Origin of the sequence: Microvirga sp. GCM10011540, assembly GCF_042650665.1 — a bacterium.
Classification (GTDB): Bacteria; Pseudomonadota; Alphaproteobacteria; order Rhizobiales; family Beijerinckiaceae; genus Microvirga; species Microvirga lenta.
The window spans coordinates 1-114846 of sequence record NZ_JBHSBQ010000142.1; the positions used below are offsets into that span (position 1 = coordinate 1).

A 114846-nucleotide genomic window follows, 5' to 3' on the forward strand; every position below is an offset into this window, starting at 1 on the left:
AGTACGAGACCCTGTCGGGGGACGAGATCCGCAACCTTCTCGACGGGCAGCCGCCGATCCGCGACACCGGCGAGAGCGTCACCGCCACCCGCGGCTCCGCCGTCCCCACCGCAGGACGCGGAAGGCCGGAGGCCGTCGATGGCCGGCTGCGGCCGCAGCCGGAAGGCTGATGCGATAGTCACGAACCAAGGGGCGTGCACCGCAAGGCGCACGCCCCTTCGATTTTACATTCCGAGATCAGCGTCGGCGTACTCCGCTCAGCCGCAAGGGCAGCCTCCACGCTGCGGCCTTAAGCTTGGCCCGAGCAGGCTGGCTCATCGATCGAGATCGCCTGTTCCACAGCTTGCGGCTCGTCTGCATTCCGGTCTGCGGCGTGGACCTCGTGCCATCGTGGACCAGGGCCCCGCATATAATGTAGCTCCGGCCGATAGGGGTCTCTGACCTCCCGAATGATCTCCCGCAACCCATCGCCCAGATATCCGAAGAGAGTCGTGAACATCGGTGCCGTCTCCCGTTGTCGGCCAGTCGGAAAAGGCCCTCTGGAACATCATCGATATCCGTGAGGGTGCCGACCCAAGCCGTGACATTCCCGTTCCCAAGTCGCGGGTGCCGAGTAGAAGATGCTTGCTCCGAAAGCTGCTTGAGGTGCGCCTGAGCACATGGACAGGGTGCAAGAGCCAAGTGTTAGGGATTACCTCGACCGGGTATCGCTTGCGGCTTACATTGGGCCGGCAATGTGCTCGGGAGGCGTGACCGTAATATTGGACGACGTGGACAGAAGAAGGAACCGATACCCAACTTGGCCGTTAGGATTACGACCTTCACGATGTTCCCTCTGGATGAACTTGGGGCCTGACAGACAACTCTGTCAGGCTTTTTCTTTCGACTTCCGAGTCCCTCGGCCTTCTACCTCGACGATGTCGGCGACCCTTATCGCCTCCGGAGGCGTTCGATCGCATCCCGATGCGCTGCGGCGTCGACTCCGTACAGGCCGGCGAGTCGCTCGATCTCGGCCTGCCTCTCCTCGGAAGAGAGGCGGGGAGACAGACTTGAAACAGCAGCGACGAATGAGGCGCCCGCCAGCACAGGATCGCGTCGCATCGCCGTCTGCTCCTGCTCTTTCTTCAGATCCGCCTGGCGCTGCTTGTAGGTCTCCAGAGGTCCGAGTGCGCGAATAGCCCGATTCCGCAGGGCCGGAGCAGAGAGACCATGCTCTTCGGCAATGTCGGAGAGACTCTGGTCCAGATCCTCATCGGAGAGGAGCGCCTCAGCAAGTTCTTCAATGGCTGGAACAAACGGGTCCATCTCTAACCTCATCTGATCTCGTTCATCATCTAACAGACGCGCACCCGTTCGGTTCACGGCCGACTGATCAGGCCGAGACCCGGGACTGCTAACGAGACTTCGTCCGGTTGCTCTCCTCACCAAGGGCTTGGTGGAGTGCGAACAGATTTTCAAAAGCCCTATATGCCAAACGGTAAAGATCCGGACAGGCGGCAACAGCCGGATGACCCGCCAAATGATCGTCGACGGCTTTCATTAGTACCGAGGCGGAATGACTGGCTTCGGGGAGAGCGTGCGGCATTCCGTTGAGGAGGGTCCTCATGCGCTCGCGGCGAGTTGCCTCGATAATTTCATCAGGATCTGGCTGGAGCATTGATTTTCTTTCCTGACGGGCACTTCCGCCGACTCGTGCTGGTTTCATCCCATCTCTATCGGCAAACCGTTAACCATACATTCCTGCAGGAATCATCAGCGCCGAAACGGTTCGTTCTGGGTCAGTAATCGAGAAACGACCGGTTCCGGTTATCCGTGTAGATCTCATAGGGCTCACCCTCGTGCCCGCCTCCGAGGTAAAGCACACTTGCGACGCTGCCGACTTGGGTCTGCGGCAGGACATGGCGGCTGACAAAGGGAAAGACGCTGCGAATGGTTGCATCGATGCTGCGGCTGAAGCGATCCTCGAAGGTGGGTGAGGTTATGACGTTCATGATCACCCGGCCTCCTGGGGCAAGCGCTTGTTCGACCGCCATGAATGCTTCGCGCGTGATAAGGTCCGGCGGCAGGTTCAAGCGGTTCGTGAAGGCATCGAGTACAATAACGTCGTAAGTCTGATTGTTGCGCCGCAGAAATGCGCGGGCGGATTCGGGCACAAAGGTTTTGTTGGGAGTGAGAGGCCGGCGCAGAAAATGCTCTTCGCTTACCTCTCGAAGTGCGGGGTCGATATCGACATAGGTGTAGGTGTTGACGCGATCCTCAAGGCCGATGGTGAACCCTCCAGCGCCGATCACGAGAATGCGGTGAGGCCGAGCCGGGTCCAGCTTCTCGAGTACCTCCTTCTCAATGAATTTCACGTAAGCGAAGCGGTGTTCAGGATGGGCCGCCACCTTGGAGGACGGACTGTTGTTGATCACCATAAGGCGGCTGTTCTCTGCAGGATTGGTGACCACCCGCACCTCGCTGTAGAGATTGTTGCTGACGATCCCATAGGCCTGCATCACCGCCGGGCTGTTGATTGCCACGATGTAGAGGCCGAGTGCGCCGGCAGCCGGAACAAGCTTGTTCCGGCTCTCCGTCCGCCAGCCGATGAGAACGGCGAGCAGCACCAGAAGCCCAAGGGTAAATGCCACTGTGATGTGGACCCCCAGGAAGGTCATGAACACGAGGGTCGACACCACAGAACCTAGAAACGACCCAAAGGTAGACAGGAACAGCATCAGTCCCGTGGAGCGCGGCAGGCTGCCCCCGGTCGAGCAATAGGCAACCAGCGGAATGGTCTGGCCCATGAGGTAGATCGGGTAGACCAGGAACAGGGACGTATGGGCTGCTGCCTGGGCAAGGCGATGTGTCAGCCCAATTCCATCAAGGATCTGGAAGAAGGTTACCAGAAAGGGGTGCGACAGGCCGAAGCTGAGGATAAGCGAAGCAACGAGCAGGTTGCGGGTGAGCCGCCGGCGGATGCCTGCCTCGTCCCCGGAAGCGAATTCGGCCCGTCCTCCGGCCTCGTAGCCGAAGGCGAGGGGCAGGAGGACCGCCGCGATGACGATGGCGACCGTGTCTGTCGCATTGCCCACGTATGGCGTGAGTTGGCGGATGGCGAGGAGTTCCACCGCGAGGACGGCATAGCCCTCAATGGCAACTGCACCGAGCAAGAGCGGGGAGGAAAACATGAGTGGTCATGAGCCTTTGGACATTGGGCTTTCGAAACCGGAACGATGCGCGAACGGCCGACAGCCTAGAACCCGCCCACCAAGCTCGCAAGCTGGCGGAATGAAAGGCGAGGCCGGAGGTGCCTATCGGCAAGCTTACGCGGCGCACCCGATCTTAATGCGGCAGGGGAGTGAGGCGGCGTAGAGCGGACGTGAGGGCATCGGTGATTTGCTCCAGCACCTGTCGATCGACGTTCTGCTCCGTATCGCAGGCCTTGTGATAGCAAGGGTCGAAAGGCTGTCCCGCAGTGCCGCCGAACCGCTGAGCATGAGCGGCATCCTTCGTGCCACCCGCTCCCGTGAACAGGCTGACCGTCGGGATGCCCTTGGTGGCAAAAGATGCGTTATCCGAGCTGAAGCCTCGAGGAGAGCCGATCCGCTCCTCCACGGGGAGGTTGTTCTCTCTGAAATAGTCGGTGAGAAACCCCACAGTGCTTGCCACGAAGGCGTTATTGGTCTCCTGCGTGAGCTGAATGAAGCGCCCGAAATTAGGGGAGCCAACCATGTCCAGGTTGATGTAGAGCACGATGCGGCGGCGCTCTTCCTCGGAAAGGGTATCCAAATGGTGCCGCGAGCCGAGGAGACCGCGCTCCTCTGCGCCCCAGAAAGCGAACCGGATCGGCACGTCCGTTGCAGGCTCGCCCGCAAGCCGCAATGCTGCTTCCAAGACGGCTGCCGAGCCACTGGCGTTGTCGTTCATGCCGGGACCCTCCGATACACTGTCGAGGTGAGCCCCTACGACAACGAGGGAGCCGTCCGTCTTACCTCGCTCTGCCGTCACATTATGCGTGGAACGGGTTCCCGCCTCTGCATCGATCCGCAAGCGGATCTCGATGCCGTTTGCCTCCCGGCCGGCCACAGCGAGCTTGCTCCCGACCTCTGTCGTTACACCGAGTACTGGGACTGCGGCTGGGGTCCTCAATGTTCCAGTAAAGGCCCCGGTTTGCCCCTCGGTTCCTTGGTTCATGATGATCACGCCAGCCGCGCCGGCTGCTTGCGCATGTTCCACCTTGGACTGGAATGGGCAGGTTCCGCGCCGGATGAGCGCGATATTTCCCCGTGCAAATCCTGCAAAGTCCTCCTGTCGACAGCCGCTGGTGGACGGCCGCGCGGGTCCTTCATCCAAGTCCAGGGCAACCTCCTGGAGACGAGCCGTCACGTCACCCGAGCCGGAGTTTCGCAAGGTCCGCAGTGCCTCCGGTGGGGGCGTGTAAGACCCTGGACTGGCGAGATCGGCTGCGAGAACTGGCGGAGACCGCTCTTCGAAGAATGGGAATGTGAATTCCTCGAGCTGGACCGTATAACCTGCACTGCGAAGCTGATCTGCAACGTATCGGGCCGAAAGGTCGTAGCCGGAAGTTCCCGCAGCCCTGTTGTCCCCGTTCGCGGCCGCGATTCCCTGCAAGGCCTGGATGTGGCGAAATGGGCCGTCCTCGAGTCCGGAAGCAGGGCGAACATCTGCTCGAACCGCGACTGGGCCACAATGCAGGAGAATGGCTGCGGTCAGTATTCGGCATGTACTGAGAATGAGGGGCAATACGTCCTTCCCGGCGCAGGCAACGCACGTTTGATCCTAGGCTCAAGGAAAATGGTGAGCCTTCCCAAGGGCTAAGTACATCGTCGGCGATGTCACATGGGTGTGAAGAGCCTCGGTGCTAAAGGCACCGAACGAGTGGGGTCGAGCCGTGGCTGCGAGGACGCGAGAAACTGAAATTCTATCCATCCTGCTCGTCGACCGTTGCTATTCGGCCATGCCATTCCCAAATTCCTGTCGATGCATGACATTGCCCTTCTGCCTGAGGCGCTCAATCCCCCGATCCTGAAACGGGCGGATGGAAAGCTGCGGCAGGTGGGCCTGGAAATCGAGTTCCTAGGAGCGAGCGTCAGCGGCGCAGCACGGGCCATTACCCGTAACTTCGGCGGATCCGTCGAGGTAGAGGATCCCCACGCTTTCAGAATCTGCGGCTCTCGGTTGGGCGACATGTCGATCGAGATGGATCTCCGGCATATTCATCCTGAGCGTCATCCCAACCTACGTCCGAGATTGAACCGCTATGCCGCTGCATGGCTCGGCACTGTCATCTCTCCATTCGTTCCGCGCGAACTCATCACATCGCCCATGCCCGTCACTCAGCTTCCAGAGATGGACGAAGTCGTCCAAACTCTGAGGGAAGCCGGCGCCCGCGGTCGGGGAGCCGTGCTCCTGGATTCCCTTGGATTGCACCTCAATATCGATCCGCCACGTCTCGATGTGGCCACGATAACGGCCTTTCTGAAGGCACTGCTCCTCGTCGATAGGCGCCTTCGACGGGAAACAGCGCGCGGAAGTGTTCGGCTTACTCTTGCCCTCCCGCCCGAGTACCCCAAGGCCTATGTGCAGCGCGTGTTGTCTCCGGATTACTGGCCCGATCTCACGCGTTTCACGGCGGACTACCTGGAAGCAAACCCGACCCGCGACCGGGCTCTCGATCTCCTACCGCTTCTCACCTACCTTGATGAGGAGCACGTTCGCTCGGTCCTCCCCCATGAGAAGATCAACCCGCGACCGGCCTTTCACTACCGCCTGCCGCAGGCTCACCTGAGTGACCCGAACTGGAGCATTCTTCCTGATTGGGAGCGCTGGCTCATCGTGGAACGTCTCGCGGCCACTCCCGACCACCTTTGGGAAGCCGGCAAGGCCGAGGCAAGCTGACCGCCAGCTCGCGGAGTCTGAGACAGCCAAACCTGCGCCCTAGGAGCCTGCCCAGACCTGTCCCGGACGCATGGCGATGAAGCGGCGAGGAGAGATGCTCAAGTTCTGCAGCGCAGCGGCAAGGTCCCGCGGCGGTTGGTCGACCGCCTCGTTCGTCATCTTGAAGGTTCCCCAGTGGAAGCCAAGCGCATACTTGGCCTTGAGAATGCGGAAGGCCCGAACGGCATCTTCCGGGTTCATGTGCTGTGGTGCCATAAACCAGCGCGGCTCATAGGCGCCAATCGGCAGAAGGGCTATGTCCAGGCTCCGATGCCGTTCGCCAATTTCCTGGAAGTGCCGACCGCCGCCGAAGCCTGTATCGCCCGCGAAGTAAATGGAGCGGCCCGCGTTGCGCAGGACAAAGGAAGCCCAGAGAGCATGGTTCCGGTCGTTGGTGGCCCGTGCCGACCAATGATGGGCAGGCTCAGCGAATACCTGAAGGCCGGGCGCGAGCTCGATATCTTCACCCCAATCGAGAGCCGTGACCTCAACTCTCGGATTATGTGTTCGGATGATGGTGTCATTTCCGAGCGGAGCCACAATTCTCGGCCGGTCGCGCTCCCAGAGACGTACAAGGGTGTGAACGTCCAAGTGATCGTAGTGGTTGTGCGAGATGAGCACCGCATCGATGGGAGGCAAATTGTCGAAGGAGACGCCGGGTGGATTGTATCGTCGTGGACCGGCGAACGGCACCGGGCTAGCCCGCTCCGACCAAATGGGATCCGTCAGGATGTTGCGGTTGCCTGTCTGGATCAGGAAAGTAGCGTGTCCCACGAAGCTGATACGAAGATCGTGCTTTCCTACGCGGGGCGGTGGAACGTCCTGGAACGGGCTCGGGTAAACCTCCGGCCAAGGCTCGGAACGCTCGGATAACCGCCAGCGTAGAAAGTCGCCAAAGCCCCTGGGGCGATCCCCGCCAGGGTTGAAGAAACGGCGCCCATCAAAGTGGTCGCTCAATGGGCCCTTGTAGTAGAAGCTGCCCGGATTGGCGCGAGCGGTCGACGTGGCGCCAAGATGCGGAAGCGCTGCAGCCAGCGTGAGAAAGTGTCTACGGGATAGCACGCGTTGTCCTCCTACCGGGATTCTGGTGCGGCAGCTTGGCTTAGGAAGCCGGTTCACGTGAATATTCCAAAAGGCTCCTGCGCACCAAATGCCGATGAAACCGAACATCGCATCATGTCTTTGCCGGCAGTGCCGAGATCGTCCACAATGGGCCGGCTGATCACGAATCGCGACGGGCCTGCGCCCGCCGGGCGTCTTTGCAGGTCGCAATACGCGGTCCGCAACCAGGGGAGCCAGCGTGAAGGAAATCGTGCTGACGGATGGTGAGGCTGTTCCGGTGCTCGGGCAGGGGACTTGGCAGATGGCCGAGGATGCCAGCCGGAGGAGGGAGGAAATCGAGGCGCTGCGCCTCGGTATCGACCTCGGGATGTCGCTCGTCGACACGGCGGAGATGTATGGCGAAGGGGCTGCAGAACAGCTCGTGGGCGAAGCCATCGCCGGACGGCGCGATCGGGTTTTCCTCGTCAGCAAGGTCTATCCGCACAATGCAAGCCATGACGGTGTCATTCGGGCCTGCGAACGCAGTCTCAAGAGGCTGGGAACGGACCGGCTCGATCTCTACCTCCTGCATTGGCGCGGGGGAGTTCCGCTTGAGGATACCGTTGCCGGATTCGAGGAACTGCGCCGTTCCGGCAAGATCCGGCATTGGGGCGTCAGCAATTTCGACACAGGCGACATGGAGGAACTGGATCGGATCGAAGGTGGCGCCCGCTGCGCCACCAACCAGGTGCTCTACAACGTGACGCGACGCGGTCCGGAGTTCGATCTGCTGCCATGGATGGCGGATCGCCGGATGCCGCTGATGGCCTACAGCCCCATCGAGCAGGGCCGGCTTCCGCGGTCTGGCACGCTGCAGGCGATCGGAGACAAGCACGGAGCCAGCCGGTTTCAAGTTGCCCTTGCATGGCTGCTTCAGCGCGGGGGCGTGATCGCCATTCCCAAAGCGGGTACCTTAGCCCACGTAAGGGACAATCATCGCGCTCTGGAGATCAAGCTCGACCTGGAGGATCTGCAGGCGATCGACGCGAGCTTCCCGCCCCCGGACCGTAAGCGTCCCCTTGAGATGATCTGACCCGCTCATGGGAACCGAGGCACCCTGAGGTCCAGATTGCGACAAGTGGAGCGAAGGTATCGCAGAGGACCCTGCTTCCAGCCACGGAACACCGCCAGCACAAGCAGCCTGAGCCGGCCTTCCGTTTTCACTCCTCGGGCTGTCGCATCCCTCCTGCCGCTGCAGCCGAAGCATGGTAGCATTGCGTCGGTTGCGCAAACTTGCGCTACCATTGCGCCGTTTGCGAGCTAGGTTGTGTGACGGGAATGAACCTCCAGAGGCTCCGTTCTCCTCATCGGCGGAAGCCATCCTGCGGAATGTCCGGAAGTTATGACCCAAATCAGCGCCATCGCGACACCGTCAGTCGCCAAGCCTTCCTTTATCGCGCTGCTAATTGCCGTATCAGCGGTGAGCCCGCTCGGCATCAATATGTATCTTCCTTCGATGCCTGGCATGGCACGGGCATTCGGGGTCGATTTCACCACGATCCAGCTGACCCTTTCGCTCTATCTTGCCGCCATGGCGCTCGGGCAGTTGATCATCGGGCCGATATCGGACCGGTTCGGCCGACGTCCTGTGCTGCTGATCGGCCTCACCGTCTTCATCATCGGCTCTCTCATCTGCTTCCTGGCGCAGAATGTCGGCCTCTTGATCTTCGGTCGTGTCGTACAAGCCATGGGCGGCTGCGCAGGGATCACCCTCAGCCGCGCCATTGTCCGCGATCTCTACGGGCGGAATCAGGTGGCCAGCATGATCGGCTACGTCACCATGGGCATGGCGGTCGCTCCCATGGTCGCGCCGACCATCGGCGGTCTTCTCGACACGTTTTACGGGTGGCGTGCCTCCTTTGCCTTTCTGATCGCATTCGGCGGTCTCGCCCTGCTCTTCGCCGCTTGGCAACTCCCCGAGACGAACCACAACCGCGGCTCAGGGGGCGCAGGCCGCGAGCTTCTGTATAGTTATTTCATTCTCTTTCGCTCCCGCCTGTTCTGGGGCTACACGCTCGCCGCCAGCTTCATCTCGGCGGTGTTCTTCGCCTTCCTGGCAGGTGCACCCTTCGTGATGATCGAGCTGATGGGGCGGAGCGCTGCGGAATATGGCTTCTATTTCGCCCTCGTCCCCAGCGGTTACATTCTGGGCAACTTTGCCTCCGGTCGGTTCGCCGCCCGGGTCGGTCCGAACAGGATGATTCTGGCGGGCACGTTCATGGCTCTGGCCAGTGTTGCAGCCATGGCCGTGATTTTCGCTGTCGGGTTCATGCATCCGGCGGCCTTGTTCGGCCCTATGTTCTTCATCGGCCTGGGAAACGGATTGGTCCTCCCGAGCGGGATTGCGGGCGCCGTGAGCGTCAAGCCGGATGTCGCGGGCGCAGCGGCCGGCTTGTCAGGGAGCCTTCAGATCGGGTTCGGTGCGCTCGTAGCTCCCTTGATTGGTGCTACACTCAGCACCACCATATGGCCGCTGATCGCCATCATGACAGCCTGCTCATTGCTGGCGATCGCCTCGTTCGGCTTGGTCGCAGGGCAGCACAGGCCAGAGGCTGGAAACTGAGCGGGGATTTCGTCGATTTTGGCTCGCCATTACCTTGGCCGTTCCAGGCAGGCACTCCTCGAGCCTCTCGGCAATTGCGTTCAGGTCTAAGGTGAGACGCCGGCATTTCGATCGTGTTCTTCATGGACGCCCAGGGATTTCCCGCCGTTGGCGAGTTGCGGAACCCCCCGCCATGATTCCATCGGTGAGTGGGTCGAAGCTCGTGAGACGGCTGTAATCGCGTCCGGCTCCGTATCCACCCCGTAAGGCCGTTCCAATCGGATCGACGCCGGTGATGACGATCCGAGTGTTGTCGGGTCCCTCCGCCATGACGAGGTTGAAAAGGATCCTGGCATTTCCCGGCGATAGCCGAATGCAGCCATGCGAGGCCGGTGAGCCCAGGCGGCTCGTGGCATGGCTTCCATGGATGGCGTGCCCGGCATCGGTGAAGAAGATGGAATAAGGCATGGGAGCGTTGTCCCACTCCCTGGAATAGTGCTGCTTCACCAAGCGTGAGGGTGTGAATGCGCCGGTGGGCGTCGCATAATCAGCCATGCCGGTCGACACGGGCCAGGAATACCGTTCCTCTCCATCGACGGAAACCGTCATGCGCTGGGCCGTCTTATCGACTGAAATGGCGATCTCGGCGCCAATCCCCGGGGAAGACAGGACAACCATTCCGACAAACAAAACGACAGATGAGGTCGATCCTCGCATCAGCCCGCCTCCGCTTGGTGTCCGGGGTCTCCGATGAGGAGCCGCACAAGGATGACGACCATCAAAGGTTAAGGTTCCAAGCCGGTCGAACCCACAGGTCCCCTGCATGGTGCCGGTGACCCAAAAGGGAGGGCAGGTGGCGTGCAGTTCCGCTTATGAACTGCGGGAGCCGAGCAGGACCTCTTTGGCCTGGTTCACTCGGGCCGCGAGATAGGTCGAACCTCCCTGATCAGGATGGAGCTTCTTCATAAGGGTCCTGTGTGCCTGCCGGACCTCGTCGGGACCGGCACCCGGCTGAAGCCCCAGGACTTGGTAAGCCTCCTCGTGCGTCATGGCGCCGGATGAGGATTGAGCCGCCGAGTGCGCCTTCTCCTCGCTCTGGCTGCTTCCGCGCCAATCTGGAAACCTGCGGTCAAGATAGGCCTCCAGGAGACGGGCGCCGTCCGCGTCCTGAGCGCGGCACTCGGTCAGGAGGTGCAGCAGGCTGGCTTCATCGAGCGAGTCGAGCCGCTGCCCCGCGAAGACGCCGGCGAGCACGGAACCGTCCATGGCTCCCGTATCGTGATCGAGTTCCATCTCAATCATACTGGAGCGGACCCGGGAGGTATTGCCCGGCGACGGCTGTGCCGATCCGCTCGCACCTGAGAAACCGAGGCCGCTCCACCCGAGGAGCCAGGCTCCAAGACTTGCGAGGAGGAGGGCCATGTCGATCCGCCCCCTGAACCCGAGCAGCGCGGCTGCCCCAAGAGCTATGATGCCGCCGGTCACCTTGAGAAGCTTTGCGAGGCTGGCCGTATTCGCCTGCGCAAAGTTGTTCAGGAAGAACAGCAGAATGGCAACGGCGGCGATGCCGTAGAGCAGCATCACGGTTTGCGTCCGGTCATTGCGGTGAGGAGACCGCGAGCCTGTTCGCTGCTCGGCGCCAGCCGGGTCAATCCTTCGACGCCGCTCGTGGCGTAAACGGCAGCAGCGCGCAGAAGCGCGGAGAGGGTCTGCGGCGCTCCCGCATCGAAATGCGCATAAGCTCCACCGGTCAGACGGGCGATCTCCTTGAATGCCCGGGCTGCGTCAGGATCCTGCCCCTCATGGAACATGAATGCCTTGATGCCGAGGAGGCCGAGCTCACCCGCGACGGCGCAGAGATCATCGATGGGCTCTTCCATGGCATCTCCGACATAGACGAGCACCTTCAACGGGGCCTTGCCTGCTTCTGCCCGAACGTGACGGAGCACGCGCCCGATCTGGGTCTGGCCGCCCCGGCAGCTGATCTTCGTCATGAGATCGGTGAGGGCGCGCGGGTCTGCGACCCAGCGGGAGGAGCGACACTCGTCGAAACCTCTGAAATAGACCAATTGGACCGAGAGGCCCCCTGCATGGCTCGCTGCTGCGAACATCTCACTCTGGACACGGCAGGCGAGATCCCAGGTGGGTTGCCGGCTCATCGTGGCATCGAGAGCAAAGACGAGCCGCGCCCGGGGTGCGCCGCTCTCCAATGGTCCGAGACGTTTCGCCTCCGTCAGGAAGGAGTCGATCATGGAATCCGGACTGCCGATGATCGAGGACGACCGGGTGAGATCCTTCTTGTCGGGCATGATACCTCCCTTGGCCTATGATGTGGGTTTTGGGGGAGGGATTGCAAATCCGGACCAGGCTACGGCGCAGCTTTTCCTCATCGGGTCGGCCTCTGCTGCACCTGGCTCATCGTGTCAGCGGGGCCTGGCCGACACCGAATGCGGCTGTCGGTACTCCACGTCCAAGGATCCGAAAGCCAGGCGGTGGAGTCGGCGCCTCCGGAGGCTCCTTAAAGTGTTTTCGTGGACGTCACAGGTTCAGGATTGGCAAGGCCTTTGCGCTTCCATGGGCCTGAAGGTCGAGGCCATGTTCCCGAACCTCTTCATCCGTAAGTTCACGTAGCGTTTCAGCGTGCGAGTTCGGTCCCGCCGCCTTCTCGGCGACGAGCTCGGCATCCCGTTCGTCCTTGGCTACCACCACCAGAGGTGCGGTCTTCGACTTTCCGCTCCCTGGCTGCGCCACCGTTACAGTCACGCCAAACCCCTTGTTCATCCACGTACACCCCTGGCATCTCGACCACAAACCATATGGCACCAGCCCATTCGATAGACGGCCAATCCCCCGGGCAGGTTCCAAGCCGCCGCGATCCGGGTAAGCGTCTGTGGTTGCCGTTTGGAGAGCGGTTCGTCCCTGCGAGGCGGGTTCCTGCTAGACGACAGGCTTCTGGAGCCGCACTCCAGGGCCGGCTTCTCCCGACGGGATCAGCAGCGCTCCGCCGCTTTCCAACGCTGCGACGACCTGGGCTGCCGTTCCTGGATGGAGGCAATGCCGACCGTTTTCGAAGTCACGGATGGTGCTGCGCGACACGCCTGCATTCCCGGCGAGCTCCTCTTGGGTCCAGTCCAGGAGACCACGGGCGGCTCGGCATTGTTCAGGCGATAACAGCGGCATTGAGAATGCTCTTGCATTGGCGCACCAAGGTCGCCCATTATGGTTGAGATTAGACCGGCTTGGCGCCGTGCGCAAGGCGCCGCCATAAGTGCCTTACATCTCACGCGATCGGGAGCGCATGCCGCATCACACGCCGCTCATCACCACCATTGTCGTCGGCCTTGGTCTGGCATTCATCCTCGGGGCTGTGGCCAACCGGCTGCGCATGTCGCCGCTGGTCGGCTATCTCATCGCAGGCATCCTGATCGGGCCGTTTACCCCCGGCTATGTGGCGGATCAGGGGCTGGCGCTGCAACTGGCGGAGATCGGCGTCATTCTGCTGATGTTTGGTGTGGGTCTCCACTTCTCGGTGGCGGACCTGCTGTCGGTCAGGGCTATCGCCGTTCCCGGCGCCCTGGGCCAGATCGCGCTTGCGACATTGATGGGACTAGGGCTCGCGTTGCTCCTCGGCTGGACCGTGGGGGCAGGGCTTGTGTTCGGCCTGGCGCTCTCCGTTGCCAGCACCGTCGTGCTGCTGCGAGCCATGCAGGAGAGGCGGCTGATCAAAAGTAATCAGGGCCGCATCGCAGTAGGGTGGCTCATCGTCGAGGATCTGGCGATGGTCCTCACATTGGTCCTCCTTCCTGCCATAGCCGGGTTCTTGGGTGGGCGCAGCGACATGCAGACGTCGCAGGTCGATCTCGGCGGCCTCGCCAATTGGCTCAACTTGGACACCATTTGGGGCACCCTGGCCTTCACGGTTCTGAAGCTCGGGGCCTTCGGGGTCGTCATGCTCGTGGTCGGGCGCAGGGTGATACCCTGGATGCTGCACTACGTGGCGCATACAGGCTCGCGCGAGCTGTTCCGGCTGTCGGTACTCGCAACCGCGCTCGGCGTGGCCTTCGGATCGGCGGAGCTGTTCGGGGTTTCCTTCGCTCTGGGGGCGTTCTTCGCCGGAATGATCATGGCCGAGTCCCAGCTCAGCCACCAGGCCGCGCAGGAGACGCTGCCGCTGCGCGATGCCTTTGCCGTGCTGTTCTTCGTATCTGTCGGCATGCTGTTCGATCCGAGCATTCTCCTGCGCGAGCCTGTGGCGGTCTTGGTCACGGTCCTGATCATCGTCGTCGGCAAATCCATTGCCGCGTTCCTGATCGTCAGGGCCTTTCGCCATCCGCTCAGCATTGCTCTCACGATCTCTGCCAGCCTGGCGCAGATCGGCGAGTTCTCCTTCATCCTCGCAGGGCTTGGGATCTCGCTAGGGCTTCTTCCAGAGGCAGGACGGGATCTGATCCTGGCCGGGGCGCTCCTGTCGATCCTGATCAACCCCTTGTTCTTCTATATGGCCGACCGGATCAGCCTCAGGTTCGAGGAGAGGGAACGGGCAGGTGGCCCGGCGAGGTCCGCTACGGACCACCAGGTGCCTATCGCCGAGCCAGTCGCGCCACCGCCGGTGCCGGAGACCGAGTTTCCAAGGACAAATCTGCGCGGGCACACTGTTTTGGTGGGTTACGGTCGTGTCGGGAGCCTCGTCGGGCAGGCCCTGCGAGAGAAGGGGTCTCCTTTCCTCGTTATCGAGGAGCGCCAGGAGGTGGTGGATCGTCTGCGTGCGGAGGGCATCGAGGCCATACACGGCGAAGCCGGACAGCCCGGCCTCCTCGAGGCGGTCAATTTCGCGGAGGCCAGCTACTTGATAAGCGCCATTCCAAGCCCCTTCGAGGCAAGCAATCTGATCCAGACGGCCCGCGCCGCGAACCCCGATCTGCAGATCATTGCCCGAGCTCACAGTGATGCCGAGATCGAGCACCTCTACAAGTATGGCGCCAGTTTGGTGATCATGGGTGAGCAGGAAATTGCGCGTGGCATGCTCTCCGCGATCCTGGGCTCCCGATTTGGGTCTGGCAGCGAGCCCCCGGACGAGGCACGCACCCGGAGCGTTTCCGGATCATCGCTCGACGCATTCGAGACGGCCCAAACAGAACCCGGAAACAAGACGGAAGACGACATGGAAGAAAAGACGGATCCTGAGGGATCTGGTCTTTCTGCATCCTCTCGTTCTGAAAGCCCCCGGTGATCCTGCTGAATACCGGAGTTGCGCCATTTTCCCGACAGGGGGGCATGGAATGGATCCGGGTCACCAGAAAGCGCAGCCTGCCTTGATTCTGCCTCACCCATTCGTAGCCTGATGGGATGGCTTAGGGCGAAAGGAACAGATGAGTACACTCACCCTTCTCGTTGATGATCGAGAGTTGAGTACGATCCGCGCTGCGCTCCTCCTCCTGCAAGAGCAGGCCGATATGCTTCCCGAAGATCTCGCGGAGATGGTACGGGAAAACGGACCTGCATTGACCGATACCGAAATTAGGCAGCTCACCAGCCGCCTCGCCGGGCAGCCGAAAGAGTTCGGCGACAAACCTCGTGAACAGCCATCAGACTTCGGAGCCCTGTTCGAGATGAGATGAAGCGCTGACGCTGCCTTCGCTCCCCAATAAGGGCAGAGAAGCCCTCGCATGTCTGGGTCGGCGGCATATATCTTGTGCAGGAACTGCAGGGGCGGCCGTTAGGCCGCACTGAATGAAGCTTTCCCTAGCGATAGTTTAGAGATAAACGATTCCGTGCATTGAGGCTCTGGCGGCTAATGCCAAGCCGACCACTTACCAACAATATGGATTCAGTATGAGTTCTGCGACATCTCCCAAGCAGCGGCCGCAGGAGGATCATCACGACCATGACGATATCGTCTACCCGCAGACCATCCCCTTCATCCTCGTTCACCTGGCTTGTTTCGCTGCCGTCTGGACTGGTGTGACCTGGGAGGCCGTGGTCATCGGCATCACGCTCTATTGGGTGCGCATGTTCGGGATTACGGCTGGCTATCACCGCTATTTCTCTCACCGCTCGTACGCGACAAGCCGTGCCTTTCAGTTCATCCTCGCCTGCTTGGCGCAGAGTACGGCCCAGAAAAGCGTTCTGTGGTGGGCCGCCAAGCATCGGCACCATCATCTGTTTTCGGATACGGAGCACGACGCACATTCGCCCAGGCACGACGGCTTCCTTTTTGCCCATGTGGGCTGGATCTTTTCGCGCAGGCATGACACGGCGGATCTCGTGAAGGTCGGGGACTTTACGAAGTACCCGGAACTCATGTGGCTTCACAAATACGAGTTGGCGCCCGCTGCCGTACTCGCCTTGATCACCTTCTTGGTCGGCGGTTGGCCGGGACTTGTGGTCGGTTTCTTCTGGAGCACGGTGGCCGTCTATCATGCCACCTTCTGCATCAACTCGCTCGCTCATGTGCATGGCTCGAAACGCTACGTGACGGGCGACGACTCCCGCAACAATTGGCTCCTCGCCTTCTTTACGATGGGCGAAGGCTGGCACAACAACCACCATGCGTACCAGGCGAGCGTGCGCCAGGGATTCCGCTGGTGGGAAATCGACCCGACCTTCTACATCATCAAGGTGCTCTCTTGGGTTGGCATCGTATGGGATCTCAAGAGCCCGCCAGAGGCGGTGCTCAGGAACGAGCAGAGGCTCGGCTCAAGGGTGATCGACCGGGCGGCCGGTGATCTCGTGGCCACCTTCAATATCGAAAGCATCTCTACCAAGCTGAACCATGCTCTCGAAACCACCCCCAGCTTGGCAGATCTTCGGGCAAGATTGTCGGCTGCGGAGAACAAGGCGCACGAGGTTCTGGTGCAGGTGCAACTGCCCCATCTTCCCACCAGGGAGGAGGTTTGGGCGCGTGCCGCGAGCATGTTCGCGAAAACACGCTCCCTGGACGATATCGTTGAGCGGGCGCACCGGATGATCCTGGAAGCGGTGGGAACCCGGTTGGCCATCGCAGGACATTGATGGAAAGAACGAAAAGGGCCGCATTATGCGGCCCTTTTCATAGCCAGGCCCGCGGTTGGGATGCGTCATTCCCACCATAGCCCAGTCATTCCGGAGGCGGGCTCTTCAGAACTCCGGCCACGGCGCCGAATGCTGCGCGTCCCGGAAAGCGAAACTGCTGTGCATGTGCAGAGTTATGAATGCAGATGCAGCGGAATGCGCTTGTGACTCATCCGGCCGATATCGTCTTTCTTGATTTTGAAGCGTCCTCCTTGGGAAAGCACGGCTATCCCATTGAAGTCGCCTGGGTTTTCGCGAGCGGCGGTGAGGAGAGCCACCTCATCAGGCCGCATTCGTCCTGGACCGACTGGTCTGCGGAGGCTGAGGCCGTTCATGGAATTCCCCGTCAAGTACTGATGGAAGAGGGTATGCCGCTTGAAGAGGTTGCCCAGCGTATGACCACGGTCCTCACGGGGCACGCTCTTTATGCGAGCGCTCCCTCATGGGACGGCCAATGGCTCAGCAAGCTCCTGCGCGCGGCCGGCTTGCCTCGTCACTCCCTCCGACTCCAGGATACCAGCCTTGTGCAAAGGGAGACCGTATTGGGCGTGCTGCAGGCCGTAGAAGTGCCGGCTGACCGTCACGAGGGCATCCTTCAGGACATCCTGGCACAGGTTGAACGCTGGGACGATCAACAGGGCCCCCCGGCTCACCGGGCGCTCGCCGACGCACAGCGCGAAAGGCAGCTCTGGAACAAAGTTCGCCTTCATGCACAGGAAATTGTCGCTTCGGGCATCCTTCGCCAGCCTGCTCCTGAATAGTCGAGGCTGCCGCTGCGCCGGATCGTGCGGTCTCCTGGGAAGACCTGATCGAGAGGAACCGAATATTGGCTGGAGCCGAAGTGGTGAAATATAGCTGCTCCTGCGGCTTGGGCTATGTTTCGACTTTGATCCGACGGGGGCGCTCATGAGCGTAGGCTTGATTGCGTTGCTGGATGACATCGCCGGTCTGGCGAAGGTCGCAGCAGCCTCCTTGGACGATATCACCGCACAGGCCACAAGGGCTGGAGCCAAGGCAGCGGGTGTCGTCATAGACGACGCTGCCGTTACGCCCCGCTATGTTGTGGGCTTTACCGCGGCGCGTGAATTACCGATCGTCGGCAAGATCGCCCTCGGCTCGCTAAAGAACAAGCTGCTGTATCTTTTGCCGGCAGCCCTCGTGCTGAGTCTGCTCGCGCCTTGGGCCATCACCCCGTTGCTGATGTTCGGTGGAGCGTACCTTTGCTACGAAGGAACGGAAAAGGTCTACGAAGCGCTTTGGCCCCATCATGCCCACGAGCATGAGAAGGCGGTCGCGGCGGTGGACCCGAACCCGCAGAAGTTCGAGGATGAAAAGGTCAGGGGCGCGATCAAGACGGATTTCATTCTCTCCGCTGAGATCATGGCGATCACCTTGGCGACGGTTCCCGAAGCCCCTTTCTGGATGCAGGCTCTGGTGTTAGCCGTCGTCGGCGCGGGGATCACGGCGCTGGTGTACGGCGGCGTCGCTCTGATCGTGAAGGCGGACGACGCTGGGGTCGCGCTTGCCGGTAACAGTCGGCCGGTCTCCAGCCTGCTGGGGATGCCGCCGCGAGGGCTGGAGAGCTCTTCTCGATCCTACGCCGATCGCATGACGGCGCCTCTGACACAAGGGCTGGGCCGAGGTCTGGTGCTGGGAATGCCGGTGTTTCTCAAGGTCCTCGGCGTCGTGGGAACTGCAGCAATGGTGTGGGTCGGCGGCGGCATCATCGTCCACGGCCTGGAAGAATATGGCCTCCCAGCGTTCGGGCACGTCATCCATTCCATGGCCGAGGCCGCCGCTCATGCTCTTCCGGCCGTGCAAGGAGCCGTGGAGTGGCTCGTTTCCGCAGCCGGCTCAGGCCTCTTCGGCCTTCTGGTCGGGGCCGCCATCATCCCGGTCCTGCAGTATGTGGTCATGCCCGTCCGGAGAAGGCTGCAGAGGAAAGCGGCCTAACGGCTGCGACCTTGGCTTATACGGCTGAGCTTGGATAAAGCCTCTCGCTGCGCAATAATGCAGCACAGCATGTCGGAATGGAGTCGCATCATGTCACCGACCCGCCGCACGATCTTGACCGCTTTTCTCGCAGCCCCCGCCCTTTCGGTCTTGGGAGATGTTCCCAGCCTTGCCCAAGGGGAGCAGTTGTCATTGCCGCGAACGCCCGCCTGCGATGATGAGCATGAGCTTACGACAGCGCAGACCGAGGGGCCGTATTTCAAGCCTGATGCACCCCTGAGGCACGATCTGGTGTCTCACTCTCCTGTGGCGGAATCCATCATCATCGCAGGCTTCGTTCTCGACACCGCTTGCCGGCCGATACCGGGGGCGCTTGTACAGGTCTGGCATGCGGACAGCACTGGGGCATATGACAATGCCGGTTACCGGTTCCGGGGCTTCCATTATGCCGACGAGAGAGGGCGCTGGTGGTTCTCGACCATTGTTCCCGCCGCCTATCCAGGGCGGACCCGGCACTATCATTTCAAAGTTCAGAGGCCTGGAGATCGTATCCTCACCACGCAGCTCTACTTTCCGGATGAGGCGCTGAACCGAAGGGACCGATTGTTCGACGAACGATTGCTGCTCCGACTCCAGAAAGCAGCCGACGGTAGGTTCGGGCGGTACGACTTCATCGTCTGAGGGTCGAAGGGGCGTGAGTGCAATTTCTGAGAGCCGGGCTATTGCACCTTCTGAAAGATATCCGAGCCCGTGATGCGTACACAGACGAAATGGCGGTATCCCTGTTCGTACGAAGCCTTACCCTCCTGGTCCAGCTGGTCGGGAACAGCCTTGGCAACAGCCGCCTCGCACGCCTCCTTGGTCTTGTGAATCTCATCGCCCACGACAAGAGCGGTTGGACCATTCAGCGCGTATAACATCACCACAACTGGTGCCCACATGGATGCCTCCCTGAGATTGGTGTGGGCGCACCCTAGCGAAAGGCTCCGCCTGGGAGAACTGTCAGAGTGAGGTCATGGTGAACGGGCGCCGCGTATCTGCAGGCTGATCGTAGATTCCAAATCGGCAGCGTAGCTCGCAGATTGATAAGATTCTCCATTAATCTTCCAAACAGCACAAGGTTGTAGTGTCAAACGAGGGCAGGCACACTTCACATGCTGTTCGACATGAGGGCCATGTCGAACAGCATGTGAAGCAGACCGGTGCAACAGACTTCGTGCAGTGAAAATGTGTTCCCCTTCTAAGTTGGCAGCGGGCGTCAAACACCACCGGTGGAACCGGAGGCGAACTGCTCAGGATCTCTTTGTCGTCGTATCGGCATTCATGATTCTCGCCTGGGTGGCTTATGAGATCCAGATCGTGAGTGCTCTCGAAGGCGAGCTACGGTCCGACAAGCGCATCGATCTCTACGAATCGACGCTCCTGGGAGCCTTTCTGTGCGGATGTCTGTGGATCTTCGGCTTGCGAAGACTGCGCGATCTCCGTCGTGAGATGACGAGGCTTGCAGAGGCCGAGAAACGCGCGGTCGAGGCCGAGTCTCAGGCGCGCCGGGATCATCTGACGGAACTTGGCAATCGGATTGTGTTCGATGAAAGCCTGTCTGCTCTGACCGCAGAGGGCGAAGCGGCGGCCCTGATCTTGCTCGATCTGAATCATTTCAAGCAGATCAATGACAGGCTGGGCCATCCGGTGGGAGACCGAGTTCTCAAGATCGTCTCGCAGCGGCTACGGTTCAGCACGCGCAAAGGTGATATATTGAGCCGCCTCGGTGGAGATGAGTTCGCTCTTATCGCATACGGACTTTTCGACGCCAATGCGGGCTCCGGGGCGGCCAGGCACATTGCCGAGAATATCATTCGTGCCATCGATCAGCCGATGAACGTCGGCGGGCATTCCGTCACTACCGGCGTTTCCATTGGAATAGCGTACTATCCACAGGACGGCAGAACTCCCCAGGAGCTGTTCGAGAAGGCCGACAAGGCGCTTTATGCCGCCAAAGAGGCAGCTCGAACGGAACTGCGCTCTGTCTATAGGATTGCTGCGGAAGCGAACCTCTGTTGATCGAGTAGCCTAACGTTCGTCTCACGGAGTCGGCTCACCTCGTTTCTCGATGACGATCAGCCTCGCCCCAATCCATAGAATTCTGGATTCGGCCGCATGCTGGTGACATTCGCAAGCCGGTTCGACATGGCAAAAAAGGCTGCAATTGCAGCGATGTCCCAGGCATCCTCCTCAGTGAATCCGTGGGATTTCAGCGCTTCGATTTCCGCATCCCCTACGGCGTAGGCCTCGAGCGCCACCTTCATGGCAAAGTCGAGCATCGCCTTCTGCCTGTCCGTGATGTCAGCCTTTCGATAATTGATAGCGACCTGATCCGCGATCAGAGGATCCTTCGCCCTTATCCGCAATATCGCACCGTGGGCTACAACGCAGTACTGACACTGGTTTGCGCCGCTCGTCGCGACGACGATCATTTCACGCTCGGCCTTGGACAGATTGCCGGGTTTCTCCATGAGTGCGTCGTGATAGGCAAAGAAGGCTCGGAACTCGTCAGGACGACGAGCAAGGACCAGAAAGACATTCGGTACGAAGCCGGACTTTTGTTGAACTGCAAGAATCCGTTCACGAATGTCGTCTGGGAGTTCGGCGATAGCGGGAACCGTAAATCGACTGACCGGACTGGACGTCAAGATGATTTCTCCCAATGGATAGCTCGAGGGAACACCGCGAAACCTTGGCTGTTAGGAACGACCCGGCCTAGAATATGGCACCGCGACCATGTTTCATACTATCATAGCTCACTTGGACCTCGGACGAAACGTGCTCTAACGTCCTCAGGAGTGCTTGGAATCTCGTGAATTTCAAGCGCCTTTGACATAGAGAATAGAGTAGCCGATGCCGGCCGGACGGGCTGCGATCGAAGGCTGCGAAGCTGGAGGAAAATGGATCATGGATACATCGCCCTTGGCCACACATGAGGATGTTCTGCTGCGCAAGGATGACGGGGGCGTTGTCGTGCTGACGCTTAATCGGCCGGCGCAGTTCAATGCTCTTTCGGAAGAAGTGCTCTCGGCACTGCAGACCGCGCTGGACGAGATTGCATCCGATGAGCGCGTCCGTTGCGTCGTCATTGCCGCCGCCGGCCGGGCATTCTGCGCTGGGCATGATCTGAAGCAGATGCGTGCCAATCCCAGCCAGGATTATTACGAGACCTTGTTCGCGAAATGCAGCCGGGTCATGCAGGACATCGTCAATCTGCCTGTGCCGGTTATTGCGAAGGTGCAGGGAATGGCCACCGCGGCCGGGTGTCAGCTGGTGGCGTCCTGTGATCTCGCGGTTGCTGCGAGGAGTGCGACATTTGCCGTTTCCGGCATAAATGTCGGGTTGTTCTGCTCGACGCCTGCCGTTGCTCTCTCCCGCAATATTCCTCCGAAGCGAGCTTTCGACATGCTGGTCACCGGACGCTTCATCAGCGCCGACGAAGCTCTCTCGAGCGGTCTTGTCAGTACCGTCGTTCCGGATGCTGAGCTGAATGCCGCCGTTGCGACTCTTACCGATGAAATCTGTTCGAAGAGTCCGGTCGCCATACGAACCGGAAAGGCTATGTTTGGCCAGCAGCGCGCAATGAGCCTCGAGGAGGCATACCGCTATGCCGGTAACATCATGGCATGCAACATGATGGCCGAGGACGCTGCCGAGGGAATTGACGCCTTCATCGAGAAGCGCAAGCCTATCTGGAAAGGGCATTGAAAAGTCTTGGATGTCTCGCCGGTTCGTCACCTGCCTGTTTCGGACTACCAGGTCGGCATCTTCTCCAAGGGCCACACATTCAAGGTCTCGCCCTCGCCATTTCCCGCAGGCGAAATTTCTGGATTTTTCCGGTGGAGGTCTTCGGGAGCTCGGTGAACACCACGTTGCGGGGGCACTTGAATGGTGCAAGATGCTGTCTGCACCACGCGATGATGTCCTCTGCGGAGACGGCCTCTTCCGGCTTGAGTTCGATGAAGGCGCAAGGGGTCTCGCCCCATTTTTCATCCGGCATAGCGACCACTGCAGCTGCCTGAACGGCAGGGTGCTTGTAGAGAGCATCCTCCACTTCGATGGACGAGATGTTCTCGCCACCGGAGATGATGATGTCCTTGGACCGATCCTTCAGTTGGATGTACCCATCCGGGTACTTAACGCCGAGGTCGCCGGAGTGAAACCAACCACCCTCGAATGCCTTGGCCGTGGCGGCCGGGTTCTTTAGGTAACCCTTCATCACCACGTTGCCGCGGAACATCACCTCGCCGAGCGTGATCCCATCGGCAGGCACGGGCTGCATAGTTTCAGGATCGAGGACGTCCAGAGTTTCGAGAACGGGATAGCGCACACCTTGGCGGGCCTTGCGTGCAGCGTACTCTGCCGCGGGGAGGTCATCCCAGTCCTGATGCCACTCATTGACCACAGCCGGTCCGTAAACCTCCGTCAATCCGTAAAGGTGGGTCACATCGAAACCTGCCTTCTGCATTGCGGCCAGCACCGCTTCGGGTGGAGGCGCCGCGGCCGTCATGAACCGAACCGCCTGGCGAGGCGTGCGCTTCTCGTTGGAAGGGGCGTTGAGCAGGGTCGACATCACGATGGGAGCACCGCACAGATGTGTTACCCCATGATCGGCTATGGCGTCATACATGGGCTTCGCTCTCACCGCGCGCAGGCAGACATGGGTGCCTGCAACGATCGAAAGCGACCATGGAAAGCACCAGCCATTGCAGTGGAACATGGGGAGGGTCCAGAGGTAAACCGGGTGCTGGCCCATGCTGCTCGTGATGATGTTTCCCATGGCGAGCAGATAGGCACCGCGATGGTGATAAACGACACCTTTGGGATCCCCGGTGGTTCCGGAGGTGTAGTTGAGCGCAATAGCGTCCCACTCGTCCTGAGGTGGAATCCACGAGAACTCAGGATCGCCCTCGGCCAGGAATTCCTCATACTCCATTGCTCCCAGGCGCTTGCCAGAACCTGTGAATTCAGGGTCGTCGTAGTCGATGACCAGCGGCCTGACGGCCAAATGCTCCAGGGCGGCGTTCACAACAGAGGAGTATTCCCGGTCTGTTATCAATACTTTGGCGCCGCTGTGCTCAAGGGAGAAGGCGATGACCCGCGCATCGAGGCGCGTGTTGAGAGTATTGAGAACCGCTCCTGCCATCGGAACACCATAGTGGCATTCGAGCATGGCGGGTGTATTGGGGAGTACGACCGAGACCGTATCCCCACGCCCAATGCCTCTGCGGGCCAATGCAGAGGCAAGTCGGCGGGTGCGGGCATAGAAGTCGCGGTAATTCCGTCTCAAGGGGCCGTGAATGATCGCGATCCGTTCCGGATGCACACAAGCCGCTCTCTCCAAGAAAGTGAGTGGCGTCAGAGGCTGGAAGTTCGCCGGATTTTTTTCTAGGACGGCAAAGCTGACTGTCTGGTAGAATGTGGTGGTGGGGGTCTTCTGTACCTGATGGGAGGTGCGGGATGACCAGACTCTCAGGGCGCCAGCCGCCGGAGCGCGAGCGGGTGCTGCGGCCCGCCTGTCGGCTGTGCCCGGCCTGCGGATTGCCGATGCGCATCCGCTACGAGAACCACCGCACCCTTGTGACCCTGACCGGCTCGGTGCGCTTGCGGCTCAAGATCCGCTGGTGCGAGACCATCGGCTGCGCCCGCTTCCACAAGCCGTACCGGCCCGAGGCCGAGGGCAGGTTGGCGCTGCCCCAGCACGAGTTCGGACTGGACGTCATCGCCCTCATCGGAGCCTTGCGCCACCGCGAGCATCGCAGCGTGCCCGAGATCCACGCGGTGCTCACCGGCCGCGGCGTCGCCATTGCCGAGCGCAGCGTCACCAACCTGCTCGACCGCTACGACGAGCTGCTTGCCACCCGGCTGATGGAGCGCCGCCCCTTGCAGAGGCTCCTGGCCCGGCAGGGGCGGGTCATTCTGGCCCTGGACGGCGTGCAGCCGGATGTCGGCCATGAGGTGCTGTGGGTCATCCGCGACTGCCTGTCCGGCACCATCGTGCTGGCCCGCAGCCTGCTCTCCGGCCGGGCCCAGGATCTGGCGGGGCTGCTGCGCGAGGCAGTGGCCGCAGTGGGGGTGCCGGTCGTGGGCGTGATCAGCGACGGCCAGACCTCCATCCGCCAGGCGGTTGCCCAGGTGCTGCCGGGCGTGCCGCATCAGCTGTGTCAGTTCCACTTCCTGCGCGAGGCGGCGCATCCGATCGTCGAGGCCGACCGGCACGCCAAGAAGGAGCTCAAGAAGCAGGTCCGCGGCATCCGTGGGATCGAACGCGCCGTGGAGGAGCGGGAGGACCCCGAAGCCGCCATCGTACAGGGCTATTGTGCGGCTGTCCGCAGCGCGATCACCGATGACGGCCGGGCACCACTCGCGGCCGCGGGGCTCAAACTGAAGCAACGGCTGGAGACGGTAGCCGGCAGCCTGGACCGGGTGCCGCAAAAGGGGGCTTCGCGCCGGCGCTCACGCGCCTGCACCAGATGATCACTCGGGCGCTGGAGCGCACGGCCGCCTTGTGGCCGGACGTCGAATACGCCTACCGGTTCGTGCACGCCGTGGCGCATTGGCTTGGCAACCCGCACGAGGAGAGCGCCGCGATGGTGCGGCGGCGGGTGAACGGGGTGCTGGGTGCGATGCAGCGGCATCGCCGCAAAGCCGGGACGCTGGCCATCGCTTTCGATCATTTCCTGAAGGTGACGCGCAGCTATCGACCTGGATTGTTCCACACCTATGCGGTGCCGGACCTGCCGCGCACCAACAACGATCTCGAACAGCTGTTCGGCTCCCAGCGCTATCACGAGCGGCGTGCGACTGGGCGCAAGACCGCAGCCCCTGGTGCGGTGCTGCGCGGCTCGGTCCGGCTGCTCGCCGCGACCGCGACGCGCGTGCAGGCTCCGACGGCACGAGACCTGGGCGCCGCGAACCGGGAGCACTGGAGGAGCTTGCGCCAACACCTGGAAAGAGGCCGCCGGGCGCGAACCCTGCGCACCCGCTTTCGACATGATCCCGTCGCTTACCTGGCGGCTCTCGAACAGCAGGCCTGCCAGTTAGCTTTGCCGTCCTAGTTTTTTTCCAAGTCTTTACTGTAGACATTGTCGATCACAGCGGTGTCTCCGGTGCGAGAGGATCTGCTCCCTGGCGGTATCCAGTTCTGCTAGGCTGATGCTTCGATATGTTGGTCAAGCGGCAAATCTCCTCGGGCTTCAAGCTCTGCCCGAATGTTCTTTTTCGTGATTTTGCCGTAAGCGGATTTCGGCAGCTCCTCCCAAAAGAAGACCCGCTTGGGAAGCTTGTAACGGGCAACCTTGCCGTCCAGCCAGGTCAGGAGTTCGTGCTCGTTCGAAACGGCCTCGGACCGCATAACGCAGACGGCCACACCCACCTCTCCCCAAACCTTATCGGGTACGCCTAGAACTGCCGCCTCCGCGACCGCAGGGTGGGTGAGCAGCTTCTCCTCGATTTCGCGAGGGTAGACGTTTGAGCCGCCGGATATGTACATGTCGGAGGCGCGACCGGTAATATAGAGAAAGCCCTCGTCGTCCATGTGACCCAGGTCGCCTGTCCTGAACCAGCCATTTCTAAACGCCTTCTCGTTGGCCTCCGGATTGTTGTAGTAGCCGGCGAATACCGCAGGGCCGCAAACGCAGATCTCGCCCGTCATCCCATGTGGTACCTCGCGCCCTTCGTCGTTTTGAATGGAGACCTGCATCCCCGTGCGCTCATAGCCGCAGGTTCCGATTCTGGTGCCAAAGCCGTCTTCAGGCTCATGAAGGGCAGGGGGCAGGACGGTGATGTTGCCCGTGACCTCCCCCAGGCCGAAATATTGAACCAGAACCTTGCCGAGCTTCTTCAACGCGTGCTTTTGATCCTCCCGATACATCGGGGCGCCGGCGTAGATGACGTAACGCAATGAAGAGTGGTCGTGCTTATCGACGGATGGGTGCTCGGTCAGCAACCTCACGATCGTTGGAACGGTGAACATGTTCGTAATCCGCCACCGGGCTACCAATGACCACGCCTCATCGATGTCGAAGCGGTCGCCCGAGAGGAGGACTGTCTTGGCACCTCGCGCTACCTGAACGAGTTGGTGGACGCCTGCTCCATGCGAGAGCGGAGCCACGACCAGAGAGGCATCTTCGTGCGTTGTGCCAGGCATCAGGTCGCAAAGATGGTTCGTGATCACGAACGCCATCTGGCCGTGGGTCAGGACAGCTGCTTTCGGGCGACCGGTCGTTCCGGAGGTAAAGAAGAACCAGCATGGGTCGTCATGCTGCACTTCGGCTGTCGGAGCCTGTTGCCCGGCATGCCGCGCAACCACCTCGTCGTAATCATCCCCGAAGTCCGACCGACCTATGGAAAGGACGAACCGAATGCCCGCCGCTGCCTCACGAGCGGCGATTGCATGTTCGGGAAAGTCGCAGTGGCAGATCATGGCGGAGGCTCCGCTCGCCTCTGCCAGATAGGCAACCTCGCTCGGGGTTTGTCGAAAATTCGTCGGCACCCAGACTGCGCCGATCCGAAAGCATGCGAACATGGACTCGAACATCTGGTTGCAGTTCTTTGACTGAACCAGCACCCGATCTCCTTTCCCGATTCCTCTTGCCGCTAAAGCCACGGCCATGGCGTCGGCGCGCTGATCGATCTCGGCCCAAGTCAGTGCCAAATCGCCCCATACGAAACCGATTTCTCTGCCATGTCGCCGCGCCGTTTGGCGGAGAAAATAGGAAAGATTCATAACCCGTCTTGAAACAGGCACTATCCCGCCCAGCGGCTCAGGGGTGGTCATCGTTCTATCCATTCCAGGCGCGAGATCTCTCAGGGTCCATGCTTCGTTTCGGAGTAGGGGCGAACATCCTGTGGAGCTTGGCTTCGATACGTTCCTTCTCGAGGCGCAGATGGCGGACAAGCTCGGGCTGCCGTTCAGCGGAGACCCGGCTATCGATCGCGGCCAGGCTGAGCGCGCCGGCGACCCTTCCGTCCGGGAAGTTTATGGCGACGCCAATGCCCCAGGATCCGGCGACAATAAGACCAGGGTTCAGGGAGTATCCGCGCTCACGTGTCTCGGCGACGCCTAGGCGAACCTCCTTTGAGGAGAAGCCGGGATACTGCGCATCGAGCACTTTCTGGTTTGCCGAAAGAACATTCTCGATATCGCCGTCGGGTAATGCGGCCAGAATTGCAAGCGATCCCGCTCCGATCCCAAGGGGATGCTGATCGCCTGTGAGGAGAGCATGGGACCGAACCGGATAGGAACCTTCCTCCCGATGGAGGCACACCGCGTAGTTCTCGCGTCTGACAGATAGAAAGCTGGTGTCGTTGGTGGCCTTGGAGAGATTGCGCAGACTCTCCAGCGAGAGCTCAAGCAATCCATGGCGACGGGATGCGAGAGTGCCGAGAACGTAGGCCTCCTCTCCCAGGAAGTAACGCTTTGTGTACGCCTCCTGCTCGATGAGCCCGGCGCGCATGAGGGCAAGAAGAAGGCGTCTCGCCGTAGGCTTGTTGAGGCCGCTTCCTTCGACGATGTCGCTCAAGCCCGTTCCGCGCTCAGCCCCGCGCCCTACCAGTGCCAGCAATCGCAACGCCCGATCCACGCTTTGTGAACCAGATGGGTCATGGGTCGTGGGTTGAGCATTTTTCATGATGCTGACCGAGGAATGGTCCATATCATGGACCTGTAAGTCTCATTTCATAGCCTAAATTGACCGGCAATATATTGCAATGACCTAGCAGACGTGTATCTTTTCTCGCAAACATAAAGACGAAGATCCACAAAGTGGACCCAAACGTGGCCTCATTCGCCATGCGATCAGAGGGAGGATCGGGATGTTTGATGCGAGCGGCCGGTATTCGAGTTTCTGCTCTACTAAAGCAGATGTATCGGAGCCGATCTTGCTGATCGGTGGCAACACCGGGTCCGACATGCGGTCCGGCCTGTCCTTTTTTCCTCACTTGCGGGACTGATCATTCCTCGCAGCAGGTTTGTTCACCTGGCTGCCGTGAGAAGATTGCCCAGGCTAGGAGAGAAACATGGCCGCCATTGGTGACGCCATCTCGGTGTCGAGCTCCGAAGAGGCCGCCGCGCAGGGTCGCGTTGGATCGCTGCTGATACGGCCAATTGAGGTGGTATCGGCATTGCTCCTGTCGCTGATTGTCGTTCTGCTCCTCGGCGGCGTCGCATCCCGCTATATTTTCTCCATTCCGGTCATCTGGATCGACGAGGTCGCCTCCATCTCCTTTCTGTGGCTCGCAATGCTTGGCTCCGCCATCGCCATCGATAGGAACGAGCACCTCAGACTGACCCTCTTCCTTGGAATGTTTCCTGAGAAAGCTCAGGGATTCATCCAGACTCTTGCCTCGCTGGGCATGGCTACATTTTTGCTCGTCATGCTGCAGCCGGCGATCGAGTACGTGATGGAGGAGTGGTATGTCACATCGGCAGCGCTGAACATTCCCAACAGCTTTCGCGTATCGGCAATTGCCTTCGGCTTTTTTACGATGCTGCTGCTCGTTCTGTCCTATGTGGTCAGGACGTCCAGGATGCGCGACATTCTCGTGGCGTCGTTGCTGATTGCAGCGGTCGCCGGAGCATTTTGGCTGCTTTCCCCCACACTTCTGAGGCTCGGCCACATCAACATCCTCATCTTTCTGGTCGGTGTCGTCGCCGTCTGCCTTGCAATGGGGGTTCCGATCGCCTTCTGTTTCGGCATCGGCACGCTTGCATTCCTCGCCTTCAGCACCAGGGTTCCGATCTTCGTTATGATCGGGCGGATCGATGAAGGCATGTCGAGTATCATCCTTCTCTCTGTGCCTATCTTCGTGCTGCTCGGTTGTGTGCTGGATGCGACGGGCATGGGCAAGGCCATCGTCGATTTTCTGGCCTCCCTGCTGGGGCATGTCCGGGCAGGAATGTCGTACGTTCTCCTTGGCTCTTTATTCCTCGTATCGGGCATATCGGGCTCCAAGGTCTCCGATATGGCGACCGTCGCCCCGGCGCTGTTCCCGGAGATGAAAAGGCGAGGCCACAGGCCGAGGGAAATGATCGCACTTCTGGCAACGGGCGCCGCAATGGCAGATACCGTACCGCCCAGCATCGTCCTGATCGTCCTAGGTTCTGTCGCCGGTGTGTCCATCGCGGGCTTGTTCACGAGCGGTTTCGTCGTGGCAATGGTTCTGCTGCTGGTTCTCGCGATCCTCGCACGCTGGAAAGCAGCGCGAGAGAGTCTGGCAGGGGTCAGACGCGCGCCTCTGTCGACCATTGGGCGCACGATGCTCATCGCTGCGCCTGCACTCGTCCTGCCTTTCCTTATTCGTAGTGCCGTCGGCGGCGGGATTGCAACGGCGACAGAGGTCTCGACCATCGCAGTGCTCTATGCACTCCTCGTCGGGATCTTCCTCTATGGCGGTATCGGCTGGCGCAAATTCTACGGCATGCTGGTTGAGACAGCCGCATTGAGCGGTGCCATTCTACTGATCCTGGGAACGGCCCTCGCTATGGCGTGGGCCCTCACCCAAACCGGTTTCGCCCAACAGCTCGCAGCCGTGATGACCACCCTTCCAGGCGGATGGATGAGTTTCATGGCCGTTACTGTCGTGGTCTTCCTGATCCTGGGTTGTGTGCTCGAGGGGCTGCCGGCCATCGTGCTCATGGCACCTCTCATGTTCCCTATCGCCAAGAACCTCGGCATCAACGATGTTCATTATGCCATGGTGGTTGTGACTGCCATGAACATCGGCCTCATGACGCCTCCGATCGGGATCGGATTCTACATTGCGTGCAAGATCGGCGGCGTTTCTCCCGATGAGGCAATGGGTGCGATTTGGCCGTACATCGTCGCTCTTCTCGTCGGGCTCGTGCTGATAGCCAGCATCCCTGCCATCTCGACTGCCTTCCTATGACCCGTGGAAGATGCCTTTCAACATAACAACCATGAGGGAGAGAAACATGATCATTTCACGTCGGACGATGCTGCAGGGAGCTGCCTCGGTGGCTGTCGCGGGCAGCTTCGGGGCTCGCGCTCAAGCAGCCGAGTATACGTACAAATATGCCAACAACCTGCCGGTGACCCACCCAATGAACCTGCGTGCGAAGGAGGCCGCAGACAAGATCAAGCAGGAGACCGGCGGAAGAGTGGAAATCCAGATCTTCCCCAACAACCAACTTGGCTCCGATACGGATATGCTGAGCCAGGTCAGATCGGGCGGCGTCGAGTTCTTCACGCTGTCCCCCCTGATCCTCTCGACACTCGTGCCGAACGCTTCCTTGAGCGGCATTGGCTTTGCCTTCCCTAACTACGATGCTGTCTGGAAGGCGATGGACGGCGAACTCGGTGCATATGTGCGGGGTCAGATTGCCAAGGCAAATCTGGTCGTCATGGACAAGATCTGGGACAATGGCTTTCGGCAGATCACCAGCTCGAACAAGCCGATCCAGACTCCTGATGATCTCAAGGGCTTCAAGATCCGCGTTCCGGTCAGTCCTCTTTGGACGTCGATGTTCACGGCTTTCGGTTCTGCCCCCGCCAGCATCAACTTCGCCGAAGTGTACACGGCGCTGCAGACAAAGGTCGTCGACGGTCAGGAGAATCCGCTCGCAATCATTTCAACGGCGAAGTTGTATGAGGTGCAGAAGTACTGTTCGGTTACGAATCATATGTGGGACGGCTTTTGGTTCCTGGCCAACCGCCGCGCCTGGGAGCGACTGCCGGAAGATCTTCGAGCTGTCGTCGCAAAACATATGAACGCGGCGGCTGTCGCGGAACGTGCAGACGTCGCTAAGTTGAATGCCAGCCTCAAGGATGAGCTTGTCTCCAAGGGTATGGTTTTCAACGAGCCCGAGGCTGGACCCTTCCGCGAAGCGCTTCGAAGTGCAGGCTTTTACGCCGAATGGAAGAAAAAATACGGCGATGAGGCTTGGGCCATCCTTGAGAAGTCAGTTGGCGGTAGCCTGAGTTGATCCAACCTGGCCGGCCGTTGGCAATTGGCTGTCGGCCGGCATCCGCTGTCAGATTGACTACCCTACTGAACCGGAACGAGTTAGTGCCTTGGCGGCAGGCCAGTAAGGCTTGCTGTCCGTTCTGAGGCTTCCCGCACGGTGTCACCTCTTTCAGTCAACATCGTCGCATCGCGCTTTGCAGCCTGCACCCAGGAGAAAAGATGGTCGATCGCCTGAAGGGGAAAACGGCAATCGTTTTTGGAGCAGGGTCCTCGGGACCAGGGTGGGGCAACGGCAAGGCGGCAGCGGTTGCCTACGCCCGAGAGGGGGCGCAGGTTGTATGCGGCGATCTCGCTCAGGCAGCGGCGGAAGAAACGGCCGGTATCATCAGGGGGGAGGGCGGAACTGCCATTGCGGTCGCGGCGGACGTGACAGATAGCAGCTCAATCGAAGGTGCTGTCGCAGAAGCAATCGCACGTTTCGGGCGGATCGACATTCTTCATAACAATGTTGGGGCAACTCACATGGGTGGCCCGGTGGAGCTTGGCGAGGAGCAATTCGCAGCATCGCTCGATTTGAACATCGGATCGGTCTATCGTTCCGCGAAGGCCGTCATTCCGCATATGCTGCGGCAGGGGAACGGCGTCATCATCAATATATCGTCGCTCGCGGCGATCCGCTGGACCGGCTATCCCTACTTTGCCTATTATGCTGCCAAGGCCGCTGTTAATCAGGCGACCGTCGCGCTCGCAATGCAATACGCACGACGTGGAATACGGGCTAATTGCATCATGCCCGGCCTCATCGACACTCCCTTGATCTACAAACAAATTTCCGGGCAATACGCCTCGACCGAGGAGATGGTCGCTGCGCGCAATGCGTTGGTTCCGGTCGGCAAAATGGGAACGGCTTGGGACATCGCGAATGCGGCCGTCTTCCTTGCCTCCGACGAGGCCCAGTTCATTACCGGTGTATGCCTCCCGGTGGACGGCGGACAAAGTTGCGCCGTATCGGAGTTCCGCTGAGCAGTCGGATCCGGTGTCGCATAATGCGCATGAAGAACAACAGCGGCAGGAGTGGAAGGTAATGAGGCAGATCATTCATCCCGGTCCCATTGCGGCAGAGCGCATGATGGCTGTCCCAGGAGAAGCCATCCCGATGCGCTTCACTCTGCAGCAAGGGCGCAGGATCGACGAGGCGATCTCTGAAGGGTTCCGTGCATCCGGCTGTATCGGCGGCTTCGTAGCCTTCGTGGGAGGAAAGTGTGAGCCGTTCAAATATGTGATGCCGGCAGCGTCGCCTGACGGTCGCCACGCGGCTTGGTACAGTGATACCTTTCAACCCGACGGCGTCGTGGCCATTCACCGTGCCTGTGCCATCGTGGGCATCCGCGACGGTGGTCCATTCATCCACTGCCATGGGGTATGGAGCACTCGCGAAGGTCTCCGGATGGGGCACATGCTCGCGCCCGAGACGTTTGCCGCAGAACCGATCGATGTCAGCGGAATCGGATTGAGGACGGCGACTTTCGAGGCCATGCCCGACGGCGAGACGAACTTCATACTTTTTGAGCCGGTACAGGTGACTGGAGCCGGCTCAGGCAATTCCTATGTTCGGGCAATCCTCGCCAAGGTGCGCCCAAACGAAGATATTAGTCTCGCGATCGAGGAGATTTGTTCCACGTGCGATATCGGGCCCGCGACCGTATATGGCATCGGGAGCCTGAACGAGGTCCGGTTCACCGATGGAACCTCTATCACATCTCATGCCACGGAGGTTCTGATCCGCCGAGGGGCGGTGAAGGACAGTGACGGCCACCTCGAAGCGAGACTTGAGGTCGATGTTGTCGATATGGGGGGGAACATTCACTCAGGAGAACTTGTCCGCGGGGACAATCCCGTATGTGTCACCTTCGAACTCGTGATTGCGCCCGCGTAACCCGAAGGCTCCCGCAATCCTACAACGGACCAGATTGTCCGGAGCCAGCACTGGGACGCTTCGGCTCCGGATGTCGCTGGCCCAACTCGAGCCCTATTCCCTGAAACGTGTGACCAGTTCGTCAGCAGCCTTGCGCAGAAGACCCATATCGGCGCCGACAGCAACAAACGTGAAGCCCCATTCCAGATAGCGCTTAGCATCCTCTTCGACTGGCGCTAGAATGCCGGCCGGCTTGCCGAGGCGTCGGCACTTGTCCACTGCTGTCCGAATGGCCGTCTGAACGTCCTTGTGCCCCGGGTTGCCGAGATGGCCCAAATCCGCCGCGAGATCGGATGGGCCAACGAAGATGCCGTCAATTCCATCGACTGCTGCAATGGCTTCGAGACGATCGAGAGCGGCACCGGTCTCAAGTTGCACGAGAAGGCACAATTCGTCGTGTACGCGACGGAAATATTCAGTCACTCTGCCGTAGCGGTTGGCTCGTGAACTGACTGAAACGCCCCGAATGCCGTGTGGCGGGTAGCGGATCGCCCTCACGGCTCTTTCTGCCTCCTCTTCATTCTGGACGAATGGGATGAGCAGGGACTGCGCGCCCGCATCGAGGAAGCGTTTGATGAGGACCGGGTCGTTCCAAGCCGGCCGCACCACTGCTTCGGCGGTGCAGCCAACAAGAACTCGCATCTGAGCAATGATGTCGGGGAGTTCGCTCGGGGTATGCTCCGTATCCAGTAGGATCCAGTCATAACCTGCATGGCCCAGCATTTCGACCGCGGCAACGCTCCCGGAGGAGCTCCACAGTCCAATCTGGCGCTGCTGATCGGCAATCGCGCGCTTGAAGGCATTCGCAGGTATTTCCATGGTTTGAGGCTCCCTCCGGCTACAGCTCTGTTGGATAGCATCTACAGGCTGGAGGCGACCAGTCATTTGAGGTCCCGAGTCAGCCTTCCGCTGGGTTCGCTGGTGTCATCCATCGGGAATGACTTATGCCATAAAGTGAAAAGGTATTGCCTTCCCAAAGTATGGGTAGATGAGAGCTCAACTTGACAAGTTTCTATTGGGGTGGAACGCTTGCGGTAACTCGCGGACACCGACGATCATAGGAGTACCCTATGGGACAGCAACGGTCCCCGGCCGCTTGGAACGCGCTTTCTTCCCCGCCCTATAGGGCAGTGGGGCAGGTGGGTTAGCGCGTTGACCCAGAAGCACCTCACGGTTCCCGCAAAGCTCCTGCAGCAGCAAATGGCGCTGGTTTTCGAAGCTTGGGGGCTGCCGGAGGCAGATGCAGACATTACGGCTGAGGTGCTTACACGAGCCGATCTGATGGGGATCGATAGCCACGGTATTACTTTACTGCCCCTCTACGATGAGCTGATCCGAACCGGCCGCTTGGAGCCTCGGGCTAAGATCGGGATCGATCGCTCCTTCGGCGCGATCGCGGTGATCGATGGAGGCGGCGGGTTCGGCCAAGTTCCGTCCGTTCGCGCCATGGACCTTGCCATTGAGAAGGCCCATGCCTTTGGGATCGGCGCGGTCGGGGTGCGCAACTCGAATCACTATGGCGCTGCGGGAGTTTATGCTCTCCGCGCTGCGGAGAGAGGCCTTATAGGGCTCTCCACGTCCGCCGTTTACAAACCATCCATTGTTCCCATTTTCGGGCGTGAGCCAAGGCTTGGCACAAATCCTCTCGCCTTTGCGGCGCCCGGGCGACACAACAGGCCTTTCCTTCTCGATATGGCGACGAGCACGATAGCCATCGGCAAACTGAAACTTGCCGCGCGCGAAGGAAGGCGGCTGCCCGAAGGATGGGCCTTGGATGCTCATGGGCAACCCCAAGAGGATCCGTCCCAGGCGCTTCTGGACCGTCTGATGACGCCCCTCGGTGGTTCACGGACGATGGGCGGACACAAAGGTTATGGCCTTGCGGCAATGGTGGAGGTGCTGTCGACCCTTCTGCCTGGCGCAAGCTATGCACCGCTTCGCGCCCCTGATGCCGAGCGCTTTGACGTTGGACATTTTCATATGGCCCTTCATCCGGATGCTTTCCGTGAGCCCGGAGCGTTCCTGGATGACCTCGATGCCTTCATCGATTGTCTTCACGCAACACACCCCGCTGATCCTGATGAGCCCGTGAGAGTTCCAGGTGACCCGGAGCACGAAACCTTCGAGCGGCGCTCACGCGAGGGCGTGCCCGTTCCTCATTCGCTGGTTCAGGCCGTTGCGGCCATCGCTCGCGAATGCGGCGCAGACTTTCTGTTGGCCCAGCCAGCAGAATGAAAGGCCGTGACGGCTCGATCCGTTGCGGGACAATGACATGGAGGAAACGATGATGTTACGCACGATGCTGGCTGCCACCACGGCCTCAATGATTGCTCTTGGCGCACAGGCTGCTGACCTGAAACTGATGACAGGGCCGCAGGGTGGTGTGTGGGTGCCGCTAGGCGGCCAATTGAAGGAAATCTGGGAACAGGCCATTCCAGGCACGAACGTGCAACCTCTGCCTGGGGCGGGCATCGCAAACGTCCGTGGTATCGAGGAAGGCAAGGCCGATGTCGGGTTCGGAAACTCGATCTCGACCGTTGACGGACTGGCGGGCAACGCACCGTTCAACAAGCCGCACACCAATGTGTGCAACGTCGCAACCCTTTACCCCCAGTATTTCCAGATGCTCGTACCGGCCAATTCGGGAATCGAGAAGGTCACCGACCTCAAAGGAAAAGCCATAACGACGCAGCCGCGCGGCAATACTGGCGAGCTGATTACCCAGCAGCTCCTTAAGGCTCACGGAATGAGCTACGACGACGTGAAGGTCAGCTACGTTTCGTACACCGACTCGGTCGAGCAAATGAAGGATGGACATGCTCAGGCCTTCACGCTCGGAACGGCCATACCTTCCGGCGCCGTGATGGATCTGGCCTCGGCTCGAGACGTGAAGCTTCTGGATCTGTCCGGCAGTCTGCCCGAGATGAAGAAGATGAATCCAGGGTACACCCTCGTGACTGTCCCGAAGAATACCTACCCGAAACAGGACAGCGACGTGAAGGTGATCGGCTATGCCACGCACCTCGTCGCATCCTGCGGTTTGCCTGAGGATGTCGTTTACAAGATGACCAAGGCCGTCGCGGACAATGTCTCCTCTCTGGCAGCCACCAGCAAGGCGATATCCGGATTGACGCCTAAGGAAATGGCTGAAGATGTTGGAGTGCCCTTCCACCCAGGGGCTGCCAAGTTCTACAAGGAGCAGGGTATCTCCGTGCAGGCTAAGAGCTCCTGACGAGGGGGGCTGAGAGAAGCTCGCCGTTCCCCTCGCTGCTTCGGTGAGGGGGACGGCTCTCCAAGGCGTTTGAGACCTGAGCACGCGAGACCGCTTCTATGAACCAGTATCTGACGCACGGTAGCATCGTTCGCTGGGCCGCCGGAATTATCGGCGTAGCCATGGCCGCTTATCACATGTGGGTTATCGTGTCCGGTACGCCGGAGGCGATCATCTTTCGAGGCACTCACCTGCTGTTCGCGCTGACGCTCACTTTTCTGGTCGTTCGGCGCAGTCAGACCCATGAGGGGCAGCCGCCCTCCGTCTGGGATTATGGCTTGCTCGCTCTAGCCGTCTCGCCCGTTCTCTATCTTTTTGTGTTCTACGACTACGTCGTCAATCGCATCTACTACATCGATGACCTGACCTGGCTCGACATGGCGATGGGAACTCTCCTCGTCGTCATGATCCTGGAGGCGACAAGGCGCCTCATCGGATGGGCGCTTCCTATCACCGCTTTGGTGTTCCTGGCTTATGGAATCGTCTATGTCGGTGTCGAACCGATGCGTCTGCTCGACCAGCTCTACATGACGACGGAGGGCATCTTCGGGATGCCGCTCGGGGTTTCCGCATCCTATGTCATGATTTTCGTTCTGTTCGGTTCGTTCATGGAGAGAACTGGAACGGGACAGTTGTTCATGGATTTCGCCATGAGCCTGACCGGGCATACTGCCGGCGGGCCGGGAAAGGTGTCCGTCGTCAGTTCGAGCCTGTTCGGCACCATCTCAGGCTCTGCGGTCGCCAATGTCATGGTGGATGGACCCATTTCCATCCCTCTCATGAAGCGGACCGGCTTCCGGCCCCACTTTGCAGCCGGCGTCGAGGCCGTGGCTTCAACCGGGGGGCAGATCATGCCGCCCATCATGGGAGCTGCGGCCTTCGTCATGGCCGAGTTCATGCAAGTCTCCTATGGCCAGGTGGTCATCTGGGCTCTAATTCCCGCGGTGCTGTACTATCTTGCATGTTTCGGAGCGGTTCATTTCGAAGCCAAGCGCTTGGGACTGGCAGGTATGCCGCGCTCTGACCTGCCCCGCTTAGGCACCGTGCTGCGCGAGCGCGGCCATCTGTTCATTCCTGTCCTGACGATCCTCTTCATCATGTACTCGGGTTACAGCGCACCTATGGCCGCGCTCGCCGGCACTCTCGCCTGTTTCCCGGTGGCAGCACTGCGCGCCTCGACCCGCCAGAACGTGACCCTGCGCAATGTCGTGGAGGCGATGATCGATGGGGCCCGAAATGCATTGCCCGTCGCACTCGCTTGCGCGTGCGCAGGCATCATCATTGGGATCGTCTCGCTCACTGGAGCAGGAATCGTCTTCACCCAGGTCGTCCTTCATCTCGCTCAAAGTACATTGCTGCTGGCTCTCGTTCTGACCATGTTCGCCGGAATCGTTCTTGGCATGGGCATGCCCACGACACCGGCATACATCATCATGACGGCTCTCCTCGTGCCGGCGCTTATCAAGCTCGGTGTTGTTGAGCCAGCCGCGCATATGTTTGCTTTCTACTTCGCCATTCTTTCGGCCATCACTCCGCCTGTCGCGTTGGCTACATTCGCGGCAGCGGGCCTCGCAAAGGCGGACCTGTGGAAGAGCGGCGTGGCCTCAGTCAAGATCGGTGCAGCAGGCTTTATCGTCCCGTTTATGTTTGTTTATGAGCCTGCTTTGCTCATGATCGGCGATTGGCCCTTGATCGTCACTGCAACGGTAACGGCTGCAGCCGGGGCGCTCTTGCTGGCGGCCGGCCTGCACGGCTACCTTCTACAGACTGCGAATGTCTGGGAACGGGTGTTTCTTGTCGCTGCCGCTTTCTGCCTCATCAAACCTGGCATTCTTACGGACGTTGCCGGTGCAACATTTGCCGGAACCGTTATTCTCAGCCAGCTCACCAGAAGTCGCAAGATCATGAATCCACTAGGAGTGAAGGAGCCTGGAACGTCGTAGTCATCCATTGAATTCCGAGCATGGTGCAGATGAAGGATGGGGCGCTCATCCTGAGGTTCCGCGCCCTTGGTCTGATGCGGCGCTCCGCATCGCTGACCTCGCAGCATCTCGCGTTTTCGTGTTCGGTCCCGCGGATGTGGGCAAGAGTACGTTTTGCGGCCTGCTCCTGAAAGCAATGTGTGATACTCGACAGGAGGCGAGCCTGCTTGATGCCGATCTGGGGCAGAAGATGATCGGCCCCCCAGCCTGCGTTACCTTGGGAAGTGCACTACCAGAAGGAGCTATCGGCTTATCAGGATTGGCCTTCGTCGGGACGACTGATCCGCTTCGAGGCTGGCGAGGTCTCATAAACGGAATAAGACGCCTCAGCACAAAAGTCTCCAGTGGACCCCTCGTCATTAACACCGGCGGCCTCGTCCACGGCCCGGGCCTCCGTCTAAAAGCAGAGAAAGTCAAAGCCTTGGAGCCAGACCTGCTGGTCCTTATCGGAGAGGTCCGCGCTCTCGAACTGGATTGGATCAGTCACACGCAGGTTGTCGAACTGCCTCCATCGCCTCATGCCCGTCGCAAACCAGAGGGTCAACGTCGTGCGGCCCGACGCCATGCCTTTCGGTCCTATTTCCAGGACTCCAAGGAGACGCTCTTCGATCTATCGAAGGTCGCGCTCGGCAGTCCCGAGGATTCCGATCTGTTGCTGCGGAACAGATTATTGATCGGTCTTTCCGACGATGCCGGTGAGGATTTGGGGCTAGGTATCGTAACGGCATTCGATGCTCAGGCGCGAACCGTGACTTGCCTAACTCCTATCGACGTGAGTGCGGTTGTGCAGCTACGCCGGGGCAATCTTCTGCTTGGCGAAGACTTCTCTGAGAACACCTTGGCAGTGGCCTTATAGAGCTGTTCGTGCAGTCCGGTCGCGCGCTCAACCGTGCGTCTCCGCACTAATCATTCAAGCGACTACATGTGGGCGACAACCTTCAGAGCCGCTGCGACGAAGATCTTGCAGAGCGATTCCGATCGACTGGGAGGGGCATCGCGCATGAAACCTCGGTGACCTGCCTAATGCTCCTCTGCGGGAGCGGCCATCGAAGGTGGTTGCATTCGGTCCTGGAGGCGTCGTGGCAACGACCAAGCTCCAAATGCGTCGCTTTGGCAGTTGGAGCGATCTGTGGCTGTTGCAACAAATCCAGCGACCTGACGTTTTTCCCGGGAATCGATTGCAAAAGCACGCGTCGGGGAACCGGTGGGGCTGGGAGGGTCGCCTTCTGGCCGTTGGCTGTCCATCCCGATGAACTAGCCCTCTAGTGATACAGGATTGCGCCGATGACAGACGATGGGCAGGTCATACGCCTTCAGGTCGCCAATGCACGGCCGGGAGACTCCGGACGGGGGGTTGCACGGGTGAGCCGCAAGGCACTGAGTGAGCTTGGCCTTCAAGAAGGTCAAGCCATCGAAATCATCGGCAAAAGGCACACCACGGCCATAGCTGTTACTCCCTATGCCGAGGACGAAGGGCTGAACATCATCAGGATCGATGGGCTTCAGCGTGTCAACGCCGGTGTTGGAAGCGGTGACTATGTCGAGGTTAAGCCAGCCGAGGTTCGTCCGGCTAGTCGCGTCGTCTTGGCGCCGGCTCAGAAGGGGCTTCGGCTCCAGGGTTCGGGCGAGGCCCTGAAGCGCACGTTTTACCAACGTCCACTGACAGCCGGAGACGTAATTTCGACGTCGGTACATTCCCCGCGCGCTACAGATCCGAGGTTGCCGGAAGAGCTGCGTAGCCTTCTGAACATTCCAGCCTATGGTCTGCAGGAGATCCGGCTCGTCGTTGTTTCGACGCAACCTCGCGGGATCGTGCAGGTCACTGCCGAGACTGAAATCGAACTTCGCCCGCAGTTCGAGGAGCCGAAGGAGGCTCGAAGGGCGGATGTCACGTATGACGACATCGGAGGTCTTGGGAATACGGTCGATCAAGTTCGCGAGATGGTGGAGCTCCCACTGCGCCACCCGGAGCTCTTCCAGCGCCTGGGGATCGATCCCCCGAAGGGCGTTCTGCTCTACGGCCCTCCTGGCACCGGCAAGACGCTGCTGGCGCGGGCGGTTGCCAACGAGACGGAGGCGCAATTTTTCCACATTGCCGGTCCTGAAATCATGGGACGCCACTATGGAGAATCTGAGCAGCGTCTGAGACAGGTTTTTCAGGAGGCTCAGCAGAATGCCCCCGCAATCATCTTCATCGACGAGATCGATAGCATCGCACCCAAGCGCGAGGAAGTAACGGGCGAGGTGGAGCGCCGGATCGTGGCGCAGCTTCTCACGCTCATGGATGGGTTGGAGCCGCGGCAGAACATCGTCGTGATTGGAGCCACGAACCGACGTGAAGCCATCGACGAGGCCTTGCGCCGCCCTGGTCGGTTCGATCGTGAAATCGTCATCGGCGTCCCGGACGAGCCAGGACGGCGCGAGGTTCTGGCGATCCACACCCGTGGAATGCCGCTTGCAGAAGATGTGAACTTGGATGAGGTGGCGCGCACCACGTACGGGTTTGTCGGAGCGGATCTGTCTGCCCTAGCTCGCGAAGCGGCAATGGATTCGCTGCGCCGGATCCTGCCGAACGTCAACCTCAAGGATGGAATACCTGCCGAGGTGCTTGACAACCTTCAGGTCACGCGGATGGACTTCATCAATGCGATGAAACGCATACAACCCTCTGCGCTTCGAGAGATCATGATCCAGGTCCCAAATGTCACCTGGGACGATATCGGCGGCGTGGAGGAGGCTCGTACCCGTCTGCAGGAGGGCGTCGAGCTCCCTCTCAAGAGTCCGGAATCTTTCCGGCGCATCGGTATCCGCCCAGCCAAGGGATTCCTTCTGTTCGGACCTCCGGGGACTGGAAAAACCCTTCTCGCGAAAGCAGTCGCTAGGGAGGCTCAGGCTAATTTCGTGGCGACGAAATCGTCCGATCTCTTGTCCAAGTGGTATGGGGAATCGGAGCAGCAGGTGTCACGTCTCTTTGCTCGAGCCCGCCAAGTGGCGCCAACGGTGATCTTCATCGATGAGATCGATTCACTTGCACCCGTGCGGGGCGGCGGGCTTGGCGAGCCTGCAGTGACGGAGCGCGTGGTGAACACGATCCTGGCTGAGATGGATGGACTTGAAGAGTTGCAGGGCGTCGTAGTGATGGCTGCAACCAATCGCCCGAATCTCGTCGATCCTGCCCTCCTGCGCCCGGGCCGGTTCGACGAATTGATTTACGTTCCGGTGCCGGATGCTAAGGGCCGAAGGCATATTCTTGGCATCCACACCAAAAATATGCCCTTGGCAGAGAACGTGAACCTCGACATCTTGGCGGAGCGGACCAACCGTTTCACGGGCGCAGACCTGGAGGATCTGACACGTAGGGCGGGGCTGCTCGCCCTCAGAGAATCTCTCGAGGCTCAGCTCGTCACGATGAATCATTTCGAACAGGCTCTGAGAGAAACAAGACCTTCCGTCACGCCGGAGATGGAGCGCGAGTATGAGGACATGCTCCGAACGTTGAAACAGGAGGGGCCGCAGCGCCAACCTATCGGCTTCATTCCTGTCAGACAGGCTGCCGAATAAACCTATCCGCAGGCGATATCCCGTTTCTAGTCCGTGATACGGCTGTCTTTACCCATCGGCTATCGGCGTTGGGCTAGGTACTGGCTCTTCAGAGACCGAACGTGAGCTTCATCTCGGAGAGGCGGGCGCTTAGAAGCGGGGTGTAATTACCCAAGAAGCGGAGAGGGCTGTGAGTTGCGAAGTGCCACTCGGCCCTTCCCGTCTCGATGCGCGCCGAAGCACGGGCGCGAGACAGTCTCACTCCTTCCCCATGTGTCTGAACTATGCTCGTTCGGAGAGGCCAGCGTCCCGGAAGTGAGACGCGCGGACGAAAATTAAGCGATGCGAATACGTTATCGCCATGCGCCGCTGAGGCTTCGAAGCTGTCATCGGTGATCCTCTTGCCAAAAGACGCGAATTCCTTGGGGATGCCCCACATTGCCCGGGCTCCCGCGACCGAGGCAGGACTGTCAACCCAGATGAGCGGTACGTACGTGCATGTCCTGTTGTCCGACTGCACACGGAGCGCAACCAGGAGTTCGTCATAGGAGAGGGTGCCGGGAGGCTCATAAACGGCCCATGCCGTTCCGATCAGGGTCCTCCCGTAGAGGGTGAGCGGACGGGTGCCGGGAGGCAGTGGCAAGGGGAGATCTTTCAGAGGTATCGACCAGAGGGAAGCGTAAAGGGTTCCAACGAGATGCCAGGGGGCTGGAGGATAGGGCAGGTCCGCATCTTTGGAGGTGCTATCAGTCGACAACGTTGCCTCTTGTGAGACAGACCAGGGACGTTTCGATGCATAGGTAGCCCTCGATGGCGTGGAAGCAACCGGCCGTAGATGAATATGGGCTGTTGGGAAAGTGTGGGCCTGCAGTCAGGAACCTTGAGTGGACAACAACCCGATGGAGGTACTTTGGCCGAGGCCGATGCTCGCCCAAAATTGTCGCCACGCCGGGGCCCATAGGTTCTAAGCTGCGATAAGGAACGGTCGCTCACGCATGAATCGGCTCGCTCCGGACGCACATTACTCGCTTCAGTTTCGCTCTGGAGTTATGCCTGCCCCGCGCATCCAAGGGCTGCGGGGCCAACACCAGCCGAAGGGATGTCGCCTGTGGTCCAATCTTTGCGATTGCCTACTCTCCTTCTCATCGGAGCCCTTGCTTTCGGTTCCACTGTCCTGCACGTGCGGCCGGTCCTGGCAGAGAGCGACGCCAGCCCGCAGCAACTGTCCACTGGAGACCGTGTCCAGATAACTGTGTTTCAGCAGCCCGAACTCTCCGGAGATTTCGTTGTCGATAGATCGGGGGCGGTGATCCTTCCCCTTGTGGGTGCCATACCGGTGCAGGATCTGACACTTGTCGAAGCCGAGAAGCGGATTGCGGCGCGACTCGCCGACGGGTACATGGATCGGGCGGTCGTCAGCCTCAAGATCAACGAACAGCGGCCGATCCACATTCTCGGAGATGTGCGGTCACCGGGGAGCTACCCATATCGTTACGGTGCATCCGTTCTGAGTGCTGTCGCGCTGGCTGGCGGAATCGGTGCAGCGGAACAGGCAGCCGCTGGAAACAGGTCAGAGCTCTTGCAAGCGGACGAGCGTTTACAAGTTCTTCAAGCAACACACCGCGCACTTTATGTCCGGCGGGCGCGACTGGAGGCGCAAAGAGCGGGCTCGCCAAAGGTCGTTCTGCCGGAAGGCGCTCCCTATGCGAGCGACGATCCGGACGTAGCACGGATCCTCAAGGAGGAGCAGGATATCCTCTCGGTCCAGAGGGTAGGGCATGAGCAAACTCTACGGCTGCTCCGCGATCAGAAGCCCCGTCTTACAGCGGAGATCGCTGGAGTGAAGGCTCAGTCGGACGCTGAGGAAAAGCAGTTGCAACTCCTTCAGGAGCATATCGCAGATTACAACAAGCTGGTGTCCACCGGCTTGGCACGCAGGTACGCCATGATTGAACTGCAGCGTGAAGAGGCTCGCCACAAGGGCAATCTCGCGCGCTTCGCGGCCGATATCGCACGTCTAGAAATTAGCATCGGCGAAATCGGGGTACGAATCCAGGAGGCTGAAAACGAGTATATGCGACGCACGATCACCGAATTGCAGGAGGCTCGTGCACGCATGCAGGAAATGGAGATCACGATTCCGCTTGCTCAAGAGGTGCGAGCGGCGCGCCTCACCCAGAGTCGGACTGCTCTTATGGGAGCGGCCGGTGATACGACCTACACGGTTGCGATCTTAAGATCCCGCAGCGGAAAAGAAGAACTCATTCAAGGCGATATGAGGACGCGCCTCGCTCCAGGAGACATCATTGAGGTGCGGCAACAAGGATCTGGAGGTCCTGCACCTCCATCGCTGATCGGTAGCCTGGTTGTCCAGGCCCAGAATGCTGCAACGAAACCGGTCGAAGAGGCCCCCGTTGGGGAAACGCAATAGCAGTTCGGACCTTTGGCATCATTGCTCGCGCTGCAGAGCATGCGCCTAATCCTTCAGGAGGCATCAGATAGCTCTTTATTCAGTTGGAAGTCGAGCTGCTGCTGACTAATCTCCGCAAAGCTTAATAATCATTGGCGGAGCTGGTCTTGTGAACGATGATACTTCCGGCAGGCAGAACATGCGGGCTGCCGTCGATCAGCTCACCAACGGTCCAGGCGTCTCTCATATCGATGATTCCGATCCAGCAGCTCCTTACTATCGGCTGCTCGCGAAGATGCGGACACCTCTGACACTGCGTGACATCATGATCCGGCCTGTCCGGAGCGGCTATATCAGCGAGGACATCAATCCTGCGGATCTGCCTCCGAGTGCCGACGAGCTCTATCCGCAAGTCACTGTTTCGCAGATCTACGTGCCTTCATCTCTCGGGCCCATTCGCTGCCAGGTCTATAGACCTGCGGGCGCCGAACTGCTTCCGATCATGCTGTATGCGCATGGAGGCGGCTTTACCGTCGGTCGCTCAGAAGACACCGCATATATCACCAGCCGCATAGCGTGGGAGGGCAGGGTGGTCGTGGTGAGCGTCAACTATCGGTTGGCGCCGGAATGGCCGTTCCCTGCAGGTCTCGAGGATTGCTGCACTGTCTTCCGCTGGCTGCGCAAGCACGGAGGCGAACTCGGAGGCTTTCCCTCCTGGATAGCGGTGGCAGGAGATTCTGCCGGCGGGAATATGGCAGCTGCTCTGCCGATAAAGCTGCGCGATGAGGGCAATGCCCCACCTGAGGCTGCCGTCCTGATGTGCCCGATTACGGATTTCCATGTAGAAGAGTACGACTCCTTCGAGCGTCTCGCGCCGCTCGGGATTATCTATGACACAGCCTTCGTCGGTTACATTCGCGGCGCCTATGTCGTCCATGGCAGGAACTGGTCTCACCCTCACGTGAGTCCATCCCGCGCGGATCTTGCCGGTTACCCTCCTACGATCATCATCTCCGGCTCGGCTGACCCGATAGTCGATGACAATCGTTCCTTCGTAAGAAAGTTGCAGGACAGCGGCAGGGAAGTCGTTCACTTCGTGCGGGAAGGAATGCCTCATGGTTATTACTTCTTCCCAGGTCTGTTGAAGGAGGGAGATGAGGCTTTCGAAGCCATCGCCAGTTTCCTGACCGCGCAGACGGCAAATCGTTAACTTATCGCACCACCCTTACAATGAAGCAGATTTATCTATGGCGCTCTCGCTGAAATCGCTTGCCCTTGCGGCCGCTGGAGTTTCTCTGGCATCGTCCAGCTTCGCACAGGAGCGGCAACTGAGTTTGATCCAGTCCGAGACGACGCGAGGCGAGGTGCTGGAACAGCAGGACCGGAAGCACCGCCGTATCGAGGCGAGGAATATGCGCGCTCAGAAAAGCATCTGCGAGAATGGATGCAGGGATTCGGGACTGGGGCGGAGGACGCAGCCGGCCGATCCGTTTGAGCAGCTGCCCAGTTGGGACGATCCTCCCGTCGTGGAGACGCAATCATCGGACGAGTGACGACGGGCGACCCATGACGAACAGATGCAGTCTCCTGCGCGGCTACATGAGTGTCGTCGCTATGCCCCAGGCGCAGAGAGCAAGCCCGCCGATCAGTCCCACCCACCGCAGCACGTGCGCCGCGCTGTCGTTAGCGGGGGTTGTTTCATGAACTTCAAGGAGACGTTCGCTTTCGTCATGCACGTCGCGCTCCTGTCGTTTCGGACATCTGGCGGCAGACGCTTCACCTCTTCGCGTATCGCTCCATCTACGACAGAAGGACTTCGCTCAATAAGGTTGGCTGTCATCCTTAGTGGACGGTATCCTCTTCCAACCAGCAGAACCGCTCCTTGAACGCTTCCAGATGACCGAAGCTTAAGGTCGCCTCGGTGGGCAGAGCTCTTTCCGGTACAACATCGAAGCCTTTGAAGAGAGCGAGATGGTCTTCCGTCGGCAGGCTCAGGTAGACGTCGGACCGACCGTCATTCGGGCGAGGCGTTGAAACCATGAGCATATCGAAAGGCAAACCTAAGCTGTTCGAGAGCTGATTATACTGTTGCTTCAACTGCGCCCATTCAGAGCTGTTGGCGTTCTTTCTGACCCAGATCATTGTGGCCTCTAGTCCGTCTGCAATATCTCCTGTCATATTCATACCCATGTCTGATGCCTTGGGCATGATTTCATAAGGGGTACTTCACGAGAACGAAGCCGCACCGCGAGCCTTCGAGCTTCAGCGTTTCTCCGTCAGGAGCGCCTGGGGGCAATCGATGAGGTTGCCGGCACGTCGAGGATTTGAGCATCCGGTTCGGGCCTGGGATCATCAAGCCCATAAACATCTTTCCTGAAATGTACTGTGCCATCCTTGGTGGCATACCCGGTGAGGTACACCCAGGTGACCAGGACCGGCTTCTCAAGTCTGATGTCTTGTCGAACTGTCGAGGAAATTGCAGTCTCGATTGCGGCTTTCGTCCAACCGCCTGCGGGGCCCGATGTGTCGCGCAGCAACCACTCCGCAAAGCTGGCGATATCCGCGACACGAACACAGCCCGATGAATGGAAGCGTGAATCCTGCGCAAAGAGCCGCTTCGTAGGCGTGTCGTGCATATAGACCGCTTCCTTATTCGGCATGTCGATGCGGATCTGGCCGAGTGAGTTGAGCACACCCGGATCCTGCCGCAGGGTATAGCTGGCCACCTTCTGGGTCGACCAGTCGAGAGACTGCGGATCGATCTCCTGCCCCTTCGCGTCCAGAATGCGAATCTTCATCTTGTCGAGATAGGAAGGATCCCTGCGCACATGCGGAATGATATCCTTCTTGATCAGAGATACTGGAACCGTCCATGTCGGGTTGAGATTGACGGCGGAAATGCGGGTTTCGAGCGTCGGGGAGGGTCTGTCAGCTTTTCCCACGATCGCGACGTAGCGCCTCGAAACCTGGCCACTCTCGACGGCCTCGACCGTGGCGGAAGGAATATTGACCACGACATAGCGTTCGCCGAATGGGAAAGTCGTGCCCATCAGTCTCTGGGCTGATGTGGCGAGCTGCCGGTGTCGGGTGAGCGCAGACACGTTCAACGCCTCAAGGGTCTTTTCACGCATAGCGCCGGACTCGGGTAAGCCATGACGCGCTTGGAACCGCTTGATGGCTGCTGTAAGCTCGGCGTCGACAACATCGCTGCCGATCTTGTCAGATGGCAGGTCTCCCTCGAGTGAAAGTCGTTTGCGGAGAACGGCGACCAGGGGATGCTTGTCCCCGCTCTGCAGGACCGTGTTGGGGGGCAAGACCGGCCAACCGCCTGCTTCGGCGATGCGCTTGTATGTCCATGCTGCCCGCATCGTATTGATGAAGGTTGTCGCATCTAGAGTCGGGCGAGGATCCTGTGAAATCGAGACAGGAGCAGGAATTGGCCTGCTCCTGTCGGGCGCTTGAACTTCCCGCACCGCTACGGAAGTAGGCAAGACGGATTCCTGCGGTGCAGCGGCTGGCGTGCTCTCACGGGAGAGGGCAGGTGCTGCCATGAAACAGGTGCAGCATAGAAAACTTGAAACCAGAACATGATGAAATTTCATTATAATGACCCTGCGTCACCGTCCGACTATGGCTGACGAGGGTTTATAAAACGCTGCGATATTCCGTGAGGTGCTCCAAGGATTAAAGAACTTCCTCTATCCTCCGCCTGATGTCGTTGAGAGACGCCATGCAGTACTCTCCGAACCGCCTCGCCAAATCGGGATACTGCCTGTTCGCCGGTCTGTATATTCCAATTACATATGGAATGGACACCGACAGGCGGCGCAGTTCTATATCTTTATCCAGGGAATAAAGTGCGCTGATTGGATTGATGATGGAAACCCCAAGGCCTTGGGAGACGAGGGAGCAGATAGAGGTAGCTGTGGTCGCTTCGACACGCAGGCGCCGAGTGACAGCATGCTGCTGGAAAATGTCATCGACCGTTCTCCGGTAAGCGTCGTCTGCAGAAAAATAGATGAAATCTTCGCCTTCGAAGTCGCACGGCTCAAGAACGGCTTTCCTGGTCAAAGGATGACCTTTCGGCAGAATGCAGAGCTCCTCGCCAACGTCGATAATGGTGGATTCTATTCCTTCCAAAGCTGGGGCAGCCTCAAGGATACCGATGTCGTAGTGGCCAGTGGAAAGGCCGGTTGCGATTGCCCCCTGCTCGACGGAGTGGATGCTGAGACGAAGGGCGTCGTGACTGCCGAGAAAACTGCGGCACACGGGAGGAAGCAATGTGGAGCCGTAAGCCGGTAGACAGGCGATTTTGATGTGCGCGGAGGCATTCGCACGGATGGCATCGGCGGTGCGAGTTATTTCCTCGAGCCCTACGAAAGAGCGTCTTACCTCAGCGTGCAATGAGAGCGCGGCCTCGGTTGGAAGAAGGCGTCTGCCTTTGCGGGTGAAGAGTGGGAAGCCGACGAGTCTCTCAAGCTCCTTCAGTTCCCGGCTCACGGTAGGCTGAGACGTACGCAGGAGATTGGCCGCCTGAGTGGCGCCACCCGCCGACATAACGGCATGAAAAACCTCTACGTGACGGAGAGATAATGTCACAGTTCCCTCTATCCATATCAAAAATGGATCGATTGAGTGAAAGATGATATTTGGAGAATTCTTTCTCGTTTGTCACCATCCGCGAAAATGAGTTCCGAAGAAACTCGGGTTGGCGCAACAAAGTGTCGCTTGGGTTCGGGGCACCGCACTTGTTCGTGTGGCTGATATAAGGGGATGGGCGGAGATGGGACGGCGCGTTCTGGTTGCAGAATTCATGCATGAGACGAACACGTTCAGTGTTCAGCTGACGGACGAGAAAGCTTTCAAGAACTCCAGCTACTATCTTGGCGACGAAATCCTGCCGGCATTTCGTGGGACGCGGACATCCATCGGTGCGGCCCTTGAAGCGGCGGAGAAGTTCGGGTGGGACGTCGTTCACCCAATCGCTGCTTCGGCCAATCCATCTGGCAGGGTGACCGACGAGTGTTTCGAAGCCCTGACGAAGCGAATTTTGGATGCTTGCGATGGCATGGACGGAATTCTGCTTCACCTTCATGGCTCGATGTCCACTCAAAGCCACGATGATGGCGAGGGTGAGTTGCTCGCCCGCATCCGGTCGCGTGTCGGGCCTGACGTGCCCGTTATCGCCGTGCTCGACCTCCATGCGACCGTGACGCAGCGAATGGCCGACAATGCAAACTCGCTGATTTCATACCGGACCTATCCCCACATCGATCAGTACGAACGAACTTGGCAGGCTGCGGAGCTTCTGGAGAAGGCCATGGCAGGTGTAGTAACGCCTCGAGTGGCTCTTGCCCGCCGCCCCATCCTGTATGCCCTGGATGGAGGGCGCACCACGTCCCCTCCCATGATGGAACTGCTCCGAAGAGGTGACCAGATAGAGGTATCAGGAAAGGCTCTTGTCGTCAGCGTCCAAGCCGGATTCTCCTCTGCCGACGTTCACGACATCGGACCGTCCATTGCCGTCACTGGCAATGATCGAGCCTCGGCCCAGGTAATCGCCGAGGAGCTCATGGACTATGCCTGGGAGCAGAGAACATTCTCGTCGATCCATTTCACGCCACTCGCTGAGGCCATCGCCAAGGCGAAAGCCGAAGAGGCTGGAGCCGTAAAGCCTCTGATCATTGCAGATTACTCCGACAATCCCGGCTCCGGCGCTTATGGGGATGCCACCGCTCTTCTCAAGGCCGTGCTCGAGGCGGATCTCCAGAATGTCGGATTCCATGCCATCTGCGATCCCGAGGCGGTGCTGCAGGCGCAGGCGGCTGGGGTTGGCAATCGGGTGACGCTCGAACTGGGAGGAAAGACCGATCCGACGATGGGAGGAGGTCCTCTCAAGATCACCGGCCATGTCGCTGCAATCACCGATGGATCCTTCATCGCCTACGGCCCGATGGGGGGCGGTGCCCGTCGCAATTATGGTCTGAGCCTTTTGCTCCGGGTCGGCGGAGTGGAAATCATCGTGATCAGTCATAACGGTCAAGCCACTGACCTTGGGCAGTTCACGTCCCTCGGAGTCGATCCAACTCGAAAATCGACCCTCATCGTGAAGTCGATGCAGCACTTCCGTGCAGCCTTCGAGCCGATTGCGCGAGAGGTCCTTGAAGTCGATACCGGTGCGTTGTCGACGCGCAATTTCAAGGATCGCCCCTACAAGAACATCAGACGTCCGATTTGGCCTCTGGACGCCATTTGAGGACATCTTGCCGTAGACTGCCGGAAGGAAGCATCATTCTCCGGCCGACGTCAGTAACCAGGAAGCTTGCATGAATATCGCTGTTAGCCAGTCCCTCGCATCCGATCGGTCGGGAGAAGCAACTGCTCGCCCAATCGCGGACATCATACTCAGAAACGGTCCGATCTGGTGCGGCCGAAATGAGGGTGTCGTTGAGGCGGTCGCAATTTGGCAGGACCGGATTCTGGCGTCCGGGCGCGATGCTGACATCGCCAGTCTAGCCGGCCCGGCAACGCGGATAATCGACCTGAAAGGTCGTCTCGCCACACCCGGACTAAACGACTCGCATCTCCACCTGATCTCCCTCGGAATGATGATGGACTGGGTGGATGCAAAGCCAACCACCGCACCGACGCTTGAATCGCTTCTTTCCGCGATCAAGGAGCGGGCTTCGAAGACACGTCCCGGCGAATGGATCCTCGCCCGCGGGTACGATCAGACGAAGCTCGATGTAGAGCGCCATCCCCATCGGAGCGAACTCGATCAGGCGGCTCCAGACCATCCTGTGATGCTGGTACGCACCTGCGGACATATCTCGATCTGCAATTCCAAGGCCTTGGAATTGGCAGGAATCGATGAGAGTTCGCCGACGCCTCCGGGAGGTCTGATCGAGCAGCAGAATGGCCGCCTCACAGGGTTGCTGGCGGAGAACGCCCGTGCGCCTGTTTGGGCAGTCATTCCTCCGCCAACGCAGGACGAACTCGTCGCCGCCATCGAGCGAGGTGGCCGTCACCTCTTGTCGTACGGCATCACCAGCTGCATGGATGCGGCTGTCGGACAACGGGGCGGTTTCGGCGAGATTGCGGCTTACCACAGAGCAAAACGCGAAGGCCGGCTTCCCGTCCGTACCTGGCTGGCGCTGCTGGGCGATCCTGACAAGACGATCGTTCCGCAATGCTATGAAGCTGGACTGATCTCGGGTACGGGAGATGACATGCTGATGGTCGGAGCCATCAAGTTCTTCCTCGATGGTTCCGCCGGCGGCCGCACTGCTTGGATGTCGAAGCCCTACCTGGGCGAGGATGCCACGACCGGTGTTCAGATGATGTCCGACGACGAACTGAATGAACTTGTCATGGACGCTCACGCCAAGGGGTATCAACTAGCCTGTCATGCCATTGGAGATGCGGCGATCGAGCAGTTGATCACCGCCTATGAGCGAGCTCTTGCCGCGTTTCCCGACCCGAACAGGCGTCACCGGATTGAGCACTCCGGATTCTCCACGCCGGAGCAGCACGACCGGATGGTGAAAGCTGGTATCTATCCATGCCCGCAACAGGTATTCGTCTATGACTTCGGAGACGCCTATGTTTCCGTGCTCGGCGAAGAGCGGGGATTGAAGAGCTATCCGTTCAAGACGTGGATCGATCTCGGCCTGAAGCCTGCAACCGGCAGCGATGCGCCGGTCTGCGAACCTGATCCGTTCCCGAATTTCTATGCAATGCTGACACGCAAGACATGGAAGGGAACAGTGATGGATGTGAGCGAGTGCATCTCGATAGAGGAGGCGCTTCAGGCTTACACCGAGTATGGCGCATTCTCGCAGAAGATGGAGAACGTGAAAGGGCGCCTGGTGCCGGGTCAGTTGGCGGACATCGCAGTCTTCTCGCGAAATCTTCTGACCGCCTCGCCAGAGGATATTCTTGACAACACCCAATGCGATCTTACGATCCGAGGAGGTTCGATCGTTCATGATCGTCTCGGCGTCTCTTAGAACATAAAGGGGAACGCGCCTGGACGTCGAACTGCATCGACGGGTGTATGAACTATTTGCGGGCCGGCATATCGCCGGCACGTCCGCAGATGTCACAGCTTTGGAGGATCAGCCGTGCTCAAGAAATTCGTCATCACCACAGCGCTAGCTCTTACCATGAGTACCGGCGCCTATGCCGAAACACCACGTCAGGGCGGTACGATCCGCTTCACGGCACCGTATGGATCGAGCTTCGCGAACCTCGACATCCACACGTCCAATCGGGCTCAGGACGAGATCTGGGCGAAGGCCATCCACCGGGCGCTCTACAACTGGGACGCAAACGCCAATAAGCCGGTTCTCGAACTGGCGAAGGAGGTCACGGTTTCAGGCGACGGTCTCGTGCATACCTTCAAGCTGCGAGACGACGCATTCTTTCATCACGGGCGTAAAATGACCGCCGACGATGTCATCTGGACCTTCACCAGATTGATGGATGGCGCAAAGGCCTATCCCGGCGCGCGCTACGTGCGCATCATCAAGGGTGCCATCGACGTCGAGAAGGGGCAGGCGAAGGAAATCTCCGGTCTCAAGAAGATCGACGACTTCACCATCGAAATGACCCTGACCGAAAAGGTTGATCCTGGCTTCAATTTCTATCAGGCCATGACCTCCATCTATCCTGCGGACGAGGCAGGCAAGGACAGTTTCAACTCCAAGCCTATCGGGTTGGGGCCCTACAAGTTCGTCGAGTACGTCCCCGGATCGCGCTTGGTCGCGGAGCGCTGGGAGAAGTTCTATAAGCCCGGCAAGCCTCATGCCGACAGGGTGACGATCTCGATCATGGGCGAAGCTTCGGCACGTGACGTCGCATTCCGGAACAAGGAGATCGACGCGTCGATCCTCGGGCCAACCCAGTATGTCGCCTACAAGGCGGATCCGGAACTCTCGAAGGGCATTCTCGAGGTTCCCGAGGTCTATACCCGCATCATGGGAATGAACCCGAACTTCAAGCCATTCTCCGATAAGCGTGTCCGTCAGGCCATCAATCACGCCATTGATGCGGACCTCATCATCAAGCGGCTCGTGAAGGACAAGGCCTACCGCGCGACGAGCTGGCTTCCGATCTCATCGCCGGCATACGACAAGGATATGAAGCCTTACGCCTACGACCCTGAGAAGGCGAAGAAGCTGCTCGCGGAGGCGGGGTATCCGGAAGGCTTCGAGTTCGAATGGACGGCAACATCGAATGAGAGCTGGGGAATTCCGATCGTCGAAGCCGTCATTCCCATGCTCGAAAAGGTGGGAGTCAAGGTCAAGATCAAGCCGGTCGAGGGCACCGTGCTGTCGGAGGTGGCACGTAGCGGCGATTACCAGGCCTTCATCTGGTCTAACACCTCGGGTCCGGACCCTCTGACCTCGCTCAAGTGCTTCCACTCGGCGACGCCGCAAACGGCCTGTAACTACACCCAGTTCAAGAATGCCGAGTTCGACAAGCTTCTCGATGAAGCGGCCGCGACGGACGATGCCACAAAGCGGATCGAGAACTTGAAGAAGGCTAACGCGATCCTCCGTGAAGAAGCGCCTATGTGGTGGTTCAACTACAACAAGGCTGTCATGGCGTATCAGCCTTGGATCAAGGGATTGCAGCCGAACGCAACCGAACTGGCGATCCAGAACTACGAGGACATCTGGGTCGAGGCGTCCTCGCCAGCCGCAAAGTAAGCGGCAGGTTTCGCAAGCACTCACAGTAAACTGCAGATCCTGACGCTCTGGGACCAAACACCAGAGCGTCAGGCCGGAGCGTTGTATGCTGTCTTTCATCGTGCGGCGATTGCTGCAGACATTGCCTATCATTCTGGCTGTTGCAGCTCTGATCTTCGTGATGTTCAGTGTCATTCCGGGCACTTTCGCATCGAGCATGAGCGACGACGGACGGAGTGTCCTGGACGCCGAAGTCATGACGCGGATGAACAAGGAGTTCGGTCTCGACGATCCGGTTTACGTCCGCTTCGGCAAGTACATCGCCCAGTTGGCGACGTTCGATCTAGGAACCTCTTTCAGGACGCGCCAGCCGGTCGCGGATGTCATTGCCGAGCGCCTTTGGCCTACCGCTCAGCTTGCGATTGCATCCATGTTGTTCGCGATAGCCGTCGGAGTGCCGTTGGGGTTCATCGCAGCCCTGCGGCCCGGCGGATGGATCGATACACTTTCCATGATCGGTGCCGTGTCGGGATTGTCACTTCCGAAGTTCTGGCTTGGCCTGATGCTGATGTATCTCTTCGCGCTCGTGCTTGGTTGGCTGCCGAGCTTCGGCTATGGAGACGGCAGCATCCGCTATCTGATCTTGCCTGCCGTCGCCCTTGGTGTCGCGCCATTGGCGCTTCTGGCGCGCACGACGCGGGCTGCGGTGCTTGAAATCATGAACGCCGATTTCGTCCGCACGGCTCGCGCCAAAGGAATGAGCGAGAGCAAGGTCGTGCGATGGCATCTTACCCGGAACACCCTTGTGATCGTACTGACGACGATCGGTCTTCAGTTCGGTACCGTTATCGGTCAGGCTGTGGTCGTCGAGAAGCTGTTCTCCTGGCCTGGACTCGGTTCGTTGCTGGTCGACAGCGTCACTCTGCGGGACATCCCCGTCGTTCAGGGTTCGATTCTCGTGATCGTCCTGCTGTTCCTTCTCATCAACATGCTCGTCGATGTGCTTTGTGCCATCATCGATCCGCGCATCAAGTATACCTGAGGCTATGACATGAAGCTCAGAGCCAACCTCCTGATTGGAGGCGTGCTTTTCGCCGGTGTAGTCATTGCCGGAATCTTCGCTCCCTGGCTGGCTCACACCGACCCAGTGATGGATGCCAATCTGATGTATGCGGAGGAGCCGCCTGGCCAGGAATTCTGGTTCGGCACCGATGCCCAAGGTCGCGATATCTATAGTCGTGTTCTCTACGGAGCTCGTATTTCGCTCACGGTCGGCATCGTGTCGCAGCTCATCAATACCGTCATCGGCGTGTGCCTCGGTCTTTCCGCCGGCTACTGGGGTGGCTGGTGGGACGACTTTGTGAATGGCCTGACCAACATGATGCTGGCCATTCCCTCCCTGATCTTCGCTCTTGCAATCATGGCGATCCTGAACCCTGGATTGACGAGCTTGCTGATCGCGCTCGGCCTCACGAACTGGTCGTTTACCTGCCGGCTCGCGCGCGCATCGGCTCTCTCGCTGAAGAGCCAAGGCTATGTGCAGGCGGCAAAGGTGCTGGGATATGGTGATCTGCGCATCATGCTGACGCAGCTCCTGCCCAATATGCTCGGTCCCATCATCGTCATCGGCACTCTCGGCATGGGCGGTGCGGTGCTCGCCGAAGCTGCGCTGTCCTTCCTTGGCCTCGGCATCCGCCCACCTTACCCCAGCTGGGGCAGCATGTTGTCGGACGCCCGGGACCAGATCACTACGGCCCCATGGATCTCTATTTTCCCCGGGCTCGCGATTTTCATGACCGTCTTGGGCTTGAACCTGCTGGGTGACGGGCTGCGCGATATCCTCGATCCTCAAGCGAGGGCACGGCGCGCATGACGGCTAAACCCCTTCTCGAGGTTGAGAACCTCAGGATCGATCTTGCTCTCGGCAACAAGAAGTTTGCCGCCGTGCAGGATGTCTCCTTCACGATCGGGCATGGTGAAACGCTGGGGCTCGTCGGTGAGTCTGGCTGCGGCAAAAGCATCACCGCTCTGGCGCTCATCGGCCTCCTGCGTGATCCGCTCGCCATCGGTGGTGGAACCATTCGCTTCGATGGGCGCGAGATCCAAAGCCTTTCAGCTTCCGAGATGCGGAAACTGCGTGGCAATCGCATTTCGATGATCTTTCAGGAGCCGATGACGGCGCTCAACCCCCTGTCTCCCGTGGGGAGGCAGATCGCGGAAATGTTCGTGCTGCACAAAGGGGCCAGCTGGCGGGAGGCCGAGCGGCTCGCTGTCGAGGCGCTGGCAAGCGTGCGGGTTCCGGCACCGGACCGGAGGGTCAAAGACTACCCTCATCAACTGTCCGGCGGCATGCGCCAGCGGGTCATGATTGCGATTGCCTTGGCCTGCGGGCCGGATCTTCTGCTCGCGGACGAGCCGACGACAGCCCTGGACGTGACGGTTCAGGCCGAGATACTCGACCTTATCCGTGACCTGTCCGCCGCCAAGGGAACGGCGGTGCTGATGATCAGCCACGATCTGGGCCTGATCGCGAATATGTGTCGCCGGGTCGGAGTCATGTACGCGGGAAAGCTCGTTGAGGAACGTGCTGCCGAGGATGTGTTCCGGGCTCCGAGCCACCCTTACACAAGTGGGCTCGTAGCCTCCCTGCCGCTGCTCGGTGCAAGGTCCCGGCATGGCCGGCAACGGCTCAAGGAAATTTCTGGCGTCGTTCCACCCGTTGCGGCATTTCCGACCGGGTGTCGCTTCAATCCCCGCTGCTACGCGGCCAGTGATATCTGCAGAGCCAACGATCCTGCAGCGACCCCACTGAACAGTGGCGGTTTCGTACGGTGCCACCATCATGAATGAAAACACTGGTGATACGATCCTGAGGATTGAGGATCTCGCGGTCCACTTTCCGCTTGGCGGCGGCTTGTTCGGCGGACCGAGGCGGCTCCTGCATGCAGTAGATGGCGTCGATCTGGAGTTGAAGCGCGGCGAGTGCCTTGGCCTTGTCGGAGAGTCCGGTTGCGGAAAATCGACCCTTGCGCTGTCCATTCTGGGACTTCAGGCGCCGACCCGTGGGCGGATCATCCTTGATGGTCAAGATGTTTCAGGAGCGAGTGCGGGGCGGAAGGCGAGGGCGCGCATTGCCCAAATGGTGTTCCAGGATCCGTATTCATCGCTCAATCCCCGTCAGACAGTACGCAGGACCCTCGAAGCTCCCCTCCGCCTCCACGGCATTTCGGCATCAAGCGAGATCGAGGGGCGCGTGGCCGATATTCTCAAGCGGGTCGGTTTGAGGCCGGAGCATGCCGAAAGGTATCCGCATGAGTTCTCGGGAGGGCAGCGTCAGCGCATCGGCATCGCGCGCGCGCTGATCCTGGAGCCGAAGATCATCATCCTGGACGAGCCGGTATCTGCACTCGACGTCTCCATTCGGGCGCAGATCATCAACCTGCTGCTGGAGCTCAAGGAAACGCTTGGCCTCTCCTACATCATGATCAGCCACGATCTCGGTGTGGTCGAACACATGAGCGACCGTGTCGCTGTCATGTATCTCGGTCGTATCGTAGAGACGGGAGGCTGGGAGGAAATCTTCACGAATCCGCAGCATCCGTACACGCGGGCCCTCATTTCGGCGATTCCAGACCCGTTCAGACGCAGCAGGGGAGCGAAGATCACGGGTGAGATTCCAAACCCGCTCGACCTCCCTACCGGTTGCAGCTTCCACCCACGCTGCCCTGAGGCGCGGGATATTTGCCGCGCGCCCTCAACACCCGAGTTTCGCCAAGTTGGGAAAGGGCATCTTGTCCGGTGCCGACGTGTTGGCGAAATCGGGATGCCGGAGAAGGCGCTGCTCGCGTGAGACTGAAAGGCAAGAGCCGGCTGCATGACGGCAGGTGGTGGAAGTTGCTCTTCAAGAGAGACCTGCGATGACGCGCATTCCAAGGATTCATGTTCGTGCTCCTCGTTATGGGGAGGCGCCTCACCTCGCTACGCTTACAATCGGGGACTGGACCATCCCGTGCACCATCGGATCTGAAGCGCTCGTTCAGGCCTCGTTGAAGCGCGAGGGCGACAAGCGGACGCCCATCGGTGTCTTCCCGCTCCGCTATGGGCTTTTCGACCAGACTACGCTGCCCGACTTTCCGCGCGATCTCGCGTTTCCCTTCGTGCCCTTGTCGGACGATATGGTCTGGGAAGAGGAGGGGCCCGACTATAACCGGCTCGTCTTCTCGCCGAACGATGAACGCATGAACGAGAGGTTGGTCCGGCACCGGAGCGAGCGTCTTTTCGACGTGATCGTGCCGATAGGTTTCAACGACTCCATTCCTGAATTCGGGCGCGGTAGCGCCATTTTCATCCATGCTGCCCGGTCCGATATGAGCGGCACCGCGGGATGCGTCGGCGTTCCCCGGGAAAAGATGCTCGACTTTGCTCGGCGGCTGGAGCCCGGGATGGTCATCGATATCGATTTCGCTGAGACAACGGCGCTCCCAGCCTCCGATCCGGAGGGGCCATTGGAGACGGTGCGCTTCATCGGCATTCAGCCTGGTCCGAAACTCCTCGTGACGGGTGCGGTCCACGGCAACGAGCCGTGCGGGACACAGGCCATTCTGCGTGCGATTTCCGATTGCCGCACTGGAAAGCTGGCAATCCGCAGGGGCGAAGTGACGTTCCTGCCGGTCGCCAATCTGAAGGCCTATCGCCAGCGAACCAGGGAAGGCGACCGGAACCTGAACCGCGATCTGCGCGAGAAGACGATCCCCGAGGATTATGAAGACCGTATCGGCAATCGCCTCTGTGCACTTTTGCGGGAGAATGAGGTTCTGCTCGATATCCACTCGTTCAGAGGTGCCGGCGAACCATTTGTTTTTGCCGGGCCGCTCAATAATTCCGGTCCTGTGGAGCCATTTCGGTTCGCGGAGGCTGAAGGTGAGCTCGCTGCGAGGCTTGGAACGACGGTCGTCATCCATGGCTGGCTTGAAGTGTACGGGCGTTTCCTGAAGGAACGCATTCGGCTTGGCTATTCCAACAGGGCCAGTTCCGAAGGTGTCGGCACGACGGAATACATGCGCTTTTCGGGCGGTTATGGCGTGACATTGGAATGCGGTTCGCATGACGATCCCAAGGCGGTCGAGGTTGGCTATTCGGCCATCGTCAACGCCCTAGCCCATCTCGGCCTCGTCGATGCGCCCGTCCCTAAGGTCACGGCGAGCACTGTCATCCAGATCGTCGACGTTCTGATTTGCGAGGCCGAAGGGGATCGGCTTGAGGGGAATTGGAGGACAGGGGACGCAATAGCGGAGGGGCAAGCCTTGGTCAGAAGGGGCGCGGGGGAGGTTCTGACGGCGCCGCGTGACGGGTTCATTATCTTTCCGAACGCGAGCGCCAAGCCCGGGGACGGCTTGTGCTATTTCGGCGTGGCGAGCTCCCGCGTTCTGGCCTCATAGGCGCTGAGCTCCTGGAAACGGCACTTCCTTTCGCCCACCTGTGGCAATACGGCATTTAGGTATATATCCCTCTGCGCCGAAGGGTAACCGTGCCATTTCGCCGTACTGCGGCATTTCGCAAAACAGACTAGAGAGCGTCTCAGGGACAGTAAGTCCATACCTGCGCTTTGGGGGCTCGGCCTGTGACCATCGTTCTGGAAAAAATAAGAAGAACGCTTCGCCAGAGAAGCGTGGCCGTTTGTTCAGCAATTCTTGTCGCTCTTGCAGTCGTAACTGCGATTGTTGCACCTCGAATGATGTCGGATCCGGTTGCCGAGATCACTTATTCCGAGTTCGCACGGGACCTGGGCCTTGGAAAGGTCGAACGGGTGCTGATCGAGGAGGGCGGCTTTACCGTTCATCTCTCCGATGAAGAAGCCTTCGTGCGCCTCCCCGGTGAGCTCCTGAGCGCCTCCTACCTTGACCGCCTGGCATCGTCCGGCGTGGAGGTGGATTTCGCGAAGCCTGGGATCGATGCATCCGGTATCGCAGGCTTCGTCGTCCCTCTGGTCCTGGTGGTGGCGGTTCTTGCGCTACTCGCCGTCCAGACGGACTTCAACCCGGCGGCCCGGTGGCCCCGTGTGATCAGGAACATTCCCGATCGCTTCGACGATGTGGCAGGGCAGAACGAGCCGAAGGCGGAATTGCAGGAAGTCATTGCCTTTCTGCGGGACTCGGAGGCTTTCACGAAGGTGGGCGCCCGCATTCCGCGAGGCCTTCTTATGGTCGGCCCTCCTGGGACAGGCAAAACACTCATCGCAAAGGCGTTGGCCGGCGAGGCGGGTGTCTCGTTCTTGGCCGTTTCTGGCAGCGATTTCTCGGCCCCACTCATCGGCATCGCCAAGAGCCGCGTTTCGAAGCTGTTCCAGCAAGCACGCAAGCGGGCCCCGTGTCTGATCTTCATCGACGAGATTGATGCCATCGGGCGCAAGCGTGGGGGAGGGGGATCCGCTGCCGACCGCGAGTTCGAGTCGACCCTGAATCAACTCCTTGTCGAGATGGACGGGTTCAACACGACGGCTGGAGTCATCGTCATCGGGGCGACCAACCGTGTTGATGTGCTCGATCCGGCCCTTCTGCGTCCTGGCCGCTTCGACCGCCAGGTTCATATCGGCCTTCCCGATATTGCGGGAAGAGAGGCGATTCTTCAGGTTCACGCCCGAAAAGTAACACTCGCAGAGAGTGTCGACCTGAGCTCCATTGCCAAGGGTACGCCCGGCTTCTCCGGTGCCGACCTCGGCAATCTGCTGAACGAGGCCGCCATTTTCGCTGCACGTGAAGGTAACCTCGCCATCACTCGTGAAAATCTGGAGGCGGCCCGCAACAAGGTCATCATGGGCCTGGAGAGGCGATCCCTCGCCGTCACCCACGAGGAGCGCAGGCTCGTCGCCGTGCACGAGGCGGGCCACGCCCTCTGTGCCTGCCTGACGCCTGGATCCGACAAGGTTCATAGCGCAACCATCGTGCCTCATGGGCAGGCTCTAGGTCTGGTCATGCGCCTGCCGGATCATGACCGTCACTGCATTCCTGTCGAGAAGCTCGAGGCGGATCTGATCGTTGCTATGGGCGGCCGGGCTGCCGAGGAACTCGTGTTCGGCCCCAAGAGGGTTACGACCGGCGCGGCCAGCGATATTGCTCATGCTACGGACATTGCGCGAAGAATGGTCACCGAATGGGGTATGAGCTCTGCCATTGGCATGGTTCGGGTTTCGCGATCGAACGACAGCTTTCCCCCAGAGGTGGAGCGCGAAATCCGCCGGATCATTGAAGAGATGTATGCTGCCGCCAAAACGTGCATCGAGCACAATCGAGGCGCGCTGGACACTCTTGTGGAGGCGCTGCTGGAGCGCGAAACGATTGATGGCGATGAGGTTCGCCGCATCGTTTCTCTGGCGGACGAGCGGATGGCCGCTTAAGCCTCCGCAAAGACGCGCCCTTAGATGGCGCAACAGACGAGCAGACCATATTGCTTCACCGCGCGGGGCGGAACATATTCCGTCCGCGCTCGTTGACGCCCAAGTGTCTTGTTTTTGAGCGCCCGCTTCTTTTCTGGGCAATAAGCCACTTCGTTTGGCCAGCTCCTGGCAAAGCCTGCCGATTTACGGCCGGGCCTTCCATCGAAACTCATACTGGCACGTTTCTTGCTTATGTCCTTTGGGGCTGCACGCGGTGCAGCGCACGCAAGGGAGAGGCTGATGTCGGTATGGAATTTGACTCGACGCAACATGTTGGCGCTGGCGGCAGCCGCGCTCGTATCGGGAGGCACAGTCGGCTCCGCGACGGCGCAGGAGACGATCAAGGTCGGCGTCCTGCATTCGTTGTCGGGGACGATGGCAATCAGCGAGACGACGCTCAAGGACGTCATGCTGATGCTCATCGAGGAGCAGAACAGGAAGGGCGGCCTCCTCGGCAAGAAGCTGGAGGCTGTCGTCGTCGATCCGGCGTCGAATTGGCCGCTCTTTGCCGAGAAGGCTCGCGAGCTCATCAGCAATGAAAAGGTTGCGGCCGTGTTCGGCTGCTGGACCTCCGTCTCCCGCAAATCCGTGCTCCCCGTTTTCAAGGAACTCAACAGCATCCTCTTCTATCCGGTGCAGTACGAGGGCGAGGAGAGCGAAAGGAACGTCTTCTACACGGGTGCGGCGCCAAACCAGCAGGCGATCCCCGCTGTCGACTACCTTGCCAAGGAAGAAAATGTGGAGCGTTGGGTTCTGGCGGGCACCGACTACGTCTACCCCCGCACGACCAACAAAATTCTCGAAGCATATCTGAAGTCCAAGGGCGTGAAATCCGAAGACATCATGATCAACTACACGCCGTTCGGTCACTCCGACTGGCAAACCATTGTCGCCGACATCAAGAAATTCGGGTCCGCCGGCAAAAAGACAGCTGTCGTCTCCACCATTAACGGCGACGCCAACGTGCCGTTCTACAAGGAACTGGCCAACCAGGGCGTCAAGGCGACGGATATTCCGGTGGTGGCTTTCTCGGTGGGTGAAGAGGAACTCGCCGGCATCGACACCAAGCCTCTCGTCGGCCACCTTGCGGCCTGGAACTACTTCCAATCCATCGACAATGCCGACAATAAGGCCTTCATCGAGAAATGGAAGGCCTTCACCAAGAAAGACAAGCGCGTCACCAACGATCCGATGGAGGCCCATGTGGTCGGCTTCAACATGTGGGTGAAGGCTGTCGAGAAGGCAGGAACGACGGACCCTGACAAGGTGATCGACGCGATCGTAGGCGTCCAGGTTCCGAACCTCACCGGCGGTGTTTCCGAAATGCTGCCGAACCATCACATCACCAAGCCCGTGTTCATCGGTGAGATCAAGGACGACGGCCAGTTTGATGTGGTGTGGGAAACCGAAGGTCTCGTGCCAGGTGATGCGTGGTCGAAGTTCCTGGACGGATCCAAGGACCTGATCGCCGACTGGAAAACCCTGAAGTGCGGCAACTACAACACCGTCACGAAAAAGTGCGGCGCCTAAGTTCTTGAACGCCGGGGGCGGTGATCTCTCCGCCCTCGCAGATCCTCCGTTGAAGCATATTTCATGATCATCTTGCGCCATCTCTTAGCGGCCTTTGCAGTCCTTATCGGCATGGCCTCCTCTGCCTTCGCGGGCGTCTATGAAGATGCGCTGCCGAAGTTTGCCGCCGACAGCTATGCTGAGACGGATGCCGCCATTTCTGCTGTTGCGGGAAGCGGTCATCCCCTATCCTTGAAGGTCGTTGAGGCCGTGCGCGATGGTCGGCTTCTCGTCGGCTCCGGACAAATTATTATCCGTGAACCGTCTGGTAACCTGATTAGTGCGGTGACGGGGCAGGCTTTCGGGCCAACGCCATCAGACCTCAAACCGGTCAGGATCAACAATCGCGTTCGCCGCGCTATCGAGGCTGCGTTGGGCAGCCTGACGCTTCTCAGTTCCGATCCGGCTGCACGACTGCAGGCGGCGCGAGCGGTTTTTCGCTCCCGTGATGAGACGGCTCTGCCGAATTTGGAAACGGCTATCGCACAGGAAACGGATGCAAATGTGAAGGGCGCCCTGCAGATGGCGCGTGCTGCAGTGCTTCTGGGCGCCTCCGGTACATCTACCGCAGATCGCCTGAAGGCCGTCGAGGCCTTGCAGGCCCGCGGAGACCAGGACGCGCTTGCGCTGTTATCGACGTTGCCTGTCGGGGTGCAGCCCGAGGTGGCGGACGCGGCAGGGAAGGCCGTTGAGAGCATCCGCTCCCGTCTGGCGTTCTGGAACGCGCTTCAGAATGTCTGGTACGGCATTTCCCTCGGGTCGGTCCTCTTGCTGGCTGCGATCGGCCTGGCAATCACCTTCGGTACCATGGGCGTCATCAATATGGCGCACGGTGAGATGGTGATGCTGGGTGCCTATACGACCTTCGTCGTTCAGGAGGCGATCCGCACCTATGCACCGGAATTGTTCGGCATCTCGCTGTTCCTATCGCTTCCACTTGCTTTCGTGGTCGCGGGTGCTGTCGGGATCCTCATCGAGCGTACCGTCATCCGCTTTCTCTACGGGCGCCCGCTGGAAACGCTGCTTGCGACGTGGGGCTTGTCTCTGATCCTGCAGCAGACAGTCCGCACAATCTTCGGGCCGACGAACCGGGAGGTCGGGACGCCAGCCTGGATGAGTGGTGCTCTCGAGATCGGGGGACTGAGCCTCACCTACAATCGCATCGCCATCGTCATCTTCGCGTTTGCGGCATTCGCGACCCTGCTTCTGGTGATGCGCTATACGTCTCTCGGGCTCTACACGCGGGCAGTCACGCAGAACCGCCGCATGGCGGGATCCATGGGTATCCGAACAAACCGGATCGACGCCTTGGCTTTCGGTCTCGGCTCGGGCGTGGCGGGGATTGCCGGTGTTGCATTGTCCCAAATCGACAATGTGAGCCCCAATCTTGGACAGAGCTACATCATCGACAGTTTCATGGTCGTGGTGTTCGGCGGTGTCGGGAATCTGTGGGGTACTCTGGTCGGAGCGATGACGCTCGGCATCGCGAACAAGTTTCTCGAGCCTTATGCCGGGGCGGTATTGGGCAAAATCGTCCTGCTCGTTGCGATCATCCTCTTCATTCAAAGGCGGCCGCGCGGACTTTTCGCGCTCAGGGGCAGGGCGGTGGAAGCATGACGACGCAGTCTCTCATCGACAGGCAGAGCATCATCGTCCTGTCCTTGCTGGCGGCCACCGCTGTTCTGGTTCCCGTTCTGAATACAGTGGCGCCCCCTGGGTCGGCGCTTCATCTGTCCGATTACCTCGTGCCGCTTCTCGGCAAGTATCTGTGCTTTGCTCTGCTGGCGCTCTCGGTCGATCTTATCTGGGGCTTCTGCGGTATTCTTTCGCTTGGTCACGGGGCATTCTTCGCTCTCGGCGGTTATGCGATGGGCATGTACCTCATGCGCCAGATCGGCTCGCGCGGGGTCTATGCGGATCCGATCCTGCCCGATTTCATGGTTTTCCTGAACTGGAGGGAGTTGCCATGGTTCTGGCATGGATTCGATTGGTTTCCCTTCGCGGCATTTATGGTGATCGCTGCGCCGGGCCTCCTGGCCTTCATCTTCGGTTGGTTCGCCTTCCGGTCTCGGGTGACGGGGGTCTACCTTTCAATCATCACGCAGGCCATGACCTTCGCGCTGATGCTTGCCTTCTTCCGCAATGATATGGGCTTCGGCGGCAATAACGGCCTGACCGATTTCAAGGAGATCCTTGGATTTCCGATCCAGTCGGGCTCGACCCGGATCGTCCTCTTCGTTCTTTCCACCGTTGCGCTCGCTGCCGGATATCTCCTCTGCAAGTGGATCGTGAACTCGAAACTCGGCAAGGTCTTGGTCGCGGTGCGGGATGCGGAGAGCCGGACACGATTTCTCGGTTATCGCGTCGAGAACTACAAGCTTGCGGTGTTTACCCTTTCAGCCATGATCGCGGGTGTTGCCGGCGCGCTTTACGTGCCGCAGGTCGGCATCATCAATCCGAGCGAGTTTGCCCCCGCCAATTCGATCGAGGTGGTGATCTGGGTCGCTGTCGGCGGACGTGGAACTCTAGCTGGCGCGATCCTCGGAGCGCTGGTCGTGAATGCTGGGAAAACCTGGTTTACCGGTGCCCTTCCCGAGTTCTGGCTGTTTGCACTTGGCGGCCTCTTCGTTTTCGTGACGCTTCTCATGCCGCGCGGCATCCTGGGGGCCGGCACGGACCTGTGGGCTAAGGTCAGGCGGTCCCGGACCCGACACGCACCTGGTGGGCTACCCTATGCGGCGGAGTAAGTCATGAGCGAACCTATCACTCCAACGCTGCTTTACCTCGACAACGTCACGGTTTCCTTCGACGGCTTTCGGGCTCTGAACGCACTCTCCCTTGCCATCGATCACGCGGAGATGCGCGCCGTCATCGGACCGAACGGCGCGGGCAAGACCACCATGATGGACGTGATCACCGGCAAAACACGTCCCAACCAGGGAACAGCCCTGTTCGAAGGAGTTCATGACCTGACGGTACTTGATGAGGCCGCTATCGCCGAACTTGGCATCGGTCGAAAGTTCCAGACGCCGACGGTGTTCGACATGCACAATGTCGAGGATAATCTGCTTCTCGCACTCAAGGGTGAGCGCAGTCCATTCGCAGCCCTGTTCTCTCGGCGCACGACGCGGGAGAAGGAGAGGATCGAGGCGCTCCTGGAACGTGTCCGCCTCAGCGCCCACCGATACCGCAAGGCGGGCGAATTGTCCCACGGTCAGAAGCAATGGCTGGAGATCGGCATGCTTTTGGCCCAGGAGCCGAAGCTCCTTCTCGTGGATGAGCCCGCCGCGGGTATGACGGATCAGGAGACCGCCGATACCGCCGATCTCCTGCGGGATATTGCGAAGACCCGCGCCGTGGTCGTGGTGGAGCACGACATGACTTTCGTGCGCGATCTCGGAGTGAAAGTCACATGTCTCCACGAGGGCTCGGTTCTAGCCGAAGGCTCTCTCGATGCGGTAAGCGCCAATGAACGCGTGATCGAGGTTTACCTGGGCCGATGACGATGTTGTCCGTTGAAAACCTGTCCCTTCACTATGGTGCAGCCCAAGCCCTGCGCGGGGTTTCCGTCTCCGCGGAGGTGGGTGAGGTGACTTGCGTTCTGGGGCGTAACGGCGTGGGCAAGACTTCGCTTCTGCGAGCGATTTCGGGCCAGAGGCCCATATCCGGTGGGGCTGTCCGCTTTCAGGGGAGGGACATCTCGCGCCTCAAGCCTTTCGAGCGAGCGGAGCTCGGTATAGCCTATGTTCCGCAGGGACGTGAAATTTTTCCACTTCTGACGGTAAGAGAGAATCTGGAGACCGGATTTGCTCCACTCAAACGTGGGGAGCGACGCATTCCCGACGAGGTCTTCGAACTCTTCCCGGTACTGAAGTCGATGCTCGGACGGCGGGGCGGGGACCTTTCCGGAGGGCAGCAGCAGCAACTCGCCATCGGCAGAGCTCTGGTGATGCGACCTCGGTTGCTCGTGCTGGACGAGCCGACAGAAGGAATCCAACCGTCGATCATCAAGGATATCGGGCGGGCGATCTCGTATCTGCGCGAGCGGAAGGACATGGCCATCCTCCTGGTCGAGCAGTATTTCGATTTTGCGCGCGAGCTTGCGGATCGCTTCGTGGTGATGGAACGGGGCGAAATAGTCCAGCATGGCGACCGTTCAGCGCTCGAGGGGGACGATGTACGTCAACGTCTTGCCATTTGAGGCCTCGTCGCCTGCTGCAAGCCCTCTTCGTCAGCGCGCTGTCGGGCGAGTAGCACTCGGCGCCATGAGCATAAACGGGCGAACGCGCCCAGACCGTATTGCCGAAAGCGGTTCCATGCGGATCAGGCTTCCGAGGAGTGAGGGGTGTGGTCTTGATGCGGTGATCGTCAATACGGCGGGCGGCATTGCCTGCGGTGATCAATTTTCTGTAGAGATCGATGTGCAGGCAGGTTCCGTCGTAACGGTGGCGACTCCTGCCGCCGAAAAGGTGTATCGCTCAGACGGACCCGTTGCCGAACTGTCCGTGAAGCTTTCGCTGGGATCGGCTTCCCGGCTCGATTGGATCCCTCAGGAGACGCTTCTTTTCGACCGGGCGCGTCTGGCGCGGCGCCTCGATGCCGAAGTGGCGCCGGATGCCCGGCTGACCCTCTTCGAAGCTGTCGTCTTCGGACGTGCGGCCCGCGCAGAGCACGTCACGCAAGGGTTCTTCGAAGATCGCTGGCGTATCCGGCGCGGCGAGCGTCTCGTCTACGCGGATGCTCTCCGTCTCGAAGGTCCGATAGCTGACCTTCTGAAGAAGCCCAGTGTCGCCGATGGTGCCCGTGCTCTGGCGACTCTCGTCCACGTCGCCCCGGATGCGGAATCGCGTCTCGAGAGCGTTCGCCAGCACCTGTCCCTGAACAGCGGGTGCGAGGCCGCTGCCAGTGCATGGAACGGCCTTCTGGCTGTTCGCTTCTGCGCCCGAAGCATCGAAGCGCTGCGCTCCGCCATCTGCCCTTTTCTTCTCGCCTTTCGCGGCGAGCCGTTGCCCCGCGTCTGGCTTAGCTAAGGTTGAACCATGCAACTCACGCCCCGTGAAAAGGACAAACTACTCGTCGCCATGGCGGCCATGGTGGCGCGCCGTCGCCTGGAGCGCGGCGTGAAACTGAACCATCCCGAAGCAATTGCGCTCATCACCGATACGGTCGTGGAGGGAGCGCGTGACGGGCGCTCCGTCGCCGAACTCATGGAGGCCGGGGCCCACGTCCTGAGCGCCGATCAGGTCATGGAGGGCGTGGCCGAGATGATCCACGATATCCAGGTCGAGGCGACGTTCCCGGACGGCACGAAGCTCGTGACGGTCCACCACCCGATCCGCGGCGCAGCCTCCGAGCATGTACCGGGCGAGGTCATGACGGAGAAGGGCGAGATCGTGTTCAACGATGGAGCCGAGCGCACGGCCATCACGGTCGCCAATACAGGGGATCGCCCGATTCAGGTCGGGAGCCATTATCATTTCTACGAGACCAACCCCGCGCTCTCCTTCGAGCGGGAGAAGGCACGCGGCATGCGTCTCGACATCGCTCCCGGTACGGCAGTGAGGTTCGAGCCGGGCGCCACGCGCGAGGTCATTCTGGTACCTCTGTCAGGCAAGCGCGAAGTCTATGGCTTCCGTCAGGATGTGATGGGAGCCCTGTGATGACGAACCAACGCAAACCTGCATCGCTCCCCCGGGCAGCCTATGCCGATATGTTCGGCCCCACAAAGGGAGACAGGATCCGTCTGGCCGATACGGCACTGGTCATTGAGGTGGAGAAGGATTTTACGATCTATGGCGAGGAGGTTAAGTTCGGCGGCGGCAAGGTGATCCGCGACGGGATGGGGCAGGGGCAGGCCACCCGGCAGGACGGGGCGATGGACACTGTCATCACGAATGCGGTCATCCTCGATCACTCCGGAATCGTAAAGGCGGACATCGGCATTCGGGACGGACGCATCGCCAGGATCGGCAAGGCCGGCAACCCGGATGTGCAGCCCGGTGTGGACATCGTCATTGGCCCCGGTACGGAGATCATCGCGGGGGAGGGCAAGATCGTCACCGCCGGCGGTTTCGACTCCCATATCCATTTCATCTGCCCGCAGCAGATCGAAGAGGCATTGACCTCGGGCATTACGACCATGCTCGGCGGCGGCACGGGACCTGCGACGGGAACCTTCGCCACAACGTGCACGCCCGGGCCCTGGCATATGGCTCGCATGATCGAGGCGGCGGACGCCTTTCCGATGAACCTCGCACTTTCAGGCAAGGGCAACGCCTCGAAGCCCGGAGCACTCGAGGAAATGATTCAGGCCGGAGCCTGCGCCCTCAAGCTGCACGAGGATTGGGGCACGACCCCTGCCGCGATCGATTGCTGCCTCTCGGTGGCGGACGAATACGACGTGCAGGTGATGATCCATACCGACACACTCAACGAATCTGGTTTCGTCGAGGACACGGTCGCGGCCTTCAAGGGAAGGACGATCCACGCCTTTCACACGGAGGGAGCGGGTGGTGGGCACGCGCCGGACATCATCAAGGTGGCAGGGCTGCCGAACGTTCTGCCGTCCTCCACGAATCCGACACGGCCCTATACGGTGAACACCATCGACGAGCATCTCGACATGCTCATGGTGTGCCACCATCTCGACCCTGCGATCCCGGAGGACCTCGCCTTCGCCGAGAGCCGTATCCGCAAGGAAACGATCGCGGCCGAGGACATTCTGCACGACCTCGGCGCCCTTTCCATGATGTCGTCGGACAGCCAGGCCATGGGCCGTGTCGGAGAAGTCATCATCCGGACTTGGCAGACGGCGCATAAGATGAAAGTCCAGCGGGGAGCACTCCCGGGTGAGACCGGGGACAACGACAATCTCCGCGTTCGGCGTTATGTGGCGAAGTACACGATCAATCCGGCCATCGCCCATGGGATCTCGAAGCATGTCGGGTCCGTCGAACCCGGAAAACTCGCCGACCTCGTGTTGTGGTCACCCGCTTTCTTCGGCGTGAAGCCGGATCTCGTGATCAAGGGCGGGGCCATTGCCGCGGCTCCCATGGGTGATCCGAACGCATCGATTCCGACGCCGCAACCGGTGCATTACCGGCCGATGTTCGGATCGTTCGGACGGGCTCTCGCCACGACGTCGGTGACCTTCGTGTCCAAGGCAGCGGCGGAGAACGGTCTTGCCGCGAGGCTGGGAGTCCAGAAACAACTCGTTGCCGTGGAGAATGTTCGTGGCGGCATCGGCAAGAAGGACATGATCCTGAATGACGCCATGCCTCATATCGAGGTAGATCCTGAAACCTACGACGTCCGTGCCGACGGCGAATTGCTTATCTGCGAGCCTGCCAGGATCCTGCCCATGGCACAACGCTACTTCCTGTTCTGACATGATCCGCGCATCCTCCATCATTCGTCGTGACGCGGTCGATGCCGATCGCATTGTCGATGTCATCACTCTCGATCATGGCGACCGCCACCGGCGTCGTATCGTTCTCAAAGCCGATGGCGGCACCGCCTTTCTGCTGGATCTCGACAGGGCCGACATTCTCGAAGATGGGGATGCCATCCGGCTCGACAGCGGTTGGCTCGTAGAGGTGAAGGCCGCTTCGGAGAGATTGGTCGAGGTGACGACCGCTGGCACGCTCGAACTCCTGACGCTGGCCTGGCACATCGGAAACCGTCACGTGCCGGCCGAGATCGCCGATGGCGCCATCTACATCGCTTACGATCATGTTCTGATCGATATGCTCCACGGCCTGGGAGCGCAGACCAGGATCGTCGAACGGCCATTTCGACCCGTCCGAGGCGCCTACCACCATCACGATCATGGCGCGCACACGCATCATCATGGGCATTCCCATGGCTGAACAGCACGACCGCCTACCACATGGGGACGGCACCCAGTCGCTCCTGCCGCTGTTCGTATGGCTGTCCCCATCTTTTCCTGTTGGCTCCTATGCCTATTCCCACACGCTGGAATGGGCCGTGGAGTCGGGCGACGTAGGGGACGAGGCATCGCTCATCGCGTGGCTCGGCGATCTCATGCTCCTCGGTGCCGGCCGGAACGATGCGATCCTTCTGAGTCATGCGTACAAGTCCATCGCGGCTGATCGTGCCGACGACTTGGATGAGGTGAACGAACTCGCTTTGGCACTTTCTCCTTCTGCCGAACTCCACCTTGAAACGTCTCAGCAGGGGCGCAGCTTCCTCGACGCCACGTTGGCGGCTTGGCCTTCCCCCCGGCTGAGGGATTTCGAGGGTGAGGTGGCGTTCCCGGTCGCCGTGGGCATGGCTGCAGCGGCGCATGGCGTGCCTCTATCGGCAACAGCCAGCGCCTATCTGCTCGCCATGGTTCAGAACCTCGTCTCCGCGGCAATCCGATCGGCTCCCATCGGGCAGAGCGGAGGGACACGCGTTTGCGCCACCATGGTTCCGATCGTTCGCAACCTAGCCGAGGAGGCGCAGAATTTGTCGCTCGACGATATCGGCGGTGCGACCTTCCGGGCCGATCTCGGCTCCTTCCACCACGAAAACCAGTACACGAGGCTCTTTCGCTCATGATCTCTCGCACGGGACCCCTGCGGGTCGGCATCGGCGGCCCAGTCGGTTCGGGCAAGACCGCCCTGATGGAGGCGCTCTGCAAGACCTTTCGCCGGCGCTACGACATCTGCGCCATCACAAACGATATCTACACGAAGGAGGATGCGCGCCTGCTGACCGTGGCGGATGCGTTGCCGGAGGAGCGCATCATGGGGGTCGAAACGGGCGGCTGCCCGCATACGGCAATCCGCGAGGATGCCTCCATCAATCTCGCCGCCATTGCCACGATGAGAAAGCGTTTTCCCGCACTTGACATCGTACTGGTGGAGTCGGGCGGCGACAATCTCGCGGCGACGTTCTCCCCCGAACTCGCGGATCTGACGATCTACGTCATCGATGTGGCCGGCGGTGAGAAGATCCCCCGGAAGGGAGGCCCCGGCATCACCCGCTCGGATCTTCTCGTCGTCAACAAGATCGACCTTGCTCCTTATGTCGGCGCTGATCTTGCCGTGATGGAGGAGGACACGAAGCGCATGCGCGGTCGGCGTCCTTACGTCTTCAGCAACATTCGCGGCGGCGTCGGGGTCGACGCCATCGCCAGTTTCATCGAACAGGCCGGCGGCTTGGCCGCGGCCGCCTAACAGGAGCACCTCATGATCTTGAAGCGTTTCATCCTCTCGGCAGCTCTCTCAGTGCCGACGGCACCGGCTCTGGCTCACACGGGAGCGGGTCCCAGCGCGGATTTCACGACAGGCTTCCTGCACCCCGTCCATGGGCTGGACCATGTGCTCGTCATGGTGACTGTCGGCCTCTTTGCCGCCCTGCTCGGCGGGAGGGCGCTCTGGACCGTGCCGGCGAGCTTCGTGGTCATGATGCTGGCCGGCGGAAGTCTCGGCCTTGCCGGCACGGACATACCGGCAGCGGAGACCGGGATCGTGGTCTCGATCATTGTGATCGGCGGCGTAGTGGCGCTCGGTGGGGCATGGCCCGCCAGTGCCGCGATGGCCCTTGTAGGCGTGTTCGCGGTCTTCCATGGCTATGCCCACGGAGCCGAGATGCCGCTGGGCTCGGGCGCGATCTCCTACAGCCTGGGGTTCGCGACGGCGACGGCCCTCCTGCACGGGATCGGGATCGCTGGAGGTATGGCTTCTCTCCGGTCGCGACAGGCGATCCGTTTCGCAGGCGCGGCGGTGGCTCTTATGGGTATTGTCGTGGCAGTTGCGTAAGCCATTTCGGCCACTAAGTGCGGAGGACTCCGTGGCAAGGCCATGGAGCCCTCTTGTTCAGGCTCGGTGTCGAGCAGGAGCCCGCCTCGCATGCCGTAGCGGCGCTGCAAAAAATGGCAGCAATCCTGTCCAACTTGCCGTCCAGGTCCTCTCTCCGTCGTGGATCTGTCACACGCGATCTCTAGGAAGCCCGTCTCGCTCTCTTTCCAGCAGCCCTAGGATGTGGTTTGCTGGCTACAAAAGAGAAGCGGAAAGCTCACTAGGGAGGATACGAGGGCTGTGAACAGTTCCCCTTCTGCTGCGATCGATATTCACGATCTGCACGTCAGCTACGGTCGTCAGCGCGTGCTGCACGGGGTCGATCTTTCAGTGGCGCCGGGCGAGTTTATCGCCATTCTCGGGTCGTCCGGCTGCGGAAAGACGACGCTTCTTCGCACCGTGGCCGGGTTTCAGAAGGCTGCAGGCGGCGCCATTCGGCTGTTCGGGAGGGATGTCGTGAACATGCCTCCCGAGAAGCGGGGCATGGCCATGATGTTCCAGTCCTATGCCCTGTGGCCGCACATGACGGTGATGGGCAATGTCGGCTACGGCCTGCGCCTGAGAGGTGTTCCGAAGGACGAGATCCGGACCCGCGTCGCCAAGATCCTCAAGATGCTCAACCTGTCCGGGCTCGAGGACCGCAAGGTCACCAACCTGTCGGGCGGGCAGCGTCAGCGCGTGGCTCTCGGGCGCGCCCTCGCCATCGAGCCCGAAATCCTTCTCCTGGACGAGCCCCTGTCCAATCTGGACGCCAAGGTGCGCGTCCAGCTCCGCTCCGAACTCAAGTCCCTCCAGAATCAACTGGGCTTCACGGCCATTCATGTCACCCATGACCGGGAGGAGGCCATGACGATGGCGGACCGGATCGTGGTGATGGATGCCGGCCGCATTGCGCAGATGGGTTCGCCCAAGGAGGTTTTCGACCGTCCCAACTCGCCCTTCGTGGCGAGCTTCATGGGAGCGGAGAATACGATCGACCTCGACGTGAATCCGGTGAGCAAGGGTATCGAAGTCAAGGCCGACGGGGCCGCTGCAACCGCTTGGGACGGGCGGGCGCCTCTTGGCCGTGTGACCGCCTACTTCCGCGACGATGTCGCTTCGCTCGTCGATCCCAACGCCCGCATCGACGGGTCCATCGTCCTGCCCGGAACAATTACGCAGAGAACGTATCCGGGCGGACACTACAGGTATGTGGTGGCAATCGCCGACCGTCATTTTACCGTGACAGACGATGACTACCACGAGCTCGATCGCCCGGTAGGCCTGCGCCTGCCGCTGGCATCGTTGCACCTGTTCCCCACTGACCCCACCAAGGGAGGAAACCATGCGTAAAGGCTTATGGGCCGCCGGTTTTGCGGCGCTTCTGCTGACTACGTCCGCGAGCGCTCAGACCCTCAACGTCGCGACGGCAGGCGACCAGAACATGGTCGATTACATCAAGGACTATCTCGGACCGATGTTCGAGAAGAAGAACCCCGGCGTGAAGGTCGTTGCCGTCGGCACCGGACCTGGCGACGGCGGCTCGCAGAAGATCTACGAGAAGCTGGATGCGCAGAAGAAGGCGGGTGCCGCGTCCGACTTCGACGTGGTCGTCATTCACCAGAAGGCCGCAGGCACCATGGTGAAGGAGGACCTGCTCAAGAAGTATCGCGACACGCTCCCGACGGGGAAGATGGTGACGCGCGACACGGCCACGAACGCCCTCGGCACGGACGTCTCGGGCTACGTCATGCCCATGTTCCACTCGCAGACGGCGCTCGCCTACAATCCCGATCTCGTCAAGAACCCGCCGAGCAGCTACGCCGAGCTGCGCGATTGGGTGAAGCAGAACCCGCAGCAATTCGGCTATAACGGCATCAAGGGCGGCATGTCGGGCGTCGCCTTCGTGACCGGCTGGGTCTCGGCTTTCGGCGGCGATGCGGCGAAGCTCGAGAAGGGGCCCTACGATGCGGCCACCAAGGCCACCTGGGACAAGGCGCTGGCCGACCTGAAGGAGTTCAACAAGAACGTCGTCATCACGCCCGGCAACGCCGGAACTCTCGACATGCTCAACCGTGGCGAGATCGCCATGGGTCCCGTCTGGGTCGATATGTTCTACACCTGGAAGGCGGAGGGCAAGCTGCCGCCGAACACCCGCCTGAAGCTCATATCGCCGGGCATGCCGGGGCAGCCCATGTACTATGCCATTCCCGCCAAGACCGGGCAGGAGAAGCTTGCGGCCGATTTCATCGCTCTCGCGACGAGCCCGGAAGTGCAGGCCGAAGGCATCGTGAAGCGCTTCAACTGGTATCCGGGTATCGACGCGAAGAACCTCGAGGGCAAGCTCGACCAAGCCGCCTGGAACCAGCTCTTCGCGGATATCACCCCCGACGCTCTGGCCGCTAACGGGAAATCTTTCCCGATCGGGCCTTATTTCAACGACATTCTCGAAAGCTACGAGAAGAACGTCGCGAACTGAGGTTCGCGCCTTCACCTGATCACTGGCGGGCGGCCGGCATGTTCGGCTGCCCGCCACCTATCGCCCGGATCGAATGCCGGGCAGAGTTCCGGGTGCTTCCAGTCCATGGCGAGACCATCGTTCTTCGGCCTTCTGCTTATCGCGCCAGCCCTGGCGATGATCGGGGCGTTGTTCCTCTATCCTCTCGGCTATTCGCTCGCCGCGGCGTTCACGGAGCCGGGCAGCGGCTTGACGCTCATGCATTTCCGAAAGGCCTATGAGCTCTATTCCACCGATATTCTTTTCACGCTGTTCATCGTCATTACGTCGACGCTGCTGACCGGGCTGTTCGCGATCATCATCGCGGGGATCCTCACGCTCGGAGAGACGCCCTGGCTCGTAGGAGCATTGCGGCAACTCTATCGCTGGCCGCTCTTCATCCCGTTCATCGTTGCCGCACAATGCATGCGCACGTTTCTTGCCAAGAACGGGCTGATGAACAATTCGCTCGTGGCGCTCGGAGTGATGGAACCGTTGCAGGCGACCAGCTTTCTCGACTGGCGCGGCATCATCATCACCTTCGTGTGGAAACAGGTGCCGTTCGTGACGCTGATGCTCGCGGGTGCCATGGCCTCCATCGACCGAGCCACCATCGAGGCAGGGCGCAATCTCGGCGCATCACGCCTGCGGGTTCTCATCGAGATCGTACTGCCCCAGGTTTCGCAGACGCTCCTCGTCGGTCTGGTTCTTTCCTTCGTGACGATGCTCTCCGTCCTCTCGGTGCCGATGATGGTCGCGGGTTCCCAGCCGACCATGCTGACCGTGGACATGGCTTTCCGCATCAACTCCTACGGCGATTATGCGACGGCAAACGCACTCGGGGTCATCTCATACCTGATTGCCGGCACGGTCGCGTGGATCTACCTCCGGCACAACGTGAAGCGGGAGGTGCAGGCATGAGCGTTAAGTTGCGCTTGTCCTCCGTCGGGGCGGTGCCGGAGCCTCGGATTCTCGCTTCGGCAAACCGCTCTTTGTCCGTGCCGCGGGAGCCCGCTCCGTCTGCTGCGCGCGTCCGGTTCTGGGCCTTGGGCTCCACGCTGCTCAAGGTGTTCGGGCTTGCCGTCTTCGCATTCCTGCTGTTCGGGCCCCTGGCCAACCTGGCTCTCTGGTCGGTTGCCGAGCGCTGGTACGCCCCCTTCAAGCTGCCGGTCTCCTATGGCACACGGTATTGGGAGGTGGTCTTCCGTCCGACGGGTGACGCCATGTCGTCTCTCGTGACGAGCGTCAGCATCGCCTGTCTGACGGTGCTCGTGGCTCTCGCCGTTTCAGTTCCTGCGGGCTATGCGCTGGCGCGCCTCAAGCTGCCGTGGCGGACCGCGCTGATGATCCTGTTCCTGCTGCCGCAGGCTTTTCCCTCCGTGGCGATCTATATCAACGTCGCAAGGGTCTTCTACAGCATCGGGCTGACCGGAACGATCACGGGCGTCGTGCTCGTGCACGCTGCTCATGGTCTCGTCTATTCCGTGTGGATTGCAGCGGCCGCCTTCGCGGCGGTCGACAGGGACCTCGAACTGGCGGCCCGAAACATCGGGGCTTCGCCCCTGCGGACCTTCTTCACGGTCACGCTGCCGCTTGCTGCGCCCGGCATCATGGCGAGCGCCATCTTCGTCTTTCTGGAATCTCTCGACGAGTTCACCGGTACGTTCTTCGTCGGCGTGCCGCAGGTCACGACCCTTCCGCTTCTTCTCTATAATTCGAGCATGGGCGGAAACTATCAGATCGCATCTATCACCGCGCTCATCCTTCTCGTGCCGTCCATCCTGTTCATGATCATCATCGAACGGTTCCTGAAAGCCGAGGTCCTGAGCAAGGTGGGGCAGTAGGCGCTCCGGCGTGCAGGCCCATGGACTATCGGCCTGGGTGTGGCGCTTCAACCGGCAGTATCGTTTACAGGCCGTTTGTAACTGAGTTACATATGCCCCCGTCGTCTTGTGACGACGCAATCAAAGGGAAATGAACATGCTTAAGAAAGCAGTGTTGCAGGTCGCATTCGCCATGGCTCTGGCCGTTTCGTTTGCGTCATTCACCGCCAATCCGGCTCAGGCCTTCGATTTCGGCGTGATTCAGTCCGGTCGCTGATCCGCGACTCGTGAAAGCGACTGAAACGATCCTTCGTGAAGTCCATTTCACATTGAGAAGGGTACTCCGTCCGGACGGGCGGGGTACCTTTTGTCATTAGAGGGGATGCTGCCCTGCACGGGATGGGGAGGCATTTCTTCGTCCAGAGACGCGCAAATCAGCATCTAGTCCTAAAATTCGGGCTCTGCTGATCTTGCGTAACAGCCGGTTTGAGCGTTCAAGTGCCTTGCCCTTTCGGACCGAGCCTTCGAACGCCTCATGTCGCACTCCCTTCAGAGCAGACCTGCCGTCTCCCTCCATTCCGAGCACGGCAACTATGCCGAAATGTTCGAACTTGCTCCGGTTTCCCTCTGGTTGGAGGATTTCAGCGGGGTCAAACAACTGCTGGACGAATGGCGGCGAGCCGGCGTGACGGATCTGCGCGGGCACCTGAACGAGGATCCGCGACGGGTTCAGGCGAGTTCGGATCGGATCAGAGTCCTGCAGGTCAACCGGAAGACGCTTTCCCTTTTCGAGGCATCCGACCTGGCTCACCTGGTCGGAAATCTCGGCCTTATCTTCCGTAACGATATGCTCAAGACCCATATCAACGAGCTTCTGCAGTTGTGGGATGGCAGGACGGAGTTCTCTAGCCGTGCCGTCAACTACACCCTGTCGGGGCGTCGGCTGGATATCCAGCTCAAGGGCAGCGTCCTGCCGGGATATGAGGAGAACTGGGAGCGCGTTCTCATCGCCGTCGAGGACGTGACCGAACTGGAGGCGGCGCGGCGCCGGGCAGCGCTCAGCGAGGAATATGCCCGTGGCCTGTTCGAGCATTCGCCGGTCTCTCTCTGGGTCGAGGACTTCAGCAGCGTCAAGAGCCTTCTGGAAGAGGTGAGAGCAAGGGGGATTCACGATTTCCGCGTGTTTACCGACGTCCACCCCGAGTTCGTGGAGCGCTGCATGTCGGAAATTCGTGTGATCGACGTCAATCAGCACACGCTCGAACTCTTTGCTGCACCCGACAAGCCGACCCTGTTGCGTCGCCTCACGGAAGTCTTTCGAGACGACATGCGAGACAATTTCCGCGAGCAGCTGATCGACCTCTGGCAGGGCAAGATTTTCCAGCAGCGCGAAGTCGTCAACTACTCCCTCAGCGGGGACGAGCTGAACCTTCACCTGCAGTTCTCGGTGCTGCCCGGACACGAGCACGACTGGTCGCTGGTTCAGGTCGCCCTGACGGATATCACCGCCCGCAAGAAAGCCGAGGCTTACCTCGAATATCTCGGCAAGCACGATGTCCTCACGAAGCTCTACAACCGAACGTTCTACGCCGACGAGCTGAATCGTCTGGAGCGGAAAGGGCCTTTCCCGGTAACGATCGTCGTGGTCGATCTCAACGGTCTCAAGGCGGTGAACGATCAGTTGGGGCACGCCGCAGGCGACGCGTTGCTGCGCCGGGCCGGCGAGGTATTGAACGAGGCCGTCGACAAGCCGTGCTATGCCGCGCGGATCGGCGGCGACGAATTCGCCCTGCTCCTGCCGGCGACGGATGAGAGAGAGGGGGCGGCGGTGATGGAAAACATCGACAAGCTGGTCGAGATCAACAACCAGTTTTACTCCGGCATCTCCCTCAGCTTCTCCATGGGAGCGGCGACCAGCCAGCCGGGAGAAAGGTTGGAATCCGTCGTGAAGCGGGCCGACCTGCTGATGTACGAGGCGAAGCGCACCTATTATGCTGCATCGCCCGACCCTGTCATGAGAGCCTATTCGGGCGAGGGATCGTCCTGAGGCTGTCGCCTTCGGTCAGGACTGGTTTCCCGGTGGCCCCGAGCCGTTCCTGCCGGCTTCATCCTCCTGCCTCGAAGCCGTAATCGCCTGCGGCTTCTCAAGGTCGGCCAAGGGCACCCAGCCAATCCCGGTTCTGTTCTCAGGAACCAAGAAGACGAAACCATTGACGATTTTCTGAACCGTGCAGGCATAGGCCCGGCGATCTCCTTCCGGGCGGTAGATGATCGTGGTGCCGATCCGGATCTGCGTTTCCGTGTCCTGGGAAGGTGAGATGTCCTCAGCGGCCGCACTCGCAGGGGGAGCTTCTGGAGACATCGTTCCGGCTGCCGTGGCGCGAAACCGGTCGAGGGCCGCGATGGCGGCACGGGCACGGTCCCGATAGCGTTCATGGACAATTCTCAGAAGAGGGCCTGGCTCTCGTCCAGGATACCAAGCAGTGCCTCCCAATTTTGCAAGTTCTTCTGCGACGACGTCTACCTCCGCTTCATTCATGAAGAGCGTTCCTCCAGCGAATTATGCGCCTGTAGCTTCATGAAGCTCATTGTTGCCGGCTTCACTGACAAGAATAATACGGAAGTAAATAGAGCTCCACATAAAGTCCGCTAGTCATTCAGAGGTGGGATAGCAAAAAGGGTGAATGGTAAATACGAAACGTCCCACAGAACGACGTAATTGAAATGTTGCATCGTTTATTTACTGTCGATTTCCCGCCGATGGCTAGGTGCAGGCTGAGACAAGAGGTACCGACCGCAGGAATGGTGCCAATGGTTTCGAGCGCCGATCAGTTCCGCTAGAGTGCGCTGCATCCATGGAGTGAGTCCGTCATATCCAGGGACCCAACAGGACAAGAGATACCATGCTTGGCAGACGTCCTTTCCAGGAAGCAGCCATTCCGTTGGTCTGTGTGCTTCTCGCCGCCTTTTTCGTCGTCTTCCAGTTCCTGGCGACGCCCACGGCATTGGGGAGCATCAGGTTCCTCGCCGCGGCGGAGACGGGAAGCCCCCGGACGACGCTGGAGGGGTTCAGAGCCAATATGGCGCGAGCCTCGGCGCTTCTGATGGAGGCCTACCGGCAGAACAAGACGGAGCCGGGACTACGGTCGAGCGATGCCGTCGAAGAGAAGGTCAAGGAGGCCGAGGGCCTGTTGGCCCAAGCGGCACGCGCGCTCGATCTGCGGGACATCCCACCGGTCGAACTCGATCACCGGCGCCTCGAAGCACCGCTGCTGCTGAAGGAGATCCTCGATCGGCTGCCTCTTCCTGACCCGGGCACGATCCCAGGGGATGCGGATGTCGCGAAGCAGCCCGTGCCCAGCTGGAACGTGCCCGGAACCGAAATCAGGATCGTGCGCGTCACCGATGGCGCCCGGTCCGGGGAGTACCTGTTCTCCCGCGAGACGGTTCAGCAGCTCGAAGCCTTCTACAAGGCCATTCGCGACGAGCCGAACCTGAGCGGATCGGGCGAGGACCTCTACGATTTCTACAGCCAGTCTCCCGGCTATCTCCTCCCGCCGAAGTGGTTCGGGCTCATCGAGGCACTGCCGCGGTCATTCCGGACGGAGATCCAAGGGCAGGCGGTCTGGCAGTGGATTGGGTTCGCCCTCGTCCTCGGCTTGGCCGTCATGGGCATCCTCGGAGTGAGACGATTGAGCCGTTCGGGCCAGAAAGCGGCTGACGCGGCCATTTCCCTGCCGGCGAGCATCGTCATGCCTGCCTCCGTCGCAGTGGCGGCGCTCTTCGTGTCCTACATGGCCGACTTCCAGGTCAACCTGACCGGCAGAGTGAACGACATCGTCGACCAGATCGCAGAAGCTGTCGCGTATCTCTCGATCATGTGGGGCATTCTCAAGTTCTCGAACGCCCTCGCCGGACAGCTCACCTTTTCCCGGTCCGAGAGCATCGATGCTCACCTTGCCCGCGCCGCCGTGCGCATCGGAGGCATTGCCGTCGCCTTGGGGCTTCTCGTCTATGGCGCGTCCTATCTCGGCATTCCTCTGGCGGGCCTCCTCGCGGGTCTGGGCGTCGGCGGTCTGGCCGTCGCCTTGGCGGCCAAGCCCACCCTGGAGAACTTCATCGGCGGCCTGATCCTTTATGCGGACCGGCCGGTTCGGGTGGGCGATCTGTGCCGGTTCGGAAACCTGGAGGGAAGGGTGCAGGAAATCGGCATCCGCTCCACCAGGATTCGAGGGCTCGACCGCTCCCTGATCACGATCCCGAACGCCACGTTCGTGAACATGAACATCATCAACCTGACCAATCGCGATCGGATGCCCTATACCCGCACGATTTCGCTCCAGGTGACCGACAGCATTGCCATCCGCCAGGAGATTGCAGCGCTCACCGCGCTCGTCGCCGAACATCCGAAGATCGAGAACGGTTCGGTTCGCGTGCGTCTTCGGGAGGGGCAGGAGGAGAAGCCTAAGGCGGAGATCCAGGCGCTCATCCTGACCTCCAAGTGGGAAGACTTCCTCGAAATCCAGCAGGAGATCGACCTCATGCTGCGGGACCGGGTGCTGGTGACGAACAAGGCCACCACCGAGGGCACCCCGGTCTACGACAACGTCTACCCGCTCAAGGAGGCGGAGGAGGGCTAGTCGATCCCGGTGATTTCGGCCTCGCCGTGCGCGACCGCAATCACGTCGCCGACCTGCTTGCCCATGAGCGCCTGGGCAAGCGGCGAGGCATAGGAGATGCTCCCCGACGACGGATCCGCCTCGTCCTCGCCGACGATGTGGTAGGTTTGGGTCCGGCCGTCGCTGCGCTCGAAAGTCACGCGCGAGCCGAAGCGGACCTGACTGTTGTCGGACGGAGGCGGCACGACCTCCGCCGTGGACCTGCGGTGTGACCAATAGCGGAGATCGCGGGAGAGACGGGCTGTCTCCGCCTTGTCGTCGGACGCCCGTGCATCGGCGAGACGCCGTTCGAGCGTCGCGATCTCCTCGTCCATCCGGGCAAGGCCGGTGGGCGTAACGAGGTTGGCATGAGGACTGATGGGGCGGTCAGGCAGGTCCTCGTAGGCCTCTCCGCCCTCGACTTCCCGAACAAAGGCACGGCTCATGGGGCATCCCTCCGCTCTCGAAGGAAAACGGCGTTGTGGGCGCTTGGGTTCGATCAGGCCTGAGATGAGCGCCCCTGACGCAGGCGCCCCACAATTCCGCCGGGGAATGCATAGACGCTGACGATGAACAGCGCGCCGAGCCACAGCAGCCAGCGGTCCGGGTGGATCAGGTTCGGCAGAACCGGAATTCCGGAAAGGGCCGTGCTTCCCGCCTCCATCAGGACCTGCAGATAGCTCTGAGCCAGCACGAACAGGGTCGCTCCTATGACCGCGCCGTACATGGTTCCCATGCCGCCGATGACCACCATGAGAAGAATGTCGATCATGATGGAGAAGGACAGGGTCGTGTCCGGTCCGTTGTAGCGCAGCCAGAGCGCCATCAGGGCGCCGGCGACGGTGGCGGCAAGGGCCGAGATGACGGAGGCGGCCGTGCGGTAGGCAACCACCCGGTAGCCCAGAGCCTCGGCCCGGAACTCGTTCTCGCGGATTGCCTGCAGAACGCGTCCGAAGGGCGAGTTCACGATGCGCAGGAGAAGCAGGAAGGTCCCGAGCGCGACGAAGAAGAGCAGGTAATAGGCCAGGATGCGACCGTTCACGACGGTGCCGAGAAGCGGCTCGGACAGGAGCCGGAAGGCGGGGCGCAGGGCATGAGGCAGCTGGAACGACAGGCCGTCCTCGCCGCCGGTGATGTCGGAAAGCTGGGAAGCGAGCACCGCGACGGCGGAGGCGACGGCCAGGGTGATCATCGAGAAGAAAATGGCGCGCACCCGCAGGGAGAGCAGGCCGATGGCGACAGCGAGAACCGCCGACAAACCCAAGGCGGCTGCAAGGCCGAGCCCGACGGAGGTCCAGGTTGCCCCGAGCCGTTCCAGCGCAATGGCGACGCCGTAGCCGCCGATGCCGAAGAACATCGTGTGGGCGAAGGAGACGATGCCGGAATAGCCGAGCAGCAGGTCGTAGCTCGCCACCAGCACGATGAAGACGCAGATCTTCGCCGCCGTGCTGATGGGCTGGCTGCCCGAGAACAGGAAGGGTGTCGTGGCCAGCACGAACAGGATGGCGAGGAGGATGAAGGACAGAACCTTCGAGCGCGGAAGATCCGAGGACAGGATCGTCTGCAGCGCGCCCTTGCGAGGCGTCGTTTCGTCGAAGGGCAGGCCTGTCGGGGCGGAGGTCGCGGTCATCGGCGTGCTACCGGAAAGAGGCCCTGCGGTCGCCAGATCAGGACCAGGGCCATCACGAGAATGTTGGAAATCAGCGCCAGTTTCGGCGCCAGGAAGCCGACGTAATTCGCCACCAGAGCCACGAGGATGGAGCCGACGAAGCAGCCGCCGGCCGACCCGAGGCCTCCGATGATGATGACGATGAACACCAGGACCATCACCTCCATGCCCATGCCGGCGGTGAGGGTCTGCCGGTAGAAGCCCCACATGACCCCGCCGAGGCCGGCGAGGGCGGAGCCCGCCACGAACACGCTGACGAAGAGGCGCCGGATACGATAGCCGAGAGCCTCGACCATTTCCGGGTTCTCGACGCCGGCGCGGATCAGGAGACCGATCCGCGTGCGGTTGAGGATGAGCTGCATGGCGACGAAGACCGCAAGGCCGACCGCCACCGCGAAAACCCGGTAACGCTCCATCACGATATCGCCGAGGATGAAGGCGCCGCGCAGGGTTTCGGGCAGAGGGATCGGGATCGGCGACGCGCCCCAGATCGCATGGATCGCCTGCTCCGCGACGATCAGCCCGCCCATGGTGACCAGGATCTGCTTGAGATGGCTGCCATAGACCGGACGCACGATCACGCGCTCGAAGACCGCTCCGACAATCCCGGTCACCGCCATGGCGGCCAGGATGCAGAGCATGAGGAGGGCCAGATTGAGCCAGACCGATTCCGCCTGCGCCCACCCGGCGAGGGGGCCGAGCACGAGAAGGGTCGCGTAGGCTCCGAGCGAGATGAAGACCCCATGGCCGAAATTGATGATGTCCATGAGGCCGAACACGAGGGTGAGGCCCGATGCCATGAGAAAGATCATCATGCCCATGGCCAGGCCGGCGACGGTCAGCGTCACCCAGGACGACGGCTCGCCGACGAAGGGAAGGGCGGCGAGCGCCAGCGCGGGGACGATGGCCAGGGGGAGCCAGTCGGTCTTCGTGCGCGGAAGTTCGGCGACGGCTGAAGGATCGGTGGCGAGATCGCTCATTGATGCGCGTCCAGGGAAAGGCCGAGAAGGCGCTGCTGCAGGTTCGGGTCCGCCACGAGGTCGCTCATGGCGCCGGAATGCACGATGCGGCCGTCGTCCATGACCAGCACGTCGTCGCCGAGGGCCGAGGCGGCATAGAAGTTCTGTTCGACGAGAAGGATCGTCTCGCCGGCGGCTTTCAGGGCCTTGAAGGCCTCGATCATGCTGCGCACCATCACCGGGGCGAGGCCCTTGGTCGGCTCGTCGACCAGGAGGAGCCGGCGCGGCTCCGCGATGGCCCTGGCGATGGCGAGCATCTGCTTCTGTCCGCCGGAGAGGTTGCCGGCAGGCAGGTTCCAGAACCGCTTGAGGGCGGGAAAAAGACCCAGCATCCAATCGAGCCGTGCGCTGTCGACAGGTCCGCTGCGGGCTGCGAGCACGATGTTTTCGCGGACCGTCAGATCCGTGAAGATCGCCATCGATTCGGGCACATAGGCGATGCCCGCCCGCGCGATGTCGGGGGTGGCGGTCGCGGTGATGTCGCGACCGTCGAAGCGGATGCGCCCCGAGGAGGCCTGCCACAACCCCATGATCGTGCGCAGCGTGGTGGTCTTGCCGGCGCCATTGCGGCCGAGCAGCATCGTCAGGCTGCCCGCGGGAACGGCGAAATCCACTCCATGAAGAATGTGATAGGGCCCGATATGGGTCTGTACGGCTTCGAGCTGAAGCAGGGGCTCACGCACGGGTCGCCTCCAGTCCGAGATAGGCTTCCTGCACCACGGGGGAGGCGATCACCTCGGCGGGGTCGCCGTCGGCGACAAGGCTACCGTTGTGCAGCACCACGATGCGATCGGCGAGCGAGCGCACCACGTCCATCTTGTGCTCGACGAGGAGAACCGTGGCATCGCCGCGCCGTTTGATGTCCTGGATGAGTTCGAGCACTGTCGGCACCTCGTCCACGCTCATGCCCGCGGTGGGCTCGTCGAACATGAAGACCTTCGGCTCCATGGCGATGAGCAGAGCCACTTCCAGCTTGCGCTGGTCGCCGTGCGAGAGGGCCTTGGGCGCCACGTGGCGCTTGTCCGACAGGCGCACGCGCTCGAGCACGGCTTCCGCCTTTTCGATGAGGTCGCGGCGGTCGTTCCAGATCTTGAACAGGGACCAGCCCGCATCCGCCCGGCTTTGAACCGCCAGACGGACGTTTTCGAGAGCCGTCAGCTGCGGGAAGAGGTTCGTGAGCTGGAAGGCCCGTCCGAGACCGCGCCTGGTCCGGGCCGAAGGGGACAGGGTGGTGATGTCCTGCCCGCCGACGAGAACCTGCCCCGCGGAGGCGCGAAGCTGGCCCGAGACGAGATTGAAATAGGTGGTCTTGCCGGCGCCGTTGGGCCCGACGATGGCCGTCAGCGTGCCGGGCGTGAACCGGCACGAGACGTCGTTCACGGCGACATGGCCGCCGAAACGAATGGTAAGCCCGCGCGTTTCCAGCGCGGGCGTTGTCGTCGACATGTGCACGGTCGGATCAGCGCTTGTTCCGGACCGGGATGGGCATCTGGTCGGCCGGAATGGTGTTGACGAGATCGAGCAGGTCGTTCGCGTCCTTGCCGTCACCCTTGACCTTGAAGTGGTACATGGGCTGCAGGGCCTGATGGTCTTCCTTGCGGAAGGTCATGGTGCCCTTGGGCGTCTCGAAGCTCATGCCCTCCATAGCGGCGATCAGCTTCTCGGTATCCGTGCCGCCTGCCTTCTCGATGGCGGTCAGGGCGGCGGAAGCCGCGGCGAACCCGCCGGCGGTGAAGAAGTCGGGCGGCGAGCCGTAGCGCTTCTGGTGCTCGGCCACGAGCCAGTCGTTCATCGGGTTCTTGGGGAAGGCATGGTAGTAGTAGATCGCACCTTCCATGCCGGGGTAGTTCTTGTAGATCTGCATCGCCGGCAGAATGTTGCCGCCCGGGGCGATTTCGATGCCGAAGCGCTCCGGCTTCAGATCGGCAATCTTGGGCAGGGGGTGCTGGCCGGCCCAGATGATGTTGATGATCTTCTTGCCCGGCTTGTCCTTCAGAGCGTCGAAGATGCGCTGGGCCGAGGCGGTGAAGTCGGTGGCGTTCTGCGGGGTGTATTCCTCGAACACGACCTTCGCGTTCGGGCGGATCTTGGCGAGCGCGTCCTTGAGAGCGGCAACGCCGTCCCGGCCGAAGGCATAGTCCTGGGCGAGCGTGGCGATGGAAACCTCACCCTCCGACGGAATGGCGGCGGCGGCGCCGTAGGCGTCCTGGGTCGAGTTGCGGGAGGTGCGGAAGATGTAGCGGTTCCACTTGTCGCCGGTGATCGCATCCGCCACGGCGGGCTCCACGATCAGGACCTTCTCGTTCTCCTCTGCCACGGGCAGCATGGCGAGCGCGGCCGCCGAGGAGGTGGTGCCCACGGCGAGGTCCACGTTGTCGTCGTTATAGGCCTGTTCCAGCAAGGTCTTCGCAAGATCGGCCTTGAGCTGGTCGTCCTTCACGATGACGTCGATCTTGCGACCGTTCACCATCATCGTGCCCTTGGTGAGGTATTCCAGCCCCATCATGAAACCGGCCTCGGTCTGCTTGGCGTAGGCCTCGAGCGGCCCGGTCTTGCCCGCGATCAGGGCGATCTTGATATCCTGGGCAAAGGCGGTCGAGGTGAGGAAAAGCGCTGCCGTAGCGGCAGCGAACGTGAACTTCAGGCGCATCGGACTCCCCAATTTTTATAACATCATTCACGCTTCCGCCCGAGCGCGTGTCAAGGACGGCTCTTGGACCATCTGTGGAGGGAAACTACGCCTCCGGCAGGATCGGCCGATTGATGTCCTTCTCCCGCCGGGCGGCTTCCCTTTCCAGGATCAGGAGGGCGAGACCTGCCGCGCAGATCACGCCAGCCCCTACCAGGGTCCACACCTGAACGACGTCTCCGAAAAAGATGTAGCCGAGCACGATGGCCCAGACGATCAGCGTGTACTGATAGGGCGCAACGATGGAGGCCGGTGCGATCTTGAGCGAACGGTTGACGCAGGCATGGCCCCCCATGGACACGATGCCGAGCAGGAACAGGGCGGCGAGATCCAGCGGTCCGGGCGTCACCCAGGCGAAGGGGGCTGCCACGATGCCGAAGATCAGGGCGCCGAGGACCTGCCCGAGGACCAGCGTTGCGTCGGGCGTTTCCCGCAGCTTCCGCGTCGTGATCATGAGAAGCGCGTAGAAAATGCTCCCCGACAGGGCGATCAGGGCGGGCAGGCTCAGGGTTGCGGGTGAGGGGCGCAGGGCGATCAGGACGCCGACGAAGCCGACGCCGATGGCGGCGATCCGCTGCGCGTCCAGCTTCTCGCCCAGCCAGAAGACGGCGAATGCGGCCACGTAGATCGGCCCGGCGAGGTAGTAGGTCATCACATCCGCCAGGGGCAGATAGGTCACGGCCCAATAGAAGCAGGCGACTTCGAGGGTCGAGAGCGTGATCCGCAGGACGTGAAGGCCGGGCTGGGGCGGAATGGCGAGCGGCACCCTCTGCCTGCGCATGAGGGGCAGGAGAACCGCCAGGGCCGCCACGCTGCGCAGGAGCAGGATCTGTCCGACCGAGTAGGTGGAGACGAGCCATTTCCCCATCACGTCGTTCATGGCGAACAGGAAGACGCCGAGGAGCATCAAGGCGATGCCGATGGGGACGCCCGAGCGGATCGTGGATGAGGAGGGGAGGGACATGGACAATCCGGAAACGACGCGTCGAGCGCGGAACATCCATGGTTGATCCGCCGCAAATTGACAAGCGCCGACGAAAAACGGCGCTTGGCGCGCGATTAGAAGGTCTTGGCGCCGTTCACGGGCAGCATGATCGCGTAGAGCGACGTGGTGGCGCAGATGTAAAGCCGATTGCGCTTGAGGCCGCCGAACACCACGTTCGCGACGGTTTCAGGCACGAGGATTTTGCCGATCAGGGTCCCGTCCCTGTCGTAGCAATGGACCCCATCGCCCGCGCTGGCCCAGATTCGCCCCGCATCGTCGAGGCGGAACCCGTCGAAAAGGCCGTTCGTGCAGATGGCGAAGACGTCGCCGCCCCTCAGGCGCCCGCCCTCGCTCACATCGAAAACCCGGATATGGCGTGGACCGTCCGCCGCATGGGTCGCGCCCGTATCGGCAACATAGAGGCGGCTCTCGTCCGGCGAGAATGCCAACCCGTTCGGTCGCACGAAGTCGTCGGCGACCACGGTGACGTCGCCGCTCTGCGGATCGATGCGGTAGACGTGGCAGGCGCCGATCTCGCTGTCCGCCTTGTGCCCCTCGTAGTCGGAATCGATCCCATAGGCCGGATCGGTGAACCAGATCGAGCCGTCCGACTTCACCACCACGTCGTTCGGGCTGTTGAGGCGGCGCCCCTGATAATGGCTGGCGAGCACCGTGATCGAGCCGTCATGCTCGGTGCGGGTCACCTGGCGGGTGCCGTGCTCGCACGTGACGAGGCGGCCTTGCCGGTCGACCGTGTTGCCGTTGGAGTAGCCCGACGGTGCGCGGAATATGCCGACCGCGTCCGAGGTCTCGTCGTAGCGCATCATCCGGTCGTTGGGCACGTCGCTCCAGACCAGGTAGCGCCCTGCCGGAAAATAGGCGGGCCCTTCCGCCCAGCGGCACCCTTCCGCCAGCTTTTCGAGCCGTGCGGTCGGGATGACGAGAGGGCGGAAACGCTCGTCCAGGATAACGGCGACGTCCCTGATCATCGCAGGCCCCGGTCAGTGCGCCATCAGGACCGGAATGGTCGTGTTGTTGAGGATGTGGCTGGTCGCGCCGCCGAAGAACATCTGCCGGAGGCGGCTTTGGGTATAGGCGCCCTTCACCAGCAGGTCGCAGCCGAGAGAAGCCGCTTCCGTGAGGATCGTCTCGCCGGGCTTGTTGTTCGGATCGGGGGCGGTTATGGCTTCCGCCTGAAGGCCGCGCATTCGCAGGGAGCGCACCAGTTCGGCCGCGGAGGGGCCGGGAACCCCCCAATCCTCGAGCTCGAGGACGACGATGCGGCGGGCTTTCTCCAGGAGCGGCATCGACCCGAGCACGGCGCGGGCCGTTTCGGTGCTCCGGTTCCATGCGATCACGACCGTTTCGCCAAGGGATTGCGGAACGGTCGGAGGCGCGATGAGCACGGGATGTCCCGTCTCGAACAGGGCGGCCTCGACGGTCGAAAGGCGCGTCTGGCCGTTCGAGCCGTCGGGGCGGCCGACGACGGTGACGTCGAAGACCCGGCCATAGGCGCCGAGGAAGGCGTCTTCCATCAGGCCGTCCTGCCGCCAGGAAAAGCCGAGGCCGGCCAGGCCCGCCGCCGCGCGCTGAACCTGCTTCCTCACCATGAAGGCTTCGAAGCGCTCGCGGCACGCCCGCGCCATTTCGAGGCGGTTCTCCGGAGTGATGGGCGAGGGCACGCCGATCGCGATGTCGACCGGCAGCACGACGGGATAGTCGGGCGTGATGGCAAGCCCTTCGATGTAGCTGTCGAACAACCGGCCCATGAGAAGGGCGGTTTCCAGGATCGGCTCGACCACGCCGTGGTCTTCAATGGGAACGAGAATGCTTTTCATGCGAGTATTGTCGCGCTCAATCCACCCGTCGGCAAGCCCATACGGCCAAGGTTGTGGATTGGGTCCCGGGGTCCGCGGAAACGGGTCAGGTGACCGTGAAGTCGCTGGGATTCCATGAAACCGTTGGATATTGCGGATTCATGCCTTCGAGAGTGGCCTTCACGATAGTGGCGATGGCGGCGTTGCGCACCCATTTCCGGTCTGCCGGGACCACGTGCCAAGGCGCCCAGGGCGTCGAGCACCGGTTGAGCATCGTCTCGTAGGCATCCTGGAAGTCGTCCCAGTGTTCCCGGTCGTCGAGATCGCCCGGGCTGAACTTCCAGTGCTTCTTCGGGTTGTCGAGGCGCTCCTGCAGCCGTTCCGCCTGCTCCTTCTTGGAAATGTGGAGCATGAATTTGAGGATGACGGTGCCGTTTTCGACCAGCATCTTCTCGAAATTGTTGATCTGGTCGTAGCGCTGTTCGATCGTTTCCTTCGGGGCAAAGCCTCGCACCCTCGCGATCAGCACTTCCTCGTAATGCGAGCGGTTGAAGATGCCGATGGTGCCGCGCCTCGGAACGGCCGCGTGGACGCGCCAGAGGTAATCGTGCGCCCGCTCGATCTCCGACGGCGGCCTGAAGGCCGTGACGGAAACGCCGAGAGGCCCCGTCGCATTGAAGACGCCGCGAATGGTGCCGTCCTTGCCCGACGTGTCCGTTCCCTGGAGAATGACGAGGAGCGCACGCTGCCCCTCCGCGTAGAGACGATCCTGGAGCGCGTCGATCTCCCGCGCCAGCATCTCCGTTGCGGCCTTCGTCTCCTTGTCGTCTCCGAACCCGCACTTGTCGCGAGGGTCCCGCTGTTTCAGATCGACAGGCGTGCCGGGCTTCACCAGAAGCTTCTCGATCAGTTCCTGCGGTTGGTCCAGCATTCCTGCCCTCCTGACGTGCGACAAGACGATAGAGCGGGGCGATGCGAAAGGAAGGTCTGGATGGCGCCCGGACCCATCTTTACTCGTCGTCCGCCCAACCTTACCAAGAGACATCGCCACGAGACCGGAAGGCAAAGGAATGCTCGCTCTCTATTATTTCCCCGGCAATGCCAGCCTGCTGCCGCACATGATGCTGCGGGAAATCGGAGCGCCTTTCGAGCTTCGTCTCGTGGACAGGGCGCAGAACGCCCAGAAGAGCCCGGATTATCTCAAGCTCAATCCCAACGGTCGCATCCCCGTTCTCGTCGACGGCGATCTCGTCCTGTTCGAAACGGCGGCGGTCGCGCTCCACCTCGTCGACAAGTTTCCGGAAGCCGGTCTCGCTCCCGCTGTCGGCACGGCCGAGAGGGGGGAGTTCTACAAGTGGATGGTCCATCTCACCAATACGCCCCAGGCCGAATACCGGGCATGGTTCTACCCGCATGAGCACGTGAGCGACGAGGCGGCGGCGGCGAGCGTGAAGCAGGCCGCGGAGCAACGCCTCAACCGCATGTTCGACGTGATTTCCGATCAGATCGGGGACAGGCAGTGGCTGTTGGGGGACCGGTTCTCCGCAGCCGATCTCTTCCTCCTGATGCTCATCCGCTGGGGGCGGGGAATGCCGCGCCCGCCGCGTTCGATCCCGAACCTCAAGGCTTTCGCCGATCGGGTGCTGGCACGCCCTGCAGTGCAGGAGGCGTTCAAGGTCGAAGGCATTCAGGAGCCTTTGATCTGACGCATCAACCCTTCGATGCGCGCCGGGTGCGCCTGCGCTCCGGCAGGGTCTGCTCGACCGCTCGCATGTCCGCCCAAGGGTCTCGCTTCAACGAGGCAAGACGCTTGCGCAGGTTCTGAACCGTGAAGCCGTTCGGCTTGAGCTTCGGCGACAGCTCCTCCCACGCCACCGGCGTGGCGATGGGCGCACCCGGGCGGGAGCGCGTCGAATAGGGCGCGACCGCAGAGGCCTCGCGGTTGTTGCGCAGATAGTCGATGAAGATCCGGCCTTCGCGTTCGCTCTTCACGGACGTGGTCGTGTAGCGGTCAGGCTCGTCGGCGGCCATGGCCTCGGCCATCTCCCGCGTGAAGGCCAGCGCGTCCTTCCACGGGGCACGCGGCGTCAGCGGTGCCACCACATGAAGGCCCTTGCCGCCGGTCGTCTTGACGAAGCTGTCGAGACCGACGCCTTTCAGGCGCTCGCGCACCGCGCCGGCCCCTTCGATCACGAGCGGCCAATCCACGCTCTCGCCGGGGTCGAGATCGAAGATGAGGCGGTCGGGCTTTTCGAGGTCGCCGAGGGTGGCGCCCCAGACATGCATCTCCAGGACGCCGGACTGGACGAGAGCCACGACGCTCTGGATGTCCCTGACCAGCAGGATCTCCTGCTCGCCCCCATCGTCGGGAACCATTGCCCGATGAACGGCATCGCTCATGCCGGCCCAGGAATGGCGCTGGACGAAACACTTCTTCTGCGCGCCCGATGGGCAGCGGATCAGCGTCAGCGGACGCTCGACCAGATGCGGCAGGAGCCACTCGGCGATGTCCACGTAGAACTCCGCCAGTTGCTGCTTGGTCAGGCCCTGCTCCTCCCACAGCACACGGTCCGGATGGGACAGGGAGATGCCGGCCACCTCCACCCGGTGATCGTCCTTGGCCTTCCTGGCGGGGGATGATCGTTCGGCGGCCTTCGGCTTCGCCTTGCTCGCGGTTTTCCTCGTCGCCTTTGCTTTCGACGGCGACTTCGGCTTGCCCGAGATCTCCTCGATGGACCGGCCGGTTTTGACCGAGAGCGGTGCCTCCTGCAGGATGTCGGGCTCGTCCTCGCCGCGGGCGAACTCGTCCTCCGCCTTGATCAGCAACCAGGATTCCTGACGCTCGCGCGGGCGTTTTCCCATGCGGACCAGGTGCCACGAGCCATGCAGCTTCTCGCCGTTCAGGCGGAAGGTGAGGCGGCCCTTGGCATAGGCCTCCTCCGCGTCGCCCTCGGGCTCCCAGGTTCCCTGGTCCCACAAGAGGACGGTGCCGCCGCCATACTGACCTTCGGGGATGGCGCCTTCGAAGTCGCCGTACTCGACCGGGTGGTCCTCGACATGGACAGCGAGGCGCTTCTCGCCCTTGACCAGGCTCGGACCCTTGGCGACGGCCCAGCTCTTCAGCACGCCGCCGAGCTCCAGGCGGAAATCGTAGTGCAGACGCGAAGCGTCGTGCTTCTGGACGACGAAGGCGGCCCCCGTCCGGCGGGAGGCCTTTCCCTTCGGTTCGGAGGTCTTGGTGAAATCGCGCTTGGCGCGATAGGGCGCGAGCTTTGCCATGGCGCGGAGTCAAATCCGCGCCGGGCATTCGGTTCCAGGCTCAGGAGGCGAGCGGCTCGCCCGCGACCGGAGCCGTGCCGGGGGTGCGCTCGTGCAGGAAGGCCGCCGCGATGAGATCGCGGGTGTATTCCTCCTTCGGCCGGTCGAAGATCTCCTCGGCCGTGCCGCGCTCCACCACCTTGCCGCTCTTCATCACCATGATCTCGTCGGAGAGTGCGCGCACCACCGCGAGATCGTGGCTGATGAAGATATAGGCCAGCCCGTGCGCCTGCTGCAGGTCGCGCAGCAGCTCGACGATCTCCTTCTGGACCGACCGGTCGAGGGCCGAGGTCGGCTCGTCGAGCACCACGAGCTTGGGATGCAGGATCATGGCACGGGCGATGGCGATGCGCTGGCGCTGGCCGCCGGAGAACTCGTGCGGGAAGCGGTTGCGCCAGGCCGGATCGAGACGGACCTCCTCGAAGGCCTGGGCGGCGCGCCGGTCACGCTCCTTCCGCGAGATGCTCGGCTCGTGCACGAGAAGGCCCTCGGTCACGATCTCGCCGGCGGTCATGCGGGGGGAAAGCGAACCGAAGGGGTCCTGGAACACGAGCTGCAGGTGGCGCCGCAAGGGCCGCATCCCGCTCCGGTCGAGGGGCATGAGGTTCCGGTCCTCGAACCGCACCGTGCCGGAGGCCGGCAGGAGCTTCAGGACGGCCCGGCCGAGCGTGGACTTGCCCGAGCCGGACTCGCCCACCACGCCGACCGTCTCGCCCGTCCGCACCGACAGGCTGACCCCGTCGACCGCGCGAAGCACATGACTCCCGCGGCCGAACAGGCCGGACTTGAGGACGAATTGAACCTCGATGTTGCGGGCGTCCAGCACGAGGGGCGCGTTCATCGAGACCGGCTCCTTGCGTCCGGTCGGCTCGGCATCGATCAGCATCTGCGTGTAGGGATGCTTGGGTGCCGTGAAGATGTCCTGCGTGATGCCGCTCTCCACGACCTCGCCGCGCTTCATGACGTAGGTGCGGTCCGCGAAACGGCGCACGATGCCCAGATCGTGGGTGATGAACACGATGGACATGCCGAGGCGCTTCTGCAGGTCGCCGAGCAGTTCGAGGATCTTCGCCTGCACCGTCACGTCGAGAGCCGTGGTCGGCTCGTCGGCGATCAGCACGTCCGGGTTATTGGCGAGCGCCATGGCGATCATCACGCGCTGGCGCTGGCCCCCCGACAGCTCATGGGGATAGGCGTCGATGCGCCGGGCCGGGTCCGGAATGCGGACGAGCTCCAGGAGCTCGATGGCCCGGGCCCGGGCCTTCGACTTGCTCAGGCCTCCATGGGTGGTCAGGGGCAGGGCCAGCTGGTCGCCGATCCGGTAGAGGGGATCGAGGGACGTCATCGGCTCCTGGAAGATCATGGTGAGCTTGGAGCCGCGATAGCGGTTGAGCTTGTCGGGGGAAAGCCCCACCAGCTCGTCGCCGCGATACTTCACGGAGCCTTCCGCCCAGCCGTTGGAGGCCAGGAGCCCCATGACCGACATCATGGTCTGGCTCTTGCCCGAGCCGGATTCGCCCACGATGGCCACGGTTTCCCCGGGGTTCACATCCAGGTCGATGCCCTTCACCGCATGGAGAATGCCGTCTCCGGTGCGGAACCGGACGTGAAGATTGCGGACCGAGAGAACGGGTTCGGCCATGTCAGCGGTCCTTCGGGTCGAGCGCGTCGCGCAGGCCATCGCCGATGAAGTTGAGGCAGAACAGGATCGCGACGAGCGTGATGGAGGGATAGATCAGCATCCAGGTGGCGCCCTGGATGTTCTTGGCGCCTTCCGAGATGAGGACGCCGAGGCTGGTGTTCGGCTCCTGCACGCCGAGTCCCAGGAAGGACAGGAAGCTCTCCAGCAGGATCACCTTGGGCACCAGAAGCGTCATGTAGACGACCACCGGCCCGAGCGCGTTGGGGATCACGTGACGGCGGATGATGCCGCGCGTCTCGACCCCCAGCGCCTCGGCGGCCTGGACGTATTCCTGCCGCTTGATCGAAAGGGTCTGCCCCCGGACGATGCGGGCCATGTCGAGCCATTCGACGGCGCCGACCGCAATGAACATCAGGACGAAGTTCCGGCCGAAGAACACGACCAGCATGATCACGAAGAAGATGAAGGGCAGGGAGTAGAGGATGTCGACGATTCGCATCATCACCAGGTCGACCCGCCCGCCCAGATAGCCGGAGGTCGCGCCGTAGATCACGCCGATGAGGATCGCCACGAAGGTGGCGAGCAGTCCGATCGCAAGCGAGATCTGCCCGGCCTTCATGGTGCGGGTGAGGAGATCGCGCCCGTTGGTGTCGGTGCCGAAGAAGAAATACTGCCGCCGGATCGGCACGTCGACGAGGAGCCGCCGGCCCTCGTCCTGGCGCTCGACCACCTGGGCGGGGCCGAACAGGTCCGAGCGTTCGAAATAGGCCAGAAGCCTCTCGTCGATGGGGCGGCTGCTCGAACTCACGAGGGTGACATGGGCGACGTCGCCGTCGATGGCGATGCTCTCGGGCTTCGCCCTCACGCGCGAGCCGATCCGTGCGATGTTGGGCTCGATCTGGTCCGCCTTGGGATAGGCCTCAAGGCTGGCCGGGACCTTCACGTAATCCGTATAGACCCTGTCGAAGGGGTGGCCGGTCACGTAGGGGCCGAAGATGCACGCGATGGCGATGAGCGCGAGCACGATGATGCTGGTGAGGGCGGCGCGGTTGCGCACGAGGCGGCCCCGGGCCTCGGCCCAGAGGGAGCGCCCGGTCACCGTGCCCTTCATGGTTTCGACGGGAAGTACAGCGCCTTGGGCCATGGCACGTCTCAATCGTAGCGGATGCGCGGATCGATAAGGGCGTAGAGGATATCGACCACGAGGTTGAACAGGAGAACGAAGACGGCGACGACGACCACGGTGCCCATGACGAGCGTGTAGTCACGGTTGAGGGCCCCTTCGACGAAGTAGCGGCCGATGCCGGGCAGGCCGAAGATGGTCTCCACCACCACGGACCCGGTCAGGAGCGCGGCGGCCGCCGGGCCGAGATAGGACACCACCGGCAGGGCCGCGCCGCGAAGGGCATGCGCCACGATCACCCGCAGGGGCAGGCCGAGGGACCGGAGGGTGCGGATGTGGTTGGAGCGCAGGTTCTCGATCATGGCCGCCCGGGTCATGCGCGCGACGACGGCGATCTGCGGCAGGGCCAGCACGATGACCGGCAGGATGAGATTGCGGGGGCTCCCGTCGGCCCAGCCCGCCACCGGCAGCCAGGCCAGCGCAAGCCCGAACACGATCTGAAGGATGGGGGCCACGACGAAGTTCGGAATGGTCAGGCCGAGGGCGCCCGTGCCCGTCACCAGATAGTCGATGGCGCTGTTCTGGCGAAGGGCCGCGATGGCGCCGAGGGTTCCGCCGACGAGGACCGCAACGGTCAGGGCGAGGGCGCCGAGGGTCATGGAAATCGGCAGGCCGCGGGCGAAAAGCTCCGCCACGCTGAAGTCGCGCAGGATGAAGGACGGGCCGAAATCGCCCTGCATCACGGCGCTCAGGTAGAGCCAGTACTGCTCGATCAGCGGGCGGTCGAGCTGGTAGATCCGGTTCAGGTTCTCCATCACCTTCGCCTCGAGCGGGCGCTCGAGATCGAACGGGCCGCCGGGGGCGAGCCGGATCAGGAAGAACGAGATGGTGACGATGATGAACAGCGTCGGGATCGCCGAGAGGAATCGGCGGAAGATGAAGGAGAGCAAGGCAGGCTCCTCCCACTTGAGAACGCGTGAACGGCTAAAAAAATAGGGCGGCCTGCAGCACAGGCCGCCCCTTGCTCAGCGAAAACTCACTGCGTCTTCGAGAGGAAGCGGGTCGGATAGACGCCGCGGGTGTTCTGCACGAAGCCCTTGATCTTCGGCGAGATCAGGTTGCTCTTGCCGTAGTACATGATCGGGATCCAGGGCATGTCCTTCATGAGGATCGCCTCGGCCTTCTTCATGATGTCGGCGCGCTTGGTCAGGTCCAACTCCTTGGCGGCCTGCTCCAGGAGCTTGTCGAACTCCGGATTGTTGTACTTGCCGTAGTTGAAGCCCTTGTTGTCGCTCTTGAGCAGGAACAGGAAGTTGTTCGGGTCCGAATAATCGGCGATCCAGCCGTAGCGGGCGATGTCGAAGTCGCCGCCGTCGCGCAGATGGGCGAAGTGGGTCTTGCCGTCCGTGTTGATGAAGGACGTCTCGACGCCGATCTGCTTCCACTGGTCGGCGATGGCGATGACGCTGTTGCGGTTGTTGTCCGTGGTGTTGTAGCGGATCTGGACCTTCAGCGGCTTGCTCTCGTCGAACCCGGCTTCCTTGAGGAGGGCCTTGGCCTTGTCCTCACGGTCGATGGGGGACACGTCCTTGTAGTCCATGTAGGCGGGCTGGCTGTAATTGCCCACGCCCGGCGGCATGAACGAATAACCCGGCTGCATCGTCTCGCCCCAGATCTCGCTCGCGATGAACTCGCGGTCGATCGCCATGGAGAGGGCCTGGCGCACGCGCACGTCGTTGAAGGGAGCCTTCGACGAATTCGTCACGAGATACCACGTGCCGAGATACGGGCCGAGCTTGACCTGATCCTTGAAGCGCTCCTTGAGCGACTTGATCTGGTCGGCCGGAAGCTCGTCCATCGAGTCCAGCTCGCCCGCCTCGTACCGGCGCACGGCCGCGGCGAGATCCGGATGCGGAATGACGTTGACCGTGTCGATCTGCACGTCCTTCGCGCCGTGATAGTGCTCGTTCTTCGTGAGCTTGATGTGCGAGTTCGGCACGAACTCGGCGAGCTTGTAGGCGCCGTTCGTCACCATGTTGCCCGGCTTCACGAAGTCCTTGCCGAACTTCTCGACGGAGGCCTGATGAACGGGAAGGCTGGTCTGGTGGGTGAGAAGCTCGATGAAGTAGGGGGTCGGCTGCTCCAGGGTGATCTCGACGGTCTTGTCGTCGATGGCCTTGACGCCGAGTTCCTCGACCTTGGCCTGACCCTTGTTGATCTTCTCGGCGTTCTTGATCGGGTACAGGATGTTCGCGTATTTCGCGCCCGTCTCCGGATTCATGATGCGGCGGTAGGAATAGACGAAGTCCGAAGCCTTTACCGGATCGCCGTTGGACCACTTGAGGCCGTCGCGCAGGGTGAAGCGGTAGGTCGTGCCGTCGTCGCTGACTTCCCACTTCGCGGCTTGGCCGGGCACGGCCTCGCCCTTGGCGTTGTAGGTCACGAGACCTTCGAGCAGGTCGCGCAGGATGTGGGCTTCCTGCACGGTCGAGGTCTTGTGGGTGTCGAGAGTCTCGGGCTCGCCGGTGTTACCGCGATTATAGACGACTTCAGCCGAAGCGGCGCCCATGAGGGCTGCCGTTGCGACGGCTGCCAGAGCCGTGCGTTTCAACCAGGACATTGACGCGTTCCCTTTACTGTTATTCCTAGGTTTCGAATTGTTTCGGCTTCAACCATCAGGCGAAACCTTATCCCATTTGTTGTTCAAACAACTGTTCATGTCCAGTACTATTCAATCGGCTGGACGAACGGGGGAGCGAGGTGCTCGGGGCCCTAGGCTCCGGTATCGAAGATCAGGCCCGCGGCCTCGATTCCGGCTGTCGCGGCGATCTCGTCGTTGTCCGAGGTGTCGCCCGAAACGCCGACCGCCCCGAGAGTATTTCCCTGTGAATCCTTGATCAGGACACCGCCGGGCACCGGCACGAGCAGGTTGCCGGTCGCGTGGGTTACTCCGGCGATGAAATGGGGGCGGTCCACCGCCATCTTGTGCAGGGCCCGCGAGCCCAGGCCGACGGCCAGGGCGCCATAGGCCTTGCCCATGGCGATCTCGGCCCGCTTGAGGCTGGTGCCGTCCTCCGACAGGAGGACCTTCACGGCGCCGCGGGCGTCGTAGACGACCACCGACAGGGGCTTGAAGCCCTTCTCCCGGCCGGCCCTGAGGGTGGCGTCGGCGATGGCTTGAGCGGTTTCCAGAGCAAGTTCGGACAATCCGATCCCCTTTTGTTTCAGTGGGTTATAGAGCAGCGTTTCAGGCCGCCTAGCGAGAGGCGGCGTCTTTCTGCGCGAGCCACGCCGCCACGACCTTGCGCTCGTCCAGGGTCATTTCGGTGATGTTGTTGGGCGGCATCGCGTGGGTCAGCACGCTCTGGACCCGGATGAGCTCCGCATGGCGGGCGATCTCCTCCGGAGTATCGAGGCGCACGCCCTTGGGGGCGACCGGAATGCCCTCCCAGACCGGCTCCGCCGCATGGCACATGGAGCAGCGGGACTGGATCGTGAGGACGGCCTCGTCGAAGGAGGCCGTCATCGCGGCGGGGGAGGCCTCGGCTGGACCTTCCGCCATGTTGGCCTCTCCCGGCTTGCCGATGATGGAGAGCCAGACCGCCAGGGCGATGCAGGCGGCGGCCACGCCCCAGCTCCACCAGGGCGAGCCCTTGTCCGCATGGCGGGAATTGTAGAAGTGCCGCACCACCGCTCCCGCGATCACCACGAGGCCGATGATGGCGACCGCGTAGCGGGACGACCAGGCCAGCGGATAATGATTCGAGAGCATCAGGAAGATGACCGGCAGCGTCAGGTAGTTGTTGTGCGTCGAGCGCAGCTTGGCTTCCTTGCCGAGCCTCGAATCGGGGGAGCGGCCGGCCAGAAGGTCCGCCACCACCTTCTTCTGGTTGGGAATGATGACGAAGAAGACGCTGGCCGACATCCAGGTCGCGATCATGGCCCCCGTATGGAGGAAGGCGGCGCGCCCGTTGAAGACCTGCGTGAACGCGAAGGCCGCCGCCAGGATGTAGACGAAGAGCACCACGCCGAGGGCGACCCCGTTCTTCCCGAGGGGCGACCGGCACAAGCCTTCATAGACGAGCCAGCTGAGAAGAATGCCGCCGATGCCGATGGCCGCGGCCTGCCAGGGCTCCAGCGCCCGCACGGCCGGGTCGATGGTGTAGAGATCCGCGTGGAGATAGTAGATCCAGACGATCAGGAAGAAGCCGCTGATCCAGGTGGAATAGCTCTCCCACTTGAACCAGGTCAGCTCCTTCGGCATCTCGGGCGGGGCCACGAAATACTTGCGCATGTTGTAGAAGCCGCCGCCATGGACCTGCCAGGCCTCGCCCCCCACGCCCTGGGGCAGTCCTTCTCTCTTCTTCAGGCTGAGATCCAGGTGGATGAAATAGAAGGACGATCCGATCCAGGCAATCGCGGTAATGACATGGATCCAGCGGAGGATCTGGCTGATCCATTCGGAAATCTGCGGGTCGATCATGCGGCCACTTGTAATGATAGGGAACATCTAGCCTAGGGCGGCACCGCCGAATGCGAAAGGCCCGGCCGCGGGCTTTTTCAACAGGTTCCCTCACGGGGAATCCTCGGGTTCGTCCTCGGCCCGAGCGGCGGCGTCTTGACGGCGGTACGCCGCATCGAAAAGCTCTGCCGGTCCGATCGTTCTCCCCCCGCTGCTTCGAGGTTCCCATGGGCCGCCTGTCCACCCACGTTCTGGATACAGCCAACGGCAAGCCCGCCAAGGGCCTGGAGATCGAGCTCTTTGCCATCGACGGCGAGCGGCGGCGTCCGATCCTGCGCACGCGCACCAATGACGACGGCCGCACGGACGGGCCGCTCATGAGCGGCGAGACCTTCCACACGGGCACCTACGAACTCGTCTTTCACGTGGGCGCCTATTTCCGGTCCATCGGCACGGCCACCGCCGATCCGCCGTTCCTGGACATCGTGCCCATCCGCTTTTCCATCGCCGAGCCGCTCGAGCACTACCACGTGCCGCTCCTCGTCTCGCCTTGGAGCTATTCCACCTATCGAGGAAGCTGATCGACCATGGCCGAGGCCACTTATCCCCGCGATCTCGTCGGCTACGGCCGCAATCCGCCCCATCCCCATTGGCCGAACGACGCGCGCATCTGCGTCCAGTTCGTGATCAACTACGAGGAGGGGGGCGAGAACAACATCCTCCACGGCGACAGGGCCTCCGAGGCCTTCCTGTCCGAGATCGTCGGCGCGGCGCCCTGGCCGGGGCAGCGCCACATGAGCATGGAATCGATCTACGAATACGGCTCCCGCGCGGGGTTCTGGCGCCTGTGGCGCATGTTCACCGAGCGCGGGATGCCGGTGACGGTCTACGGGGTCGCGACGGCCCTCATGCGCAATCCGGAAGCGGTCGCGGCCATGAAGGAGGCCGGCTGGGAGATCGCGAGCCACGGGCTCAAATGGATCGACTACCGGGATTTCTCCTCCGACGAGGAGAGGGCGCACCTGAAGGAGGCGATCCGCATCCACACGGAGGTGACCGGCGAGCGGCCGCTCGGATGGTATACGGGCCGCACCTCGGAGCACACCAACCGCCTCGTGGCGGAGGAGGGCGGCTTCCTCTACAGCGCGGACTCCTATGCGGACGAGCTGCCCTACTGGGAGACCCATGGCAGGCACTCCCAGCTGATCGTGCCCTACACGCTCGACGCCAACGACATGCGCTTCGCGACGCCGCAGGGCTTCAACTCGGGCGATCAGTTCTACGCCTATCTGAAGGACACGTTCGACACGCTCTACGCGGAGGGCGAGACGGCCCCGAAGATGATGTCGGTCGGCCTGCATTGCCGCCTCGTCGGCCGTCCCGGGCGCGCGGCGGCCCTGGCGCGCTTCCTCGACTACGTCGCATCCCACGACCGGGTCTGGGTGGCGCGGCGCGTCGATATCGCCCGGCACTGGATCAGGCGCCACCGTCCGGCCGATCTCAAGCCCAGCACCATGAACCGGTCGCTGTTCGTGGAGCTGTTCGGCGACGTGTTCGAGCATTCCCCCTGGATTGCCGAGCGGGCCTACGATGCCGGCCTCACCACGGCCCAGGACACGGCCGAGGGGCTGCACGCGTCGATGGTCCATGTGCTGTCGGACGCAACCCGGGAACAGAAGCTCGGTCTCATCCGCGCCCATCCCGACCTCGCGGGTCGGCTGAAGCTTGCCGACCTCACCGCCGATTCGAGGGGAGAGCAGGCCTCGGCGGGCCTCGACAGCCTCACCGAGGAGGAGCGCGACCGCTTCCTCGCCCTCAACGATTCCTACAAGCGCAAATTCGGCTTCCCGTTCATCATGGCCGTGAAGGGGCGCACGAAGGAGGAGATCCTCGCCGCCTTCGAGGAAAGGCTGGAGCACGACCCGGACCAGGAATTCGATACGGCGGTCGTCCAGATCGAGCTCATCGCCCTCCTGCGGCTGAAGGATCGCCTTCCGTCCCTGGCGGACGTGTTCTCGTCGCTGGCCTGAGGCGGTCCCGCCCGGCCGGATTGCGGTCCTGCCGCCGGAACCTTAAATGCTCTCCACCACAAGGGAGAAGTTTTCATGAGCGCATCAGCCGGACACGTGGATCTGGACCGCGAGGACGTCAAGCGGGGACTGGCCGAGGGATCGATCCATCTGGTCGATGTCCGGGAGCCCCATGAATTCGCGGCCGGCCACATCCCGGGCTCGATCTCGCATCCCCTGTCGGCCTTCGATCCCTCCAGCCTGCCGACCGACAGGCGGATCGTCTTTTCCTGCGCCGCGGGCGTGAGGTCGCTGCGGGCCATCGAGTTCGCGCAGGCCGCCGGGCGCGACGTGCGCGAGCACTACAAGGGCGGCTTCAAGGACTGGGCGGCGGCGGGCGAACCGGTGGAATAGGGGCACCCACGGATTGTCGCGGGTACCTCACATAGATTTGTTCCAAAGTAGAGTGCTCAAGCTTGGCAAGATGTGCACTACTATCCTCCCGCCGGTGACGGCTCGAATGGGAAGCCGTCGATCGCGCTCATAAGAGGGGAACTACATGAAGCGCACTATCTTCGTCGCCAGCTTGCTTGCGCTCGGGGTCACCGCAGCCATCGCGCAGAGCAACGTCGTCGAACAACGCCAGCAGCTGATGAAGGAGATGGGTGCGCAGACCCGTCCCATCGGCGCCATGCTGCGCGGTCAGGAGCCCTTCGACCTCGCGAAGGTTCAAGCCGGCCTGAAGGTTTTCGCCGAGAACTCGCAGAAGGCTCAGTCCCTCTGGCCCGAAAGCTCCAAGGATGCGCCGAAGACCGATGCGCTTCCGGCCATCTGGCAGAACAAGGCGAAGTTCGAGTCGATCATGACGGAACTGCACCAGGACGCCCAGACGGCGATGTCCGCCATCAAGGACGAGGCATCCTTCAAGGCGCAGATGCCCCAGGTGCTGCAGAATTGCGGCGCCTGCCACAACGACTTCCGGAAGAAGAGCTCCTAAGTCGTCGTAAATCGTACGCGGGCGGCCTTTCGGCCGCCCGTTTCGTTTGGAGATTCGGTGATGCGCAAGGTGCTCGGAGGCCTGCTCCTCCTCGTCGTATTCGGTGTGCTCGGCTTCTTCGCCCTGACCTCTCCCTCCGCGTACCGGCTCCTGCGGGGCGGGGCGGCGGCCGGAGACGCGGGCGCGATCGATCCGGCCCGGGCACCCGACATGGAGAATGGGCGGGCCCTGTTCTTCGCCGGCGGATGCACCTCCTGCCATGCCACTCCCAACCAGGACGACAAGTTGCGGCTGGGGGGCGGCTATGCCCTCAACTCGCCTTTCGGCACCTTCCATGTTCCCAACATCTCGCCCCACAGGCAGGACGGGATCGGTTCCTGGAGCACGGCAGAGTTCATCCGCGCCATGCGGGAGGGCGTTTCGCCCGATGGGCGGCACTACTATCCGGCCTTTCCCTACACGTCCTACCAGCGCATGACGCCGGCCGATCTCGCCGATGTCTTCGCCTTCATTCAGACCCTTCAGCCTGTCGAGGGCCGGGCTCAGGCTCACGACCTGCCGTTCCCCTACAATATCCGCCGGGGCGTCGGCCTGTGGAAGCTCGCCTTCCTCGACGGGCACGTCTTCACGCCCGATCCGACGAAATCCGAGAGCTGGAACCGGGGCGCCTATCTGGTGAACGGGGCCGGCCATTGCGCCGAGTGCCACAGCGAGCGCAACGCGGCGGGGGCGATCATCGAGGAGCGCCGATTCGCCGGCGGGCCCGATCCGGAGGGCCGGGGGACCGTTCCCAACATCACGCCTCACTCCAGCGGTATCGGGGGCTGGACTGTGGACGAGATCGCCACCCTGTTGAAAACGGGGGAAACCCCGCTCTTCGACACGGTCGGCGGACCGATGGGATCGGTGGTCGCAAACACCGCGCAGCTCTCCGACGCGGACCGTCGGGCCATGGCGGAATACCTGCTCTCCCTGCCGGAGCGAGAGGGCTACAAGCGGCCTGAATGATCGGTGGACAAGCTGGGGACGGGCTGTCAGTCCATCACGGCCGCTTTGAGGATGCAGACCATGGTGGCCCGCCCGGGCCCATCGCCGACGCAGCGGACCGAGTGCGGGCGGTCGCAGCGGTAGCGCAGGGTCTCGCCCGTCTTCGCCCTTTGGGTGGAACCGCCGACCTCGACCTCGAACTCGCCCTCCAGCACCGAGAGGCACTCGATGGAGCCGCGCTGGTGGCTGTCGGAATCGAGCACGCCGCCGGGCTCCGACTGCACGTCGTACCATTGCAGCCATTCGATGGTCTTGAGCCAGCCGATGATGGCAAGGCGCATCTTGCCGTCCTCCGACACGAGGATCGGCGTGTCGGCCTTGGACGATTTCTCGATGAACGGCTCCTCGTCGCTGGTGGCGAGAACCCGCTCGATGGACACGTCGAGGGCCTGGCTGAGGCGCCAGATGGTGGCGAGGGTCGGGTTCGTCTCGTTCCGCTCGATCTGGCTGATGATGGATTTCGCCACGCCCGATTGCTCGGCGAGTTCGGAGAGCGACAGGTTGTAGGCCTTGCGCAGCCGCTGGATGGTCTTGCCCATGTGGCCGGATAGAACCTGAGCGCCGGTCTCGAGATCCCGGCTCCGCTCCTTGCCTTCAACGCCCATCGTGCCCGCCTTGCCTGTTCTGAAAGACCGAACGTTCGTTCCTCAAAACGGTTTTGGGACAACCTCAGGGGTGGGTCAAGCACCAGGGGTGTCGCGGCGCGCCTTTTCCTGTCGGCAGGGCGTCAGCCGCCCGGTTTGGGCGAGGCCGCCTTCAGTTCATGGGCTCGCATCAGCCCGAGCTGGTGCTCGCGCCAGACGATGAAGAGGCCCGTGCCCGCCACGATGGTGGCGCCGGTCAGCATGGTGCCGGTGGGAAGATCGCCGAAGACCATCCAGCCGAACAGGAGCGCCCAGATCATGGTGGTGTATTCGAACGGCGCGATGATCGAGGTATCCGCGAAGCGGTAGCTCTGGGTCAGCAGGATCTGCCCGATCCCGCCGAGGATGCCGCCGACGACGAACAGGGCCATGTCGTAGGCGTCCGGCATGCGCCAGCCCAGCACGATGGTGCAGAGGGACAGGGCCGAGGCGAGAATGAAGAAGTAGAAGACGATGGCGCCCGTTTTCTCGGTCGCCGTCAGGCGGCGCACCTGGATCATGGCCCCGGCGGAGCAGAAGGCGCCCAGCAGCGCGCAGAGCGCGCCGAGGGTCGGCCCGCCGCTGAGGCTCCCGGTGAAGGTCTCGACCTTCAGGTAGGGCGAAAGCATGATCAGGACGCCGACGAAGCCGATGCCAACGGCGCTCCAGCGATAGGCCCGCACCTTCTCCTTGAGCAGCAGGGCCGCCAGGATCACGACGATCAGCGGCGAGGCGTAGCCGATGGCGATGGAATCGTGGAGCGGCAGGTAGGAGAGGGCGGCAAAGCCGAGATACATGCCCGAGGTGCCGATGAGGCCGCGCAGGAAGTGACCGCGCACGTTGTCGGTCCGCACGGCGTTGATCAGGTCCCCTTGCCAGGCCAGCCAGGCCAGGAGCGGAAGCAGGGCGAAGGCCGAACGGAAGAAGACCACCTCTCCGACGGGGTAGCGGGCCATCAGGGTCTTCAACGTAGCCGACATCATCGTGAAGACGAGGGCGGACAGGACTTTGAGGGAGATCCCCAGGAGAGGTTTCAAGGCGTGAGTCGCTTCGGTTGGAGACGCAACCAAACACGATGCGGCTCTCCCGTGAAGGCCTTTCGGGCGGAAAATCCCTGCGTCAGGCACATGCGAGAGTTCGCGACTGTCACAAAATCGCAAGGCTAACGTCACAGACACGATACGCGAATCCGGTCTGGTCGGGGGACACGCCGAGTGAGGACCCCATGGCCGAAGCATTCGAGGCCGTCCGCGTGCGGACGCTGTTCCTGTCGGATCTCCATCTGGGCACCAGGGGGTGCCAGGCCGGTCCGCTGCTGGCGTTCCTGAAGGCCTACGACGCCGACATCATCTATCTCGTGGGCGACATCGTCGACGGCTGGAAGCTCAAATCGGGATGGTACTGGCCCCAGGCCCACAACGACGTCGTCCAGAAGCTCCTGCGCAAGGTCCGGAAGGGCGCCAAGCTGGTGTACATCCCCGGCAACCACGACGAGTTCCTGCGGGACTATATCGGGGTCAATCTCGGCGGCATCGAGCTGGCCGACCATGCCCTGCACGAGACCGCCGACGGAAAGCGCTACCTCGTGATCCACGGGGACCAGTTCGACCTCGTGGTGCGCCATGCCCGCTGGCTGGCCCTGCTCGGGGACGGGGCCTACACGGCGGCGCTGTTCGTCAACACCCATCTCAACATCCTGCGCCGCCGCCTCGGCCTGACCTATTGGTCGCTCTCGTCCTGGGCCAAGCTGCGGGTGAAGAACGCCGTCAACTACATCAGCCGGTTCGAGGACCTTCTCGCCTCGGAGGCGAGGCGGCAGGAGGCGGACGGGGTCATCTGCGGCCATATCCACCATGCCGTCATGCACGTAAGGTTCGGCATCGCCTACGTGAACACCGGCGACTGGGTGGAATCCTGCACCGCCGTCGTCGAGCACTACGACGGCACCCTGCAGCTGATCCGGTGGGCCGAGCAGCCCGAGGCGCAGGCGGAAGGCCGGTCTCAGTCCGTGCCGGCCCTGGCCGGGACGCGGGTCGCCTGATGCGCGTCCTCGTCGCGACCGACGCCTGGCATCCGCAGGTGAACGGGGTCGTCCGCTCGCTGGAATACATGGCTGCGGAGGCGCCTCATTTCGGCGCCGAGATCGTCTTCCTCACGCCCGAGCGGTTCCGATCCGTTCCGATGCCGACCTACCCGGAGATCCGGCTGGCCCTGGCGACGCCGGGACGGGTCGCGCGCGTCCTCGACGAGGTCGCCCCCACGCACATCCATATCGCGACGGAAGGCCCTGTGGGCCTCGCGGCGCGTCTGGTCTGCCGCAGGCGGGACCTCGCCTTCACCACGAGCTATCACACCCGCTTCCCGGAATACGTCTCCGCCCGGACGCCCATTCCGAAGGCCTGGTCCTATCGGGCGCTGCGCTGGTTCCACCGCGAGGCCCGGGCCATGATGGTCAGCACCCCCTCCCTGGAGCGGGAGCTGGAGGGGCGCGGCTTCCACCGCATCCGGCGCTGGACCCGGGGCGTGGACACGCAGCTCTTCCGTCCGCGCCACGAACGGATCCTGGACGACCGCGCGCCCATCTTCCTTTTCGTCGGGCGGGTGGCGGTCGAGAAGAATATCGAAGCGTTCCTTTCCCTCGATCTTCCCGGCACCAAGGTGGTCGTGGGCGACGGCCCGGCACGGGCGGATCTGGAGCGGCGCTACCCGAAGGCCCGGTTCCTGGGCACCCTCGCCGGAGAGGATCTGGCACGGGTCTATGCCTCCTCGGACGTCTTCGTGTTTCCGAGCCTCACGGACACCTTCGGCATCGTCCTGCTGGAAGCCCTGGCCTCAGGCCTCCCGGTCGCGGCCTTTCCGGTCACGGGACCGGCCGACGTCATCGGCTCCTCGGCCTGCGGGGTCCTCGACGAGGATCTGCGCGAGGCGGCCCTGGCGGCCCTGGAGATCCCGAAGGACAGATGCCGGGCCTACGGCGAGACCTTTACCTGGCGCGAGAGCGCGCGACAGTTCTTCTCCAATATCGGTTCGGCCCACGAAGAGCCCGACCGCGGGCCTCACATCAGGAACGAGGGATAGGGGCCCGGATGCAGGGTCTGCTCGTCCGCTAGGCCAGGGGCCTCGGGAAAGGACGACTCCTTGTCGGGCGCAGGCTGATCGGGAGCGCAGACGGCCGCCACCTCGTGAATGCGGCCTTCGAGGTAGCGCAGGGTCTGGATGATCCGCCGGATGCGCTGCTCGGCCAGGGCCTGGAACTCCTCGTCGCTCAGGGGCTCCTGCGCCTCCAGGTCGAGGAGGTTCCTCAGGTCGTCCTGGCCCTTGCCGCGGGGGAGGAGGCCGAGCTCGCCCTTCGTCCGGGAGATGGTCCGCGCCATGTCCTGCAAGGTGGACCGGACCTGGTCGAGGGTCCGCCCGGCCGCGTCGTCGTGCGCGGTCTTCTCGATGCGGCCCAGAGCGGCCAGAACGGCCTCGGTATCCGCATTGCGGTTGCGCCGGGCGAATTCGCGCAGGAACCAGCGGCCCCGTGCCGTCTCCATGACGGCGGCTTCGATGGCGTCGTAATCAGCATTGCTGAACGTGACGCGCGTCTCGTCATCCGTCATGCTACACACTTCCCTTTCCGCGGGGTCCGCGATTCCCATTGTGTCGAAAGCAGGGGACAGCTCAACCCCTCAACACCTTCCTTAACGGTATTTTCACCGTGTTCTTCGTCGCGCCTATCCTTTCGGTGACCTTGCCGTGACCGCACCCACCCTCGTTTTCGGTATCCGCCTCGGCGCGCTGCAGGCTGCGAGCTTCGTCAGCATCGGGGTGTTCCTGCCCTTTTTCCCGCTTTGGCTGCAGAGCAAGGCGCTTCCGCCGACGATCATCGGGATCGTGGTCTCCATCCCGATCATCGTCCGCATCCTCGTTTCGGCCCCGCTCCTGATCCTGGCCGACAGGTCCTTCGGCGCACGCCGCCTCCTCCTCTGCAGCCATCTGGGCCAGATCGTCGGCTTCCCGCTGCTGATGCTGGCGGAGAGCAGCCTGGCGATCATCGCCATCGTCGCGCTCGTGGCCGTTGCGCAGGCGGCGGTCATCCCGGGAAACGACCTGGTGGTGACGGGCGCGGTGCAGCGGCGGCCGGGCCTCAACTACGGCTGGATCCGCGGTTGCGGATCGGTGGCCTTCTTCCTGGCCAACATCGCGGCCGGGTACCTGGTGGGAGGGTTCGGGGCCGGCGCCGTCGTCGTGGCGCTTTCGCTCATCCCCCTTCTCGGGATCTGGGCGACCTTCGTGGCCGTCAGGCCCGAGACGACCGAGGCTCCGGTTCGCGCCGACGACAAGGGGCGGTCCGCGGCGCCGGGCCTGCCCAAGGTGCTCTGGCTGGTTCTGATCGCGGCCGCGCTCACGCAGGGCACCCACGGGGCCCTGAACGCCTTCGCCAGCATCTACTGGCAGTCCCAAGGCTTCGCCGATGCCACGATCGGGTATCTCTGGGCGGCGGGCGTCGTCGCCGAGATCGTCGTCTTCTTCGTGCTCGGCCAGGCGGTGGGCAAGGGGTCGGGCGTGGGGCTGATCCTCATCGGATCGGCCGCCGCGGCGATCCGCTTCACGGTCATGTCCCTGCATCCGGGCCTCGGCCTGACCTTCGTGCTCCAGGCCATGCACAGCCTCTCCTTCGGCGCCACCCATCTCGGGACCATGGCAGCCCTGACGGCGTTCTCCCCACCACATGCCCGCGGGCGGGCGCAGGGCATCTACGGCACCCTCGCGGCCCTGGTGATGGCGCTCTCCACCATCGTGAGCGGCGTGATCTACCGGGAGGCGGGCGCCCTGGTCTTCGCCGCGATGGCGCCTCTCGGCGCCATCGGCTTCGTGCTGACGCTGCTTGCGGTCCGTCTCCTGCCGGCTCAGCCCCAGAGGGCGGGCAGCGGCGGGTAGACGATGCTGCCCTCATAGGTCAGGCCCGGCTCCCGGTCCTTCGCCAGCAGGAGAGGGCCGTCGAGATCGACGAAGCGGGCGCGCGGCGCCAGGACCATGGCCGGAGCCATGGCGAGCGACGTGCCGACCATGCAGCCGATCATCAGGGAGAAGCCCCTGGCCTCCGCCGCCTCGGCCAAAGCCAGGGCCTCGGTCAGGCCGCCGGTCTTGTCGAGCTTGATGTTGATCACGTCGTAGAGCCCTACCAGCCGGTCGAGGCTCGGCCGGTCGTGCACGCTCTCGTCGGCCAGGATCGGCACCGGCCTGTCGATGCCGCGCAGGAACTCGTCCTCCTTGGCGGGGAGGGGCTGCTCCACCAGGGCGTAGCCCGCATCGGCGCAGGCCGCGAGGTGGGCGGCGAGGTTTTCCCGGGTCCAGCCCTCGTTGGCGTCGGCGATGAGGGTGGCGTCGGGGGCGGCCTTGCGGACGGCGGCAATGCGTTCGAGATCCCCGCCGGGGCCGCCGAACTTCACCTTCAGGATCGGCCTTTCCGCCGCCCGGGCGGTCGCTTCCGCCATGGCCTCGGGCGTGTCGAGGCTGATCGTGTAGGCGGTGGTCACGGGCGGCCAGCGGTTGACCCCGGCCGTCACATGGGCGCGGATGCCGGAGCGCTTGGCGTCGAGGTCCCAGAGGGCGCAGTCGACCGCGTTTCTGGCCGCTCCCGCCGGCATGGCGCTCTGGAGCGCCTCGCGGGTCAGCCCGGCCTCGATCTGCGGCCGCAGGGCCTCGATGGCCGCGGCGACGCCTTCGACGGTCTCGCCGTAGCGGGGGTAGGGGACGCATTCTCCACGGCCGGCGGCCCCGTCTTCGCCGATGGTCGCCGTCACGACGACCGCCTCGGTGCGGGACCCCCTTGCGATCGTAAACTTTCCTGCGATGGGAAAGCGGTCAATCGTCACGTCGAGCTTGCGCATTCTCTCTGCCTCTCCACAACTTCGGCTCGACTTGTGGCGTAGCAACACGCTATCACCAAGCGGAATCGATACCGGAAGGATGATCGTGGCGCAGAGCACCTTGGCTCAAGAGCCGCAAGTGAAAATCGAGCGTTCTGGGGACAAGGTGACCGCACGGATCGTCGGCCACTGGACCGCGGAGCATGCCGAGCTCGTGGAGTCCTTCGCGGCCGAGATCGGCGCCGAGGCCGACCAGCACCACGTGATCTTCGATTTGGGCGAGGTCCAGCGTCTGGACACCCTCGGCGCCTGGGTGCTCGACCGGACCCGGCACGAACTGGGGGAGCGCGGCCAGGCGGCCGACTTCGCCAATGCCAGCCCGGAACAGCAGATCCTGCTCGACGAGGTGGCCTATCGCGGCTTTCAGGAGCAGCCGAAGGCCCGGCATTCCAAGGCCATGGATTTTCTCGTCGACGTCGGCAAGAGCATGGCCGGGGCCGGCAAGGATCTGGTCGACGGCGTCGCGTTCCTGGGGGAGCTCGTCTCGGCCCTCATCCGGGTCGTCGTCCATCCCCGGCGCTTCCGGGGCACGGCGCTGGTCAACCAGCTCGAGCAGATCGCCTACCGGAGCGTGCCGATCATCGTGCTGATCTCGTTCCTCGTGGGCTGCATCGTCGCCCAGCAGGGCATCTTCCAGCTGGTCCGCTTCGGCGCCACGCCCTTCGTCGTGGACCTGATCGGCATCCTGGTCCTGCGCGAACTCGCCCTGCTCCTCACCTCCATCATGGTGGCCGGCCGGTCCGGCTCGGCCTTCACGGCCGAGATCGGCTCCATGAAGATGCGGGAGGAGATCGACGCCCTGCGGGTCATGGGGCTCGACCCCATCGAGGTCCTGATCGTTCCCCGGATCCTCGCCCTCGTCATCGGCCTGCCGCTCCTCACCTTCATCTCGTCCATCGCCGCGCTCTCGGGCGGCGGCGTGACGGCATGGCTCTACGGCGACGTCAGCCCGGACGTCTTCCTCTCCCGCCTGCGCGAGGCGGTGAGCATGAACACCTTCCTGGTCGGGCTCATGAAGGCGCCCTTCATGGCCCTGGTCATCGGCATCATCGCCACCCTCGAAGGGCTGGCGGTGGAGGGCTCCGCCGAATCCCTGGGGCGCCACGTGACCTCGTCCGTGGTAAAGGCGATCTTCATGGTCATCGTCCTCGATGGCCTCTTCGCCATGTTCTTCGCAGCCATCAGGTACTGAAGCGATGCTCGACCGGCACCATCTCCCCATCGACAGGAACCGCGAGGTCGTCATTCGCGTCCGCGGGGTCGAGGTCGGCTTCGGGGACAGGACCATCCTCAACGGCCTCGACCTGGACGTGTACCGGGGCGAGATCCTGGGCTTCGTCGGCGCGTCCGGCCAGGGCAAGTCGGTGCTGACCCGCACGATCCTGGGGCTCGTCCCCAAGCGGGCGGGCACCATCGAGGTGCTGGGCCGCAACCTGGACGATTTGTCGCCCTCCGAAAGGCGGCTTCTGGAGCGGCGCTGGGGGGTTCTTTTCCAGCAGGGCGCCCTATTTTCCGCTCTGACCGTGAAGCAGAACGTGCAAGTGCCGATGCGGGAGTATCTCAACCTGTCCGACAGGCTCCTGGACGAGTTGGCGATGCTCAAGATCGAGATGGTGGGCCTGAAGCCGGACGCGGCCGACAAGCTTCCCTCGGAACTGTCCGGCGGCATGATCAAGCGGGCGGCCCTGGCCCGGGCGCTCGCTCTCGACCCGGACATCGTGTTCCTGGACGAGCCGACTTCGGGCCTCGACCCCATCGGCGCCGGGGAGTTCGACGAGCTGATTGCGACGTTACAACGGACTTTGGGGCTTACCGTATTCATGGTAACCCATGACCTCGACAGCCTTTACACGGTCTGCGACCGGATCGCGGCTCTGGGTGAGGGCAAGATTTTGGCGGAAGGGCCCATCGAGACGTTGCTCGCATCGGACAACCCTTGGCTCCGCTCCTACTTTCATGGAAAACGGGCTCGCGCGGCCATGGCCAGCGACTCGTAGGGTTTGTGATGGAAACGCGTGCAAACTACGCCTTGATCGGGTTGTTCACCCTCGCGGTGATCGCGGCGGCGTTCGGCTTCGTCTATTGGTTCTCCGGCGGCGACCGCGGCCAGGGAAGACAGACCATCCGCGTGGTGTTCTCGGGGTCGGTTTCCGGCCTCTCGAAGGGCTCGTCCGCCTCCTTCAACGGCCTGCGGGTCGGCGAGGTGACGGATATCAGCCTCCTGCCGGAGGATCCCCGCAGGGTCATGGCGATCGTGCAGGTCGACGCCAACACCCCCATCCGCACCGACACCCGCGCCCGCCTGGAATACCAGGGGCTGACCGGCGTCGCCAACATCGCCCTGTCGGGTGGCGAGCCCAGCGCGCCGCCCCTAGCGGCCGGTCCTGGCCAACCCCTGCCGACGATCTTCGCCGACCGGTCCGACTTCCAGGATCTGATCGAGACCGCACGAAACATCGCCCGCCGGGCCGACGACGTGCTGGAGCGCGTCGGGCGGGTCGTGTCGGACAACGAGGGCGGCATCAACCGCACCGTCCAGAACGTGGAGCGCTTCTCCCAGGCCCTCGGCGAGAATGCGGAGGGCATCGACCGCTTCCTGGCCCAGGTCGGCCAGGCGGCCGAGAAGGTGGGGCCGCTGGCCGAGAAGCTGGAGACCCTCGCGACCAACCTCGACCAGGTCGTGCGCTCGGTGGAGCCGCAGCGCGTCGCGAAGATCGTGGAGAACGTGGAGAGCTTCACCGAGGCTCTGGGGCAGAACCGGGAGGCGATCGACAACACCTTCCGGGACGCGGCAAGCCTGGCGAGCCGCCTGAACGAGACCGCGCCCAAGCTCGACGCCGCGCTCACCGATCTCACCGCCATCACCCGCACCATCGACCCGGCCAAGGTCGGCCGCACCGTCGACAACGTGGATCGGGTGGTGGGCTCCATCGACGGCGAGCGGGTCGCGCGCATCGTCCAGAATACGGAGGAGTTCACGAAGGCTCTGGCCGAGAACCGCCAGGCCATCGACAATGCCCTGCGCGATGCGGCGAGCCTCGTGGGTCGTCTCAACGAGTCGGCGCCCAAGCTCGACATGGCCCTGACCGAGATTTCCAACCTGGCCAAGGCCGTCGATGCGACCAAGGTCGGCCGGGTGGTCGACAACGTGGACACCTTCGCCCAGACCCTGGGCCGGCGCAGCCCGGACGTGGACAAGGCGATCCAGGAGGCGCGCTCGATCACCGAGAAGCTCAACCGGTCCGCAGACCGGATCGACGCGGTCCTGAAGGGCGCCGAAGGCTTCCTGGGCTCGGCCTCGGGAGAGGCGGGCAGGGGAGCGTTCGATCAGATCCGCGAGGC

The 114846-nt window shown here is 61.8% G+C and carries 105 protein-coding genes (1 of these 105 only partly in view); 63 read left to right on the top strand and 42 right to left on the bottom strand.

Translation table 11 applies throughout. The features are described from left to right. Positions 1-930: 930 nt before the first annotated feature. The 4 genes from ACFOYU_RS23740 to ACFOYU_RS23755 form a co-directional block, all read right to left on the bottom strand. Positions 931-1305 carry a hypothetical protein gene (locus tag ACFOYU_RS23740; protein ID WP_226741478.1) on the bottom strand — a complete coding sequence of 125 codons (375 nt, stop codon included), beginning with the start codon at positions 1303-1305 and terminating at the stop codon, positions 931-933. Between the two features lie 88 nt (positions 1306-1393). After that, positions 1394-1705 carry a hypothetical protein gene (locus tag ACFOYU_RS23745; RefSeq protein ID WP_377035462.1) on the bottom strand — a complete coding sequence of 104 codons (312 nt, stop codon included), beginning with the start codon at positions 1703-1705 and terminating at the stop codon, positions 1394-1396. A gap of 73 nt (positions 1706-1778) precedes the next feature. Next, on the bottom strand, positions 1779-3170 hold the full coding sequence (locus tag ACFOYU_RS23750) for a fused MFS/spermidine synthase (RefSeq protein ID WP_377035463.1): 1392 nt from the start codon (positions 3168-3170) through the stop codon (positions 1779-1781). 154 nt (positions 3171-3324) lie between these two features. Next, on the bottom strand, positions 3325-4368 hold the full coding sequence (locus ACFOYU_RS23755; RefSeq protein WP_377035464.1) for a M20/M25/M40 family metallo-hydrolase: 1044 nt from the start codon (positions 4366-4368) through the stop codon (positions 3325-3327). A gap of 615 nt (positions 4369-4983) precedes the next feature. On the opposite strand from ACFOYU_RS23755, the gene ACFOYU_RS23760 reads away from it, so the two are divergent. After that, positions 4984-5901 carry an amidoligase family protein gene (locus tag ACFOYU_RS23760; RefSeq protein ID WP_377035465.1) on the top strand — a complete coding sequence of 306 codons (918 nt, stop codon included), beginning with the start codon at positions 4984-4986 and terminating at the stop codon, positions 5899-5901. 39 nt (positions 5902-5940) lie between these two features. Here ACFOYU_RS23760 and ACFOYU_RS23765 read toward each other — a convergent pair whose 3' ends face one another. Next, positions 5941-7110, bottom strand: coding sequence for an MBL fold metallo-hydrolase (locus ACFOYU_RS23765; RefSeq protein ID WP_377035466.1), 1170 nt, complete (start codon positions 7108-7110; stop codon positions 5941-5943). Positions 7111-7240: 130 nt separating this feature from the next. On the opposite strand from ACFOYU_RS23765, the gene ACFOYU_RS23770 reads away from it, so the two are divergent. Both ACFOYU_RS23770 and ACFOYU_RS23775 read left to right on the top strand, forming a co-directional pair. Beyond that, positions 7241-8074, top strand: a complete 834-nt coding sequence (locus ACFOYU_RS23770; protein ID WP_377035467.1) for an aldo/keto reductase — start codon at positions 7241-7243, stop codon at positions 8072-8074. A gap of 309 nt (positions 8075-8383) precedes the next feature. Continuing rightward, entirely contained in the window at positions 8384-9604 is a 1221-nt protein-coding gene (locus tag ACFOYU_RS23775) for a multidrug effflux MFS transporter (RefSeq protein WP_377035468.1), read from the top strand. Positions 9605-9724: 120 nt separating this feature from the next. Here ACFOYU_RS23775 and ACFOYU_RS23780 read toward each other — a convergent pair whose 3' ends face one another. The 5 genes from ACFOYU_RS23780 to ACFOYU_RS23800 form a co-directional block, all read right to left on the bottom strand. Next, complete coding sequence (locus tag ACFOYU_RS23780) at positions 9725-10261, bottom strand: L,D-transpeptidase (protein ID WP_377035469.1); 537 nt, start codon at positions 10259-10261, stop codon at positions 9725-9727. Positions 10262-10453: 192 nt separating this feature from the next. Continuing rightward, a complete protein-coding gene (locus ACFOYU_RS23785; RefSeq protein ID WP_377035559.1) occupies positions 10454-11164 on the bottom strand; it encodes a DnaJ domain-containing protein in 711 nt (236 codons plus the stop codon). Continuing rightward, complete coding sequence (locus ACFOYU_RS23790; RefSeq protein ID WP_377035470.1) at positions 11164-11892, bottom strand: VWA domain-containing protein; 729 nt, start codon at positions 11890-11892, stop codon at positions 11164-11166. The genes ACFOYU_RS23785 and ACFOYU_RS23790 overlap by 1 nt, the downstream gene beginning before the upstream one ends. A 229-nt stretch (positions 11893-12121) precedes the next feature. Then, the gene (locus tag ACFOYU_RS23795) at positions 12122-12364 is read right to left on the bottom strand and encodes a hypothetical protein (protein ID WP_377035471.1); all 243 of its coding nucleotides are present in this window, start codon (positions 12362-12364) and stop codon (positions 12122-12124) included. 156 nt (positions 12365-12520) lie between these two features. Further along, the gene (locus ACFOYU_RS23800; RefSeq protein WP_226741490.1) at positions 12521-12763 is read right to left on the bottom strand and encodes a helix-turn-helix transcriptional regulator; all 243 of its coding nucleotides are present in this window, start codon (positions 12761-12763) and stop codon (positions 12521-12523) included. Positions 12764-12881: 118 nt separating this feature from the next. Here ACFOYU_RS23800 and ybaL point away from each other — a divergent pair, with 118 nt between their 5' ends. The 6 genes from ybaL (at position 12882) to ACFOYU_RS23830 (ending at position 19267) form a co-directional block, all read left to right on the top strand. Continuing rightward, positions 12882-14813 carry a YbaL family putative K(+) efflux transporter gene (ybaL, locus tag ACFOYU_RS23805; RefSeq protein ID WP_377035472.1) on the top strand — a complete coding sequence of 644 codons (1932 nt, stop codon included), beginning with the start codon at positions 12882-12884 and terminating at the stop codon, positions 14811-14813. 139 nt (positions 14814-14952) lie between these two features. Further along, positions 14953-15201, top strand: a complete 249-nt coding sequence (locus ACFOYU_RS23810; protein WP_226741492.1) for a hypothetical protein — start codon at positions 14953-14955, stop codon at positions 15199-15201. A 214-nt stretch (positions 15202-15415) separates the two neighbouring features. Further along, positions 15416-16594 carry an acyl-CoA desaturase gene (locus tag ACFOYU_RS23815; protein ID WP_377035473.1) on the top strand — a complete coding sequence of 393 codons (1179 nt, stop codon included), beginning with the start codon at positions 15416-15418 and terminating at the stop codon, positions 16592-16594. Positions 16595-16773: 179 nt separating this feature from the next. Next, on the top strand, positions 16774-17394 hold the full coding sequence (locus ACFOYU_RS23820; protein ID WP_377035474.1) for a transcriptional regulator: 621 nt from the start codon (positions 16774-16776) through the stop codon (positions 17392-17394). 145 nt (positions 17395-17539) lie between these two features. Continuing rightward, a complete protein-coding gene (locus tag ACFOYU_RS23825) occupies positions 17540-18586 on the top strand; it encodes a DUF808 domain-containing protein (RefSeq protein ID WP_377035475.1) in 1047 nt (348 codons plus the stop codon). 90 nt (positions 18587-18676) lie between these two features. Beyond that, the gene (locus tag ACFOYU_RS23830) at positions 18677-19267 is read left to right on the top strand and encodes an intradiol ring-cleavage dioxygenase (protein WP_377035476.1); all 591 of its coding nucleotides are present in this window, start codon (positions 18677-18679) and stop codon (positions 19265-19267) included. Between the two features lie 38 nt (positions 19268-19305). Here the strand turns inward: ACFOYU_RS23830 and ACFOYU_RS23835 are convergent, their stop codons facing one another. Next, entirely contained in the window at positions 19306-19527 is a 222-nt protein-coding gene (locus ACFOYU_RS23835) for a hypothetical protein (RefSeq protein ID WP_226741497.1), read from the bottom strand. 382 nt (positions 19528-19909) lie between these two features. On the opposite strand from ACFOYU_RS23835, the gene ACFOYU_RS23840 reads away from it, so the two are divergent. After that, on the top strand, positions 19910-20647 hold the full coding sequence (locus tag ACFOYU_RS23840) for a GGDEF domain-containing protein (protein ID WP_377035477.1): 738 nt from the start codon (positions 19910-19912) through the stop codon (positions 20645-20647). A 56-nt stretch (positions 20648-20703) separates the two neighbouring features. Here ACFOYU_RS23840 and ACFOYU_RS23845 read toward each other — a convergent pair whose 3' ends face one another. Beyond that, positions 20704-21276, bottom strand: coding sequence for a peroxidase-related enzyme (locus ACFOYU_RS23845; RefSeq protein WP_377035478.1), 573 nt, complete (start codon positions 21274-21276; stop codon positions 20704-20706). Between the two features lie 259 nt (positions 21277-21535). Between ACFOYU_RS23845 and ACFOYU_RS23850 the strand changes: the two genes are divergently transcribed. Then, positions 21536-22336 (top strand): enoyl-CoA hydratase, encoded by an 801-nt coding sequence (locus tag ACFOYU_RS23850; protein WP_377035479.1) that lies wholly within the window; start codon positions 21536-21538, stop codon positions 22334-22336. Between the two features lie 79 nt (positions 22337-22415). Here the strand turns inward: ACFOYU_RS23850 and ACFOYU_RS23855 are convergent, their stop codons facing one another. After that, entirely contained in the window at positions 22416-24104 is a 1689-nt protein-coding gene (locus ACFOYU_RS23855; protein WP_377035560.1) for an acyl-CoA synthetase, read from the bottom strand. Positions 24105-24175: 71 nt separating this feature from the next. Here ACFOYU_RS23855 and ACFOYU_RS23860 point away from each other — a divergent pair. Then, positions 24176-25686, top strand: a protein-coding gene (locus tag ACFOYU_RS23860) for a transposase (protein WP_377035561.1) whose coding sequence is annotated in 2 segments (ribosomal slippage) — positions 24176-25058 and positions 25058-25686 — 1512 coding nt in all. Because the reading frame shifts where the segments join, the coding sequence is not laid out codon by codon here. 89 nt (positions 25687-25775) lie between these two features. On the opposite strand, the gene ACFOYU_RS23865 is transcribed toward ACFOYU_RS23860, so the two are convergent. Then, a complete protein-coding gene (locus ACFOYU_RS23865) occupies positions 25776-27407 on the bottom strand; it encodes an acyl-CoA synthetase (RefSeq protein WP_377035480.1) in 1632 nt (543 codons plus the stop codon). A gap of 4 nt (positions 27408-27411) precedes the next feature. Next, on the bottom strand, positions 27412-28260 hold the full coding sequence (locus tag ACFOYU_RS23870; RefSeq protein ID WP_377035481.1) for an IclR family transcriptional regulator: 849 nt from the start codon (positions 28258-28260) through the stop codon (positions 27412-27414). A 388-nt stretch (positions 28261-28648) separates the two neighbouring features. Here ACFOYU_RS23870 and ACFOYU_RS23875 point away from each other — a divergent pair, with 388 nt between their 5' ends. The 4 genes from ACFOYU_RS23875 (at position 28649) to ACFOYU_RS23890 (ending at position 33491) form a co-directional block, all read left to right on the top strand. Then, positions 28649-30517, top strand: a complete 1869-nt coding sequence (locus ACFOYU_RS23875) for a TRAP transporter large permease subunit (protein ID WP_377035482.1) — start codon at positions 28649-28651, stop codon at positions 30515-30517. A 46-nt stretch (positions 30518-30563) separates the two neighbouring features. Continuing rightward, positions 30564-31574 carry a TRAP transporter substrate-binding protein gene (locus tag ACFOYU_RS23880; RefSeq protein ID WP_377035483.1) on the top strand — a complete coding sequence of 337 codons (1011 nt, stop codon included), beginning with the start codon at positions 30564-30566 and terminating at the stop codon, positions 31572-31574. A gap of 200 nt (positions 31575-31774) precedes the next feature. Continuing rightward, a complete protein-coding gene (locus tag ACFOYU_RS23885; protein ID WP_226741505.1) occupies positions 31775-32578 on the top strand; it encodes an SDR family NAD(P)-dependent oxidoreductase in 804 nt (267 codons plus the stop codon). Between the two features lie 61 nt (positions 32579-32639). Continuing rightward, a complete protein-coding gene (locus ACFOYU_RS23890) occupies positions 32640-33491 on the top strand; it encodes a PCC domain-containing protein (RefSeq protein WP_377035484.1) in 852 nt (283 codons plus the stop codon). A gap of 93 nt (positions 33492-33584) precedes the next feature. Here the strand turns inward: ACFOYU_RS23890 and ACFOYU_RS23895 are convergent, their stop codons facing one another. After that, positions 33585-34349: an HpcH/HpaI aldolase/citrate lyase family protein gene (locus ACFOYU_RS23895; RefSeq protein WP_226741507.1), complete on the bottom strand. Its 765-nt coding sequence runs from the start codon at positions 34347-34349 to the stop codon at positions 33585-33587. Positions 34350-34682: 333 nt separating this feature from the next. Here ACFOYU_RS23895 and ACFOYU_RS23900 point away from each other — a divergent pair, with 333 nt between their 5' ends. The 5 genes from ACFOYU_RS23900 to ACFOYU_RS23920 all read left to right on the top strand — a co-directional run bounded on the left by ACFOYU_RS23900 (position 34683) and on the right by ACFOYU_RS23920 (position 42344). Continuing rightward, positions 34683-35765: an Ldh family oxidoreductase gene (locus tag ACFOYU_RS23900; protein ID WP_377035485.1), complete on the top strand. Its 1083-nt coding sequence runs from the start codon at positions 34683-34685 to the stop codon at positions 35763-35765. Positions 35766-35814: 49 nt separating this feature from the next. Beyond that, on the top strand, positions 35815-36762 hold the full coding sequence (locus tag ACFOYU_RS23905) for a TAXI family TRAP transporter solute-binding subunit (RefSeq protein WP_377035486.1): 948 nt from the start codon (positions 35815-35817) through the stop codon (positions 36760-36762). Positions 36763-36860: 98 nt separating this feature from the next. Beyond that, complete coding sequence (locus ACFOYU_RS23910) at positions 36861-38744, top strand: TRAP transporter permease (protein WP_377035487.1); 1884 nt, start codon at positions 36861-36863, stop codon at positions 38742-38744. Between the two features lie 136 nt (positions 38745-38880). Further along, positions 38881-39639, top strand: coding sequence for a Clp1/GlmU family protein (locus ACFOYU_RS23915; protein ID WP_377035488.1), 759 nt, complete (start codon positions 38881-38883; stop codon positions 39637-39639). Between the two features lie 428 nt (positions 39640-40067). Beyond that, positions 40068-42344 carry a CDC48 family AAA ATPase gene (locus ACFOYU_RS23920; protein WP_377035489.1) on the top strand — a complete coding sequence of 759 codons (2277 nt, stop codon included), beginning with the start codon at positions 40068-40070 and terminating at the stop codon, positions 42342-42344. Positions 42345-42432: 88 nt separating this feature from the next. On the opposite strand, the gene ACFOYU_RS23925 is transcribed toward ACFOYU_RS23920, so the two are convergent. Continuing rightward, complete coding sequence (locus ACFOYU_RS23925; protein ID WP_377035490.1) at positions 42433-43080, bottom strand: acetoacetate decarboxylase family protein; 648 nt, start codon at positions 43078-43080, stop codon at positions 42433-42435. Positions 43081-43422: 342 nt separating this feature from the next. Between ACFOYU_RS23925 and ACFOYU_RS23930 the strand changes: the two genes are divergently transcribed. The 3 genes from ACFOYU_RS23930 to ACFOYU_RS23940 all read left to right on the top strand — a co-directional run bounded on the left by ACFOYU_RS23930 (position 43423) and on the right by ACFOYU_RS23940 (position 46286). Next, the gene (locus tag ACFOYU_RS23930) at positions 43423-44754 is read left to right on the top strand and encodes a polysaccharide biosynthesis/export family protein (protein ID WP_377035491.1); all 1332 of its coding nucleotides are present in this window, start codon (positions 43423-43425) and stop codon (positions 44752-44754) included. A gap of 148 nt (positions 44755-44902) precedes the next feature. Beyond that, positions 44903-45943 (top strand): alpha/beta hydrolase, encoded by a 1041-nt coding sequence (locus ACFOYU_RS23935; RefSeq protein WP_377035492.1) that lies wholly within the window; start codon positions 44903-44905, stop codon positions 45941-45943. 37 nt (positions 45944-45980) lie between these two features. Beyond that, positions 45981-46286, top strand: coding sequence for a hypothetical protein (locus tag ACFOYU_RS23940; protein ID WP_226741516.1), 306 nt, complete (start codon positions 45981-45983; stop codon positions 46284-46286). 289 nt (positions 46287-46575) lie between these two features. On the opposite strand, the gene ACFOYU_RS23945 is transcribed toward ACFOYU_RS23940, so the two are convergent. The 3 genes from ACFOYU_RS23945 to ACFOYU_RS23955 all read right to left on the bottom strand — a co-directional run bounded on the left by ACFOYU_RS23945 (position 46576) and on the right by ACFOYU_RS23955 (position 49332). Beyond that, complete coding sequence (locus ACFOYU_RS23945; RefSeq protein ID WP_226741517.1) at positions 46576-46941, bottom strand: hypothetical protein; 366 nt, start codon at positions 46939-46941, stop codon at positions 46576-46578. 68 nt (positions 46942-47009) lie between these two features. Beyond that, positions 47010-48335, bottom strand: coding sequence for a murein L,D-transpeptidase (locus ACFOYU_RS23950; protein WP_377035493.1), 1326 nt, complete (start codon positions 48333-48335; stop codon positions 47010-47012). Between the two features lie 82 nt (positions 48336-48417). Further along, complete coding sequence (locus tag ACFOYU_RS23955; RefSeq protein ID WP_377035494.1) at positions 48418-49332, bottom strand: LysR family transcriptional regulator; 915 nt, start codon at positions 49330-49332, stop codon at positions 48418-48420. Positions 49333-49516: 184 nt separating this feature from the next. On the opposite strand from ACFOYU_RS23955, the gene ACFOYU_RS23960 reads away from it, so the two are divergent. From ACFOYU_RS23960 to ACFOYU_RS24085, 26 genes are all read left to right on the top strand, one after another. Next, the gene (locus tag ACFOYU_RS23960) at positions 49517-50989 is read left to right on the top strand and encodes a M81 family metallopeptidase (protein ID WP_377035495.1); all 1473 of its coding nucleotides are present in this window, start codon (positions 49517-49519) and stop codon (positions 50987-50989) included. 70 nt (positions 50990-51059) lie between these two features. Continuing rightward, positions 51060-52742: an amidohydrolase gene (locus ACFOYU_RS23965; protein ID WP_377035496.1), complete on the top strand. Its 1683-nt coding sequence runs from the start codon at positions 51060-51062 to the stop codon at positions 52740-52742. A gap of 156 nt (positions 52743-52898) precedes the next feature. Continuing rightward, the gene (locus ACFOYU_RS23970) at positions 52899-54446 is read left to right on the top strand and encodes an ABC transporter substrate-binding protein (protein WP_377035562.1); all 1548 of its coding nucleotides are present in this window, start codon (positions 52899-52901) and stop codon (positions 54444-54446) included. Between the two features lie 85 nt (positions 54447-54531). Continuing rightward, complete coding sequence (locus ACFOYU_RS23975) at positions 54532-55467, top strand: ABC transporter permease (RefSeq protein WP_377035497.1); 936 nt, start codon at positions 54532-54534, stop codon at positions 55465-55467. Positions 55468-55476: 9 nt separating this feature from the next. Further along, positions 55477-56298: an ABC transporter permease gene (locus ACFOYU_RS23980; protein WP_226741523.1), complete on the top strand. Its 822-nt coding sequence runs from the start codon at positions 55477-55479 to the stop codon at positions 56296-56298. Continuing rightward, the gene (locus ACFOYU_RS23985) at positions 56295-57275 is read left to right on the top strand and encodes an ABC transporter ATP-binding protein (protein ID WP_377035498.1); all 981 of its coding nucleotides are present in this window, start codon (positions 56295-56297) and stop codon (positions 57273-57275) included. The genes ACFOYU_RS23980 and ACFOYU_RS23985 overlap by 4 nt, the downstream gene beginning before the upstream one ends. Then, the gene (locus ACFOYU_RS23990) at positions 57268-58275 is read left to right on the top strand and encodes an ABC transporter ATP-binding protein (RefSeq protein WP_226741705.1); all 1008 of its coding nucleotides are present in this window, start codon (positions 57268-57270) and stop codon (positions 58273-58275) included. Before ACFOYU_RS23985 ends, ACFOYU_RS23990 begins: the two co-directional genes overlap by 8 nt. Before the next feature lie 67 nt (positions 58276-58342). After that, entirely contained in the window at positions 58343-59863 is a 1521-nt protein-coding gene (locus ACFOYU_RS23995) for a succinylglutamate desuccinylase/aspartoacylase family protein (RefSeq protein WP_377035499.1), read from the top strand. A 182-nt stretch (positions 59864-60045) separates the two neighbouring features. Then, a complete protein-coding gene (ftsH, locus tag ACFOYU_RS24000; protein ID WP_377035500.1) occupies positions 60046-61818 on the top strand; it encodes an ATP-dependent zinc metalloprotease FtsH in 1773 nt (590 codons plus the stop codon). A gap of 279 nt (positions 61819-62097) precedes the next feature. Further along, positions 62098-63387 (top strand): urea ABC transporter substrate-binding protein, encoded by a 1290-nt coding sequence (gene urtA, locus ACFOYU_RS24005; RefSeq protein ID WP_377035501.1) that lies wholly within the window; start codon positions 62098-62100, stop codon positions 63385-63387. A gap of 63 nt (positions 63388-63450) precedes the next feature. After that, positions 63451-65043 (top strand): urea ABC transporter permease subunit UrtB, encoded by a 1593-nt coding sequence (gene urtB / locus ACFOYU_RS24010; protein WP_377035502.1) that lies wholly within the window; start codon positions 63451-63453, stop codon positions 65041-65043. Beyond that, on the top strand, positions 65040-66173 hold the full coding sequence (gene urtC, locus ACFOYU_RS24015; protein ID WP_377035503.1) for an urea ABC transporter permease subunit UrtC: 1134 nt from the start codon (positions 65040-65042) through the stop codon (positions 66171-66173). The genes urtB and urtC overlap by 4 nt, the downstream gene beginning before the upstream one ends. A gap of 3 nt (positions 66174-66176) precedes the next feature. Beyond that, positions 66177-66929 carry an urea ABC transporter ATP-binding protein UrtD gene (urtD, locus tag ACFOYU_RS24020; protein WP_377035504.1) on the top strand — a complete coding sequence of 251 codons (753 nt, stop codon included), beginning with the start codon at positions 66177-66179 and terminating at the stop codon, positions 66927-66929. A 2-nt stretch (positions 66930-66931) separates the two neighbouring features. After that, positions 66932-67627, top strand: a complete 696-nt coding sequence (gene urtE, locus ACFOYU_RS24025) for an urea ABC transporter ATP-binding subunit UrtE (protein ID WP_226741707.1) — start codon at positions 66932-66934, stop codon at positions 67625-67627. Next, positions 67602-68456 (top strand): urease accessory protein UreD, encoded by an 855-nt coding sequence (locus ACFOYU_RS24030; RefSeq protein ID WP_377035505.1) that lies wholly within the window; start codon positions 67602-67604, stop codon positions 68454-68456. The genes urtE and ACFOYU_RS24030 overlap by 26 nt, the downstream gene beginning before the upstream one ends. A 9-nt stretch (positions 68457-68465) precedes the next feature. Then, positions 68466-69086, top strand: coding sequence for an urease subunit gamma (locus ACFOYU_RS24035; RefSeq protein ID WP_377035506.1), 621 nt, complete (start codon positions 68466-68468; stop codon positions 69084-69086). After that, positions 69086-70813 carry an urease subunit alpha gene (gene ureC / locus ACFOYU_RS24040; protein WP_377035507.1) on the top strand — a complete coding sequence of 576 codons (1728 nt, stop codon included), beginning with the start codon at positions 69086-69088 and terminating at the stop codon, positions 70811-70813. The genes ACFOYU_RS24035 and ureC overlap by 1 nt, the downstream gene beginning before the upstream one ends. 1 nt (position 70814) lies before the next feature. Further along, positions 70815-71294 (top strand): urease accessory protein UreE, encoded by a 480-nt coding sequence (locus ACFOYU_RS24045; RefSeq protein ID WP_377035508.1) that lies wholly within the window; start codon positions 70815-70817, stop codon positions 71292-71294. Beyond that, a complete protein-coding gene (locus ACFOYU_RS24050; protein WP_377035563.1) occupies positions 71287-71988 on the top strand; it encodes an urease accessory protein UreF in 702 nt (233 codons plus the stop codon). Before ACFOYU_RS24045 ends, ACFOYU_RS24050 begins: the two co-directional genes overlap by 8 nt. Beyond that, positions 71985-72608: an urease accessory protein UreG gene (gene ureG, locus ACFOYU_RS24055; protein WP_226741535.1), complete on the top strand. Its 624-nt coding sequence runs from the start codon at positions 71985-71987 to the stop codon at positions 72606-72608. The genes ACFOYU_RS24050 and ureG overlap by 4 nt, the downstream gene beginning before the upstream one ends. 12 nt (positions 72609-72620) lie before the next feature. Then, a complete protein-coding gene (locus tag ACFOYU_RS24060) occupies positions 72621-73193 on the top strand; it encodes a HupE/UreJ family protein (protein WP_377035509.1) in 573 nt (190 codons plus the stop codon). 279 nt (positions 73194-73472) lie between these two features. Continuing rightward, the gene (locus ACFOYU_RS24065) at positions 73473-74564 is read left to right on the top strand and encodes an ABC transporter ATP-binding protein (protein WP_377035510.1); all 1092 of its coding nucleotides are present in this window, start codon (positions 73473-73475) and stop codon (positions 74562-74564) included. Next, complete coding sequence (locus tag ACFOYU_RS24070; protein WP_377035511.1) at positions 74557-75690, top strand: extracellular solute-binding protein; 1134 nt, start codon at positions 74557-74559, stop codon at positions 75688-75690. Before ACFOYU_RS24065 ends, ACFOYU_RS24070 begins: the two co-directional genes overlap by 8 nt. Before the next feature lie 105 nt (positions 75691-75795). Beyond that, positions 75796-76629 (top strand): ABC transporter permease, encoded by an 834-nt coding sequence (locus ACFOYU_RS24075; protein WP_226741539.1) that lies wholly within the window; start codon positions 75796-75798, stop codon positions 76627-76629. Beyond that, positions 76626-77552: an ABC transporter permease gene (locus tag ACFOYU_RS24080; protein WP_377035512.1), complete on the top strand. Its 927-nt coding sequence runs from the start codon at positions 76626-76628 to the stop codon at positions 77550-77552. Before ACFOYU_RS24075 ends, ACFOYU_RS24080 begins: the two co-directional genes overlap by 4 nt. Before the next feature lie 514 nt (positions 77553-78066). Beyond that, positions 78067-79578 carry a diguanylate cyclase domain-containing protein gene (locus ACFOYU_RS24085; protein WP_377035513.1) on the top strand — a complete coding sequence of 504 codons (1512 nt, stop codon included), beginning with the start codon at positions 78067-78069 and terminating at the stop codon, positions 79576-79578. A gap of 15 nt (positions 79579-79593) precedes the next feature. On the opposite strand, the gene ACFOYU_RS24090 is transcribed toward ACFOYU_RS24085, so the two are convergent. After that, on the bottom strand, positions 79594-79893 hold the full coding sequence (locus tag ACFOYU_RS24090) for a hypothetical protein (protein WP_377035514.1): 300 nt from the start codon (positions 79891-79893) through the stop codon (positions 79594-79596). A 541-nt stretch (positions 79894-80434) separates the two neighbouring features. Between ACFOYU_RS24090 and ACFOYU_RS24095 the strand changes: the two genes are divergently transcribed. Then, a complete protein-coding gene (locus ACFOYU_RS24095; protein WP_377035515.1) occupies positions 80435-82171 on the top strand; it encodes a mechanosensitive ion channel family protein in 1737 nt (578 codons plus the stop codon). Here the strand turns inward: ACFOYU_RS24095 and greA are convergent. The 10 genes from greA to ACFOYU_RS24145 form a co-directional block, all read right to left on the bottom strand. Continuing rightward, the gene (gene greA, locus ACFOYU_RS24100) at positions 82168-82635 is read right to left on the bottom strand and encodes a transcription elongation factor GreA (RefSeq protein WP_377035516.1); all 468 of its coding nucleotides are present in this window, start codon (positions 82633-82635) and stop codon (positions 82168-82170) included. The genes ACFOYU_RS24095 and greA overlap by 4 nt on opposite strands. Positions 82636-82688: 53 nt before the next feature. After that, positions 82689-83819 carry a branched-chain amino acid ABC transporter permease gene (locus ACFOYU_RS24105; protein ID WP_377035517.1) on the bottom strand — a complete coding sequence of 377 codons (1131 nt, stop codon included), beginning with the start codon at positions 83817-83819 and terminating at the stop codon, positions 82689-82691. After that, the gene (locus ACFOYU_RS24110) at positions 83816-84838 is read right to left on the bottom strand and encodes a branched-chain amino acid ABC transporter permease (protein ID WP_377035518.1); all 1023 of its coding nucleotides are present in this window, start codon (positions 84836-84838) and stop codon (positions 83816-83818) included. The genes ACFOYU_RS24105 and ACFOYU_RS24110 overlap by 4 nt, the downstream gene beginning before the upstream one ends. Beyond that, positions 84835-85560, bottom strand: a complete 726-nt coding sequence (locus tag ACFOYU_RS24115; RefSeq protein ID WP_377035519.1) for an ABC transporter ATP-binding protein — start codon at positions 85558-85560, stop codon at positions 84835-84837. Before ACFOYU_RS24115 ends, ACFOYU_RS24110 begins: the two co-directional genes overlap by 4 nt. Beyond that, positions 85553-86323 (bottom strand): ABC transporter ATP-binding protein, encoded by a 771-nt coding sequence (locus ACFOYU_RS24120; RefSeq protein ID WP_377035520.1) that lies wholly within the window; start codon positions 86321-86323, stop codon positions 85553-85555. The genes ACFOYU_RS24115 and ACFOYU_RS24120 overlap by 8 nt, the downstream gene beginning before the upstream one ends. 13 nt (positions 86324-86336) lie before the next feature. Beyond that, on the bottom strand, positions 86337-87527 hold the full coding sequence (locus ACFOYU_RS24125) for a substrate-binding domain-containing protein (RefSeq protein WP_377035521.1): 1191 nt from the start codon (positions 87525-87527) through the stop codon (positions 86337-86339). 85 nt (positions 87528-87612) lie between these two features. Beyond that, positions 87613-88530: a DMT family transporter gene (locus ACFOYU_RS24130; protein ID WP_226741550.1), complete on the bottom strand. Its 918-nt coding sequence runs from the start codon at positions 88528-88530 to the stop codon at positions 87613-87615. Positions 88531-88625: 95 nt separating this feature from the next. Further along, positions 88626-89540 (bottom strand): SMP-30/gluconolactonase/LRE family protein, encoded by a 915-nt coding sequence (locus ACFOYU_RS24135; protein ID WP_377035522.1) that lies wholly within the window; start codon positions 89538-89540, stop codon positions 88626-88628. Between the two features lie 12 nt (positions 89541-89552). Next, entirely contained in the window at positions 89553-90389 is an 837-nt protein-coding gene (locus ACFOYU_RS24140; protein WP_377035523.1) for a universal stress protein, read from the bottom strand. Between the two features lie 85 nt (positions 90390-90474). Beyond that, entirely contained in the window at positions 90475-91299 is an 825-nt protein-coding gene (locus ACFOYU_RS24145; protein WP_377035524.1) for a polyphosphate kinase 2 family protein, read from the bottom strand. Between the two features lie 139 nt (positions 91300-91438). Here ACFOYU_RS24145 and ACFOYU_RS24150 point away from each other — a divergent pair, with 139 nt between their 5' ends. Beyond that, the gene (locus ACFOYU_RS24150) at positions 91439-92074 is read left to right on the top strand and encodes a glutathione S-transferase family protein (RefSeq protein ID WP_226741554.1); all 636 of its coding nucleotides are present in this window, start codon (positions 91439-91441) and stop codon (positions 92072-92074) included. 4 nt (positions 92075-92078) lie between these two features. Here ACFOYU_RS24150 and ligD read toward each other — a convergent pair whose 3' ends face one another. From ligD to ACFOYU_RS24185, 7 genes are all read right to left on the bottom strand, one after another. Beyond that, complete coding sequence (gene ligD, locus ACFOYU_RS24155; RefSeq protein ID WP_377035525.1) at positions 92079-93647, bottom strand: non-homologous end-joining DNA ligase; 1569 nt, start codon at positions 93645-93647, stop codon at positions 92079-92081. 40 nt (positions 93648-93687) lie between these two features. After that, complete coding sequence (locus ACFOYU_RS24160) at positions 93688-95328, bottom strand: ABC transporter ATP-binding protein (RefSeq protein ID WP_377035526.1); 1641 nt, start codon at positions 95326-95328, stop codon at positions 93688-93690. A 1-nt stretch (position 95329) separates the two neighbouring features. Next, positions 95330-96472, bottom strand: coding sequence for an ABC transporter permease subunit (locus tag ACFOYU_RS24165; RefSeq protein ID WP_377035527.1), 1143 nt, complete (start codon positions 96470-96472; stop codon positions 95330-95332). 8 nt (positions 96473-96480) lie between these two features. Then, on the bottom strand, positions 96481-97401 hold the full coding sequence (gene oppB, locus ACFOYU_RS24170; RefSeq protein WP_377035528.1) for an oligopeptide ABC transporter permease OppB: 921 nt from the start codon (positions 97399-97401) through the stop codon (positions 96481-96483). Between the two features lie 86 nt (positions 97402-97487). Continuing rightward, positions 97488-99071, bottom strand: a complete 1584-nt coding sequence (locus ACFOYU_RS24175; RefSeq protein WP_226741559.1) for a peptide ABC transporter substrate-binding protein — start codon at positions 99069-99071, stop codon at positions 97488-97490. Positions 99072-99223: 152 nt separating this feature from the next. After that, complete coding sequence (locus ACFOYU_RS24180; protein ID WP_377035529.1) at positions 99224-99658, bottom strand: heme-binding protein; 435 nt, start codon at positions 99656-99658, stop codon at positions 99224-99226. 49 nt (positions 99659-99707) lie between these two features. Then, on the bottom strand, positions 99708-100934 hold the full coding sequence (locus ACFOYU_RS24185) for a urate hydroxylase PuuD (RefSeq protein ID WP_377035530.1): 1227 nt from the start codon (positions 100932-100934) through the stop codon (positions 99708-99710). Between the two features lie 206 nt (positions 100935-101140). Between ACFOYU_RS24185 and uraH the strand changes: the two genes are divergently transcribed. The 5 genes from uraH (at position 101141) to ACFOYU_RS24210 (ending at position 104927) form a co-directional block, all read left to right on the top strand. After that, positions 101141-101494: a hydroxyisourate hydrolase gene (uraH, locus tag ACFOYU_RS24190; protein ID WP_377035531.1), complete on the top strand. Its 354-nt coding sequence runs from the start codon at positions 101141-101143 to the stop codon at positions 101492-101494. A gap of 6 nt (positions 101495-101500) precedes the next feature. Beyond that, on the top strand, positions 101501-102943 hold the full coding sequence (puuE, locus tag ACFOYU_RS24195; protein WP_377035532.1) for an allantoinase PuuE: 1443 nt from the start codon (positions 101501-101503) through the stop codon (positions 102941-102943). A 75-nt stretch (positions 102944-103018) separates the two neighbouring features. Continuing rightward, entirely contained in the window at positions 103019-103336 is a 318-nt protein-coding gene (locus tag ACFOYU_RS24200; protein WP_226741564.1) for a rhodanese-like domain-containing protein, read from the top strand. Positions 103337-103481: 145 nt separating this feature from the next. Beyond that, complete coding sequence (locus ACFOYU_RS24205; protein WP_226741565.1) at positions 103482-103919, top strand: cytochrome c; 438 nt, start codon at positions 103482-103484, stop codon at positions 103917-103919. A gap of 60 nt (positions 103920-103979) precedes the next feature. Then, on the top strand, positions 103980-104927 hold the full coding sequence (locus tag ACFOYU_RS24210) for a cytochrome c (protein ID WP_226741566.1): 948 nt from the start codon (positions 103980-103982) through the stop codon (positions 104925-104927). 26 nt (positions 104928-104953) lie between these two features. Here ACFOYU_RS24210 and ACFOYU_RS24215 read toward each other — a convergent pair whose 3' ends face one another. Continuing rightward, positions 104954-105571, bottom strand: coding sequence for a helix-turn-helix domain-containing protein (locus tag ACFOYU_RS24215; protein WP_226741567.1), 618 nt, complete (start codon positions 105569-105571; stop codon positions 104954-104956). A gap of 122 nt (positions 105572-105693) precedes the next feature. Beyond that, complete coding sequence (locus ACFOYU_RS24220) at positions 105694-106626, bottom strand: DMT family transporter (protein ID WP_226741568.1); 933 nt, start codon at positions 106624-106626, stop codon at positions 105694-105696. A gap of 188 nt (positions 106627-106814) precedes the next feature. On the opposite strand from ACFOYU_RS24220, the gene ACFOYU_RS24225 reads away from it, so the two are divergent. Together ACFOYU_RS24225 and ACFOYU_RS24230 are read left to right on the top strand one after the other, a co-directional pair. Continuing rightward, the gene (locus ACFOYU_RS24225) at positions 106815-107630 is read left to right on the top strand and encodes a UDP-2,3-diacylglucosamine diphosphatase (protein WP_377035533.1); all 816 of its coding nucleotides are present in this window, start codon (positions 106815-106817) and stop codon (positions 107628-107630) included. Next, positions 107630-108667, top strand: coding sequence for a glycosyltransferase family 4 protein (locus tag ACFOYU_RS24230; protein WP_377035534.1), 1038 nt, complete (start codon positions 107630-107632; stop codon positions 108665-108667). The genes ACFOYU_RS24225 and ACFOYU_RS24230 overlap by 1 nt, the downstream gene beginning before the upstream one ends. Here ACFOYU_RS24230 and ACFOYU_RS24235 read toward each other — a convergent pair. Further along, positions 108646-109191, bottom strand: coding sequence for a hypothetical protein (locus ACFOYU_RS24235; protein WP_377035535.1), 546 nt, complete (start codon positions 109189-109191; stop codon positions 108646-108648). The genes ACFOYU_RS24230 and ACFOYU_RS24235 overlap by 22 nt on opposite strands. Before the next feature lie 136 nt (positions 109192-109327). Here ACFOYU_RS24235 and ACFOYU_RS24240 point away from each other — a divergent pair, with 136 nt between their 5' ends. Beyond that, positions 109328-110512, top strand: a complete 1185-nt coding sequence (locus tag ACFOYU_RS24240) for an MFS transporter (RefSeq protein WP_377035536.1) — start codon at positions 109328-109330, stop codon at positions 110510-110512. On the opposite strand, the gene dgcA is transcribed toward ACFOYU_RS24240, so the two are convergent. Continuing rightward, complete coding sequence (dgcA, locus tag ACFOYU_RS24245) at positions 110482-111465, bottom strand: N-acetyl-D-Glu racemase DgcA (protein WP_377035537.1); 984 nt, start codon at positions 111463-111465, stop codon at positions 110482-110484. The genes ACFOYU_RS24240 and dgcA overlap by 31 nt on opposite strands. Positions 111466-111544: 79 nt before the next feature. Here dgcA and ACFOYU_RS24250 point away from each other — a divergent pair, with 79 nt between their 5' ends. The 3 genes in view from ACFOYU_RS24250 to ACFOYU_RS24260 are tightly spaced (at most 8 nt apart) and all read left to right on the top strand, a layout consistent with a single transcriptional unit that may run on beyond the window. Beyond that, the gene (locus ACFOYU_RS24250) at positions 111545-112696 is read left to right on the top strand and encodes an MlaE family lipid ABC transporter permease subunit (RefSeq protein ID WP_226741573.1); all 1152 of its coding nucleotides are present in this window, start codon (positions 111545-111547) and stop codon (positions 112694-112696) included. A 4-nt stretch (positions 112697-112700) separates the two neighbouring features. After that, positions 112701-113501, top strand: a complete 801-nt coding sequence (locus ACFOYU_RS24255; RefSeq protein ID WP_226741574.1) for an ABC transporter ATP-binding protein — start codon at positions 112701-112703, stop codon at positions 113499-113501. An 8-nt stretch (positions 113502-113509) separates the two neighbouring features. Further along, positions 113510-114846, top strand: the 5' portion of a protein-coding gene (locus tag ACFOYU_RS24260) for an MlaD family protein (RefSeq protein WP_377035538.1). Its footprint extends 232 nt past the window's final position; only the first 1337 of its 1569 coding nucleotides appear in the window; the start codon lies at positions 113510-113512; its stop codon lies beyond the right edge, outside the window.

Excerpts from the sequence above, each read along its gene's own strand:
- ACFOYU_RS23740 (WP_226741478.1), bottom strand. The coding sequence starts at position 1,305 with ATGGACCCGTTTGTTCCAGCCATTGAAGAACTTGCTGAGGCGCTCCTC.
- ACFOYU_RS23745 (WP_377035462.1), bottom strand. The coding sequence starts at position 1,705 with ATGAAACCAGCACGAGTCGGCGGAAGTGCCCGTCAGGAAAGAAAATCA.
- ACFOYU_RS23750 (WP_377035463.1), bottom strand. The coding sequence starts at position 3,170 with ATGTTTTCCTCCCCGCTCTTGCTCGGTGCAGTTGCCATTGAGGGCTAT.
- ACFOYU_RS23760 (WP_377035465.1), top strand. The coding sequence starts at position 4,984 with ATGCATGACATTGCCCTTCTGCCTGAGGCGCTCAATCCCCCGATCCTG.
- ACFOYU_RS23765 (WP_377035466.1), bottom strand. The coding sequence starts at position 7,110 with ATGTTCGGTTTCATCGGCATTTGGTGCGCAGGAGCCTTTTGGAATATT.
- ACFOYU_RS23775 (WP_377035468.1), top strand. The coding sequence starts at position 8,384 with ATGACCCAAATCAGCGCCATCGCGACACCGTCAGTCGCCAAGCCTTCC.
- ACFOYU_RS23780 (WP_377035469.1), bottom strand. The coding sequence starts at position 10,261 with ATGGTTGTCCTGTCTTCCCCGGGGATTGGCGCCGAGATCGCCATTTCA.
- ACFOYU_RS23785 (WP_377035559.1), bottom strand. The coding sequence starts at position 11,164 with ATGCTGCTCTACGGCATCGCCGCCGTTGCCATTCTGCTGTTCTTCCTG.
- ACFOYU_RS23790 (WP_377035470.1), bottom strand. The coding sequence starts at position 11,892 with ATGCCCGACAAGAAGGATCTCACCCGGTCGTCCTCGATCATCGGCAGT.
- ACFOYU_RS23795 (WP_377035471.1), bottom strand. The coding sequence starts at position 12,364 with ATGAACAAGGGGTTTGGCGTGACTGTAACGGTGGCGCAGCCAGGGAGC.
- ACFOYU_RS23800 (WP_226741490.1), bottom strand. The coding sequence starts at position 12,763 with ATGCCGCTGTTATCGCCTGAACAATGCCGAGCCGCCCGTGGTCTCCTG.
- ybaL (WP_377035472.1), top strand. The coding sequence starts at position 12,882 with ATGCCGCATCACACGCCGCTCATCACCACCATTGTCGTCGGCCTTGGT.
- ACFOYU_RS23810 (WP_226741492.1), top strand. The coding sequence starts at position 14,953 with ATGAGTACACTCACCCTTCTCGTTGATGATCGAGAGTTGAGTACGATC.
- ACFOYU_RS23815 (WP_377035473.1), top strand. The coding sequence starts at position 15,416 with ATGAGTTCTGCGACATCTCCCAAGCAGCGGCCGCAGGAGGATCATCAC.
- ACFOYU_RS23820 (WP_377035474.1), top strand. The coding sequence starts at position 16,774 with ATGCAGATGCAGCGGAATGCGCTTGTGACTCATCCGGCCGATATCGTC.
- ACFOYU_RS23825 (WP_377035475.1), top strand. The coding sequence starts at position 17,540 with ATGAGCGTAGGCTTGATTGCGTTGCTGGATGACATCGCCGGTCTGGCG.
- ACFOYU_RS23830 (WP_377035476.1), top strand. The coding sequence starts at position 18,677 with ATGTCACCGACCCGCCGCACGATCTTGACCGCTTTTCTCGCAGCCCCC.
- ACFOYU_RS23835 (WP_226741497.1), bottom strand. The coding sequence starts at position 19,527 with ATGTGGGCACCAGTTGTGGTGATGTTATACGCGCTGAATGGTCCAACC.
- ACFOYU_RS23840 (WP_377035477.1), top strand. The coding sequence starts at position 19,910 with ATGATTCTCGCCTGGGTGGCTTATGAGATCCAGATCGTGAGTGCTCTC.
- ACFOYU_RS23850 (WP_377035479.1), top strand. The coding sequence starts at position 21,536 with ATGGATACATCGCCCTTGGCCACACATGAGGATGTTCTGCTGCGCAAG.
- ACFOYU_RS23865 (WP_377035480.1), bottom strand. The coding sequence starts at position 27,407 with ATGACCACCCCTGAGCCGCTGGGCGGGATAGTGCCTGTTTCAAGACGG.
- ACFOYU_RS23870 (WP_377035481.1), bottom strand. The coding sequence starts at position 28,260 with ATGAAAAATGCTCAACCCACGACCCATGACCCATCTGGTTCACAAAGC.
- ACFOYU_RS23875 (WP_377035482.1), top strand. The coding sequence starts at position 28,649 with ATGGCCGCCATTGGTGACGCCATCTCGGTGTCGAGCTCCGAAGAGGCC.
- ACFOYU_RS23880 (WP_377035483.1), top strand. The coding sequence starts at position 30,564 with ATGATCATTTCACGTCGGACGATGCTGCAGGGAGCTGCCTCGGTGGCT.
- ACFOYU_RS23885 (WP_226741505.1), top strand. The coding sequence starts at position 31,775 with ATGGTCGATCGCCTGAAGGGGAAAACGGCAATCGTTTTTGGAGCAGGG.
- ACFOYU_RS23890 (WP_377035484.1), top strand. The coding sequence starts at position 32,640 with ATGAGGCAGATCATTCATCCCGGTCCCATTGCGGCAGAGCGCATGATG.
- ACFOYU_RS23895 (WP_226741507.1), bottom strand. The coding sequence starts at position 34,349 with ATGGAAATACCTGCGAATGCCTTCAAGCGCGCGATTGCCGATCAGCAG.
- ACFOYU_RS23905 (WP_377035486.1), top strand. The coding sequence starts at position 35,815 with ATGATGTTACGCACGATGCTGGCTGCCACCACGGCCTCAATGATTGCT.
- ACFOYU_RS23910 (WP_377035487.1), top strand. The coding sequence starts at position 36,861 with ATGAACCAGTATCTGACGCACGGTAGCATCGTTCGCTGGGCCGCCGGA.
- ACFOYU_RS23920 (WP_377035489.1), top strand. The coding sequence starts at position 40,068 with ATGACAGACGATGGGCAGGTCATACGCCTTCAGGTCGCCAATGCACGG.
- ACFOYU_RS23930 (WP_377035491.1), top strand. The coding sequence starts at position 43,423 with ATGTCGCCTGTGGTCCAATCTTTGCGATTGCCTACTCTCCTTCTCATC.
- ACFOYU_RS23940 (WP_226741516.1), top strand. The coding sequence starts at position 45,981 with ATGGCGCTCTCGCTGAAATCGCTTGCCCTTGCGGCCGCTGGAGTTTCT.
- ACFOYU_RS23945 (WP_226741517.1), bottom strand. The coding sequence starts at position 46,941 with ATGCCCAAGGCATCAGACATGGGTATGAATATGACAGGAGATATTGCA.
- ACFOYU_RS23950 (WP_377035493.1), bottom strand. The coding sequence starts at position 48,335 with ATGAAATTTCATCATGTTCTGGTTTCAAGTTTTCTATGCTGCACCTGT.
- ACFOYU_RS23960 (WP_377035495.1), top strand. The coding sequence starts at position 49,517 with ATGGGACGGCGCGTTCTGGTTGCAGAATTCATGCATGAGACGAACACG.
- ACFOYU_RS23965 (WP_377035496.1), top strand. The coding sequence starts at position 51,060 with ATGAATATCGCTGTTAGCCAGTCCCTCGCATCCGATCGGTCGGGAGAA.
- ACFOYU_RS23970 (WP_377035562.1), top strand. The coding sequence starts at position 52,899 with ATGAGTACCGGCGCCTATGCCGAAACACCACGTCAGGGCGGTACGATC.
- ACFOYU_RS23975 (WP_377035497.1), top strand. The coding sequence starts at position 54,532 with ATGCTGTCTTTCATCGTGCGGCGATTGCTGCAGACATTGCCTATCATT.
- ACFOYU_RS23980 (WP_226741523.1), top strand. The coding sequence starts at position 55,477 with ATGAAGCTCAGAGCCAACCTCCTGATTGGAGGCGTGCTTTTCGCCGGT.
- ACFOYU_RS23985 (WP_377035498.1), top strand. The coding sequence starts at position 56,295 with ATGACGGCTAAACCCCTTCTCGAGGTTGAGAACCTCAGGATCGATCTT.
- ACFOYU_RS23990 (WP_226741705.1), top strand. The coding sequence starts at position 57,268 with ATGAATGAAAACACTGGTGATACGATCCTGAGGATTGAGGATCTCGCG.
- ACFOYU_RS23995 (WP_377035499.1), top strand. The coding sequence starts at position 58,343 with ATGACGCGCATTCCAAGGATTCATGTTCGTGCTCCTCGTTATGGGGAG.
- urtA (WP_377035501.1), top strand. The coding sequence starts at position 62,098 with ATGTCGGTATGGAATTTGACTCGACGCAACATGTTGGCGCTGGCGGCA.
- urtB (WP_377035502.1), top strand. The coding sequence starts at position 63,451 with ATGATCATCTTGCGCCATCTCTTAGCGGCCTTTGCAGTCCTTATCGGC.
- urtC (WP_377035503.1), top strand. The coding sequence starts at position 65,040 with ATGACGACGCAGTCTCTCATCGACAGGCAGAGCATCATCGTCCTGTCC.
- urtD (WP_377035504.1), top strand. The coding sequence starts at position 66,177 with ATGAGCGAACCTATCACTCCAACGCTGCTTTACCTCGACAACGTCACG.
- urtE (WP_226741707.1), top strand. The coding sequence starts at position 66,932 with ATGTTGTCCGTTGAAAACCTGTCCCTTCACTATGGTGCAGCCCAAGCC.
- ACFOYU_RS24030 (WP_377035505.1), top strand. The coding sequence starts at position 67,602 with ATGTACGTCAACGTCTTGCCATTTGAGGCCTCGTCGCCTGCTGCAAGC.
- ACFOYU_RS24035 (WP_377035506.1), top strand. The coding sequence starts at position 68,466 with ATGCAACTCACGCCCCGTGAAAAGGACAAACTACTCGTCGCCATGGCG.
- ureC (WP_377035507.1), top strand. The coding sequence starts at position 69,086 with ATGACGAACCAACGCAAACCTGCATCGCTCCCCCGGGCAGCCTATGCC.
- ACFOYU_RS24045 (WP_377035508.1), top strand. The coding sequence starts at position 70,815 with ATGATCCGCGCATCCTCCATCATTCGTCGTGACGCGGTCGATGCCGAT.
- ACFOYU_RS24050 (WP_377035563.1), top strand. The coding sequence starts at position 71,287 with ATGGCTGAACAGCACGACCGCCTACCACATGGGGACGGCACCCAGTCG.
- ureG (WP_226741535.1), top strand. The coding sequence starts at position 71,985 with ATGATCTCTCGCACGGGACCCCTGCGGGTCGGCATCGGCGGCCCAGTC.
- ACFOYU_RS24060 (WP_377035509.1), top strand. The coding sequence starts at position 72,621 with ATGATCTTGAAGCGTTTCATCCTCTCGGCAGCTCTCTCAGTGCCGACG.
- ACFOYU_RS24070 (WP_377035511.1), top strand. The coding sequence starts at position 74,557 with ATGCGTAAAGGCTTATGGGCCGCCGGTTTTGCGGCGCTTCTGCTGACT.
- ACFOYU_RS24075 (WP_226741539.1), top strand. The coding sequence starts at position 75,796 with ATGGCGAGACCATCGTTCTTCGGCCTTCTGCTTATCGCGCCAGCCCTG.
- ACFOYU_RS24080 (WP_377035512.1), top strand. The coding sequence starts at position 76,626 with ATGAGCGTTAAGTTGCGCTTGTCCTCCGTCGGGGCGGTGCCGGAGCCT.
- ACFOYU_RS24085 (WP_377035513.1), top strand. The coding sequence starts at position 78,067 with ATGTCGCACTCCCTTCAGAGCAGACCTGCCGTCTCCCTCCATTCCGAG.
- ACFOYU_RS24090 (WP_377035514.1), bottom strand. The coding sequence starts at position 79,893 with ATGTCTCCAGAAGCTCCCCCTGCGAGTGCGGCCGCTGAGGACATCTCA.
- ACFOYU_RS24095 (WP_377035515.1), top strand. The coding sequence starts at position 80,435 with ATGCTTGGCAGACGTCCTTTCCAGGAAGCAGCCATTCCGTTGGTCTGT.
- greA (WP_377035516.1), bottom strand. The coding sequence starts at position 82,635 with ATGAGCCGTGCCTTTGTTCGGGAAGTCGAGGGCGGAGAGGCCTACGAG.
- ACFOYU_RS24105 (WP_377035517.1), bottom strand. The coding sequence starts at position 83,819 with ATGACCGCGACCTCCGCCCCGACAGGCCTGCCCTTCGACGAAACGACG.
- ACFOYU_RS24110 (WP_377035518.1), bottom strand. The coding sequence starts at position 84,838 with ATGAGCGATCTCGCCACCGATCCTTCAGCCGTCGCCGAACTTCCGCGC.
- ACFOYU_RS24120 (WP_377035520.1), bottom strand. The coding sequence starts at position 86,323 with ATGTCGACGACAACGCCCGCGCTGGAAACGCGCGGGCTTACCATTCGT.
- ACFOYU_RS24125 (WP_377035521.1), bottom strand. The coding sequence starts at position 87,527 with ATGCGCCTGAAGTTCACGTTCGCTGCCGCTACGGCAGCGCTTTTCCTC.
- ACFOYU_RS24130 (WP_226741550.1), bottom strand. The coding sequence starts at position 88,530 with ATGTCCCTCCCCTCCTCATCCACGATCCGCTCGGGCGTCCCCATCGGC.
- ACFOYU_RS24135 (WP_377035522.1), bottom strand. The coding sequence starts at position 89,540 with ATGATCAGGGACGTCGCCGTTATCCTGGACGAGCGTTTCCGCCCTCTC.
- ACFOYU_RS24140 (WP_377035523.1), bottom strand. The coding sequence starts at position 90,389 with ATGAAAAGCATTCTCGTTCCCATTGAAGACCACGGCGTGGTCGAGCCG.
- ACFOYU_RS24145 (WP_377035524.1), bottom strand. The coding sequence starts at position 91,299 with ATGCTGGACCAACCGCAGGAACTGATCGAGAAGCTTCTGGTGAAGCCC.
- ACFOYU_RS24150 (WP_226741554.1), top strand. The coding sequence starts at position 91,439 with ATGCTCGCTCTCTATTATTTCCCCGGCAATGCCAGCCTGCTGCCGCAC.
- ligD (WP_377035525.1), bottom strand. The coding sequence starts at position 93,647 with ATGGCAAAGCTCGCGCCCTATCGCGCCAAGCGCGATTTCACCAAGACC.
- ACFOYU_RS24160 (WP_377035526.1), bottom strand. The coding sequence starts at position 95,328 with ATGGCCGAACCCGTTCTCTCGGTCCGCAATCTTCACGTCCGGTTCCGC.
- ACFOYU_RS24165 (WP_377035527.1), bottom strand. The coding sequence starts at position 96,472 with ATGGCCCAAGGCGCTGTACTTCCCGTCGAAACCATGAAGGGCACGGTG.
- ACFOYU_RS24175 (WP_226741559.1), bottom strand. The coding sequence starts at position 99,071 with ATGTCCTGGTTGAAACGCACGGCTCTGGCAGCCGTCGCAACGGCAGCC.
- ACFOYU_RS24185 (WP_377035530.1), bottom strand. The coding sequence starts at position 100,934 with ATGATCGACCCGCAGATTTCCGAATGGATCAGCCAGATCCTCCGCTGG.
- uraH (WP_377035531.1), top strand. The coding sequence starts at position 101,141 with ATGGGCCGCCTGTCCACCCACGTTCTGGATACAGCCAACGGCAAGCCC.
- puuE (WP_377035532.1), top strand. The coding sequence starts at position 101,501 with ATGGCCGAGGCCACTTATCCCCGCGATCTCGTCGGCTACGGCCGCAAT.
- ACFOYU_RS24200 (WP_226741564.1), top strand. The coding sequence starts at position 103,019 with ATGAGCGCATCAGCCGGACACGTGGATCTGGACCGCGAGGACGTCAAG.
- ACFOYU_RS24205 (WP_226741565.1), top strand. The coding sequence starts at position 103,482 with ATGAAGCGCACTATCTTCGTCGCCAGCTTGCTTGCGCTCGGGGTCACC.
- ACFOYU_RS24210 (WP_226741566.1), top strand. The coding sequence starts at position 103,980 with ATGCGCAAGGTGCTCGGAGGCCTGCTCCTCCTCGTCGTATTCGGTGTG.
- ACFOYU_RS24215 (WP_226741567.1), bottom strand. The coding sequence starts at position 105,571 with ATGGGCGTTGAAGGCAAGGAGCGGAGCCGGGATCTCGAGACCGGCGCT.
- ACFOYU_RS24225 (WP_377035533.1), top strand. The coding sequence starts at position 106,815 with ATGGCCGAAGCATTCGAGGCCGTCCGCGTGCGGACGCTGTTCCTGTCG.
- ACFOYU_RS24230 (WP_377035534.1), top strand. The coding sequence starts at position 107,630 with ATGCGCGTCCTCGTCGCGACCGACGCCTGGCATCCGCAGGTGAACGGG.
- ACFOYU_RS24235 (WP_377035535.1), bottom strand. The coding sequence starts at position 109,191 with ATGACGGATGACGAGACGCGCGTCACGTTCAGCAATGCTGATTACGAC.
- dgcA (WP_377035537.1), bottom strand. The coding sequence starts at position 111,465 with ATGCGCAAGCTCGACGTGACGATTGACCGCTTTCCCATCGCAGGAAAG.
- ACFOYU_RS24250 (WP_226741573.1), top strand. The coding sequence starts at position 111,545 with ATGATCGTGGCGCAGAGCACCTTGGCTCAAGAGCCGCAAGTGAAAATC.
- ACFOYU_RS24255 (WP_226741574.1), top strand. The coding sequence starts at position 112,701 with ATGCTCGACCGGCACCATCTCCCCATCGACAGGAACCGCGAGGTCGTC.